This is a genomic window from Streptomyces sp. NPDC037013 (assembly GCF_055607265.1).
Genome location: NZ_JBVJRV010000004.1, coordinates 788,339 through 897,108, shown reverse-complemented (window position 1 = coordinate 897,108; position 108,770 = coordinate 788,339). Strand labels below are relative to the sequence as shown.

Sequence of the window (108,770 nt, the reverse complement as noted above, 5' to 3'; positions counted from 1 at the left end):
CGACCTTGCCGGGGGGCTGGCCTTGGGCGGCGCCACACGCGGTGGCGAGCCCGCCGGCCGCGGCGGCGAGGAGCAGGGTGCGGCGAGCGGGGGCCGGGGCCCGCGGTGCTAGCGGTGCTCGTGGTGAAAGGCGACGACTACCTGACACGGATGACTCCCTCAGGTGTGCCTCAGCCCGGTGTTAGCGTTAACACGGGGCGTCTTGGAGCTTCACCTCGGGCGCGTGCGATGTCAATGGGTCGCGAGCCGTTACGTTCCCGACTCCCTTTGCGCCAGCGGTGGTTCCCCCCTCCCCCGGCGCGCCGCCGGACGTACGGCGACAGGCCGGGGCCAGGGACCGGCGCCGGGGTCAGAACGGCTTGGTGGGCAGGTACTTGCCGTCCAGGGTGATCACCGCGCGCTCGCCGCCCTCGGGGTCGGCGACCTTGCGGACGTCGAGCCTGAAGTTGATGGCGCTGATGATGCCGTCGCCGAACTGCTCGTGGACCAGGGCCTTCAGCGTGGTGCCGTAGACCTGGAGCATCTCGTAGAAGCGGTAGATGGTCGGGTCGGTCGGTATGCCGCCGGGGATCGAGCCGCGCGTCGGGATGGTCTGCAGCAGCGCCGCGTCGGTGTCGTCGAGACCGAGCAGTTCCGCCACGGCCTTGGCCGCGGGCTCGGGCAGTGCGTGCTGGCCGAGGACGGCCGCGGTGACGAACGCGACGGACAGCCCGGCCGCGTCGGCGATCTGCTGCCAGGACAGGTCCTCGCGGCCCTTGGCCTCGACGGCGCGGATGGCGAGGTGCTGACGGGCGGCGGGGCCGAACTGGGCGTGGATCATGGGTTGTTGACCTTTCGGAGTGGGGGGGGATAAGTCGGTTCGGGCGGCTCAGGCGGCGGCCCGGGTGGGGTTTTCGGTCCGGGTGGTGGTCGGGGTGATGTCCGCGACGTCGCCGGTGGCGATGTCGTAGACCCAGCCGTGCAGCGTCAGCGCACCGCGGGCCAGGGCCGCGGCCACCGAGGGGTGGGTGGCCAGGTGGGTCAGCTGGGTGAGGACGTTGGCACGGACCATGGCCGCCACCCGCGCGGCACCGGACTCGGACCCGGCGGGGCCCGCCGCCGCGGCGTCCGCGTGGCGCAGCCAGTGCGCGACGGCCGGCACGGCACTCAGGTCGTGCCGCTCGGCGAGGGCGGTCATCGCCCCGCAGGCCGAGTGGCCGCACACCACGATGTCGGCGACACCGAGGACGCTCACGGCGTATTCGATGCTCGCGGCGATGCCGTCGGCGTAAGGCGAGTGGGCCGGTACGAGATTGCCGGCGGTGCGGATGACGAAGAGCTCCCCCGGCTCGCGCTGGGTGATCAGTTCGGGCAGGACGCGGGCGTCGGAGCAGCCGATGAAGAGCGTGTCCGGCGCGTGCCGGGCGGCCAGGCCCGCGAACAGCTCCGCCTTGGCCGGGTAGACGTCCCTCTGGAAGCGCCTCACCCCGGCGGCGAGATCTTGCATGGTCATTCCCTTCGGTCCTTTCGGTGGCGGGCCGGCCCGGTCGCGAACCCCGGCCCCGGAGGCCGGTGAAGCGCCGTGGAACCGGAGGGTCCGCCCTCGCGGGCTGATGGGATCCACCCTGCATGAGCTGCACCTATAGCGTCCAAGACTTGCTGGCCATGCCTTCTATTGCTGGCATCTATAGTTGAGGGCATGGCCCCTGAACTGCGTCATCTGCGCTATCTGCTCGCCGTCGCCGAGCACGGCAACTTCACGCGCGCGGCCGAGGAGCTGCACATCTCCCAGCCGACGCTGTCCCAGCAGGTCCGCCAGTTGGAACGCGCGCTGGGCGTCCCCCTGCTCGACCGTGGCGGACGCACGGTCCGGCTCACCGACGCGGGAGCCGCCTACCTCCCGTACGCGCGACGCGCCCTGCAGGACCTGGCCGCCGCCGAGCGCGCCGTGCACGACGTGACGGACCTGTCCCGCGGCACCCTGCGGCTGGGCGTGACGCCGACGTTCACCGCCTACCTCGTCGGGCCGCTCACCGGTCTGCTGAACGACCGGCACCCCGGGATCACCCTGTACCTGAAGGAACTCTCACAGGAACGCATCGAGCCGGCCCTGCTTGCCGACGAGCTCGACCTCGGCATCGCCTTCCACGGCCCGCGCCTGCCGGGTCTCTCGGCCACGGACCTGTTCACCGAATCGCTCGATCTGGTGGTGGGCGACCGTCACCCGGCGGCCGGCCGCACCACTCCCCTGCCGCTCGACGAGCTGTCGTCGGTCCGACTCGCCCTGCTCAGCGGGGACTTCGCCACCCGGGTGCAGATCGACACCCACTTCGCCCGGCACTCCGTGCGGCCCGACGTCGCCGTGGAGGCCACCTCCATCAACGCGCTCACCGAGATCGTCCGGCACACTCCGCTCGCCACGGTCCTGCCCGACGCCCTCACCCGCGACCGCCAGGACCTGCACACCATCCCGCTCGACCCCGCCCTGCCGACGCGCACGGTCACCCTGCTGCACCGCGAGAGCGGTTACCGGAGCGCCGCCGCTCGGGCCTTCACCGCTCTGGCCCACGAGTGGACGCGGACCCAACTGCCGCCCCACACCCACCAATAGCGCCGGGCCGGATCACTGGCCGACCCGGCCGTCGACGCACTCGCGCAGCAGATCGGCGTGGCCGCAGTGCCGGGCGTACTCCTCGATCCTGTGCACCAACAGCTCCCGGACGGAGATGCTCTCCCTGCCCAGCCGCGTGCCCAGGTCCGGGTGTTCGGCCAGGGCGGCGTCGGTCTCCGCCTGCTCGCGCTCCAGATCCGCGAACGCGGCCTCGACCATCGCCGGGTCGGCCACCGCTCCGTGGAAGTCCGCGTCCTTCTTGCCGTACAGCTTCGGCAGGGGCTCGGCGTCGGTGATCCAGTTGCGCCAGTCCCGCTCCACCTCGGCGAGGTGACGGACCAGGCCGAGCAGCGACATGGTCGACGGCGGCACCGAGCGGCGGGCCAGCTGCTCCGCGTCCAGGCCCTCGCACTTCATCCGCAGCGTCATGCGGTACCCCGACAGGAAGTCGAGCAGGGTGGCCGGCTCTCCTTCCGGGGCGGCGCCCGCGGTCTCCCGGGGGTCGTCGTCGGGGTCGGTCCACATGTCGGCGTGGACGGTCGCCTGGGTCCATCGCTCGGGTCGCTCGCTCATGCGCGCCATGGTCGCCCGTGCGGGCCAGTACCCGCCAGTGATTTTGGAACGCCCTGGGAACGGCCTTCGCACCGGGGAACGGCCCTTCGCACCGGGGGGGGCGGCCTTCACGCAGTGAGAAATTCTGCGCCTTCTTGTTTGGCCGCGCTCTGACAGGACACTCGATCTGCGGGAGCGGCACGCGATTACGGAACCGCCCCCCCTATTGAATGACTCGTGTTTCAGTTGTCGATTGAGGAGTCTCGCGTGAGCAACGAAATGTGGAGCTACGTTCCGACCGCGGGCCACGGTCCCGATGCCGATCTGACGGGCTACAAGGTCGAGGCCGCCGACGGTCACATCGGCAAGGTCGACAAGCATTCCAACGAGGTCGCCAACCAGTACATCGTCGTCGACACGGGCGTCTGGATCTTCGGCAAGGAGGTCCTGCTGCCCGCCAGCACGGTGACGGCGATCGACAATGAGGAGCGCAAGATCCTCGTCTCGCTCACCAAGGAGCAGATCAAGAACGCCCCGGAGTTCGACAAGGAAAAGCACCTGGGCGACCCGGCCTACCGTGACCAGCTCGGCGGGTATTACGGCGGCTCGGGCCACTGATTCCGCTCCGGCGGTCTCAGCACGGCATTCTCCGCCTGTCGGCAGTCACCCGTCAGGCGTACACTAAAACAAGTTCTCAGGGTCGGAGGATCCATGATCGCACTCGGCATCATCTTGCTCGTCATCGGCCTGCTGACAGGCGTCTCCATCCTCTGGACCATAGGCGTCGCACTCCTGGTCATCGGTGCGGTCCTGTGGGTTCTCGGGGCAGTCGGACACTCGGTGGGCGGGCGAAAGCATTACTGGTAGACGTCACCGGCTGAAGGCGACCGGCAGGTGACATCAGGTGGCCCATGGGAAGGGGGCCGGAGCAATTGCTCCGGCCCCCTTCCCATGGGCCACCTGATGTGGCGGAGAGCCTTATTCCTACGGGACCAATTTCTCTGTTGATTCAGTGGTGGCCGGTTGGCTCAGTGATGGCCGTGCGCGGTGTCGGAAGCGCCTCCGAAGAGTCGCGCCACCGCGCGGAACGGAAGGGTGACGACGGTGGCAATGGCGCCGCCGATGGCGCGGAGAACGTCTGCAATGGCCTTCAGCATGATGGGCCTCCATGGAGCAGTGGCTCGATAGCGGGCGATTGCTGTGCGTCACCGCACAGCCTTGCTCCTGTCGCTTGCCCCGCGAGCGTCCCGGAAAACTGGCACCCGGCGGCCCCCGGGATCACCGTCCGTTCTCTCCCGGCATGCCGGAATGTGTGTCCTGGCCCAGGCTGGAAAAACGATGTCGACACAGACCACGTTCGGGACGAGGGAGCAGCGCGCCATGGGAACCGATGTGTTCCATTCGGAAGTACCCATGACGGTGAACGGCGAGGGCCGAAGGCCCGTCGTCGACCACCGTTCGACACTGCTGGACGTCCTGCGCGAGGAGCTGGACCTCACGGGCGCCAAGAAGGGCTGTGATCACGGCCAGTGCGGCGCCTGTACGGTCCTCGTCGACGGCCGTCGCGCCAACAGCTGTCTGCTGCTCGCCGTCGCCCTGGAGGGGTGTGAGATCACCACCGTCGAGGGGCTGCGCGCCGCCGACGGCGGGAGTCCGCACCCCTTGCAGCGCGCCTTCATCGAACGCGACGCCTTCCAGTGCGGGTACTGCACGCCGGGGCAGCTCTGCTCGGCCGTCGGCGCCATGGCCGAGGCCGGCGCGGGCCGCGCCTCGTACGCGACCGAGCCGGGCCGGGACACCGGCGCACCTGTGCCGCTGACCAAGGACGAGATCCGCGAACGGCTCAGCGGCAACCTGTGCCGCTGCGGCGCCTATCCGCACATCGTCGAAGCCGTCGAAGCCGTCGACGCGGGCAGCGGTGCCGAGAAGAGCGAGGATGTGGCCCGGTGAAATCCTTCAGGTACGTGCGCGCCCACAGCGTCGACGAGGCGACCGCCGCCCACGCGGGCCGCCCCACCTCCCGCTATCTGGGCGGCGGCACCAACCTCGTCGACCTGATGAAGCTGGGTGTGGAGCGCCCCGAGACCCTCATCGACGTCAGCCGGCTGCCGATGGACTCCGTCGAGGAACTCCGCGACGGCACCGTCCGCGTCGGCGCGACCGTCCGCAACAGCGACCTCGCCGCGCACCCCCTCGTCCGTGACCGCTACCCCGTCCTGTCCCAGGCGCTGCTCTCCGGCGCCTCGGGACAGCTCCGCAACGTGGCGACGACCGGCGGCAACCTGCTCCAGCGCACCCGCTGCCCGTACTTCCAGGACCTCGGCAAACCCTGCAACAAGCGGGAGCCGGGCAGCGGCTGCGGCGCGCGCGACGGCGTCCACCGCGACCACGCCGTCCTCGGCCACTCCCCCCAGTGCGTGGCCACCCACCCGTCCGACATGGCGGTGGCACTCGCCGCGCTCGACGCCCAGGTCGAACTGCGGGGGCCGCGCGGCGCCCGGACCCTGCCCGCCGCCGAGTTCCACCGGCTGCCCGGCGACCGGCCGGAGCAGGACACCGAGCTCTTCCACGGCGAGCTCATCACCGGTGTGCTGCTCCCGCCGACGACCGCGAACCTCCCCTCGGCGTACCGCAAGGCCCGTGACCGTGCCTCGTACGCGTTCGCGCTGGCGTCCGTGGCCGTGGTGCTCGGCGTCGAGGACTCCGTGGTGCGCCAGGTGCGGATCGCGTTCGGCGGGCTGGCCCACAAGCCCTGGCGCGCCCTGCGCGCCGAGGAGGCGCTGCTCGGCGAGGCGCCGACCCACGAGGCGTTCCTGCGGGCCGTCGACGCGGAGCTCTCGGTCGCCGAACCGCTGCGCGACAACGCGTTCAAGGTGCCGCTCGCCCGCAACATCGCCTGCGACGTCCTGGGGCGGCTGGCCGCCGCGCCCGCCGCGTCATCCTGACCCAACCACCCCCCGTACGTGCTCTTAGGGAGAACCTCATGCCGGACACCGTCAGTGCTCTCGGGGCGCCCGCCGAGCGCAGGGAGGGTCCCGACAAGGTGGCCGGGACCGCCCGCTACGCCGCCGAGCACTCCCCCGAGGGCTGCGCCTACGCCTGGCCCGTACCGGCCACGGTGGCACGCGGCAAGATCACGGCCATCGACGACGGGGCGGCCCTTGCGCTGCCCGGCGTCGTCGCCGTCCTCAGCCATCTGAACGCGCCCCGCATCGCGGAGCCGGACGACGCGACCCTCGCGGTGCTCCAGGACGCCCGCGTCCCGCACCGCGGCTGGTACGTCGCCCTCGTCGTCGCCGACACCCTGGAAGCGGCACGCGAGGGTGCCGCCGCCGTCCGCGTCACCTACGCCGAGGAATCCCACGACATCACCCTGCGCGCCGACCATCCCGACGCCTATGTGCCCGAGGACTCCGACGGCACGTCGGGGGAGCACGTGCGCGGGGAGGCCGAGGAGGCGTTCGACGCCGCGCCCGTCCGCGTCGACGTCGGCTACCGCGTGCCGCCCCTGCACAACCACCCCATGGAGCCGCATGCGGCCACCGCCCGATGGGAGGACGGCCGTCTGACCGTGCACGACTCCAGCCAGGGAGCCACCACCGTCCGCGACGTCCTGGCCGGTCTGTTCGAGCTGCCCAAGGACCGGGTCACGGTCGTCTCCGAACACGTCGGCGGCGGGTTCGGCTCCAAGGGCACGCCGCGACCGCACGTGGTGCTCGCCGCCATGGCCGCCCGAGAGGTCGGCAGGCCGGTCAAACTCTCCCTGCCGCGGCGGCAGATGGCCGCGGTCGTCGGGCACCGCTCGCCGACGCTGCACCGGGTGCGGCTGGCGGCGACCGAGGATGCCACGCTGACCTCGGTGATCCACGAGGTGACCGCGCACACCTCCCGGGTCAAGGAGTTCGTCGAGACGGCCGCGGCCGCCACCCGCGTCATGTACCCGTCCCCGCACGCACGCACCACCCACCACGTGGTGCCGCTGGACGTGCCGAGCCCGTCCTGGATGCGGGCCCCGGGCGAGGCGCCCGGCATGTACGCGCTGGAGTCGGCGATGGACGAGCTCGCCGTCGCCCTCGGGCTCGACCCCGTCGACGTACGGCTGCGCAACGACACCGACAAGGAGCCCGACAGCTCCCGTCCGTTCAGCAGCCGTCACCTCGCCGAGTGCCTGCGCGAAGGCGCCCGGCGCTTCGGCTGGTCCGAACGCGACCCGCGCCCCCGCACCCGCTCCGAAGGCTCCGTCCTGGTGGGTACTGGGGTCGCCGCGGCGACGTACCCGGCGTCCGCCTCACCGTCGCAGGCGAGCGCCCACGCCTACCCGGACGGCAGCTATGTGGTCCGGGTCGACGCCACCGACATCGGCACGGGCGCCCGCACCGTGCTCGCCCAAGTGGCCGCCGACGCGCTCGGCGTGCCGGTGGAGCGGGTGCGCGCCGAGATCGGGAGCAGTGACCTGCCCGAGGCGCCGCTGGCCGGCGGCTCGATGGGAACGGCCTCCTGGGGCTGGGCCGTCCACGAGGCCTGTACGCGGTTGGCCGAGCACCTCTCCGGGCAGCGGGACCGCCCGCTGCGGCCGGAGGGAGTGAGCGCCACGGCCGACACGGCGGGCACCGCCGAGGCAGACAGCGACTACGCCAAGCACGCCTTCGGCGCCCACTTCGCCGAGGTCGGCGTCGACACCGTCACGGGCGAGGTGCGCGTACGCCGTCTCCTCGGCGTGTACGCCGCAGGACGCATTCTCAACGCGCGCACCGCGCGGTCGCAGTTCGTCGGCGGCATGACGATGGGACTGGGGATGGCGTTGACGGAAGGCAGCACAATGGACGCCGCCTTCGGCGACTTCACCGAGTCCGACCTCGCCGCCTATCACGTGCCGGCCCACGCCGACGTGCCGGTGATCGAGGCGCACTGGGTCGACGAGGACGATCCGCACCTCAACCCCATGGGGAGCAAGGGAATCGGCGAGATCGGCATCGTCGGGACGGCCGCGGCCATCGGCAACGCGGTGTACCACGCGACCGGTGTGCGGCTGCGCGAACTGCCGCTCACCCCGGACCGCGTCCTGACGGCGCTGGAGAACGGCGCCTGAACCGACCCGCTCCCCCAGGGGAGTTGAGGCGGTGCGTCAGGCGGCGGCCCGGGCCCGGCTCTCGCGCGTCCAGGCCAGGAGGTCCGCCGCCGTCCAGGTGGTCACCACGCGCTCGGCGGGCACACCGCACTCCTCGGCCCGCGCACAGCCGATGATCTGCCAGTCCAGCTGGCCTGGCGCGTGGGCGTCGGTGTCGATCGAGAACAGCACCCCGGCGTCCACCGCCCTGCGCAGCAGCCGGCGCGGCGGGTCGAGCCGCTCGGGGCGGCTGTTGATCTCGACCGCCGTGCCCGCGGCGGCGCACGCGGCGAACACCTCGTCGGCGTCGAACTGCGACTCCGGCCTGCCGCGCCCGACGACGATCCGGCCGGTGCAGTGCCCGAGGATGTCGGCCCGGGGGTCGCTGACCGCGGTGACCATGCGACGCGTCATCGCGGCCGCGTCCATGCGCAGCTTGGAGTGCACGGACACGACCACGACGTCGAGCCGGTCGAGGAGTTCGGGCTCCTGATCGAGGGAGCCGTCGTCGAGGATGTCGCACTCGATGCCGGTGAGCAGCCGGAAGGGCGCCCACCCCTCATTGAGCTCGGCCACCACGTCGAGCTGCTCGCGCAGCCGTTCGGGTGACAGGCCGCGGGCGATGGTCAGCCGCGGCGAGTGGTCGGTGAGCACCGCCCACTCGTGCCCGATGTCGCGCGCGGCACGGCCCATCTCCTCGATGGGGCTGCCGCCGTCGGACCAGTCGGAGTGCAGATGGCAGTCGCCGCGCAGCAACGCCCTCAGTTCGGCGCCGCCCTCGGTGATCGGCTCGCGTGCCTCGCCCTCCAGCCGCTCCAGATAGCCGGGCACGCCGCCGGCAAGCGCCTCGCGGACCACTCCGGCGGTCTTGGGCCCGATCCCCTTGAGCTTCTCCAGCGACCCGTCGGCGGCGCGGCGCGCGGTCTCGCCCTCGGCCAGTCCCTCGATGACGGCGGCCGCGGTGCGGAAGGCCCGCACCCGGTAGGTGGGTGCGCGCCCGCGCTCCAGCAGGAAGGCGATCCGCTCCAGCGCCTCCACGGGCTCCATCGGCACCTCCGGCCTCCGGGACTGCGGCGTACGGACGCGGTGGACGCCCCTCTCCGGCGTCCCCGCACTCCTAGCGTGGCGCAGGCGCGTACGCACGGCACGGCGAGGCAGCGACGCCGCGGCCCCGGGAGGGAGGGGGCGGTCAGGCCGCCAGGTCGGGCGCCCGGTCGTGGGCCGTCGCCGCGAGGCGGGGTTCCGCGGCCAGCCGGGCGGCGGCGGACAGCGGGGGCTCCGCGGCGGGCCGGGGCGTCGCGGCCAGCTGGGCGGTGGCGGCCTCGACGGCGGCTTCCACGTTCCGGGTGCCGGTGGACACGCAGAGCGTGTACGAGACGTCGTCCAGTCGGCGGCGGACCTCGGCAGAGTCTTCTGCGAGCTGCTGGGCGCGCAGGGTCGAGTACGTGTTGAGCAGACTGTCCAGAATCGCCGGGTCGGGCCTGAGCACGCCGCTCTCCTTCCACGATGTGAAATTCCTATGGGTTTCTCTTCTGTACCCCCGCTTTCGTGCCATACGCATCCGAAGAATCCGGGGATACGGAGCGGGCGCGGCCGAGCGGCATTACTCCCTCTCGGGCAGCATTACTCCCTCTGCGGCGGACCGGAGGCGGATGATCCCCGGTCACGGGGTACACGGCTTTCTGAACCGGAGACCGAACGGCCGGCCGGCCATGCGCGCCGCGGCCCAGGAAAGGCGGACCCCCATGACCCCGACGCAGGACGTCGTCGAGCTGATCCTCCAGGACCACCGCACGATGGAGGACCTCCTCCGCGACATGCGCAACGCGGAGGCCGACCGGGCCGCCGCGCTCCGTGACTTCGCGGACCTGCTGATCGCGCACGCCCTGGCCGAGGAGGCCGAGGTGTACCCGGCACTGCGCCGGTACAAGAACATCGACGACGAAGAGGTCGAGCACGGCGAGGAAGAGCACGAGGAGGGCAACGAGGCGCTCCTAGAACTGCTCCAGGTCGATGAGGTCGGCTCGGACGAGTGGGACGAGAAGCTGGAGAAGCTCGTCGAGGCCGTGAACCACCACACGGACGAAGAGGAGCGCACCATCCTCAACGACGCCCGCGAGAACGTCGCCATGAAGCGGCGCGAGGAACTCGGCTCGGCGTTCCTCGCCGAGCGCGAGAAGCAGCTGGCCGCGCACGCCGGGAACGTCGACGACATCCGGCGCATCCTCAAGAAGTGAGGCGCGGCGCGGGCCGTCGGCCGCTCGCCGGGGTGTGAGCTCCCCCGGCGAGGCGCTGAGCCGACGTACCGACGTACCCGCGTACCGGCATGTCCGAATGAGCGAACCGCTGTGGCGGCAGGCCTCTCCTCCCCTGCCGCCAACCCCGCCTTGCCGCCGTCTGCCCGCCGCCTGCCCGCCGCTGAAGTGACGCGGCGGGCTTGTCACCCGGATGCCAAGGCGCCCCTGCGGGATGCGCACGCGCGCACGTAGTGAGCTGTCTCCTCGTGAACTACGTTGCACACGCCCCACGTCTGGGCCCCCGCGCCACCACGCCCCCGCTCACCCCTGCCCGGAGGAGAATCCCCATGCGCATGCCCGCCCCGCATCGCTCGGCCGCGTTCCTCGCCGCCGTCACGGGAGTCGCCGCCCTCGGCCTCGGCGCAGGACCCGCCGCCGCCCACTCCGCGGAGCCGCTGCGCTACGTCGCCCTCGGCGACAGCTACAGCGCCGGATCCGGTGTGCTCCCCCTCGACCCCGAGGCTCCCCTCGTGTGCGCCCGCACGTCGAAGAACTACCCGCACCTCCTGGCGGCCTCGCTCGGCGCGAAGCTCACCGACGTGACGTGCGGCGGCGCCCAGACCAAGCACTTCTCGTCGGCCCAGTACCCGGGCGTGGCACCGCAGTTCGACGCGCTGAAGAAGGACACGCAGCTGGTGACGCTCACCATCGGCGGCAACGACAACAACACGTTCATCACCTCGGTCCTCGCCTGCGGCAGCGCGGGCGTCCTCACGGGCGGCAAGGGCAGCCCCTGCAAGGACCGCTGGGGCGGCACCTTCAAGAACGAGGTCGAGACGAAGACGTACCCGGCGATCAAGGCGTCACTGAACGAGATCAGGACCCGGTCGCCGAAGGCCCGGGTCGCGATCCTCGGCTACCCGTGGATCACCCCGGCGAAAGCCGTTCCCGGCTGCTTCCCCAAGCTGCCGATCGCGGAGGGCGACGTGCCCTACCTCCGTGATCTGCAGGCCCACTTGAACGGCGCGGCGCGGCGGGCGGCCGCCGAGACCGGCGCCACCTTCGTCGACATGGCCGCCGCGTCCGACGCGCACGACGCCTGCCGTCCGGCGGACCGGCGCTGGATCGAACCGGTCGTGTCCGGCACGAACTTCGTGCCCGTGCACCCCAACGCCGCCGGCGAGGCCGGGATGGCCGCACGGACCGCCGAGGTCCTCGACCTGGCCTGACCTGACGCCCGCCGCGCGGCCCGGGTCCGGGGGCTGCGATCCTTGTCGGGTGACCGGGATCAAGTGGCGTACCAGCATGAACGGCAACAGGAACGGCGTGGACCGCTCCGCGCGGACGGACGAAGGAGCCGCCGCGCGGCCTGCGGCCATGAGGCGGACCGCGCTGGCCGGCGCCCTGCTCCTCGCCCTTCTCGCCGGCTGTTCCGGCGGGCCCGGTGGCTCCGGTGGCTCCGGTCATCCCGAGCGCGATGTCCGGCAGCCTCCCGTCGACGCCGCCTTCGACTACCAGCTGGGCGGCGCGTACAAGCCGCCGTCGAAGGTGCGCGCCGTCTCACGCGACCGCACCGCCGACCCCGTCCCCGGGCTCTACAACATCTGTTACGTCAACGCCTTCCAGGCCCAGCCGGGCAAGGAGGCGGCGCGCTGGTGGCAGCGCGAGCACCGCACGCTGATCCTGCGCGACGAGGAGGGCAGGCCCGTCGTCGACGAGGACTGGCACGAGCCCCTGCTCGACATCTCCACCCGCGAGAAGCGCGCGGCGCTCGCGAAGATCGTCGGCAAGTGGATCGACGGCTGCGCCGAGGCGGGCTTCGACGCGGTGGAGCCCGACAACCTCGACTCCTACGAGCGCTCCGACGGCCTGCTCACCCCCGACGATGCGGCGGCGTTCGCCCGGCTCCTCGCCCGACGCGCGCACCAGCGGGGGCTCGCCATCGCGCAGAAGAACACCACCGATTTGCTGGACCGACGCAAGCGGATCGGCTTCGACTTCGCGGTGACCGAGGAGTGCGCGCAGTACAAGGAGTGCTCCGACTACGCGTCCGCCTACGACGGCAAGGTCTTCGACATCGAGTACGTGCCGAAGGACTTCGACGCCGCCTGCCGCGCCTGGGGCGGGAAGCTGTCCCTCACGTTGCGCGACCGCGATGTCCGGCCCGCCGGTGAGGACGGTCACGTGTACCGGCACTGCTGAGGGGCCCGGCGGGGCGGGCCGCGCCGGCGACGTGCGCCGGCGCGACGCCCCGGTCAGGCCTCGCGCGCCCCGCCCGTGTGCGCGCCGGGCCCGGCCACCAGGGCGGCCAGCTCCTCCGCGGTCCGCGGGGTTTCGCCCGTGGCGCCCGGCAGGGCCTGCGTGCGCAGGAGTTCCGCGACGGCGATCCCCCACGGCAGGTGCAGACCGGCCTGCGCCAGCAGGTCCCGTCGGCCGAGCATGTCCGCGACCGGCCCGGTCCGCACCCCCGAGGGGGTGAGCAGCGCCGCGTCGTCGGCCCAGCGCAGTGCCAGGTCCACGTCGTGGGTCGCCATCACGACGGTCGTCCCCGCCTCCCGCAGCTCCCCCAGCGTGGCGAGGAGGCGCTCCTGCCCGTCGGGGTCGAGTCCCGCGGTCGGCTCGTCGAGGATGAGCACGCGGGGGCGCATCGCCACGGCTCCGGCGATGGCGGTCCGCTTGCGCTGGCCGTAGGAGAGCAGATGGGTGGGCCGGTCGGCGAGCGGCTCGATGTCGAGCGCCGCGAGCGCCTCGGCGACCCGGGCGCGCACCTCGGGGTCGGGCAGGCCGAGGTTGAGCGGGCCGAAGGAGACGTCCTGTTCGACGGAGGCGGCGAAGAGCTGGTCGTCCGGGTCCTGGACGACCAGCTGGACGGTGGTGCGCAGCCGGGTCAGGCCCTTGCGGTCGTACGTCACGGGGACGCGGTCGACCGTCAATCTGCCCGCGGCGGGCCGCAGTCCACCGCTGAGCAGCCGCATCAGGGTCGTCTTGCCGCTGCCGTTGCGGCCCAGCAGGGCGAGGGCGCGGCCCTCGACGACGTCGAAGTCCAGGCCGCTGAGCACGGTAGGGCCGTCCTCGTACGCGTAGGACGCGTCCCGGAGGGCGACCATGGGCCCGTGCGGCCCGCCGCGGGCGCCCGGCTCGCGCAGAGCCGTCGGCTCGGTCATGGCAGGAACCTTTCCAGTACGAGGGTGAGGGCGACCAGGCCCACGAGCAGGGCCGCGCCGGCCGCCACGAAGGGCCGCGAGATCCGGGCGTCGGGCACGAGCACCCGCAGCGTCCCGTCGTAGCCGCGGCCCGCGAGGCCGGCCTGGAGCCGGCTCGCCCGGTCGAAGGCCCGCACGAACGCGGTGGCGCCGAGACCGGCGAGCGAGCGCCAGGTGGCGGCACGGGTGGTGTGGCCGAGGCGGGCGGCCTGCGCCTGCCTGATGCGGCTCATGGAGTCCAGGAGCAGGAAGCTCATCCGGTACGTGACGAGCGCCACGTCCACGACCGGCGCGGGCACGCCCGCTTTCACCAGGCGGGGCAGCAGGTCCGACATCGGCGTGGTGAAGGCGAAGAGGAGCACGCCGAGTGAGGCCGCGGAGGTCCGAAGGAGCAGGCCTCCGGCGCGTGCCGGTCCGCCGTCGGCGAGCGTCACGAACCCGTCGGGGCCGCCGAGTTGGACGAGCAGGGTGAGGGCGCCGGTCACGCAGAAGCCGAGCGGCACGCGGTAGGCGCGCCACAGTTTGCGGGGCGGCACGCCCGCCGGCCCAAGGAGCAGGACGAGCGCGGCGAGCATGACCAGCGCGGCGCCCGGCCAGGGCGGCAGGGAGATGGCGAGGACCGTGAGGCCGAGTCCGAGCACGGCTTTGTCCACGGGGTGACGGCGGCGCCAGCGACTGCTGTGCGCCGCCGCGTCGATGGGCAGCACGCCGCCTCAGACCTGCTCGGTCTCGGGCCGGCCGCCCTCGGCGCCGGCCGGCGTGGCGACCGTCCGCTCGACGGCACCGTCGGTGCGTTCGGCCGTCGCCTGTGCCGTGCCCGCGTCCTCGGCGCGCGCCTGCTCCGCGCCCTGGCGGCGGCCCTTGCGCAGCCCGAAGTAGTACGCGAGCACGCCCGCGCCGAGGGCCGCCTGCAGGGCGAAGAGGGCCGATTCGATCTCCCCCGAAGGGGGTTCGTACAGCGGCGAGAACCAGGGCTTGTAGTCCGGTTCGTTCTCGGTGATCGCCGTCTCGGCCTGTGCGTCGGAGCCGGTGAACGGCTCCTTCTTGTCGTCTCCGAGCCCCAGGGCGAGGGGCAGCACCGCGAGCGCGGCGACGATGACGAGCAGCAGGGTGTTGATCTTCGCGTTCCGGCTCATCAGGCGCTGGCCCCCGTCTCCGTCTTGGTCGTCGTCCCGGCCTGCTTGCTCTGCAGGAGCACGCCGAGCCGGGTGAGCTCACCCTTGCTGGACTGCACGAGCAGCCGCATCACCAGGACGGTGAGGAGCCCCTCGCTGACCGCGAGCGGGACCTGCGTGACGGCGAAGATGCCGCCGAACTTCCCCAGCGCGCCGAGGAAACCGCTGCTCGGGTCGGGGAAGGCCAGCGCCAGCTGGACGCTGGTGACGCAGTACGTGGACAGGTCGGCGACGAAGGCCCCGAAGAAGACGGCGGCCATGAGCGGCACGTCGAACCGCTTGAGGAGCCGGTAGACCGCGTATCCGGCCCAGGGTCCGACGATCGCCATCGAGAAGACGTTGGCGCCCAGGGTGGTGAGTCCGCCGTGGGCGAGCAGCAGCGCCTGGAAGAGCAGGGTGATGGTGCCGAGCACCGTCATGATCGGCGGCCGGAACAGGATCGCTCCGAGGCCGGTGCCCGTCGGGTGCGAGCAACTGCCCGTCACGGACGGGATCTTCAGGGCGGAAAGGACGAATGTGAAGGCCCCGGAGGCGCCGAGGAGCAGGGTGCTCTCCGGGTGTTCCTTGACTTCACGGGTCAGGGAGCGGACTCCGTGGACGACGAACGGCGCGGACGCTACGCCCCAGGCGATCGCGTGCGCCGGTGGGAGGAAACCCTCGGCTATGTGCATGGCTCGGCAGACCCTCTCCAGCACCTCGTGGATGGACAACGCGCCTTGGCCGGTCTCCTGGCTGACGGGTCGTACCGACCGGACTCCGCCTTCCCGGGTGCGTGTGCACCCAGTGGCTGCCGCGAGGGCTGGAGCCGGACTTCCCGATCACAGTGGCGAGGGCCGCACCGGCATCACACCGGATTTCCCGTGCACCAAGGCGTGGCGACATTAGTGCGCAACTGATCCGCTGACAACTTGTGCGCGGGGTGCGGTGGTGTCGTACGTGTGCGCGCGTACCACCGCGTACGCCCCTGTTCAGGGGCTATGTGTGGCTGGTGGGGTCACCGGGGCGGCGGCGGGGGCGGCTTGGGCGCGCCGCGCGGTGGCCGGATCTTCGCATACGCGACCGGTCGTCCGGCGGAACCGGGGGCTGTCGGCGGAGTGTGGGCACCCTCGGCGGGGAGCAGGGCGTCGCGATGGGCTCCGGGGTCCCAGCCGGTCTCCACGACCCGCTTCTGGAAGACCACGGCGCCGAGCAGGAGGGCGGCGCCGATCAGCAGCATCAGGAGGATTCCAGTGGTTTCGCCCGTCTTGGCCGCATGGCCGATGAGGGTGCCGAACCAGCCGAAATCGGCGTCGCCGAAGGTGGTGTTCTCCTTGCCGAAGGCGCCGAGGACCTTCAGGAGCAGGGCGGGCAGGAAGGTGATGAGGAGGCCGTTGACGAAGGCGCCCGCGGCGGCGCCGCGCCGGCCGCCGGTCGCGTTGCCGTAGACGCCCGCCGCACCACCGGTGAAGAAGTGCGGGACGAGGCCGGGCAGGACGAGGGCGAGCCCGAAGGCCGGATGGAAGATCCAGGCGAGCAGGCCGAGCCCTGCGAGGCCGCCGGCGAAGCTGGAGACGAAGCCGACCAGGACGGCGTTCTGTGCATAGGGGAAGACAATGGGCGCGTCGAGGGAGGGCACCGCGCCGGGCACCAGTTTCCGGGCGATGCCCTGGAAGGCCGGGACGAGTTCGCCGAGGATCGTGCGGACGCCGAAGAGGATCACGGCGACGGCGATGCCGAACTGCAGGCCCTGCATGACCGACTGCATGACGTAGTCGCCGACGCCGCTCGCGCCCGGCGCGCCGTCCTCGCCGAAGGCCTTGAACGCCGCCTCCTTGCCCGCCTTGCCGAGGAAGACCAGCGACATGATCAGGTAGATCAGGACCATCGACAGGGCGGTCGCCACCATCGAGTCGCGCAGGAAACGCAGGCCTTCGGGGAGGTTCATCTCCTCGGTGCTGCGGCTGCGGCGGCCCACCAGTTGCCCGGTCGCGCCGGCCGCGATGTAACCGGCCGTCCCGAAGTGGCCGATCGCCACGTTGTCGTCGCCGGTGACGCGCTTGGTCCAGGGGTGCGCGAAGGCGGGCAGGGCCACCAGCAGGATGCCGAGCAGGACGCCACCGACGAGGACCACGGCCCACGACGGCCGGCCCGCGACGGCCGGGACCATCGTCAGCAGCGTCGCCATGAACAGGATGTGGTGGCCGGTCAGGAAGACGTAGCGCAGCGGGGTGAAGCGGGCGAGGGCCAGGCTGACGGCGAAGCCGAGGATCATCAGCCACGCGACGCGCGATCCGTACTCCTTCTGCGCGATGCCGACGATCGCCTCGTTGGTGGGGATCACGCCGTGTGCCCCGGTGGAGCCCTGGATCATCTCGCCGAGCGGGGCGAGGGCGCCGACGACGAGGGTGGCGCCCGCGCCGATCAGCAGGAAGCCGAGGGTCGCCTTGATGGCTCCCCCGACGATTTGCCCGGTGGTCTTCCTCAGGGCGATCAGGCCCACGGCCGTGATGAGGCCGATGAGGTAGGCGGGTTGGCTGAGGATCTCGTCGACGAGGAACTCGGCGATCGACACGAGCACGTCCATGGTGGGTTCTCCTTGCCCGGGGGCGGGCCGTCAGACGTCGTAGGTGTCCCGGAGCACGCGGTCGGCCTCGGCCGCGCTGGTGAAGTCTTCGATGATCTTCACCGGGATGCCCACGTCACCGAGGGTCGCGGCGATCTCCCGCGAGGTGAGGATGGCGACCGCCTCCTTGGCCCGGCCCTTGGCGGAGATGGTGTCGGTCGCCTCGACGGTGACGTACCGGCTCCATCCCCAGTGGTCCAGGACGCCTTCGACGGTCTGCTTGAGGAAGATGCTCGTGCCGACGCCGTTGCCGCAGACGGTCAGAATCCTGTGCGGGTCGCCGCCGCTCGCCGGCTCGTGGCGCGTGTCCGGCCGCACTCCCCCGCCGGTGAGGAGCGCGTGCACGGCGCGCGGGGTCGCCGCCTCGCGCAGGGCGCACGCCGTGTCCGGGTCGGCGAGCAGCCGGGCGAGGGCGCCCATCGCCGCGGTGTGCTCGGCGGCGTCCTGGGCGGCGAGGCCGACGACCAGGTCGACGGGGTCGTTGGTGTCGTGCCCGAACTCCACCGGGTCCGCGAGGCGCACCCAGGACATGCCGGTGCGCAGGACGGCGGGCGAGGGTCTGGCGTGGGCGAGGGCGAGTCCGGGGGCGATGACGACGTAGGGCCCGTTGTCCCGGATGTTGCCGATCATTTCCGTCGTGTACGTGTCGGTGGCGGCGCCCGTCGCGACCATCAGGTCACCGGCGTGCCGCACGGCCGCGCGCCAGTCGGCCGCCGGGGCGTCGAGGAGCACGGCTTCCGCGGGGAGGATCTCGCTCAGCGTTGCCATGCACATGATTCTCGCCGACGGCCGGGCGGAGCCACGCGGAAGGCCCCCGGAAAGAGTGACGGGACGACGGTGGATGGCCGCAGCGGCGGTTGGGCCCGCGGCGGCCGGAGGTAGGACTGCGCCAGCCACGGTGCGGCCACGGCAGACGGAGCGGGCCCGACACGACTGGCACCGCGAAGACCCGCGGAGGCCTCAGGCCACGACCGGTTCCGTCACGAAGGGAGACGCCTCGGTGCATGCCTCGACGGCAGCAGGAAGACTCAGGGTCACCAGCCGCACCCGCCTCGGAGGGAAGCTGCTCGCGCTGGTCGCCACGGCGACGCTCGTCGTCGGCGCCCCCTCGTACGCGAGCGGCCCCGCCCACGAGGACACGCGCGCGCCTCGGACCCCCTCGCCCTTCACCGGGCTGGTGGCGCCTCAGGGTCCGGTCCTCGCCGTGAAGTTCGACAACGCGCGCGCGGCCCGGCCGCACACCGGCCTCGATCAGGCGGACATCGTCTACGTGGAGAAGGTCGAGGGCGGGATGAGCCGCCTGATGGGCGTCTATTCCGGCCGGCTGCCCCAGGCGATCGGTCCGGTGCGCAGCGCGCGGGAGTCCGACGTCGAACTCCTGCGCCAGTTCGGCCGGCCCGTCCTCGCCTACTCCGGGGTGCGCAGCGCTCTGCAGAAGACGCTCAGGGATTCCTCGCTCTACGCCCGCCCGCACGCCCGCGTCCCGGGGGCCTACTTCCGCGAAAGCGGCCGGCCCGCGCCGCACAACCTCTTCGTCCGGCCGCAGGCACTGCTGCGCTCGGCGCCGCAGGCCGACCACCCGACCGACATCGGCTTCCGTTTCGGCCCGGCGCCGGAGGGCGGCACCCCCACCAGGGCCACGACGGTCCGGTACGCCTCCGCCGGCCACACCTTCACCTGGTCGCCCGGGGAACGCCGCTGGCTCGCCTCCTTCGACGGGGTACCGGCCCGCGGCACCTCGGGGTCGCGGCTCGGCGCTCCTACCGTGGTGATCCAGTACGTGTCCATGCGCCCCTCCCGCTTCAAGGACGTCAACGGCGCGGTGACGCCGTACATCGAGACGGTCGGCAGCGGCACGGCGCAGGTGCTGCGCGACGGCAAGAGCTACCCCGTGCGCTGGAAGCGGTCCACGGCCGCCGGGGGCACCACCTTCACGCGGCCCGGCGGCGAGCCGATGCCCTTCGACCCGGGTCAGGTCTGGATGGTCTACGCGGACAGCCGCTGACAAAAAACCGGGCGGGCCGGCCGGGACGCTCCCCTGAGGGGTGTCCCGACCGGCCCGCCCGTGGTGGAGCAGGGGTCCTACCGGCCCGCGGGGGCGAGCTCCCGGTCCGGCTCGGCGTCGGGCGAACCCGTGTCGCCGAGGTTCCTGTGCAGCTTCTCGCCCTCCACGTCCACGTTCGGCAGCACCTTGTCGAGCCAGCGCGGCAGCCACCAGGCGGACTTGCCGAGCAGGGCGAGGACGGCGGGCACGATCGCCATGCGGACGACGAAGGCGTCGAAGAGGACGGCGATGGCGAGACCGAAGCCCATCATCTTGATCATGTCGTCGTTCTCCATGATGAAGCCGGAGAAGACGCTGATCATGATGATCGCGGCCGCGGCCACGACCCGTCCGCCGTGGGTGAAGCCGGTGACGACCGACTCGCCGGGACGCGATCCGTGGACGTACGCCTCGCGCATCCGGGTCACGAGGAAGACCTCGTAGTCCATCGCCAGGCCGAAGACCACGCCGATCATGAAGATCGGCATCATGCTCATGATCGGGCCGGGCTGGTCGACGCCCACGATGTCCGCGAGCCAGCCCCACTGGAAGACCGCGACCACGGCGCCGAGCGCGGCGGCCACCGAGAGCAGGAAGCCGAGCGCCGCCTTGAGCGGGACCAGGATCGAGCGGAAGACCAGCATCAGGAGCAGGAAGGCCAGGCCGACGACGAGTCCGAGGTAGGGCAGGAGCGCGTCGTCCAGGGTCTGCGAGAAGTCGATGGTCATCGCGGTCTGGCCGGTGACGAGGACCTCGGAGCCGGTGTCCGCGCCGATGCCGTCGGCGGTCGAGCGGAGCGACTTGACCAGTTCCTCGGTCTTGTGGTCGCTCGGCCCTGTCTTCGGTACGACGTTCATGATGGCGGTGTCGCCGGCCTTGTTGGCCTGCGCGGGGGTGACCGCGGCAACGCCGTCGATCTTGGCGATCGAGTCCCCGACGGTCTTGGCGGCGGCCGCCACGTCGGAGTCCTTGCTGACCGTGACCATCAGCGGGCCGTTGAAGCCGGCGCCGAAGGACTCGGACAGCATGTCGTACGCCTTGCGCTGCGTGCTGTCGGGCGCCGAGGTGCCCTCGTCGGGCAGGCCGAGCTCCAGGCTGGCGGCCGGTACGGCCACGGCGCCGAGGCCGAGGACGGCGACCAGGAGCACGGAGAGCGGGTGGCGCAGCACGAACCGCGCCCAGCGGGTGCCGAGCTTCGGCTTGGCGTGCGGGTCGATGAGCGAACCCGCGGGCTTCTTGCGGTCCTTGCGACGCAGCACCTTGCGGCCCGCGAAGCCGAGCAGCGCGGGGATCATGGTGAGCGCGATGAGGACGGCGATCACGACGGTGCCGGCCGCGGCCAGACCCATCTTGGTGAGGATCGGGATGTTGACGATCGCGAGGCCCGAGAGGGCGACGACGACGGTGAGACCGGCGAACACCACGGCGGATCCCGCGGTTCCGGTGGCCCGGCCCGCCGCTTCCTCCGGGGCCCGGCCCTCGGCTATCTCCGCGCGGTAGCGGGAGACGATGAAGAGGGCGTAGTCGATGCCGACGGCGAGGCCGATCATCATGGCCAGCGTGGACGTCGTGGCGGAGAGGTCGAGGGTGCTGCCGAGCGCCGCGATGCCGGAGATGCCGATGCCGACGCCGATGAGCGCGGTCAGGAGCGGCATGCCCGCGGCGATCAGGGAGCCGAAGGTGAGGATCAGGACGACCGCGGAGATCGCGATGCCGATGAGCTCGGCGCTGCCGCCCATCTCCTGCTCGGCCATGACGGCGTCGCCGCCGGTCTCGACCGTGAAGCCCGCGTGGCGGGTCTTGTCGGTCGCGTCGGTCAGCGCGTCACGGGCCTTGTCGGTGAGCTCGGTGGCGGCGACCTTGTAGGTGACCGAGGTGTACGCGGTGGAGCCGTCCTTGCTGACGGTCTTGGCCTTGAAGGGGTCGTCGACGCTGGCCACCTGCGGGCCCTTGCCTATCGCCGCGACGAGCTTGTCGACCTCGGCCTTGGGCTCGGCGGCGGTGATCTTCTCCCCCTTGGGGGCGCGGATCACGACACGCGCGCTCGCTCCGTCGGCGCTGGCGTCGGGGAAACGCTTCTCCAGCAGGTCGAAGGCCTTCTGCGACTCCGTGCCCGGCATCGAGAAGGAGTCCTCGGGCGGGGCGGGTGCGGCCGAGGAGGCGAAGATGGCCCCGGCCAGCGCGACCACCCACAGCAGCGCCACGTATCGGCGTCGCCGGAAGGCGAAGCGGCCTAGTTTGTACAGGAACGTAGCCACGGCGAAGGGGACTCCCGTCGGGTCAGGTGCGGACGACCCTCTGCCGGTGCGAATCGGCGCACGCCAGCGGGTCCAGCAGGAACAGCTCCCATCCTCACCGCCGTTCGGGGAGAACAAGTCCGCCTGCGAGCCGGACTATCGGCCCACGGTCGCTGTACTGCGTCGCACGCGAAGTCATCCCCTGGGAGGAGAGCGGATCTTCCTTTCTCGGCCACAGGGTGCAGTCACGTGTCAACGGTTTCTTCTTCATTGGCGCGGAATGCGCTACTCCCTTTTTCACGCGCCGCGGCGCGGCCCTTATACCTGCATATCCCACGCATCAGGGTGGGCGGTCGCCGGAAACGTGTGGCCGGAATTGGTCGGCCCCAGATGCCCGGTCCGGGCTCCGGACGCCTGGCCGGGAACCCCCTTGCCGGTGCCGGCGGCCGGAGGACAGGGTGGCGCGTGACCGATTCCTACGCCGCGCTCGCCCGCCATTACGACCTCGTCATGAGGTCCGGCTATTACGACCACGGCGCCTACGCCGACGCACTCCTGGCCGGTCTCGACGGCCGCGCGGATCTCCTCGAACTCGGTGTCGGAACCGGTCTGGCCTGCGAGCCCCTGCTCGACAGGGGCCCGGCCGGGCTGCGGATCACCGGTATCGACCACACCGGGAGCATGCTGACCCAGGCGCGCGCCAGGCTCGGCGCACGAGCCCGCCTCATCGAGCAGGATGTCCTGCGGATGCGGATGCCGGGCGCGTTCGACCTCGCGTACTCCGTCGGCGGCATCTGGTACGGCGTACGGGACGGGGAAAGCGACTGGCTCGGCAGCCATCTCGTCGAGGACGCCGACAACATCAGGGGATGGGAGAACGTGGCCGCCGCACTGCGCCCCGGCGGCACGCTGTTGCTCGCCGTGCAGGGGCCGCACGGCCCGCACCGGCGTCCATTGCCCGGCGGCCTCGTGTACTCCCAGGAAATACAGGAGACGGGCGAGGGCCGTTTCCTCAAGGACTACTTCATCCTGCGGGACGGCCACGTGCTGGCCCACCAACGCTCCCCGTTCCGCCTCTACCCCCAGGAAGAGGCGGACCTGCTCCTCGCGCGGTGCGGATTCCACGCCGAACCCGCCGATGCCGGTGGACTCTTCCGCCGCTACACCCTGCGGTGACCGGGAACGCGCGACCGGCACCGGCCCGCGCGCCCCACGGGCCCCTACCAAAGTCCTAGGACCGACGGACGGCCCATGCGCCGCCCGGGGCCCGAGCCCCCGGGGCCGCTCCCCCGGCACACTGTTGACCATGGACATCCGACAGACCGACGCCTATCTGCGGCGCATCGGCGCACAGCGCCCGGCGGCCGCCACCACCCGGGCACTGCACGACCTGCACCTGGCACACCTGCGCACCGTCCCCTTCGAGAACCTCTCGGTCCACCTCGGCGACGACATCGAACTCACCGACAAGGCCCTGGTGGCGAAGGTCGTGGAAGGACACAGGGGCGGCTTCTGCTACGAACTCAACGGCGCCTTCGGCGTCCTGCTGGTCTCCCTCGGCTTCGAGGTCGCCTTGCTGCAGGGCCGCGTGTACGGCGACGACGGACGGCCCGGCATCCCCTACGACCACCTGGCGCTGCGCGTGCGCACCGAGGACGGTGGCGACTGGCTGGTGGACGTCGGCTTCGGCGCCCACAGCGCCTTGCCGCTGGCCTACGGCGACCGGGGCGATCAGAGCGACCCCGAGGGCACGTTCCGGATCACCGAGACCCCGGAGGGCGACCTCGAGGTCCTCAAGGGCGACAAGCCGCGGTATCTGCTCGAACAGCGGCCGCGCGCGCTGGCCGACTTCGCGGGCGGCGCCTGGTACCACCGCACGTCGCCCGAGTCCCACTTCACCCGGTCCCTGGTCTGCTCCCTGCTCACCGAGACCGGCCGGATCACCCTGAGCGGCCGCACCCTGATCACCACCACGGCCGGCGAGCGGCGGACCACCGAACTCACCACGGAGCAGGAGGTGCTCGCCGCCTACGCACAGCACTTCGGCATCGTGCTGGAGCGGGAGCCCCGGGTGCGCGAGCTCCGCTGACCGGCCGAGGAGAACGGGTCGCCGGGTGGCGATGAGTTCCGGGTGCCGCGACGGTCCATATAGGCAGACATGCACAGCGGACAGGACCGCCGCGCGCGACAGGAGAACGCCATGCCAAGGATCACGCCCAGCCTCTGGTTCGACCTGCAGGCCAAGGAGGCCGCCGAGTTCTACGTCTCGGTCTTCCCGAACTCGGAGATCAAGAACGTCTCGTACTACGGGGAAGGCGCCCCGCGCCCGGCCGGCACCGTCCTGACCGTGGACTTCGTGCTCGACGGCCAGGCCTACACGGCGCTCAACGGCGGGCCGGAGTTCACCTTCAACGAGGCGATCTCCCTCCAGATCGACTGCGCCGACCAGGAAGAGGTCGACCACTACTGGTCGAAGCTCTCCGAGGGCGGCGAGGAGGGCCCCTGCGGCTGGCTGAAGGACAAGTTCGGGCTGTCCTGGCAGGTCGTCCCGTCCGTGCTCGGCGAGCTCATGGCCGACCCGGACCCCGAGCGGTCCCGGCGCGCCATGCAGGCCATGTTCGGCATGAAGAAGCTCGACATCGCCGCGCTGCGGGCGGCCGCCGACGGCACGGCGTAGCGACGGCGCGGGACGGCCCTGGGCACGGCACGTGCCGTGCCCTAGCCCGTCAGGTTGAGGGTGAAGTTCTCGTGGTCGCCCACGTACAGCTCGCGGAAGCCCCGCGGGCTGCCGCCCGAGACACTCGGCCGCCAGCAGCGGTTGAAGGCCTGGTCCGGCACCTGCGTGACGTACTGCCCCGCCCAGACGGGGCCGTTGTCGACCGCCTCCGCGAGGTAGAACCACATGGGGCTGTAGCGGTTCACGTCGTTGGCGTAGACGAGGGCGCTGCGGCCGGGGTCGATGCCCCACCACCCCATGATGTGCGGGCCGGTGTTGTGCAGGCAGGTGTCGTCGGAGAAGCCGATCGCCACGTAGACCCGCGTCCGGTACTGATTCCTTATGGTCAGGCCCATGGGCTCATCCCTCCGGCCTCACGTCCCACACGGCCCGGTCCGGCGGGCCCTCGACCGTGCCGGGCGCGTGCCACGCCTCGCCGTGGCTGCCCCCGCCGGCCGCGGCCGCCGCCGCGTCGGCCGCGAGCACCTCGGCCGAGCGGACGAAGGGCTCGTCGCCGATCGCGCCGCACGGGTCGGCGGCCACCGTCCGCGGCTCGGCTCCGGGCTCGGGCGAGTCCGGCCCCCTGGCGTCGTGTTCGTTGCCCATCCGCGCCCCCTGGAAGAAGTCGACGGCCTCCCGTCTCCTTCGAGGATGGCCCAACGGCTCGCGGTCGGACAGCGGTCCGGGGGGACCGACATTCCTACGCCCTACACCTTCCGGGCCACCACCAGGCGCCAGTGGGGGCTGCCGTCGGGGCGCCGGCCGAACTCCTCCAAGGGCAGCAGCCGCACGTCGAAACCGGCGGCGGCGAGGTCCTCGCGCACACCGCCGAGCGGGAACGTCCGGTAGTACATGACGAACCTGGGACGCCACATGAGGTTGCGCACCCGCATGACGCCGTCGAAGCCCAGCAGCGCCCAGTACCGGGGGGAGGCGAAGGGCTGCGGGGCGCCGATCGGGAACGCGAAGAGGCCGCCGGGCCGCAGCGCCCGGTGCACGCCCGCGAAGAGCGCGGGCCGCTCGGCGGGCAGGAAGTGACCGAACGCCCCGAAACTGACGGCCAGGTCGTAGCCCCCCGAGAACGGCAGCGCCCGGGCGTCGGCACGCACCCAGTCGACCGCGGGCCCGGCCGGTCCGGCGTCGGGCACCGCGTCCGCCGCCTCGGCGAGCATGCCCGCGCTGAAGTCCACACCGGTGACCCGTTCGCGGCAGAGCGGCAGCAGGGCCCCGACCCCTGCACCCGTCCCGCAGCACACGTCGAGTCCCGCGCCGAAGGGGCCCAGGGGGCGCAGGGCGTCGGCTGTTGCCGTCAGGAACCGGCCAGGCGTGCGGAACGGCGTGTGGTCGAACTTCGGGGCGAGCAGGTCGTACCCGTGCTCGGTGGACGAGAGCGCCTGAACGGCGAGCTCACGCAGCGTGGGACCCTGGGAGGAGAACATCGGCTCCAGGGTAGTCAGGGAGGCGGTCGCGCGGGCGCCCGTCGGGGCGGTGCCGTGGCCGGATAGCGGTACGAGGTCTACCGGGGGGCGGTACGGGTCGGGTAGAGGTGCACGTCTGCCCCAGACCCGTTCCTCGCTCCCGGAGGCGCTCCATGGCCACAGACCGGCACAGGACAGCGACAGCATCGGGCAAGACCCGGTTCGACGAGATCTACGACCAGCCGGACCCGCGCGCCTACTTCCGGACGCTCGCCCCCTACGAGTACGAGATCCCGCAGCACGCCCAGTCCGTCTTCCGGCGCACACGCGACCTGCGCGCCCAGCAGCCGGGCGACGAGGGCCCCGTCACGGTCCTGGACGTGTGCTGTTCGTACGGGATCAACGCGGCGCTGCTCAACCACGACCTGACCCTCGCCGACCTGTACGCGCACTACACGTCCGAGGAGGCCGCGGCGCTCACCCCGCACGAACTCGTCGAGCGCGACAAGGAGTTCTACGCCTCACGGCGGCGGGCCGACGCCACGGCGGTGATCGGTCTGGACATGGCGGAGAACGCCACCCGGTACGCGCTGGACGCGGGCCTGCTCGACGAGGCGTATGCCGAGAACCTCGAGCGGCACCCGCCCAGCGAGGGGCTGCGCCGCGCGGTCGCCCGCACCGGCCTGATCACGGTCACCGGCGGTATCGGCTACATCTCGCACCGTACGTTCGACGCGCTCCTGGACTGTGCGCGGGGGCCGGTGTGGGTGAGCGCGTTCGTGCTGCGGACGGTGCCCTACGGGCGCATCGCCGAGACCCTCGCCGCCCACGGGCTCACCACCGTGACCGACATGTCCCGGACCTATCCGCAGCGGCTCTTCACCAGCCCCGAGGAGCGCCGCGACGCCGTCCGCCAGGTGATCCTCGCCGGTGAGGATCCCACCGGGTACGAGTCGGAGGGCCGCTATCACACGCGGCTGCACGAGTCGCGGCCGCGCACGGACTGACCCGGCCCACGGGGGCTGCTCGGCGGTTCCGGGAGGGGCTCGACCGCAGCACATATGTGGGCATATCGTTGAAGCGGTGAACGGCTCGGACCTCAGGGGGTCGCGCCATGGTTCAGGAACTGCTCACCGTGGGCGCCGGCGTCGCCGCCGGCTGCGCGGTGTACGCGATGGCGGCGGCCCGCGTGATCAAGCAGTACGAGCGCGGGGTGGTGTTCCGGCTCGGCCGGCTCTCCGGCGCCGTGCGCGGCCCCGGCCTCACCATGGTCGTGCCGGGCGTCGACCGGCTCCGCAAGGTCAACATGCAGATCGTCACCTTGCCGGTGCCCGCGCAGGACGGCATCACGCGCGACAACGTCACCGTCCGGGTGGACGCCGTCATCTACTTCAAGGTGGTCGACCCCGCCCACGCCGTCGTGGAGGTCGAGGACTACCGCTTCGCGGTCTCGCAGATGGCGCAGACCTCACTGCGCTCGATCATCGGCAAGAGCGACCTGGACGACCTGCTGTCCAACCGCGAAAGACTCAACCAGGGCCTGGAACTGATGATCGACTCACCGGCCGTCGGCTGGGGCGTGCAGATCGACCGCGTCGAGATCAAGGACGTCTCGCTGCCCGAGACGATGAAACGCTCCATGGCCCGCCAGGCCGAGGCCGACCGCGAACGCCGCGCCCGCGTCATCAACGCCGACGCCGAACTCCAGGCCTCCAAGAAACTCGCCGAGGCCGCCCACGAGATGTCCGAGGAACCGGCCGCACTCCAACTGCGCCTCCTCCAGACCGTGGTGGCCGTCGCCGCCGAGAAGAACTCCACCCTCGTCCTGCCCTTCCCCGTCGAACTGCTCCGCTTCCTGGAACGGGCGACGGAGCGCCAGGGCGCCGCGTCAGAACGTCAGGGCGTAACGGGTGCCCGGGGCCCCGTAGAGGCTGACGTCCCCGACCGGCACGAAGCCGGTGCGGCGGAGCACGGCCTGTGAGCCCGGGTTGTCGAGCGTCGTCGCGGCGCGCAGTCCGGTCAGTCCGTACGCCGTGACGGCGAGGTCGCAGACCTGCCGGACCGCCCACGTGGCCAGCCCCTGTCCCGTCGCCGTCCGCGCCATCCGGTAGCCGAGGTCGGCCCTGCCGTCCGCGACGTCGACGAGGTTGACCCGCCCGAGTATCTCGCCGCCGTCGCCGACCAGCACGTGGAAGAAGCAGTCGCCTTCCGCCTGTTCGGCCAGGAGCGACCGGTGCCGCTCGTCGAAGTCACGGAAGTAGGCGTCACCTCGGTCGGGCACCGACGCGGCGAAGTAGGCGCGGTTCGTCTCCTCGAAGGCGAGCAGCGCGGGCGCGTGGTCCGGGCGCAGGAGCTGGAGTTCACGGGTCATCGGTGCGGACATGCGAGAACCTTACGGAACCCGCGCTCGCTGTCCGCCGGAAGGCGGCGGCGCGGGACAGCGCCGGGCAGTGCGTCGGCCGCCCTACGGGGCACCCACGTACTCATACAGCGCCACCAGCACGCCGTGCACCGGCTGTTCGCCCTCACCGTCCCCGCCACCCTCGCCGCTCGCGTCCTCCTCGGTCTCGTCGACCAGTCGGGCGAGCGTCTCCGCGAGCTCTCGCGCCTTCTCGGGGCTGAGGCGCACGTGGCGGAGGGACAGGGCGGTCCGGGGGGACCTCGCAAGTTCCTGGGCCACGGCGCCGAGCATCGCGGCCGTCCCCTCGGCCTGCGGCTCGGCGACGGCCATGCGCCGGCCCACCCGCTGGTAGTACTGCTCGGTGCCGCCCCTGACCTTGCGGGTCTCGGCGACATGGACCAGTCCGGCGGCGCGCAGGACCTTCAGGTGGTGCGCCACGTTGCCCTTGGCCGTCTCCAGTCGCGCCGCCAACTGGCTGATGGTGGCGGGCCGGTGGCCCAGCGAGAAGAGCAGGCGCTGGCGCAGGGGGTGGGCCAGCGCGGCGTGCTGCTCGGGCGACTCGATCTCGACGAGCGGCTGCGGCGGAGACTGCTGGGAGGGCTGGGAGTGCTCGGACATGCGTCAAGTGTCCAATCTTCTTGACGCTTTGGGAAGAGCGCTGGTCTACTCCGGTGCCATGACCACCACCACGGAGCGGCTCGACGCCGCTCCCATCATCGAGTCAACGGCCCAACTCGTCCTGGATCACTACGTGTTCCCCGACATCGCCGAACCGGTCGCCGCCCTGCTGCGCGGACGCCTCGCCGAGGGCGCGTACGACGTCGGGGACCCCGCCGAACTGGCCCGTCTGGTCACGGCAGACCTCCAGTCCCGCAACGGCGACCTCCATCTGCGGCTCAAGCACTACGTGGAGCCCGTCCCCGCCGAGCAGGGGGCCGCCACCCTGGCGACGATGCGCGAGGAATTCGACTCCTCGCTGGGCGGCGCGCCGAGAGTGGAGCTCCTGACGGGCGGAATCGCCCTGCTGGAGCTGGCCCCCACCCTGTTCCCTCTGGACTGGGCGGCCGAGCCCCTTGGCGCCGCCCTGAACCTGGCCGCGCCGGCCGATGCCCTCATCCTCGATCTGCGCGCCAACACGGGCGGTGACCCCGACACGGTCGCCTTCGTCTGCGGCCATCTGCTGGACGAGCGCACCCACATCAACACCATGTACTGGCGCCAAGGCGAGCGTCTCGAACAGTCCTGGAGCCCGCCGCACGTGCCGGGCGCGCGGTTCGGTGGCAGCAAGCCGCTGTACGTGCTGACCAGCCACCGCACCTTCTCGGCGGCGGAGGAACTCGCCTATGACCTTCAGCAGTTGGGGCGAGCCGTCATCGTCGGCGAGGCGACGGCGGGCGGGGCCCACCCGCGCGAGGGCTGGACGGTGCATCCGCACCTGGAGGCGACGATCCCGGTGGGCCGGGCCGTCAATCCCGTGTCGGGGACCAACTGGGAAGGCACGGGCGTGCGCCCTGACGTCCCGTGCGTCGCGGGGGACGCACGGGAGCGGGCACACGCCCTGGCACTGGCCCGTCTCACCGGCTGAGCCACCGCCCACGGGTCGCGAAGCGGTCAACTCGGCCGCGTATCAGCCGAGTTGACCGCTCCTCAGGTTACGAGGCGTCGCGTACCGTCCCGGTCACCACCGGGCCCGGCTGCGGCTCCCACCGCTCGTCGTAGACGTGGAGCTGAGCCTTCAGTGACTCGTCAGGCTCGCGCACCCGGTCCTTGACGGTGGGCACCCGCACCTCGACGCTCTTCTTGCCCGCGGGCACGGTGACGTAGAGTCCCTCGCCCGCCGCCATCCGGGACAGGGCTCGCTCCGGTCGGGGCTTCTCGCCGAACTCCTCCTCCAGCCAGCGCGGCGCCACGTCGAGCGTGGACAGCTCCCGGCCACCGCGGACGCGCTGGAAGGTGAAGGTCGCCGTCACGTCCGCGTCGACGGCCTCGGAGAGCGTCAGACGCCATGTCAGCGGCTTGCCCTCGGTGACCCGGTCGGCGACGGGTTCGAGCGTGACCTTCGGCATCGGGTCGTCGTTCCGCGCCGTCACCCCGCCGTGGTGGGAGCCGACCACAGCGCCGCGCACCGCCTTGACGAGCGCGTCGTGCGCGACGTCGTAGCCGTAGCGGGTGTTGCCCCGCACCTCTACCGGCAGGTCGACACGGTCACCGGGGTGCACCGTCACCTCACGGTTCCGTACCTCACCCGTAACGGGGTCGGGCACGAACAGCCGGACCTGGCCGCCGCCCTTGCCCGAGACGGTGACCGGCATGCGGTAGGTGCGCGACCCGGAGTCGCCTTCCTTGACGGTCAGCCGGCCGATGTCCACGCGGGGCAGGGCGGCGGCCTCGACCGCGGGGGTGCCCGGGCGCCAGCCCCAGGCGTCCATCAGCCACGCCTTGCCCGAAGCGGTGCGCGGGGTGAGTTCCAGGGTCTTGACCTGCTTGAGGTCGAGCTTCGCGCGGGCCGCCGCCGTGATCGGCACCCGGACCTCACGGCCCCAGTAGGAGGCCGTCCGGTCGCTGCCCGGCAGTCCGTCGACCCGGACCCGGCCGAGCTTGACCCGGCCGCCGGAGGCGTCGACGAGGGTGACGTCCAGGCGTGTCCCGGTGGTGTTGGGCGGCACGATCAGCCGGAGCGCCACGTCCTTCGCACCCACCAGGGAGACCGGACGCGCGGGACTCACGCGCACCGGCGCGCCCGCCCGCGACCAGCGCATGGCCACCGCGTCACGGCCCGGCTCCGGTGCCACCTCCCAGGGGGCGAAGTGCGGTGAGGCACCGGCCGTCCGGGGCGACAGGCAGGCGTCGGCCGGGTCGGCGGGCACCTGGGCGCAGAGCCGGCCGCCCTTGACCGTCGTCGAGGCGCCCGGCACCAGGGCCTCCGTGCGGTGGGCGCCCACGGCGTGGGTGAGCACCCGCGCGCGGCCGGCCGAGGGGGCACGGCGCTCCGAGCCGTCGAGAAGGGGGCGCACCCGGTCGTCGCCCGCGACGAACAGCCGGGCCGCCGCGGCTATGTAGGTGGCGCCGGCCTTCTGCTGCTGCGTCGCGGTCAGCCGGGTCCCGGCGCCCTTCGAGCAGACCGGGTCCGGGGAGTCGCCGCTGGAGAAGTCGTCCTCGGAGGGCGCCTTCGACTGACCCGGGGTCCACTCGCTGTTGAAGAAGTTGTGGTTGGCGCCGACCATGTACACGGCGCTGTGCAGGGCGGCTCCGCGGCTGACGCCGCGCGTCCCGTCGACGTAGATCTCGCCCTGCAGGTCGGAGACGTCTCCGTCGCAGCCGGGCAGGATCGTCGTGGAGGGGACGTCGGGGGCCGGGTTCTGGCCGAAGACGGTGGGGCCTATCAGTACGTTGCCCCGTATCTTCCAGCGCACCGGCCCGTGGTAGCCGTCCTGGTCGGCGGGCGGCTCGTAAAGGCTGTCCAGCGCGGCGCGGTTGACGCCCTCGCCGCCCCGGGAGTGTCCGACGAGGAGCACGCGGGAGAGGTCCGCCGGCGCGACGGCGCGCACCGCGGCGGGCGCGGTGGACCGCTTCTCGGCCCAGTCCGCCCAGCGGGCGAGGTGCAGCCGCACCAGCGACGAGCGGGCCTGGGCGCCGCCGTCCTCGGCGACGTCGTCCTGGCCGTTGATGCCGTTGGCGGCGATGGACACCGTCACGTACCCCTGAGAGGCCAGGAGTTTCTGGGCGCGCAGGTAGCCCGCGTGGCTCGGCACCGGTTTCATGCCGGCCTTGCAGGGCCACCCCATACCCTCCTCGCCACCGCCGTAGCAGGTGTAGTGGCGGCCGTGCAGGAAGAGGGCCATCGGTCGCTTCCCCGGCGCGCCGACCGGGCCGACGACATTGGCCCGCATCTCGACGGGGGCCGGAAAGCCGGGCAGCCGAACCGACTTGAGCGCGTACTCGCCGGTGACCGTGCGGTAGCGGCCAGGGACACCCGGGTCGACCTCGTTGGCGGGCGGGGTCGTCGCGGTCCGCCCGGGGGGTACGGGCCGCACGTCGCGGCGCTGCGCACCGGCTCCGGCCTCGTCGAGGCGACGGCCGGAGGCCAGCACCTTCAGCTGCTTGGCGGGGCCGATGCGCGCGCCGTGCAGCGGCAGCCGGAAGGAGCGTCGGTCCTGCGCGGCCACGGGATGCCCGAGCAGCTTGTCGCCGGCATAGAACTCGACGCGCGCGTCGCCCATGGGCACGGGGTCGGGCGACGCCCACACGAGCTGCTTCCCGTCACCCTCACCGGAGAGCCGCCAGCCTTCCGGAAGCCCCTTGCCGTCACTTCCGGCCGACGCGGGCGCGGGTGGCGGCGCGGCCTGCGGGGGGTCGGCGGACGGCCCGGCGTGGGCCGCGCCCGGCGAGACCGCCGCCAGCGCGAGCACCGTCAACGCCGCGGTCGCCACTCGAGCGACACCTCTCAACGTGGTCCTCCTCGTCATCACTCACATCAGGGCACGCGAACGAACTCACGTGCCCCGCTCACTCCTTCGATGACGGAAATACGTGGTGATGCGTTGCCTGCCGGCGCGGGCGGGCCGCAAGAGGCGTGGGGGGCGGCGCAGATGGGGCGCGCCGCACGGTGACCCCCTGTCCGCGGAGAGGCGCCTGCCTGCCAGGATGCCGTCATGCACATCTACGAAGAGCGGCTGAGCGTGCCCCGCTCCTGGTGGGGACTGGTTGCGCTGGGTGGTGCCGGACTGGGTCTGGGGGCGGTCCCCTTCGGCGCGTTCGCGGCGGTGACGGTGGCCGTGGTGGCAGTCGCGGTGTCCGCCGCGCTGGTGCACGCGCACGGCAATGTGCGGATCCTGGTGACGCCGGGCTCGCTCGTCATCGGCAAGCGGGCCATCCCCATCGAGGCGCTCGGCACGACGGAGATCCTCGACGAGCGGGAAGCCTTCGAGTGGCGCACGGTCAGGGCCAATCCGTACGCGCTCCTGCTCCTGAGGTCCTACGTCCCGACCGCGCTCCGCATCGAGCTGCGGAACTCCTGGGGCGGAGCGCCGTATGTCTATGTGTCGACACGGCAGCCCATGAATCTGGCGGCCGTGCTGGCGTTCTCCCGGGGCTGACGCGCACAGCTGACGCCCGGGCGACCGGGGGCGATCGGTGGAGGCCACTGGACCGGGGCCGGGTGCGGCCGCACGCTGGTGCCGTGATGGATCAAGAGACCGACGCCGTGGCCGGATTCCCCCTCCCCTCCCCTGGTTCGCGCGGCCCGCCGCACGCGCCTGGAGGTGCGCGCCACCCCCGCCGCACGCACGGGACTTTCACGCCGCCCTGACCGGATACGCGCCCACCGCCCTGCGTGAACTACCGGCCCTGGCACGGGAGTTCGCGATGGCCAGGGTCTTCGTCAAGGACGAGTCGGCGCGGCTCGGCCTGCCCGCCTTCAAGGCGCTCGGCGCGTCCTGGGCGATCGACCGGATCCTGGCCCGCCGGGGGGCCGACGCGCCACGGCCCTCCGACGGCCGGAACCCGCTGCTTGTCACCGCCACCGACGGCAACCACGGCCGGGCGGTGGCCCGTTCGGCCCGGCGGCTCGGCCTGCGTTCCCACGTCTTCGTCCCCGACGGCGTACACCCCGAGGCGGTGGCCGCCATTGGGCGCGAAGGCGCCCGGGTCACCACCGTGGCCGGATCGTACGACGCGGCCGTGGGAGCGGCGAGGGCCGCGGCCACCGGGCCCGACGCGGTACTGGTCCAGGACATGGCCTGGGAGGGGTACGAGGAGATTCCGGCGCTGATCGTCGAGGGGTACTCGACGCTGTTCACCGAGATCGACGCCCAACTGGGCGCCCTGGGCGTGCGATCGCCGTCACTCGTGGCCGTCCCGGTGGGCGTGGGGTCGCTCACCCAGGCCGCCGTGACGCACTACCGCAGCAGGCGGACGACAGCCCCGGCCCCCGGCAACCCGCCGCCGCCCGCCCTGCTCTCGGTCGAGCCCGTAGGAGCCGCGTGCGTACTGGAGAGCCTTCGTGCGGGACGACTCACGAGCGTGCCGACTGGCGTCACGGTCCTGGCCGGACTCAACTGCGGTACGCCGTCCGCCCTCGCATGGCCGGTGCTGCGTGAGGGCCTGGACGCGGCGGTGGCCGTCACGGACTCCGCCGGCCTGTCGGCCGCGCGCGACCTGTCCGAGCTGGGGGTCTCGGCGGGTCCGTGCGGCGCGGCGTCACTCGCCGGCGTGCGGGCCGCGCTCACCGGCCGCGGAAGCGCCGAGCGGCGCGCGGCCCTGAGAGAGGTCCATACAGTCGCGTCCGTGCCGAAACGACTCATTCAGCGATGATTTCCGGTCGTTGCAGATGGTCGAAGTGCGAACCAATTTTGCGTTCCCGCAGGTCATGGGGTTGTTCTCGGTTATACCAATGCCAATAGTCCATATGCTGGACAGGTGAAGCGGAGTCATCCTCACCACCCCTGAGCTGCCCGAACGATCGTACGAGTACCGCTCACCGAAACGGCACATCCGGAAATCGACCATCCGCATGGCATTCACTCTCCGCACCGGCAAGACTCCTCACCGCAGTCACCAACCGGCATCGATCAAAGGAGAGTCCACCATGCGTCGCACCCTCAAGGCCGTGGGAAGTGCCGCTGCCGCGGCAACCTGCGTCCTCGCCGCGACAGCAGGCACCGCACACGCCGAGGCCGTCCAGACGAAGAGCCTCTACGCGCCGAGCGCCCTGGTGTTCACGGTCGGTCAGGGCGAGGACGCCAGCTCCGCGACAGTGGAGCGCGCCGTGACACTCACCTGCGCGCCGCGCCCGGCCGGCAGCCACCCCGCTCCGGCGGCCGCGTGCGCCGAACTCCACATGGTCGACGGCCAGTTCGCCGCACTGGTCGGCTCCGCCTCCGACGCCATCTGTACGAAGGAGTGGCGACCGGTCACCGTGACCGTCGCCGGCGTCTGGAACGGCCGACACGTCAGCTGGTCCGAAACCTTCGCCAACCGGTGTGAGATGAAGGCTGGTCTCGGGGAGGGTGCCGCACTGACCTTCTGAGGGATCACACCCTGAAACCACACTCAGGGGAGTCCCGGCAGCCTTTCGTGGGGGAAGGAGGCCGGGATGCGGGGCGGCCCCCGGTGTCGGGCGACACCGGGGGCCGTAGTGTGCCCGGTCCCGCAGGCGGGAAATCCGGCGACATCGGCGATCATCCCCGGGATACTGGGCGCCCATGGATGAGGTCGAAGTCGTCGTCGCCCACTCCGAGCGCGCGACCCTGCGCGTGGGCGACGTGTTCCTGAAGGTGGACGCCGATCAGGCGCGCGTCGACGCCGAGGTCGAGGTGATGTCCCTCGCGCCGGTGCCGACGCCGGAGATCCTGTGGCACAAGCCGCCCGTGCTCGCGATCGCCGCGGTCCCCGGTACGACGCTCGGACGCCTCGGCGGACCGTCGACCGGGTCGCCGACGGCATGGGCCGCGGCGGGCGCCGCCCTCCGGACGCTGCACGAAGCGCCGCTGCCACCCCGGCCGGGCCGTGCCGGGCGCAGCACCGCCACGCTGACGGCGGAACTGGACGACGAGTGCGCGTGGCTCGTGACGAACGGCGTCCTGCCCGCGGACCTGGTCACCCGCAACCGCCGGGTCGCGCAGGCCGCACTCCGGCCCTGGACTCCGGCATTCACCCACGGCGACCTGCAGATCGCGCACGTCTTCGTCGAAGGCGACGAGGTCACGGGCATCATCGACTGGTCCGAGGCGGGCCAGGGCGACGCCCTGTACGACCTCGCCACCTTCACGCTCGGCCACGAGGAGCACCTCGCCGACGTCATCTCCGGCTACGGCACCGACGTCGACCTCGACGTGATCCACGCGTGGTGGTCACTGCGAAGCCTGCTGGCGGTCCGCTGGCTGATCGAGCACGGCTTCGACCCGTTCGCGCCGGGCTGTGAGGTCGACGTACTGAGAGCCCGCATGTGAGGCGGCGCGCCGCCGCTCCGACCCGTTGCTCGGTCACGCTCCGCCGAGGCGGCGGAACGCCTCCAGGGGATACGGGGTCTGCCTGCTCCGGTGCTGGAACGTGCGGTTGAACCCGGACATGACGGTGGCGATCGGCGCGTGGCGGGCAAGGAGCGCGGCAACCTCCTCCGGCATGTCTTCGGGACGCTTGCCTTCCGCGTAGGACCGCACTAGAGCGTGCCGACCTTCCTGGTCCTCCCTCGGGAGTCCGTACAACTCGGTGACCAGCCATTCCACCAAGTAGGTGGCGGTGTAGCAGCGGTCGTAGGACCGGTGCCGGGCGAAGAAGTCGGCTTCGTCCCGCGTCATCTCGAAGCCGGAGGAGATCGCGAGGCCGTAGTCCGCGAAGTAGAGGCGCCGGCCGTCGGTCAGGATGTTCTCGAAGTGGGCGTCGAAGTGCAGGAGTCCTCGGCTGTTGATGAATGACATGCCGGCCGCAAGCTGGTCCTCCACCCTCACGCACGCGGGACCTACGTCATGGCCCCCCGCCTCGATGGTGGCGCCCAGCCACTGGTGCAGGGTCTGCGGGATGTACTCCGAGAACAGTGCGATGCTGGCCGAGGAGTGCTGAAGGGCCTCGAACCGGTCGCGCACCCGCGCTCCGCCGCCCCAGTAGGCGACGGCCCGGTCCAGGTCGGCCAGTTCCCCGGTCGGCGGCACCGAGCCCGGCACGATCCGCCAGTGGTACAGCAGCGGGAAGCCCTCATGTTCCGCCGCGAGCACCCAGTTCGTCGTGATGGTGTGCACGGCGAGCTCCCGCCAGGCCCCGAAGCCCGGCCCGCCGATCATGCCGGTGCCGTAGTGGCAGAAGAGGGGAAGCTCGAACAGGTTCGCTGTCGACCGGACGTGCCCGGGTTCCCTTTCCAGGTCGGTGAGGGGCACCCGCTTCACGAAGACCGGGATGCCGGCGACCTCGGTCAGGGCGGACGTCCCGCCGACACCGGAACCGAGCGGCACAGCACTGTCCACGAGTTCGCCCACGGCGCGGTCGCTGCGGAGGGCGAGGGACGTGGAGACCGCGCCATAGGCGGCCAGCCGTGCGCCGTACGACATGTCAGGGCCGTTCACGGTGACCTCCCGGAGGACGCGGACCTCGATTCTGCACCGCCCTCGAATGACGCGGCGTCAAAACGCCGCCCCTCACCTGCACGCGACGACGTCCGTGTCGTCAGATGGTGAGGACCAGCTTGCCCTGGAGGTGGCCGCGGTCGAGGAGACGGTGTGCGTCGGCGACGCGTTCGAACGGGAACGTCTCCTGGACGTGGACTCGGAGCCTGTCCTGTTCGACGAGTTCGACGAGAGCCCGCAGGCCGACCGGATCGGGGTCGACCGCGATGCCGCTGAACCGCATGCCCGCCGCCTCATACTCGGCGATGAGCTCCACATCCTCCTCGGCGACCGCCGTCACCAAGTGCCCGCCCGGGCGCAGCGCTTCGAGCGACCTCCACGCGGTGTCTCCCCCGATCGTGTCGAGTACGAGGTCGACGTCGCGGACGGCCTCGGTGAAGTCGACCGTCGTGTAGTCGATCACCTCGTCGGCGCCGAGTCCTTCCACGAACGTCCGCTTGCTTCCGGCGGCCGTGGCGACCACGTGTGCGCCCAGCGCTTTCGCGATCTGGATCGCGATGTGGCCGACTCCGCCGCCACCACCGTGGACCAGCACGCGGTCGCCGGCGCTCACACCGCCGAGGTCGACGAGGCCCTGCCACGCCGTCAGCCCGACGAGCGGCAGCGCCGCCGCCTCGATGTGCGAGAGGGACGCCGGCTTTCGTGCCAGATGCAACGCGGGGGCCGCCACCACCTCGGCGTACGCACGTGCCGCCCGCGGGAACAACGGCATCCCGAACACCTCGTCGCCGGGTCCGAACCGCCAGGTCTGCGGCGCCCCTTCGACCACGCCGCTGATGTCCCAGCCGAGGGTGAACGGCGGCCGGCCGATCAGCGGGAACTCGCCGGCGCGCAGACGCGCCTCCAGCGGATTCAGCCCTATCGCCTTGACGCGGACCAGGACCTCCGTCGGGAGGAGCCTGGGCTCGGGCACCTCCACGAGGGTGAGCACCTCGGGACCGCCGCAAGTCTGCTGGGTGATGGCGCGCATGACTCTCCTGCCTCGGGAATGGGGAAGCCGTCCCAGGCTAGGAATCCGGCAGGAACCACCAGGTGCCTGTGGCACGGATACCTTGGCGCCATGAGCGGTTTCGGTCCCGGTGATCCCTTCCTCGCCGACTGTCCGGCGCGCATGGCGGTCGAGCTGATCGCCGACAAGTGGACGGTGGTCGTGCTCTACGGACTCAGCAAGGGCCCGATGCGCCATGGCGAGTTGATCGCGCTGATCGGTGGCATCTCCCGCAAGATGCTCACCCAGACGCTCCGGCGGCTCCAGGCGCACGGACTCGTCCACCGCCACGCGCATACCGGGGTACCGCTCCGGGTCGGGTACGAACTCACTCCGCTCGGGGCCTCATTGATCGAGCCGATCCACATGCTGACCGAGTGGGCGAGGGCGAACGGCGACGCGGTGCTCGACGCGCTCGACGGCGGCCCCGAGCCCGGCCTCCCCGGCGACTGACGCGGTTCACCTCCGGCCGCTCTGCGTGGGGGTCAGTAGTTCGGCCAGCCTGTGGGTGTCCGCGAGGTAGCGGTCGTAGGGGAAGCCGGCCGCCAGGAGGGCGGTGCGGAGCTCTTCCTCAAGGGGCTTGCCCTCGGCCAGGAAGGTGTCCTGGCCCAACGGGGTGAGGCTGACCAGGCGCCGGCGCCGGTGGGCGGGGTCGACCTTGATCGTCACGTACCCCTGGGCCTCCAGTGGGCGCAGGGAGCGGCTGACGGCGGGGTCGGACAGGGTCAGGGCCTCGGCGAGCTGGTGCTGGGTGGCGGGTTGGATCTCCTCGAGGGTGCCGAGCAGCCGCAGTTGGCTGTGGGAGAGGCGCCGGCCCGGGTCGGAGCGGCGCCGGGCCGCCTCGCCCATCAGCATGACCACGCGGTACAGGAGCTCTGCCAGTCCTTCGTCCATGCGTCCATCATACCGGACACTTGCAACGTTAATATTAACCATGCAACACTCGGTTTCATGGACACCCTCCCTTACGCCGTGCAGACCACCTTCCCCCTCCTCTTCATGCTGGTTCCGGCCCTCGGGGCGCTGCTGAGCTGCCGTCGCCGCGGCGCGGGCCGACCGGCCTCGGAGATCTGGCAGCGCTGGTGGGCGTTCGGCGCCCTCGGCGTCGGAAGCCTGTGGATCACGATCTCGTTCCTGGCGGCCCCGAAGGGCATGGCCGACACCATCGGATTCGCCACCTCGCCGTTCCAGTTCGAGATCGCCTTCGCCAACCTCGGCCTCGCCGTGCTGGGCTTCCGCGGCGCGTCCGCGTCACCCCGCGAGCGCCTCACGAGCGGGCTCGCGGCCGCCGCGTTCCTGTGGGGAGCCGCGGTCGGCCACGTCTACCAGTGGTTCGCCAACGGCGACCACGCCGCCGGAAACACCGGTGGCATCCTGGCCAACGACGTCCTCATCCCGGCCGTCATGATCGCCCTGGCCGCCCGGGACATCCACCGCGCCGGCTCACGCGCGGACCGCGGCCGCACGGTCCGCCCGGCCGTCTGACATGGCGGCCCACCCGCCCGGCAGCGGAGCCCGCGACGAGGCGAAGCGCCGGCTCTGCCACCCAAGCGGACGACGGCGGCAGCCACCTGCTCCCCTGCCGCCGCTCCTTACCGCCCCTCCCCCGTCACCACCGCCCTCTCCGACACCCGCCCGCGCTCACGCGCACGCTCGGCCTCTCGCTCGGCGAGTCTGCTCTTCACGCGGGCGCGAAGAAGGGCGTACTCCTCGCGGCAACGGCGGATCTCCGGGGGGCGGACCACGGCGGCGCCGTCCGTGACGGTCTCGCCCGGCAGGAACTGGTCGCGGGTGAGGTCGATCTCCATCCCCGAAGTCAGACGGTTCCACCAGTGGTAGCCGATGCGCTCGCCGTCGACGAACACCTCGCCGAGTACCAGCTCGCCGCCCAGCAGGTCGTTCAGGACGAGGGCGGTCACGCCGCACTGGTCCCGCGCCGGGTTGGCCGGGGACCAGGTCTCGCCGGAGGCGGGGTCGGCCGTGTCCGCGCCCCAACTGGCCCTGAGTGCGGCCTCGATGTCGGTCAGTCGCAAGGGTGTCATGCCGATCACCCTCGCACCCGCCACTGACAATCAGCCGTCGTCCCACCTCACGGCAGCAGACACCAGCGCCGCCCGCGCCGGGTTCACCGCCCAGCGCACCGCACCGTCCCGCGCCCGGCCGCCCCGTCGATCGCCTCATCGTCGAGCCCGCCGGCCCCGAGCACCTCGCGGGTGTCCGCGCCCGCGCCCCGCACCTCGGGCCGCACCCGCGCCGGTGTGCGGGACAGGGAGACGGGTGAGGCCACTCCGCGGTAGTCGCCCTCCTCTACGACGAGGCCCCGGTGACGCACCTGGGGCGAGGTCAGCGCCTCGGCCACGTCGTGCACGGGCGAGGCCGGGACGCCTCTGGCCGTGAGCAGGGCGGTGAGTTCGGCCCGCGGGCGTGCGGCGACGGCCTTCTCCAGAGCGGTGCGCAGCTCCTGTCGGTGACGTACGCGGTCCTGGTTCGTGCGAAAGCGCGGGTCCGCGGCGAGCCCGGGGATTTCGAGGACGTCGGTGAGGGCGCCGAACTGCCGGTCGTTGCCGACCGCGACGAAGAGCGGCCCGTCGGCGGCGGGGAACGAGTCGTACGGGGCGATGCTGGGGTGCGCCGAGCCGGAGCGCCGCGGTACGGAGCCGTCGGCGAGCCAGGACGCCGAGTGCGGGTGGAGCAGGCTGATCGCGGTGTCCAGGAGGGTGCAGTCGACGAGTTGGCCGAGCCCCGAACGGTGCCTTTCGTGCAGGGCCAGCAGGATGCCGGAGAAGGCGAGGATGCCGGTGACCTGGTCGACGACCGGCACGCCCACGCGCAGGGGCGCGCCGTCCGCCTCGCCGTTCACGCTCATCAGGCCGCCGTATGCCTGCAGCACGGCGTCGTAGCCGGGCTGTCCGCCGAGCGGGCCGTCGGTGCCGAAGCCGGTGACGCGGCAGTGGACGAGGGCGGGGAAGCGGCGCCGCAACTCGTCGTCGCCGTAACCCCACTTGGCGAGGGTGCCGGCCTTGAAGTTCTCCACGAGGACGTCGGTGGAGCCGAGGAGGGTGTCGAGGATGTCGCGCCCCTCGGGCACGGAGAGGTCGACGACGATGTTCTTCTTGCCGCGGTTGAGGTTCTGGTAGTACGCCGAGGTGTCCGGCGCGACGAAGGGCGGGCCCCAGCCGCGCGTCTCGTCGCCGGCCGGCGGCTCGACCTTGATGACGTCGGCCCCGTGGTCGGCGAGCAGCTGCGCGCAGTAGGGTCCGGCGAGGACGCGGGACAGGTCGAGCACCTTGATCCCGGCGAGGGCTCCGGTGGGTGCGGCGGGTGGATGCGTCATCAGTGGGACCTCGGCAGACCCAGCACATGGCCGGAGACGTAGGAGAGGATCATCTCCTGGCTGATCGGGGCCAGGCGCAGCAGCCGTGACTCCCTGAAGTACCGCTCGACATGGAACTCCCTGGCGTACCCCATTCCGCCGAGCGTCTGCACGGCCCGGTCGGCCGCCTGGTAACCGGCGTCGGCGCAGAGCCACTTGGCCATGTTGGCCTCCTTGCCGCAGGGCAGTCCGCGGTCGTAGCGCCAGGCGGCGTTGCGGGCCATGAGTTCGGCGGCGTCGAGCCGGGTGGCGGCCTCGGCGAGCGGAAAGGCGATGCCCTGGTTCTGTCCGATGGGGCGGTCGAAGACGACGCGCGTGCGCGCGTGGTCGACGGCGCGGCGCAGCGCGGCCCTGCCGATGCCGAGGGCTTCGTGGGCGAGCAGGATCCGCTCCGGGTTGAGGCCGTCGAGCAGATGGCGGAAGCCCTCGCCCTCCTCCCCCACCCGGCAGGTCGAGGGCACGCGCAGTTCGTCGATGAGGACTTCGTACGAGGCGACGGCGTTGCGTCCCATCTTCGGGATGGCGCGCAGCCGCACGGCGTCGGTCGTGATGTCGACGACGAACAGCGTCATGCCGTCGGTGGGGCGCTCCGGCGCGCGCGGTGCCGTGCGGGCGATGAGGACCATCTTCTGGGACCGGTCCGCCTTGGTGATCCACACCTTGCGGCCGCTGATGACGTAGTCGTCGCCGTCGCGGCGGGCCACGGTGGAGATGCGGGTGGTGTCGGTGCCGGCGTCCGGTTCGGTGACGCCGAAGCAGACGTGCAGGCTGCCGTCGGCGGCGCGCGGCAGGATTTCCTCGCACAGCTGCGGACTGCCGTGCTTGACGAGGGTGTTGAGCCCGAAAATGGTGAGGTGCAGGGCGCTGCAGCCGTTCATGCCGGCTCCGGAGGCGGCGATCTCCTGGAGGAGCAGGGCGGCCTCCTGGATGCCGAGTCCGCCGCCCCCGTACTCCTCGGGGATGGCGATGCCGAGCCAGCCGCCGTCGGCGAAGGCGTCGTAGAACTCCTCGGGGAACGCCGCCCGTTCGTCGTGATCGGCCCAGTACGTGTCGGGGAAGCGGGCGGCGAGCCCGGCGGCGGCGCGGCGGATGGCCTCCTGCTCCTCGATGGGCGCGAAGTCCATGGATCACAGCCTCAGTTCGTATATACGATCGCCGAGTCGGATATACGTGAGGCTAAGAGCGGTGTGATCGGCCGGTCAAGAGCCACTGGACGGAAGGGGAACCGGACCGTGAGCGAGAGGGCCGCACCCGGGGAGCACCGGACCGTCAGCCGTGTGACGGGCATCCTGGAGTGCGTCTCGCGGCGTGGCGGCGCCCGGATGCAGGAGCTCACCGACGTGCTCGACGCCCCCAAGTCGTCGGTGTTCGGCCTGGTGAAGGGGCTCGTCTCAACCGGTTATCTGGTCGAGGAGCAGGGCGTGTACCGGCTCGGCCCCGCCCTCGGCAGTCTCCTGTCGCGGCCCGCGCAGGACCTCGCGGGTGCGGCGCTGCCCACACTCGAAGGGCTGCGGGACCGCTTCGGGGAGACCGCGATGCTCGGGACGGCGGTAGGTGATTCGCTGGTGTACGCGGCCTCCGCCGAGTCCCGTCAGCTGATCCGCTACTCGGCTCCGCTGCGCACCCGCCGCCCGCTGTATCCGCCGAGCGCCGGCAAGGTGCTCCTCGCCCACCGCCCCCGCAAGTGGCGCGCCGCCTACCTCGAGCGCCTGCTGGATGATCCCGCGGGGTGCCGCGCGGCGCTCGCGGAACTGGCCGAAGTGCGCGCCACGGGTGTGGCGTTCAACCGCGGCGAGACGCTCCCCGATGTGACCGCGGCCGCGCGGCCGGTCCTGGTCGGCGGGCGGGTCCGCGGGGTGATAGCGGTGGCCGGCCCCACCTCCCGTACGGCGGAACTGCTCCCGGACATCGCGGCCGCATTGGTGGACGCGGCGCGTGCGGTCGCGTCCCGGCTCGGCGCCGGGAACCGGTAGGGCGGCGCGCCTCGGGGCACCTGCCGCTCGGGAAACGGGTGGGGCCGTGGGCGCGGTATTGGTAGCGTGCGGGCGGCCGTGATCTCGTACGCGGTCCGATCGCGCCCCGGAGGAGAAGACGCCCGTGATCCCGTCGGAAATCCGCACCGAGCGGCTGGATCTCGTGCCCTTGCGGGTCGAGCACGCCGATGAGATGGCCGCCGTGCTGGGTGACCCGGCGCTGCACACGTTCATCGGCGGCGCCCCCGACGACGTCGAAGCCCTGCGCGCCCGTTACCGGCGGATGCTCGCCGGGTCACCCGAGCCGGACGTCTCCTGGTGCAACTGGGTGGTGCGGCTCCACGAGCAGGACCCGCCGCCGCTGGTCGGGACGGTCCAGGCCACCGTCACCGCCGAAGCGTCCGCGGAGATCGCCTGGGTGATCGGCACGCCCTGGCAGGGGCACGGGTACGCGTCGGAGGCGGCGCACGGGCTGGTGGAGGTGCTGGCGCTCCGCGGCGTGCGCGAGGTCGTCGCGCACATCCATCCCGGCCACGGGGCGTCGGCCGCGGTCGCGCGGGCGGCGGGCCTCACCGCCACCGACCAGGTCAAGGACGGCGAGACCCGCTGGACACTGACGCTGCGGGACTGATCCTCGGTACGGAGGGTCGCCCGGGGCTCAGTACGGGCGGTCTCCCGCGATGGCGACGCGCTCGGCGACCCTGCGGTGCGGGGCGTAGTCGTCGACGGCGTAGTGCTGGGTGGCGCGGTTGTCCCAGAAGGCGACGTCACCGGCCTGCCAGCGGAAGCGCACCTGGTACTCCGGCACGTGGGCCTGGCGCACGAGGTGGCCGAGGAGCCGGTCGCTCTCCTCGCGGTCCATGCCGACGATGTGCGTGGTGAAGGAGGTGTTGACGAAGAGCATCCGCCGCCCGGTCTCCGGGTGCGTGCGCACCACGGGGTGGGTGACCGGCGGGAAGAGGTCCTGGAGCGGGGCGAGCTTCTCGGCTCCGTAGAAGCGGGCGAAACCCGGGATGAAGTCGTGCACGGCGTGCGCGCCGTCGATGCGGGCCTTCACGGTGTCGGCGAGGTTGTCGTAGGCGGCCGCCATGTCCGCCCACATCGTGTCCCCGCCGAACGGCGGCACCTCGTGCAGCTGCAACACCGCGCCCAGGGCGGGCCGTTCGCGGAAGGTGACGTCCGCGTGCCAGACGTTCTCGTACGTGGGGGTGGCGCTGCCGCCCTTGTCGAACCGGACGATGTCATCGGCGGAGCCGCGCGCGAGCAGCGGATTGGTCTCCAGCTCGCCCCAGTTGCGGGCGAAGGCGCGCTGCTGCTCGGAGGTGATGCGGGCGCCGCGGAAGAAGAGGACCTTCCACTCCAGCAGGGCGCGGTTCAGCTCCTCGCGCAGGGCGGGCGTCAGGGGCTCGGCGAGGTCGACGCCGCGGATCTCGGCGCCGATGACGCGTCCCTGCGGCACGACGTCGAAGAGTTCGTAGGGCCGCTCCTGCCAGGTGTCGGGCAGGCGGCGCAGGGTGCGGCGGCCCTCGTACATGCCGTCGGCGGGGACGCGGGCGTCGCGCAGGGTGGGCAGGGGTGTCCGCGGTGCGGCAGTCATGGGGTGTGATCCTTCGGGTGCGGGTTCGGGCGGGTGGCCGGGCGGAGAAGACTCCGTACGGCTAGCGGCCCGATCGCTCGCACCCGCGGCGCCACGGGACGTTGAACGTCCGTGCGGCGGCGGTCAGGTGCTGGATCATGGTCGTCATTGTGGTGCTCCGGCCGCCCCTGGTCAACAGCCCGGCCCCGCCCGGCGGCACGGCCGTCCCGCTACGGACTGTGGCGTGTCCCACCCCCCGCGCATGCGGGCGCCCGCATGCCGGATGATCGTGGCTGAGAGCCATCCGTACCACCTGACCCGTACCACCCAGAGAGGACCTCCCCATGGAAGACCGCTTCGACGTCGTCGTGCTCGGAGCAGGACCCGGCGGCTACGTCGCCGCCATCCGCGCCGCCCAGTTGGGCAAGCGGGTGGCAGTCGTCGAGGAGAAGTACTGGGGCGGTGTCTGCCTCAACGTCGGCTGCATCCCGACGAAGGCGCTGCTGCGCAACGCCGAGCTGGCGCACCTGTTCACGCACGAGCAGAAGACGTACGGCATCAAGGTCGACGGGCAGGTGTCCTTCGACTACGGCGAGGCGTTCAGCCGCAGCCGCACCGTCGCGGACGGCCGCGTCAAGGGCGTCCACTTCCTGATGAAGAAGAACGGCATCACGGAGTTCGACGGCCGCGGCACCTTCCTGGACGCCAACACGCTGCAGGTGGCGAAGTCCGACGGCACGACCGCCACGATCGGCTTCGAGAACTGCATCATCGCCACCGGCGCCACGCCCCGCCTGCTGCCCGGCACGAGCCGCAGCGAGCGCGTGGTGACGTACGAGGAGCAGATCCTCGCCGACACGCTGCCGCGCTCCATCGTGATCGCGGGCGCGGGCGCGATCGGCATCGAGTTCGCGTACGTCCTGCACAACTACGGCGTGAAGGTCACGATCGTCGAGTTCCTGGACCGGATGGCGCCGCTGGAGGACGCCGACGTCTCCAAGGAGCTGGCGAAGCAGTACCGCAGGCTCGGCATCGACGTCATGACCTCGACGCGCGTCGAGTCGATCGACGAGTCCGGCGAGCAGGTCCGGGTGACGGTCACGGGCAAGGACGGCAAGGAGCAGGTCCTGGAGGCGGACAAGGTCCTTCAGGCCATCGGTTTCGCGCCGAACGTCACCGGTTTCGGGCTGGAGGCGACGGGCGTGGCGCTCACCGAGCGCGGCGCGATCGACGTCGACGGCCGCTGCCGTACGAACGTCCCGCACATCTACGCCATCGGTGACGTCACCGCGAAGCTGATGCTGGCGCACACCGCCGAGGCCATGGGCGTCGTGGCGGCGGAGACGCTCGCGGACGCCGAGACGATGGAACTCGACTACCCGATGATCCCGCGCGCCACCTACTCGCAGCCGCAGATCGCCAGCTTCGGCTGGACGGAGGCGCAGGCCAAGGAGAAGGGCTTCGACGTCAAGGTCGCGAAGTTCCCGTTCCAGGCGAACGGCAAGGCGCACGGCCTCGGCGACACCGTCGGCTTCGTGAAGGTCATCAGCGACGCGAAGTACGGCGAGATCATCGGCGCCCACCTGATCGGCCCGGACGTGACGGAGCTGCTGCCCGAGCTCACCCTGGCCCAGCAGTGGGACCTCACCGTCCACGAGGTGGCGCGCAACGTCCACGCGCACCCGACCCTCGGCGAGGCCGTCAAGGAAGCGGTGCACGGCCTGGCCGGGCACATGATCAACTTCTGATCCGCCGCCGGGCGCCCCGCCGCCACGCGAACGACCGGAAATCGGTGGTTCGGGTGGCGGGGCGGCCCGCTCCGGCCGATCCTGGGCTGAACACGACTGATGTGCCTCGGGGGCGAGGAGAGGCAGTAGCCGATGTTCTCTGGCCTGGGCCGATTCGTGGTGCGCCGCCCCTGGTGGATCATCCTCGTGTGGGTGGTCGCGGCCGGCGCGGTGATCTCGCTGGCGCCGAAGCTCACCTCCAGCAGCGACGAGGCGAGTTTCCTGCCCGGCCACTACGAGTCCATTCGCGCCGCCGACGTGCAGGAACGGGACTTCCCCCGGCAGCGGAACATCGGCGCGATCATCGTCTTCCAGCGCTCCGACGGCGGGAAGCTGACGGCGGCCGACTCCGCCGGCGTGAAACGCGTCTCCGAGGAGCTGCGGGCCAGGAAGATCCCCGAGGTGCGGGACATCGTGCCGAGCGAGGTCTCGCCCAACAGGCTGGTGCAGACCTCCGCCGTGGCGATGCCGAAGATCACCGATCCCGAGGACACCGCCCAGCAGGACGCGGTGAAAGCCCTGCGGGCCGTCCTCGGGCCGGAGTTGAAGGGCACCGGCCTGTCGGCAGGCATCACCGGCTCGGCGGCCCAGGCACTCGACGAGAGCGACGCGTCCGAGCGGGCGGGCCTGCTCGTCGGTGTCGGCACGATCGTCATCATCGTCGTACTGCTGCTCGTCATCTTCCGCAGCCCCATCATCGCGCTGCTGCCGGTGGTCCTCATCGGCCTGGTCTCGCCGATGGCGACCGGTCTGATCGCCTCCGCCAACAAGGCCTTCGACCTGAAGGCGGACTCCTCCATCCAGGAGCTCCTGACCGTCGTCCTGTTCGGCGTCGGCACGGACTACATCCTGTTCCTGCTCTTCCGCTACCGGGAGGCGCTGCGTGCGGGCGAGGACCCCAAGAGCGGCATGGTGCACGCCGTCGAACGGGTCGGTGAGGCCATCGCGTCGGCGGCGGGCGCCGTCATCGTCGCCTTTGCCGCCCTCACCCTCTCCTCGCTCGGCATGCTGCGGTCGATGGGCCCGGCGCTGGCCATCGCCGTCTTCCTGACGCTGCTCGCCGGTCTCACCCTGGTCCCCGCCGTGGTGTCGCTCCTCGGCACGACGGTGTTCTGGCCTTCTAAGTCCTGGCAACAGGAGCCGCACGGCACGGGGTTCGCCAAGCTGGGCACGTCCATCGCCCGCAGGCCCGCCGCCTGGGCACTGGTCTCCGCGCTCGTCATGGGCGCGCTCACGCTCGGCGCACTCGGCTACCGCGCCAACTTCGACCTGGCCGGCTCCTCCCTGCCCAAGGACAAGGAGTCGATGGTCGCCCTGGACGACCTCCAGAAGGGCTTCCCCGCCGGCACCACCGACCCGACCTCCGTCTATCTCACCTCCACGAACGACCGGCCCCTCCCGACCGCCACGGCCGCCGCTTTCCGTACGCAACTCTCCGATGTGCGGGGCGTCGGCGAGGTGGCCGCCCCACGTCTGAACCCTGACCGCACGACCGCCTCGTACTCCGTGGTCCTCGCGGACCCGCCCGCCTCCGACACGGCGCTCTCGACCCTGAAGGACCGGCTGCGGCCCGCCGCCCACGAGGGCGCACCGGCCGGGACCGAGGCGCTCGTCGGCGGCACGACGGCGGTGTACGTCGACATCAACAGGGCGGTGGACCGCGACTACTCGGTGGTCTTCCCGGTGGCGGCGCTGGCCATCATGGTCATCCTCGGCCTGCTGCTGCGCAGCCTGGTGGCGCCCTGGTACCTGATGCTCTCCGTGGCGCTCGGCTTCGGCGCGACCCTCGGCGCGACCTCGCTGATCTTCCAGCAGATCGGCAGCCAGCCAGGACTGATGTTCATGCTGCCGGTGATCATGTACTTGTTCGTGGTCGCGCTCGGCACGGACTACAACATCCTCATGGTGTCGCGGCTGCGCGAGGAGGCCCGGGAGGGCCGGGGTCCGCATGACGCGGCGGGCACGGCGGTGCGCCACTCGGGGCCGACGATCGGTTCCGCTGGCGTGATCCTCGCGGGCACGTTCGCGACGCTGATGCTCGCCGGCAACTCGACGCTCTCGCAGATGGGTTTCTCGCTCTCCTTCGGCATCGTCATCGCGGCCTTCGTCATGGCGATGGTCTTCACTCCGGCGCTCACGGCCCTCATCGGTCACGCGGCCTGGTGGCCCGGGCACGGCGACGAGAGGCGCGACGGCTCCCCCGGGGCCGGCGCCACGACCCCGGACGAGGTGCGCCCGGGAGGCGTGACGCGCGGCCGGTGAGCGCCGCCGCACCACCCCGCTCCGCTCTCCCGCGCATTACTTCGACTTGCCTTTCCGTGAAAAGTGTGAGCACGAGATGGCGCCTTGCCGTGGCCCATTGCTCACACCTCGAACGAGAATGCAAGTGAAATCAATAAAGCCACCAAAAGTCCGCGGCCTAGGAAACGAAGCGAAAAGTCAAGTCCCTGGACAGGGTTGGTTGGATCTCCTCAATAACCGCGCTCACCAGCGGCTATCGGGTGTTAGGGTTTCTCATCGTCCAGGTCCGGACCGCATTCCCATGCCTCCACGCAGCGGTCCTTCGCGCCCTCGACACGGGAATGCAACGGAATCCTCCGTGCTCTTTTCCCGCGCCGGCGCAGTGTTTCCGAGCCTCATTCTGGAGTTCTTCCATGTCTGCTGACAGCACCGCTGTCACCTCATCCGCACCGGCGGCCGACCCCGCCGGCCCACCCGCCGGCCGGCACCTCGGTCTGGCCCTCTTCGTGATCGCCGCCGCCCAGCTGATGGTGGTGCTCGACGGCACCATCACCAACATCGCCCTGCCCAGCATCCAGACCGCGCTGGACGTCTCCGACGCGAACCTCGCCTGGATCGTCAACTCCTACGCGCTCGCCTTCGGCGGGCTGCTGCTGCTCGGCGGACGGGCGGGCGACCTGTTCGGGCGGCGCCGGATGTTCCAGGCGGGCATCGCCCTGTTCACCCTGGCGTCCCTGCTGGGCGGCGTCGCGCCCAATGAGGGCCTGCTCATCGGCGCGCGCATCCTGCAGGGCGTCGGCGCGGCCTTCGCGGCACCCAGTGCCCTGTCCCTGATCGCGACGACGTTCCCCGAGGGCAAGCCGCGCAACAGGGCGATGGGTGTCTACGCCGCGATGGCCGGCATCGGCGCCACCGTGGGTCTGCTGCTCGGCGGTGTCCTCACCGACGCCCTGGACTGGCGGTGGGTGTTCTTCGTGAACGTCCCCATCGGTCTCGTCGTCCTCGCAGGGACGAGGACGCTGGTCGAGGCCGAGCGCCACCGCGGCCGCCTCGACCTCCCCGGTACCGTCACCGGCACCGGCGGCCTGATCGCCTTGGTCTACGGCATCACCCGCGGCGGCGAGCACGGCTGGACCGGCGGCCTGACGCTGTCCTGCTTCGCCGTCGCCGTCGTCCTGCTCTGCGTCTTCCTGCTCATCCAGCGCCGCACCGCGCACCCGATGATGCCGCTGGGGCTGTTCGGGGACCGCAACCGTTCGGGCTCCTTCGCCACGATGCTGTTCATCGGCGCCGGCATGATCGCCACTTTCTACTTCCTCACCCTCTACATGCAGCTGATCCTCGGCTACAGCGCCGTCAGGACCGGCTTCGCCAACCTGCCGTTCAGCCTCGGCATGGGCGCGGCGGCCGCGCTCAGCGCCAAGCTGGTCACCCGTCTCGCGCCCCGCGCGATCGCGGGGCCCGGCCTGCTGGTGGCGGCCGGGGGCATGTTCTGGTTCGCCACGCTCACGCCCGACTCGTCGTACACCGGGCATCTGATGCCGGCGATGTTCGTGACCGCCCTCGGCCTCGGGATGGGCTTCGTCCCGATGACGCTGGGCGCGGTGAGCGGCGTCGACCACAGGGAGACGGGCATCGCCTCCGCGCTGCTCAACACCGCCCAGCAGATCGGCGGCGCCCTCGGCCTCGCCGTCCTGGCGACGGTGTCGACCTCGGCGGCCGACGACCGGCTGCCCGAGGCGGCATCCTCCCTGTACCGGGGGCTGGCCGCCGGCGACCACGGCCTGGTGGCGAGGGCAGCCGACGCGCTGACCCACGGCTACACCCTGGCCTTCGTCGGAGCGGGCGTCATGTTCCTGGCCGGGCTCGCCGTCACCGTCCTGGCCATCACCGCCGGAAAGCAGGAGACCACCGAGGGTTCCGCGCCCGTCCACATGGGCTGAGCCGAGGGGTGCAGGGGGCGGGGCCCGCCGGTCGGGCAGGCCCCCGCGGGCCGGACGCCGATACATTTGTCCGTCAGCTCTCTCCCGCCGCCCCGCCCCGGACGTTCTCTCTCCGGAGCCTGTCGAGAACGCGCCGGCCGCTTCGACGTCCCCTGTCCTGCAGGCGCTGTTTCGCCTACATGGGCAAAGTCACCGATGATCTCGCCGCGTCGGGTGAACTCATCGACGCGCAGGGCCTCACCGAGCCCGCGCAGGCCCGCTTCGTCAGCAAGGACAAGGACGGCCGTCCCGTGATCACGGACGGTCCCTACGGCGAGACCAAGGAGGTGCCGGCCGGGTACTGGCTGGTCGAGTGCGAGAGCCTGGAGCGGGTCACGGAGATCGCCCTGCGCGTCGCCGAGTGCCCGGGGCCGGAGGGCGCCGCCGCCCCGCCCGTGGTGATCCGTCCCGTCCAGGATTCCGCCGGAGGCGCCTGTTGAGCCGTACGACCGACGTCGAGGATCTGCCGCGCCGCCATGCGCCGCAGGTCCTCGGCGCGCTCGTGCGCCGGTAAGGACACTTCGGCCTCGCCGAGGACGCCGCCCAGGAGGCGCTGCTCGGCCCGCCAGTGGCCGGGGCAGGGTGTGCCCGACAATCCGCGGGGCCGGCTGATCAAGGTGGCCTCGCGTCGCCCGACCGACCAGCTGCGTGTCGACGAGGCGCGGCGCCGGCGCGAGGAGGACGCGGCACTTCTCACGCCCAGGGACGCGTTCACCGCTCCCCCGCCGGGCGAGAGCCGCGCCCCCGCCGACGACGACACCCTCACGCTGCTCTTCCTCTGCTGTCGTCCGGAGCTGACCGCGGCCGCGCAGGTCGCGCCGACCCTGCGCGCCGTCGGCGGGCTCAGCACGACCGAGATCGCGGCAGCCCGGCCCGCAGGACCGCGACGCCCGGCTCGCCGCCGTCCTCCAGGTGCTCTACCTGATCTTCAACGAGGGGTACACGGCGAGCTCGGGCGAGGCGTTGCACCGCGCGGAGCTCGCCCGTGAGGCGATCCGTCTGACGCGCGGCGTGTGCCGTCTGCTCCCCCACGGGGGCGCGGTGACGGGCCTGTTGGCGCTGATGCTGCTCGCCGAGGCGCGCACCGCGGCCCGGACGGGGCCGCACGGGGAGCTGATCCCTCCGGGGTCGGCGCCTCGTGCAGTGCGGCGATGACGGCCTGCAACTGGTAGACGCCGGGCGGCCCTTGGGTGAGCGCCTCCTCGACCAGCGCCGTTAGGCCACAGACTGGCCGCAGACCCTCGGCCTCTACGATCATCTCGTGCGGCACACCCCCGAGCCGATGGCCGGACTCGGCCGGGTGGTGGCCCATGCGATGGTGCACGGTCCGGCCGCCGGACTGGCTGAACTGGAGAAGGCGGGCGACCGCCAAGAGGCGCTCGCCGCCCACCAGTTGGCGGCACGGGGCACTCTCAGTCGCCCCGAGGCGCACTACTTGCAGACGCGTGCCGACAGGCTGGCCCCGTGGCGGCGGACACCAGCAGGCCTGAAGCGACCCTTGAGCAATCCCTTGGGGGGATGCAAGGAAACCCGAGGATTGACTTGGGTTTTCCCCGTGTACCAAGATCGCTTCAGACCCGGGCGGCGATCCGGCGACGGACCCGGCACGGGGGCACACCTCGCACCCCGGAGCGCGGACCGTCGACACAGCAGGAAAGGTGACGCGTGGAAGCGCTCGAAATGGTGGCGGTCACGGCCGCCGGTGTCGCGGCCGGCGGGCTCAACGCGGTGGTCGGGTCGGGCACCCTCATCACCTTCCCCACCCTGCTGGCCTTCGGCTTCCCCCCGGTGCTCGCCAACGTCTCCAACAACCTGGGCCTGGTGCCGGGCACCCTCAGCGCCGCGTACGGCTACCGGCGGGAGATGAAGGGGCAGCTCAGGCGGCTGGTGCGGTTCGGAGCGGCCTCCCTGATCGGCGGTCTGATCGGCGCGCTGCTCCTGCTGGAACTCCCCGCCGACGCCTTCCAGGCGGTCGTCCCTGTCCTCATCCTGACCGCCTGCGTCCTGGTGGCGCTGCAGCCCCGCCTCGCCCGCAGGCTCAAGGACCGCGAGCCCGACGAGAAGCGGGACGGCGGCATCCCCCTGTGGTGCGGGGTCCTCGCCACCGGCGTCTACGGCGGCTACTTCGGCGCCGCTCAAGGGGTGCTGCTCATGGGCCTGTTCGGCGCCTTCCTCCTGGACGACCTGCAACGCCTGAACGCCGTGAAGAACGTGCTCGCCTCCCTCGTGAACGGCGTGGCGGCCGTCCTCTTCATCGTGGTCGCCGACATCGACTGGACTGCCGCCGGACTGATCGCCCTCGGCTCGACGGCGGGCGGTCTGGTCGGCGCGCGGTTCGGCCGGAAGCTGCCGCCGGTGGCGATGCGCGCCTTCATCGTCGTCGTGGGCGTCACGGCTTCGGTGATCATGATCGTGCGCCAGTGACGTCCGAAGACCGCCGGGATGCCGGCTGCCGGACACCCCTGACCGCGTCACACGCGTAACGCAGCTCACATCGAGGGGGTCCCGACCAGGGAACCAGCCGCCATGGTTTATCGTTGAACATGATGTGGCCCCGACCGAGATTCCCCCGTCCGGTCGGGGCCGCATTCCATTCGTGCCGGCGTCCGCCCCTGTTTTCACGCCTTCGAGGGCGAATATGCCAACCACGCCGTGTCACACACGCCCGGGCGGCATCATGCGTCCATGGACGGTGCCAAGCCTGTGCAGGTCTTGTTCACGCCCGATGAGTACGCCGCGATCGTGCGCCACGCCGATCAGCTCGGGGTGCCGGTCGCCGAGTTCATCCGCCGCGCCGTGACCGTCCGGGCCGAGGAACTGCCCGGCCCGTGCCAGTCGTCCGACGCCCGCCGCGGCGCCGCCGTGCCGCCGGTCAAGCGCGACCTCGGTCCCGACGGGACGCCCGCGCTCCAGCGGTTCCTCGACACCCTCGCCGCCTCGGCAAAGCCCGATGACAGAGCGGGCGGTGACAGAGCGGGGCGGTGAGGGCCCCGGAGCCTCAGAGGACGATCTCCGGCTTGTGGAGGTCCAGCCAGAGCGCCAGGTCGAGGGTCCGCTCCAGGTCGCGCCGGGAGGCCTGGGCGATCTGCGCGCCGCCCGCCCGGCGACCCCCCGGAAGAAAGCATTCCGGCCACGGGCAAAGACTTGTCAACGATCCCCGGGGTCCCCCGTGTCGGGGCCCGGGCGCTCACGCACCGCCGCACCGCGCAGCAGCTCCTGCGCCTCCTCGCACGCCCGGTCCAGGGCGTCGGGGAAGACGCGCAGGCCATGCGCCACCAGGCCGCCCTCGTGCAGCAGCATCAGCGCGCGCCCGAGGCGGGCGGCCCCGCCCGGCGCGACCCCCGCCGCGAGGTCGGTGAAGAGCGCGAGCATCCAGGCCTTCTGGCCGGTGATGAGGGGGTACGCGGGGTGGGCCGGGTCACTGATCTCGGCGTGCGCGTTCACCATGCCGCACCCCTTGCCCATATGCGGTCCCGCCCAGTCGCGCGAGGCCTCGAAGACGGCGAGGATCCGGGCCCGCGGCGTCGGGGCGGCCTCCAGGTACGGGGCGAGGAAGGCGCGCCAGCGTTCGTCACGGTCGGCGAGGTACTCGACGACGATCTGCTCCTTGGAGCCGAACCTGTCGTACAGGGTCTTCTTCGTCACGCCCGCCTCGGCGGCGATCAGGTCCACGCCCACGGCGTGGATGCCGCGCTCGTAGAAGAGCCGTCCCGCGGCGTCGAGGGCGCGCCGCGCCCCCGGCGTCATGGTGATGCGCCGCGGCGCCGCCGTCGCGCCTTCCGTCCCGCGCCCGTCGTCCGTCATGACCCCCATAGTAGACCGGTCTGTATACTCGCCGTCAGGTAGACCGATCGGTTTACCTGTCTGTGCCGGACCGCGTGACGGGAGGGAACGCGATGAACGTGCTGCTGTCGACCGCCTTCGTGCTGACCTGGAGCTCCGGGTTCATCGGGGCCAAGCTGGGCGCGGGCAGCGCGTCCGCCGTGACCGTGCTGATGTGGCGCTTCCTGCCACTGGCCGTCGTCCTCGCCCTCGTCGCCGTCTTCGTGACGCGGTCCTCCTGGCGGGGCCTGACGGTGCGTGACGCGGGACGGCAGGCGGCCGTGGGCGCGCTGTCGCAGAGCGGCTATCTGCTCACCGTCTACTACGCCATCCAGCTCGGCGTCTCCAGCGGCACGACCGCGCTGATCGACGGCACCCAGCCGCTGGTCGCGGGCGCCCTCGCCGGACCCCTTCTCGGCCACTACGTCTCGCGCACCCAGTGGCTCGGCCTCGGGCTCGGCGTGACGGGAGTCGTCATCGTGACGGCGGCCGACTTCTCGGGCGGCGGGGACGCCGCGTGGTGGGCCTACCTCGTGCCGTTCCTCGGCATGTTCTCGCTGGTGGCGGCGACGTTCCTGGACCGGCGCGCGCCCCGGCCGGTCGGCCCCGCGGTCTCCCTGACGGTGCACTGCGTCACCAGTGCCGTCGTCTTCACCGCACTCGCACTGGCGACGGGGGCGGCGACGCCGCCCGCCGACGCGTCCTTCTGGGTGGCGATGGGATGGCTGGTGGCGCTCTCCACCTTCGGCGGGTACGGCCTGTACTGGCTGCTCCTGCGACGCTCCGGGGTCACCCAGGTCAATACGCTGATGTTCCTCATGGCGCCGGTGACGGCCGTGTGGGGTGCCCTGATGTTCGGTGAGCCCTTCGGCCCGCAGACGGCAGCCGGGCTCGCGGTGGGGCTCGCCGCGGTGGTGGTCGTACGGCGCGGCGCAGGCTCCCGGCCCGCCGCCCCGGCGGCACGGGTCAGCGAGGGGTCAGGAAGGCCTGCACGGCCGGCGCGTACCGGTCGGTGATCTCGGTGACCTCCGTGGCGCGCAGGTGCGGGCCGCGCGCGATGCCGTACATCACCCCGAGGCCGAGCAGCATGCCGACGGCGAGCTCGGCCCGTACCCCCGCGTCCGGCCCGGGAAGGCGGCGGCTCAGCCGCTGCACCACCTGGGCGCGGAAGTTGGCGCGCAGGATGTCGCCCTGTTCGCCGTGGAGGGGCGCGAAGACGATGCGCAGGATCGGGTCGGCGCCCCGCTCGGCCTGGCCGGTCAGCAGCTGGTGGACCATGTGGCGGCCGAGCTCGTCGACCGGGGCGTCGAGGAAGCTCTCGGCATCCGCGCCGAACGACATGACCTGGGAGAAGAGGGCGTCCTTGTTGCCGAAGTACTTCAGGATCAACGGGGCGCTGACCCCGGCGCGTTCGGCGACCGCCTTGAGGGTGATGTCGCCGTGCGCGTGCCGGGCCAGGAGGTGGCGGGCGGCGCGGACGATGGCGGCCTTGGTCGCCTCGGCGTCCCGGCGACCGCCGCCGGACGCCGGGCCCGCGCCCGTTCTCGCCGCGGTCTCCGCCCGCACCTTCAGGGGCGCGCTCGCCGCGGTCCCGTCACGTCCCGCCATCGGTCACCGTCCCTCCAGGGCGGGATCCTGGGCGGACCCGCCGAGCCCGGCGGAGGCCCGCCCGCGGTCCGCCGCCGGGTCCGAGGGTATGGCCAGGGCGACGGCGCAGGCGATGAGCGCCACGGTCCCCGCCATGGCGAAGGCGACCTGATAGCCCCCGAGGGTGGGGACCCGGGCGCCCTGCACGGCCGAGGTGTGCCGGACGAGGACGGCGGTGACCGCCGCGCTGGAGACGCTCTGCCCTATCGTCCGCATCAGGACGTTCACGCCGTTCGCGGACGCGGTCTGCTCGACCGGCACCGCCCGCAGGATCAGCGTGGGCAGCGCCGAGTACGCGAACGTGGTCCCGGTCGACACCACCATGGCGCCCGCCACGATCACCCACAACTCCCGGCTGTCCACGATGCGCAGCCCATACCCGAGCGCCATCACCGCCCCGCCGACGGCCAGCGTCACGCGGGGGCCGCGAGCCGTCGAGACCCGGGCGGAGACCGGCGAGAGCACCAGCATGATCAGCCCGTTGGGCAGCAGGCAGAGGCCGGTCGCCACGATCGACAGATCCAGGCCGTAGCCGCTCGCGGCGGGCGCCTGCACCAACTGCGCGGTCACCAACGAGTTGGCGTAGAAGGCGAATCCGGCCAGCAGCGCGGTCACGTGCGGCAGGGCCACGCGCCGACCGGCCGCCAGGCGCAGGTCGACCAGTGGCCGCTCCGTCCGCAGCTGCATCCGCCACCACAGCGTCAGGACACCGGCGGCGCCCGCGAACAGCCCGAGAACGGGGACGCTGCCCCACCCCCACGCGCCGCCCTGCGACACCGCGAGCAGCAGGCAGACCAGTCCCGCCGCGAGCCCAAGCGCGCCCCGGGTGTCGAACCGGCCCGGCGAGCGCACCGGCGACTCGGGCACGGCCCACCGGGCGAGCAGCAGCCCGAGGGTGCTCAGCCCCGCGGTCGCCCAGAACATCGTGTGCCAGTCCGCGTACTGCACGATGAGCGCGGCAAGGGGCAGACCGAGCGCCGCGCCGATCCCGACCGTCGAGCTCATCAGGGCGACCGCCGACGCGGTGCGCTGCGGCGGGAGTTCGTCGCGCAGGATGCTGATGGACAGGGGTACGACCGCGGCGGAGGCGCCCTGCAGCGCGCGTGCCGCGATCAGCAGCCGGATGTCGGAGGTGAGCGCGCAGAGCACCGACCCGCACGCCATCAGGCCGAGGGCGAGCAGCAGGACGCGGCGCTTGCCGTACATGTCGCCGGCCCGGCCTAGGACGGGCGTGAGCACCGCCCCCGTCAGCAGGGTCGCGGTGACCAACCAGGAGACGGCTCCCGCCGAACTGTCCGTCAGGCGGGGCAGATCCGGCAGCAGGGGTACGACGACGGTCTGGGTGACGGCCATGAGGATGCCGCCGAAGGCCAGCACGGGGACGGCGAGCCGGGCCCGCAAACTCCGCGTCTCACCCGATATCGGACCCGATCCCATGACATCTCCCCCGCCCGGCTGAGGTGAATTCGAATTCACCATAGCGAGTGAATGGATATTCACCCCAGGAATTGGTTTCATGCTCGCCGAGCAGGCCCCGGAGGAGCCTCGTCGTGCGCGGTGCGCGACGGCCGCCGGGGCGGTGGCCGTCAAGCGCCCCACCGGCCCTCGCGGACCCCGCCGAGGGAGGCCCGCGCCGGGTCGTGTCGGCCATACTGCCGCCCATGAAACGACTCCGTATCGGCCTGGTGGGGACGGGTCCCTGGGCCTCAGCCACCCACGCGCCGACGCTGGCCCGGCACCCCGACGTCGATTTCAGCGGCATCTGGGGCCGCCGCCCCGAGGCGGCCACTTCGCTCGCCGCGACCCATGGCACGAGGGCATACGCGGACCTGGACGAGCTGTTCGCCGCGAGCGACGCCGTGGCGTTCGCGGTTCCGCCCGACGTGCAGGCACCGCTCGCCGCGCGGGCCGCGGCGGCCGGCCGTCACCTCCTCCTCGACAAGCCGGTCGCCACCACGGTGGACGGCGCACGCGACCTGGCGGCGGCGGTCGAGCGCGCCGGCGTGGCCTCGGTGGTCTTCTTCACCCTGCGCTTCGCCGCATCCACCTCGGCCTGGGTCGCCCAACAGGCCGCCACGGGCGGCTGGTTCACCGGCCGCGCAGACTGGTACGGCTCCTTCTACGCCCCGGACGGCAGCGCCCCCTTCTCCTCGCCGTGGCGCGCGAGCCGGGGCGGGCTGTGGGACGTGGGCCCGCACGCCCTGTCGATGCTGCTGCCCGTCCTCGGCGACGTGACCGCGGTGACGGCGGCTGCGGGGGCCGGGGACACGGTCCATCTGATCCTGCGGCACGCCGGCGGGGCGTCGAGCACGGCGGCGCTGAGCCTCACCGCTCCGGCCAAGTGCGCGGGGCTGACCGTGGAGTTACGCGGGGAGAGCGGCACGGTGGTGCTGCCGCAACGGGAAGAGGCGGAGGACGCGTTCGCCGCGGCGGTCGGCCGACTCGCCGCGTGCGCGGCCGAGGGCACGGCACATCCGTGCGACGTGCGGTTCGGAGTGCGGGTCACGGAGATCCTCGCGCGGGCGGAGGAGCACCTCACGTCCGCGTGAGCGCCCGGGACCACCACGGGCGGTCGGTACCGTGGCCGCTACGTAATGGCGAGTGACGGCACCGACCGCAGCCGGTGGCCCTATGAAACCGGTGTGGAAAGAAGAACCGCGCGGTTCTCCGCGGTTCGGATTCAGACCATCCGGTCTGATTTCAAAACCACTGTCCGCACGCTTCCCACATCGGCCCCGACAGGCCTTGGGGGTACCCAATGCCGGGGAATTTCAGCCATTCTCAGGCTCCCCGGACAAGATGCCCCGCTGTTGTGCACGGGCGCCATCCGACGAGCAAACCTGCAGGTCGGTGACCCCGCACGCTCCATGATGCCTGACCAACTGATCGTTTTCTTCGGGCAATGTTTACTACCAAAGCCGATGTGAATATTTAGACTGATCACGCTCCAACTCGGCGTGCACCAAGAGGGATTGCCCACATGAACAAAACGGCGCTCCGCGCTCTGCTCCGCGAACGACGCGCCCTCATAGCCCCGGAATCGCACGGATTCGCCCGCCCGACAGGTCAGGGACGCCGCGCGCCCGGCCTCTCCCAGCACCAGGTCGACCAGTTGCTCCACCGCACCCTGGGCACATATCACCGTCTCGAATCGGGCAATTACCCCAACCCTCCGGCCTCCCTCCTCCGCGACGTCGCCCGCCTCTTCGGCCTCAACGAACAGGAGTGGGTCTCCCTCTGCCGTTACGCCCTGCTCCAGGACCCGCCCGGCCCGCTGCACCTGTCCTCCGGCAAGGAGGTGCCCGGCGTCTGGCAGGAGGCGGTCGACGGAATCGGACACATGGCGTACGTGACGGACGCCTCCTGGGAGACGCTCGCCTACAACTCCGCCTTCGCCGACATGTTCCCGACCGGCGAGGTGCCGGCCAACACCCTGCGCTGGATGCTCCTCGACCCGCACGGCCGCGAGACCCTCATGAACTGGCGCACCGCATGGGCGCCGATGGTGCTGCCGCAGCTGCGCGCCGCGCTCGCCGCCCGGCCGGACGACGACATCCTGCGCCGCATCGAGAAGGAGATACTCGCCGACCCGGAGACCGCCGGGCTCTACACCGAGGGCAGCTCGCACCCGCACCCCGACGGCGACGAGCGCCCCCTGATGCACGCCCTCGCCGGCCCCGGCTGGGTGACGATGTGCGCGGCGCAGCCCCTGACGGCGCCCGGCTCCCGGCTCATGATCCTGGTGTTCCACCCCGGTGCGCGCCGCGTCCGCGCACGGGCCCCGAGCCTCCGCTCCGGGTGACCCCCCACCCCCGTAAACAGGGCAATACCATCACATTGCAGTACGTTGGCCACGTCCCCCTTTTTTCCTGTACATCCCGGGGAGTCGCCTCGTGACCGCACACGTGCTCAGACCGCACACCGTCGTCGGCGCGCACAAGGTGACCACGGCCGAGATCGCCGATGACGTGAGCGCCCACCACGCCGACCACCCCCGCCTGCGCGCGATCCTCCGCGTCATCGGAAACTGTGGGGTACGGACCCGTTACTTCACGCGCCCCCTCGACTCCCCCACCGTGGCCGGCACGACCGACGTGGGCGAGCGTCTCCGCACCGCGTTCGACGACTCGCTCGACATGGCCGAGCGCGCCGCGGCCCTGGCCCTCGCCGAGGCCGGGCTCACCCCGCGGGACATCGACGCGATCGTCACCACCCACACCACGAGCTGGACCGTTCCCAACCTCGACCTCCACCTCGTGTCCCGGCTCGGGCTCCGCCCCGACCTGCGCCGCGTCGCCCTCACCTCGGTCGCCTGCCCGGGCGGCGCACAGTCCCTCATCCGAGCCGCCGACCTCATCGCGGCGCGGCCGGGCAGCAAGGTCCTCGTCGTCGCCGCCGAGGTGCTCTCCAGCATCTACCACCACAGCGACACCACCATCGAATCGATGATCTACAAGGCCCTGTTCGGGGACGCGGCCGCCGCGACGGTCGTCACCGACAGCCCGCTGGGTCCCGGCATCGCCATCGACGACACCTTCGAGTACGTGCTGCCCGACACCCTGGAGCGGCAGGAGGGGCGGATGAGCACGGACGGCATCCACTTCGACTCCACGAAGCAGGTCCTCGCCGCCGTCACCGAGGTCATGCCCCGGCTCCTGGAGTGGCTCGGCCCCCGGCAGCTCGACTTCGCCGTGCTCCATCCCGGCAGCCCGCGCATCATCGCCGACACCGTGGCCGCCCTGCACCTGGACGACCACGACGCACGGCACGCCACGGAGACGCTCGGGCACGAGGGGAATCTGGGCGGCGTGAGCATCCTGCGCGTCCTGGAACGCACGCACGCCGACCCGCCCGCCGACGGCGCCCACGGCGCCACCATCGCCTTCGGCCCCGGCTTCGCCGCCGCGGCACTGCGCTGCCGCTGGCAGGACGGGCCCGGCCGCTGAGCAGACCGCGCGAAGTGCGGCTCGCCCGCGCCGGGCCCCGAAAACCGGTTGCCGCCACCACATCCCCCTGCTGGGGTGACCCCCATGGATCATGAAGCGGTGAGGGCGGCGTACGACCGGCAGGTACGGCAGGACGCGCCGGGCGAGGGCGGTGGCACGCGCGTAGAGCGGACCGGGGGCGTGGTGCGGGTGACCGGCTCGGCCCACGAGTGGAACGGCGTCCTGTGGTCGGACGTCGACGCGGTGACCGCCGACGCCGTGATCGCGGCGCAGGTGCGCCATTACACCGAAGCCGGGCGGGAGTTCGAGTGGAAGCTGCACTCGTACGACCGTCCCGCCGACCTCGCCGGGCGTCTCCTCGCGGCCGGGTTCGAGCCCGAGCCGGTGGAGACGGTCATGGTCGCCGAGGCCGCCGCCCTGCCGGCGGGCCCCGAGCTGCCCGACGGCATCCGGCTGCTCCCGGTGACGGACGCGGCGGGCGTACGGCTGATGGCAGAGGCACACCTGGCCGCCTTCGGCGAGCAGGACGCGGCGCTCAGCGAGCACCTGGCCCGGCGGGTGCTCGACGGGCTCACCGAGACACCGGACGAGATCGCCGCCGTCGTCGCCATGGCCGGTGACCGCCCGGTGTGCGGGGCGCGCCTGGAGTTCCGCCCGGGCACCGACTTCGCGGGGCTCTGGGGCGGCGGGACGGACCCTCGGTGGCGCGGCAAGGGCATCTACCGCGCCACGGTCGCCCACCGCGCCCGGATCGCCGTGCAGCGCGGTTACCGCTATCTCCAGGTCGACGCCTCGGCCGACAGCCGCCCGATCCTGGAACGGCTCGGCTTCACCACGCTCTGCACGACCACGCCCTACGTGTACCGGCCCTGACGTCCGGGCCCGGCAGCCGGAGCCGTCCCTCAGCCGAGCAGCTCGGTGATGGCCTTGGCCGTGCCGGTCTCGCCGAGCCTCGGGAAGATCTTCTCCACGCTGTTGCGGTGCGCGCCGGCGTCCATGTCGGTCACGGCGTCGACGGCCACGGTCACGTGGTAGCCGTGCTCGTGCGCCGCGCGGGCCGTCGACTCCACGCCGATGCTCGTCGCGATGCCGGCGAGCACGACCTGGGTGACGCCCCTGCGGCGCAGTTGCAGGTCGAGGTCGGTGCCGTAGAACGCGCCCCACTGCTGCTTGGTGACGACGATGTCGCTCTCGGTCCGCCCCAGTTCGGGCACGAGCTCCGCCCAGTCCGCGGGCATCTCGCCCCCGCGCGCGGGCGTCTCGTTGCGGCCGGGCGCGCCGCCGGTCACCCGCACCAGAACCACCGGAAGGCCGCGGGCGCGGAAAGCGTCGGCCAGTCCGGCGGCCCGTTCGACGACCTGCTGCGCGGGGTGGGCGGTGGGCAGGGCCGTGATGCCCTTCTGGAGGTCGACGAGGACGAGGGCGGTGGTGGGGTCGAGAACGGTGGCGGTCATGGAGGTGCCTTTCTGCGGAACTTCGTGGTCTGGTTCTTGCCGGCGCCCCGAACCACCGGTCCGGGGGCGGCAGTTCGGTCAGGTGGAGGCCGTGGTGCGGCCCGGCCGGGACCGCAGGGAGCGGTCCGCGACCGTCAGGACGATCAGGGCCAGGGCCAGGACGCCGCCGACGCCGGCCATGAGGTGGAGGCCGCCGTCGTCGGCCCGCTGCCCGTAGGCGAGACCGATCAGGCCCGACGCGGTGATGGCGCCGAGGTACTGGGCGGTGCGCTGGAGTCCCGCCGCCGAGCCGATGGCGTCGGCGGGCGCGTACTGCTGTACGGCCGCCTGGTTGGCGGTGCCCATCAGCCCCTGGGGTACGCCGAAGCAGGCGCCGGCCAGGAGCAGCGCGGCGAGCGGCGTGGACCCCGTCGTGAAGAGCAGCAGCGAGCTGCCCGCCGCCAGCAGCACCGCGGCGACGGTGAGGGGCGCGCGAATGCCCTTGGTGCGGGCGCCGATCAGTGAACAGACGAGCGCGGCCAGGGACATCGGCAGCATGACGAGGCCGGTGTGCAGCGACGAGTAGCCGCGCTCCTCCTCCAGCCACTGCGTGAAGCCGTACATGACGCAGTAGACGACGAGGTAGCTCAGCCCGTGCCGCAGATAGGTGCGGGCGAGGGCGCGGTGGGTGCCCAGCATGCGCAGGTCGATGAAGGGGTGCGGGTGGCGCAGCTGCCACCAGGTGAGCACGGCGGAGAGCAGCGTGACGGGGGCGAGCAGCCACCACATCGGCCCACGCGGGTCGAGCAGGAAGACGACGAGGCAGCTGAGCGCGCCGGTGAAGAGCAGGATGCCGAGCGGGTCGGACGCGCCGGCCCGGCCCTTGCCCGCCTCGGGGCGAGCGGCCCGGCCCTCGCGCGGGACGTCCTTCGGGATCCACCGCAGGGCGGTGCCGTACGCGAGGAGCGCCACGGGGACGTTGACCGCGAAGATGCCGCGCCAGCCCGCGGTCGCGACAAGGAGACCGCCGAGCGTGGGTCCGACCGCCGCGCTGCCGAGTGCCGCGAAGGAGAGCCGGCCGAGGACGGGGCGCGGAGTGGGGCGGCCGAGCCGCGCGGACTCGCCGCGCAAGACGGCCATCGCGGCCGGGTAGGCGGCGGACGTGCCGATGCCGAGCAGCAGCCTGGAGACGAGGAGCCAGCCGAAGCCGGGGGCGAGCGTCCCGACGAGGCCCGACGCGACGACGACCACGAGTCCGCCGAGGAAGACGCGGCGCGCCCCGATGTCGTCCGCGAGGCGGCCGAGGACGGGCTGGGCGACGGCGCTCGCGAGGTAAAGCACCGAGACCAGCCAGGCCGTGTCGGCGGCCCCGACGCCGAAGTCGTGGCCGATCGCCACCAGGCCGGTGGAAATCATCGTGGTGTTGAGGGGGTTGAGCACGGAGCCGAGGAGCAGGGGCGCGGTGAGGCGGGCGCCGAACGCGGTCCGCTCCTTCGCGGACCGCTCCGTCCGGGCGGGCGTCGTGGTCCTCACTTGCGCACCAGTCGCTCCAGGAGCTCGACGGCGTCGGCCAGTTGTCGGCGTTCGGCCGCATCGAGCTCTTCGGCGACGGCCACGGAGAGCCAGCTCCGCTTGGCGGCCCGCGCGTCGGCGAGGGTGCGGTGGCCCTGATCAGTCAGGGAGAGCACGGACTGCCGTCCGTCGTCCGGGTCGGGGCTGCGCCCGATGAGCCCCAGGGACTCCAGCGCGCCCACGGTCATCCGCATGGACTGGGGCCGCACCAGCTCCGCACGTGCCAGTCCGGCGGTGGTCGCCGGGCCCTCGCGGTCGAGCCGGGCGAGCACGGAGCGCTGCGAGGGGCTGAGTCCGCTCTCAGGGGACGCTCCGCGCAGCCTGCGCACGAAGCGTCCGACGACGTTCGCGAGGTCGGTGGCGATCTGTTCCGGCGTGGGGTCGCCGTCATGTGCGGTCATGCCGCCACCGTACGAGATAGACAGGTAAACTTGCAAACCTTCCTGTCTATCTCCTCAGCCCTCCCTCGCCCCCCCCTTCAGCGGATCGGCATCCCCGACAGGGTCCGCGCGATGACGAGGCGCTGGATCTCGCTCGTCCCTTCGAAGATCGTGTAGATAGCGGCATCGCGGTGCATGCGCTCCACGGGGTACTCGCGCGTGAAGCCGTTGCCGCCGAGGATCTGCACCGCCTGCGCGGTGACCTTCTTGGCGACCTCGCTCGCGTACAGCTTCGACATCGAGCCCTCGGCCGACTCGAACTTCTTCCCGGTGCTCGCCATCCACGAGGCGCGCCACACCAGGAGCCTGGCGGCGTCGATCTGGGTGCGCATGTCGGCGAGCTGGAAGGCGACGCCCTGGTTGTCGATGATCGGGCGGCCGAACTGCGTACGCGTCTTGGCGTACTCCAGGGCCTCCTCGTACGCGGCGCGGGCCGTGCCCACGGCCATGGCGCCGACCGCCGGGCGGGAGGCCTCGAAGGTGGCCATCGCCGCGTTCTTCACGCGCTCGCCGCCCGTCTCGGCGCGCTCCCGCGCGCGGGCGAGGCGCTCGTCGAGCTTCTCCTTGCCGCCGAGCAGACAGTGGCCGGGCACGCGCACGTCCTCCAGGACGACCTCGGCGGTGTGCGAGGCGCGGATGCCGTGCTTCTTGAACTTCTGCCCCTGGGAGAGGCCGGGGGTGTTCGGCGGGACGATGAAGGAGGCGTGCCCCTTGGAGCCGAGCTCGGGGTCGACGACCGCGACCACCACGTGGACGTTGGCGATGCCGCCGTTGGTCGCCCACGTCTTGGTGCCGTTCAGGACCCACTCGTCCTTGGCCTCGTCGTAGACGGCTCGGGTCCGCATCGCCGCGACGTCGGAGCCCGCGTCCGGCTCGGAGGAGCAGAAGGCGGCGACCTTGACGTCGTTCACGTCGCCGTACATCTGCGGGATCCAGGTGCCGATCTGCTCCTCGGTGCCGTTGGCGAGCACGCCCACGGCGGCCAGTCCGGTGCCCATGATGGACAGACCGATGCCCGCGTCGCCCCAGAAGATCTCCTCGGTCGCCATCGGGATGCCGAGGCCCGAGGGGTCGAAGAACTGCTGGGCATAGAAATCGAGCGAGTAGATCCCTATCTTCGCGGCTTCCTGGATGATGGGCCACGGGGTCTCTTCGCGCTCGTCCCACTCGGCGGCCGCGGGGCGGATCACGTCGGCGGCGAACCCGTGGAGCCAGTCCCGGACCTCCTTCTGTTCGTCGTTGAGCTCCATGGTGAACTCGGCCATGACCCCTCCAGGACCTGCGATCAACTGCGAAGTTACTTGCGGTAACCGCAGTGTGTTACCGGCCAGTAGTCCATGTCAACTCCCGGCAGCCCGTTCGATGGGCACCCGCCGGCGGGTGTTACGTTGCGCGTGCGTCACCGATTCAGCACGGGCGGGGAGAAACGATGGAGACCACGCAGCGGACCGATCAGCAGCGGTCCGCGGAGCAGCGCCGGCGAGAGCTGCTCGAGGCCGCGGACCGGGTCGTCCTCCGCGACGGCCCCGGCGCCTCGATGAACGCCATCGCCGCCGAGGCGGGCATCACCAAGCCGATCCTCTACCGCCACTTCGGGGACAAGGGCGGCCTCTACGCCGCGCTCGCCAAGCGGCACACCGACGCCCTCCTGGAGGCCCTGCGCGCCGCGCTCGACGCCCCGGCCGAGCGCAGGGAGCGCGTGGAGGCCACGCTCGACACCTACCTCGCGGCGATCGAGGCACGCCCCCAGGTCTACCGCTTCCTGATGCATCCGTCGGAGGCCCCCTCCCCCGGCGAGCAGGGCTTCGACGTCGGCCTGCACTCCGCTCCCCTGCTGCGCCGGCTCGGCGAGGAGCTCGCCGAGGTCATCGAGGAACGCGTCGACCTCGGCCCGGAGAGCGCCGAGCTCGCCCGGGTGTGGGGGCACGGCATCGTCGGCATGATGCACGCGGCCGGCGACTGGTGGCTCGGCGAACGGCCGTGCCCGCGCGCCCAGTTGGTGCGCAGCCTCGCCGACCTGCTCTGGGGGCGGCTCGCCGCGGCGGGCAACCGCGTCGGCGGTCCCGGGTTCTGACCTCACACGTTCCAGGAGGCCCTGGCGGCGGCCCGCAGCACCCTGCGGCGCCGCCAGCCCGTGACGTGGTCGGTGTAGACACCGCCGTCCAAGTGGTCGCACTCATGCTGGAGACAGCGCGCGAACCAGCCCGTCCCGTGCACCCGCACGGGCTCGCCCCGCACGTCGACGCCCTCGACCACGGCATGGTCGAAACGCGGCGTGCCCGCCTCCAGGCCCGGCAGCGAGAGACAGCCCTCCGGGCCGCGCACCGTCACCCCGTCCGCCTCCACCAGCCGCGGATTGACCACGTGTCCGAGGTGGCGGACGTCCTCGTCGTCGGGGCAGTCGTACACGAACACCCTCCGGCTCACGCCGATCTGGTTCGCGGCGAGCCCCACGCCCCGCGCGGCGTACATCGTGGCGAACATGTCCTCGATGAGCCGCGCCAGTTCGGGGCCGAAGTCGGTGACGTCCGCGCACGCCGCGTGCAGCACGGGGTCGCCGAGCAGGGTCAGAGGTCGTACGCGCCCCGAGGCGCCCGGGATCGTGCCGTGTCGCATGGCGGCAAGAGTACGGTCCAGGGGACGGAGCGGCACCGGACAGGTGCCGAGGTGGTGCCGTGATTCGGGCTTGCCAGTGGATCTCGATAGGCTGAGCAGCGAAACGATGCCGGGGGCAGGCGCGGCGCCGTACGCAAGGAGGATCTCGACAGATGTCAGGCAACACGGACCCGCTGTCGCCGCGGGCCAAGCTGGCCGTGACGGCGGGCAAGGCGGCCGCGGCGGTGTCGCGAGCTGCGGGCCGCGGCAGCGGATCGGTGATCGGCGGCAAGGTCGCCCTCAGGCTCGACCCCGAACTGCTCGGACGGCTCGCCACACACCTGGACGTCGTCCTCGTGTCGGCCACCAACGGCAAGACGACCACCACGCGTCTGATCGCCGAGGCGCTGCGGGCCAGCGGCCCGGTCGTCTCGAACGCGCTCGGCGCCAACATGCCGGCCGGAATCACCTCGGCGCTCGCCGGCGGCTCCGACGCCAGGTACGGCGTGATCGAGGTCGACGAGAAGTACCTCGCGGGCGTCGCCCGTGACGTCGACCCGAAGGCGATCGCGCTGCTGAACCTCTCGCGCGACCAGCTGGACCGCGCCGCCGAGACCCGCATGCTCGCCGAGAAGTGGCGCGAGGGGCTTGCCGGCTCCAAGGCCGTGGTCGTCGCCAACGCCGACGACCCGCTGGTCGTCTGGGCGGCCTCCTCGTCGCCGAACGTGGTGTGGGTGGCCGCGGGCCAGGAGTGGAAGGACGACGCCTGGTCGTGCCCCTCCTGCGGCGGTGTCATGCAGCGCCCCGGGGACGACTGGTTCTGCGGCGAGTGCGGTTTCCGCCGCCCGGCGCCCAGCTGGGTGCTCTCCGGCGACCACGTCCTCGACCCGCACGGCTCGGCCTGGCCGATCCACCTCCAGCTGCCCGGCCGCGCCAACAAGGCCAACGCCGCGTCCTCCGCGGCCGTCGCCGCCGTCTTCGGAGTGCCCCCGCAGGTCGCCCTGGAGCGCATGTACCAGGTGCAGGCGGTCGCCGGACGCTACGACGTCGTGCAGTTCCAGGGCCGCGATCTGCGCCTGCTGCTCGCCAAGAACCCCGCGGGCTGGCTCGAAACGTTTTCGCTGATCGACCCGCCGCCCACCCCGGTGATCCTCTCGGTCAACGCCCGCGGCGCCGACGGCACCGACACCTCCTGGCTCTGGGACGTCGACTACACCCGCCTCGCCGGTCACCCGATCTTCGTGCTCGGCGACCGCAAGCTGGACCTCGCCGTCCGCCTGGAGGTCGCCAACCTCGACTTCCGGGTCTGCGACAGCCTCGACGAGGCGGTGCAGCTCGCCCCGCCCGGACGCATCGAGACCATCGCGAACTACACCGCGTTCCAGGACCTGCGCCGCCGCGTCGGCAACTGACCCCCACCGGCCCCGTCAAGACCTTCGTAGGGACGAATGAGCATGAGCGACAACAGCCTGCGGCTGGTGTGGGTCTACCCCGACCTGCTGAGCACGTACGGAGACCAGGGGAACGCCCTGGTCGTGGAGCGCCGCGCCCACCAGCGCGGCCTCCAGGTCGAGCGCTACGACGTGCGCAGCGACCAGCCGGTGCCCACCTCCGGCGACATCTACCTGATCGGCGGCGGCGAGGACCGTCCGCAGCGCCTGGCGGCCGAGCGGCTGCGCCGCGACGGCGGCCTCCAGCGGGCCGTGGGCAACGGCGCGATCGTCTTCTCGGTCTGCGCCGGTTACCAGATCCTCGGCCAGGAGTTCATCAACGACCTCGGGCAGCGCGAGCCGGGCCTCGGCCTGCTCGACGTGGTCTCCACCCGCGGCGAGGGCGACCGGTGCGTCGGCGACGTGCTCGGCGACATCGACCCGCAGCTGGGCCTGCCCCCGCTGACCGGCTTCGAGAACCACCAGGGCATCACGCACCTCGGCCCGTCCGCGCGCCCGCTGGCCCGCGTCACCCTGGGCCGGGGCAACGGCACGGGCGACGGCACCGAGGGCGCGTACAACGGCACCGTCTTCGGTACGTACATGCACGGTCCCGTGCTCGCCCGCAACCCGCTCATCGCGGACCTGCTCCTGAAGCTGGCCCTCGACGTGAACGCGCTGCCGCCCACCGACGACCGCTGGTACGAGGCGCTGCGCAACGAGCGCATCACGGCCGCCCAGCAGCCCGCCTAGGACCTCGGAACAGAGCCCGCCTGACGCCCCGCCCGCACATGTGAGCGGGGCCGTCCAGCCTTCGGACGCCCGATGCGGCCCCGCCCCCCGGCGCCTATAGGGTGGCGGGGATCCAGCCGGACGACGTGGTCCGGTCATCGACCCACGTTGCAAAGGTATTCCGGGCCATGCGCATTGGTGTCCTGACCTCCGGCGGCGACTGCCCCGGTCTGAACGCCGTCATCCGTTCCGTCGTGCACCGCGCGGTGGCGGACCACGGCGACGAGGTCATCGGCTTCCACGACGGCTGGAAAGGCCTCCTGGAGTGCGACTACCGCAAGCTGGACCTCGACGCGGTGGGCGGCATCCTCGCCCGCGGCGGCACGATCCTCGGCTCCTCACGGGTACAGCCCGCCCATCTGCGGGACGGTGTGGAGCGCGCCAAGGGGCACGTCGCCGAGCTCGGCCTCGACGCGATCATCCCGATCGGCGGTGAGGGTACCCTCAAGGCCGCCCGGCTCCTGTCCGACGCGGGCCTGCCGATCGTCGGAGTGCCCAAGACCATCGACAACGACATCGCGGTCACCGACGTCACCTTCGGCTTCGACACGGCCGTCGGTGTCGCCACCGAGGCCCTGGACCGCCTGAAGACCACCGCCGAATCGCATCAGCGCGTCCTCATCGTCGAGGTCATGGGCCGGCACACCGGCTGGATCGCCCTCCACTCGGGCATGGCCGCCGGCGCGCACGCCATCGTCGTGCCCGAGCGCCCCTTCGACATCGACGAGCTGGCCCGCAGGGTCGGGGAACGCTTCTCCGCGGGCAAGAAGTTCGCGATCGTCGTGGCCGCCGAGGGCGCCAAGCCCCGCGCCGGCTCCATGGAGTTCGACGAGGGCGGCAAGGACGTCTACGGCCACGAGCGGTTCGCCGGCATCGCCCGGCAGCTCTCCCTCGAACTGGAGCAGCGCCTCGGCAAGGAGGCCCGTCCGGTCATACTCGGCCACGTCCAGCGCGGCGGCACCCCCACCGCGTACGACCGCGTGCTCGCGACCCGCTTCGGCTGGCACGCCGTGGAGGCCGTGCACCGCGGCGAGTTCGGCCGGATGACGGCGCTGCGCGGCACCGACATCACGATGGTGCCGCTGGCCGAGGCCGTCGAGACGCTGAAGACCGTGCCCGACGAGCGGTACGCCGAGGCGGAGTGCGTGCTCTGAGGCGACCCGCCTCCGCCAGGTCATCGCCTGTTGAACTAACTGCCCCCGGTCGTGTCTGCGGCCGGGGGCAGTTCTACTCTGGTGCGGACACACGTCGCACAATCCGCACGAATCAGGAGCCACTGGATGGATCACAGCGGGCACGGCATGAACATGGATCTGCCGCCGTTCACGCTGGGGCGAGGCCTGGAACCCTCCGCCGACCCCTTCTTCCTCATCGGCTGCCTGGTGGCCCTCGCCCTCTACGGGTGGGGTGTGGCACGGCTCGTGCGGCGCGGTGACAAGTGGCCGGTGGGCCGCACCATCGCGTTCGTGATCGGCGTCCTCACGGTGCTGCTCGTGATGTGCACCAAGCTCAACGACTACGGCATGGTCATGTTCAGCGTGCACATGTCACAGCACATGGTGATCAGCATGCTGTCGCCGATCCTGCTGCTGCTCGGCGCCCCGATCACGCTGGCGCTGCGGGCGCTGCCGGTGGCGGCGCGCGGCAGCAAGGGCCCCCGCGAGTGGCTGCTGTGGCTGCTGCACAGCCGCTACGTCAAGATCATCACGCATCCGGCGTTCACCATCCCGCTGTTCATCGCGAGCCTGTACGCGCTCTATTTCACGCCGCTCTTCGACACGCTGATGGGCTCCAAGGCGGGCCACATCGCGATGATGGTGCACTTCCTCGCCGTCGGCCTGGTCTTCTTCTGGCCGATCATGGGCGTCGACCCGGGGCCGCACCGCCCCGGCTACGTGATGCGGATGCTGGAGCTCTTCGCGGGCATGCCGTTCCACGCGTTCTTCGGCATCGCGCTGATGATGGCCACCCAGCCGATGATCGGCACCTACATGCACCCGCCCGCCTCGCTGGGCATCGACGCGCTCGCCGACCAGGAGGCCGCGGGCGGCATCGCCTGGGCCTTCAGCGAGATCCCGTCCGTGGTGGTCCTGGTGGCCCTGCTGTTCCAGTGGCGGCGTTCCGAGGACCGTGAGGCGCGGCGCAAGGACCGCGCCGCCGACCGCGACGGCGACAAGGAGCTCGAGGCGTACAACGCCTATCTGGCCTCACTGGCCGCTCGCGGCCGCTAGCGCCGAAGGGTCTTCCCGGGTGACGATGGCCTTCGGACCGCGGTCGCGGCGCGCCGGCGCCGGAGGCTGCCGGGAGGAGGCTGAGCGATGCCCAGTTCCACGCAGACCATGGGTGGGTTCACCATCGGAGGCCTGGTCATGGTGACCGCCTACACCGTGGCGCTCGGAAGCAATGGCTGGTTGTGGTTCGGCTGGGTGGTGCTCGGCCTGCTCACCCTGGCCATGGTGCTGTCCCGCGGCACCCCCTGAGGGACGCGCGGAGAACCGTTCCGCCAGGCGCGCGGGGTGCCGGGGCGTCCTGATCCGGGTCAGAAGCCGATCCGGGTCAGAAGCGGAAGACGTGACCGGTGTCGGCGTCGAGGGTGCAGAGGTTCGGGTACGTCTTGTGCCAGCCGACCGCCCGGCCCCGGTACGTGCCGGTGGCGGTCGCGGTGACCGGCTCGAACTCCTTCGTGCACGCCTGCGGGGCCTTCGGGAGCGCGTCGAAGTCCCCGTCGGCCCGGGCCACCGCCGCGCACGCCTGCGCCGCCCGCGGGTGGTGCCCCGAGGGGGCGGGCTCACAGTGCAGCAGCACGCCGCGGATCCAGGTGTTCTCGGCGCCCGAGACGGTGAGGAAGAGCCCGCGCCGCGGGGCGGGAGCCTCGTCCGCGGCGTGGGCGGGGAGCGTCGCGCCCAGGACGATCAGGGCGGCGGCCGCGAGAGGGAACGGGCGCATGGGGACCTCCGGGAGCCGACGTCGGAAGGCGACACGGCGGTGACGTTCGGTGGCGTCGGGGACGCACGGGAAGAGCCCAGGGCACCCCTCGCCCGCCTCGCGCGTCGAGCCGCCGCGCCGGCCGGTCCCCCGCACGGCCGCATGCAAGGGCCCGAACGGGCTCTCGCGTCAGCGCTGTCGATTGGCTACTGTGCGTCGGCACCGGGACCAGGGGGAAGGCTGCAGCCATGTTCTACCTACTGCTCAAGCATGTGATCCTCGGCCCTCTGCTGCGGCTGATGTTCCGGCCCAGGATCGAGGGGTTGGAACATGTGCCCGATCACGGCGCGGCGATCGTCGCGGGCAACCACCTGTCGTTCTCCGACCACTTCCTGATGCCGGCGATCATCAAGCGCCGCATCACCTTCCTCGCGAAGGCGGAGTACTTCACGGGGCCCGGCATCAAGGGACGGCTGACGGCGGCCTTCTTCCGCAGCGCCGGCCAGATCCCGGTGGACCGGTCGGGCAAAGAGGCGGGCCAGGCGGCGATCCGCGAGGGCCTCGGCGTACTCCGCAAGGGCCAGCTGCTCGGCATCTACCCCGAGGGCACGCGCTCGCACGACGGCCGGCTGTACAAGGGGAAGGTCGGGGTCGCGGCGATGGCGCTCAAGGCGCAGGTGCCGGTGGTGCCGTGCGCCATGATCGGCACGTTCGAGGCGCAGCCGCCCGGCCAGAAGGTCCCGAACCTGAAGCGGGTGACGATCCGCTTCGGCGAACCGCTCGACTTCTCCCGCTACGTCGGCATGGACGGCGAGAAGGCGGTGCTCCGCGCGGTCACCGACGAGATCATGTACGCGATCCTCGGGCTCTCCGGTCAGGAGTACGTCGACAAGTACGCGGCGGTGGTGAAGGCGGAGGAGGCCGAGCGGGCGGCGGCGGGCGTCAGGGAACAGCGGAAGTTCCCGCGGATGCCCCTGAGCTGAGGGCGAAGCACGACCGCCCGCCACCGGCATCTCCCGGTGACGGGCGGTACGCGCTCTCCTGGAGCTGCCTACGGCTTCGGCGTGGCGTGCGGGCCGCACGTGACGTCGGAGGCGTCCAGCTCACCGGTCAACAGGTACGTGTCGACGCGGTCGTTGAGGCACGGGTTGACGATGCCGGTGATGCCGTGCGACCCGGCGTCCTTCTCCGTGATCAGCCGGGAGCCCTTGAGGCGCGCGTGCAGTTCGAGGGCGCCGGGGTAGGGCGTGGCCGCGTCCCGCGTGGACTGGACGAGCAGCGTCCTGGGCAGGCCCTTGTGGGTGGTGATCTCCAGGGGGCGCTGCTGCTTGCTCGACCAGGTCGCGCACGGCAGGTTCATCCAGGCGTTGCCCCAGGTGAAGAAGGGGCTCGTCCGGTGGATGCGGGTGTTGTCGCGGTCCCACTTGCGCCAGCTGCGCGGCCATTTGGCGTCCGCGCACTCGACGGCCGTGTAGACGGCGTTGCCGTTCTCCTGGGCGGCGTTGCCCGCCTTGTCGGCCGGGTCGGGGGCGGCCGCCGCGATGAGGGGCTTCGGGTCCCCGGCGACGTACTTGCTCCAGTTCGTGGCGATCTGGACCCAGTAGGAGTCGTAGTACGGCGCGTTCTGGAAGTACGCGAGCAGCTCGGCCGGGCCGACCACTCCGTCCAGGGGCTGCTTCTTGGCGGTGGCGCGGAGCTTGTCCCACTCGGCGCGGACCTGGGCGTAGGTGGTGCCGAGGTGGAAGGCGGCGTCGTTCCGCGCGACCCACGTCATCCAGTCGACCAGGCGCTTCTCGAAGGCGACGTCCTGGTCGAGGTTGACCTCGTACCAGATCTTGTCCGTCGAGGGGTTCACCACGGAGTCGAAGACCATGCGGCGCACGTGGGTCGGGAAGAGGGTGCTGTAGACGGCGCCGAGGTAGGTGCCGTAGGAGACGCCGAGGAAGTTCAGCTTCTTCTCGCCGAGCGCGGCGCGGATGACGTCCAGGTCACGGGCGGTGTTGAGCGTCGTCATGTGCGGGAGGAGGTGTCCGCTGCGCTCCTGGCAGCCGTCCGCGTACGCGGCGGCGAGCTTGCGCTGGACCCGCTTGTCGGCCTCGCTGTCGGGGACCGGGTCCGGCTTGGGCGCCTTCACGAACTCCTGCGGGTCCATGCAGGACACGGGCGCGGAGTGGCCGACGCCGCGCGGCTCGAAGCCCACGAAGTCGTACGCCGTCGCGGTCTTCTTCCAGACCTCGCTCTTGCTGGTGACGCGGCGCGGGAAACGCAGGCCGGAGGCGCCGGGGCCGCCCGGGTTGTAGACAAGGGCACCCTGGCGCGCCTCCTTGCCGCCGGTGTTGCCGACGCGGTCGACGGCGAGCTTGATCTGCTCGCCGTCGGGCCTGGCGTAGTCGAGCGGCACGGTGACCCATCCGCACTGGATGGGCTTCTCCAGCCCCCAGTCGGCGGGGCAGTCGCTCCAGTCGATGCCGGCCTTCGCGGCGCGCGCGGCGGCGAGAGCGGTGCCGCGGGCCTCGCGATCCTTGCCGGAGCGGGAGGCGGCGCTCTGCGCCTCCGACCGGCCATCGGCGTTGGCCGTCGGTGCCGCGACGGCACCGGCTATCAGCGTCGCCGCGACGAGGGCCCCCGCAGAGCCGAGCACCGCCGTCCGTCTGGTCCCTGGGGTTCTCAAGCGAGGCCTCCCGCACATCGATTCGAGCAGATTCGATCAGTACGGGGATCCTTGCGCCTGCGAGGCGGCCGAGAACAGGTGCGACGAGCCTTCTTTACTAATCCGATAACCGGATTGGTACGACCCGGTGAGCGGTCGGCGCATGCAGATCTGCTTGCGGTAGACGGTCTCCGTTGCCATGGCGGTGGCTCCACTCTGAATCACGGGGCGTCGCCTGACTGGAGTGCCCGACCAAGTGTGAGATCTCTTCGAGCGACATCCTGGAGCCTGAGAGGATCGACACGAACGTCATGCGAGTGTCCCCGTGGCCCACTCATGAAGGTTGATCGCGACGCCGGTCTTGGGCGACAGACTTGGAAGGGCCTCCGGCCCTCCCCTCAGGTACGTCACACAGTTCAACGAGGTGCGCTTCACCTCACGCCATCGCTCGCTTCACGGGCCGGTTGAGGCACCTGGATCATCGCCAACGACCGGGTGCCCGATCATCTTGGACCCGTGCTCCACTCGGTTAGCACGGCCTGGCTTTCCTCGGCCAGAGCATGGCGTCAGACCGTTGGCGAGCTCAGGCAAACTGCCCTACCGACCGCGCATTCAGCGTGCCGGGGGGGGCGATTTCTAGCCATCTTCTCCGCATTTCCTATGCATCCGGCTGCCACCAACTACGGCTAGCTGCTGCTAACTACGCCCAACTAGGAGTCCGTAGTCTGCGCAGATGCGGGATGCGTGAACAACGACTCTGCCTCCAAGAAGAGCTGAACAGGCCGAACGCTGGTGGCCTATAAGTCATGGTGCGAGCAATGGTTCATGGCCCTGCCATTGGGCTGATACCCGTGGCCAGTTGGCCTTACTGGGCGCCACCCCTGGAGCCAGTGCCAGGCACGATATAGCGGAAACGTTGGAGGCCCACCACAAGAACTAACCGCGAAGCTGGACTTGTGATGGGCCATGAACCCGGAGGTTCGCAGTGAGTGTGCCCCCAGTCCCGTGGGACTTGTCAAACCGTGCCCACCGCCGTTGGGTCGTCGTGATCGTTCTCGTGCTGATGACGTGGGCACCGGTTGCTGATGCGGTGAGTGCCTACCTCAACGCGGTGGGCCTTGTCGCGTTGCTCTCAACGGGTTGCGGAACAGCAGCGAAGTACCGCAACCTCATCAAACCGGAACGCTTTCCCGCTGCTCTCTAAGGTCCGTGCTTAGCCGGAACGCCCCTGATGGCCGTTCCGCATAGAGCCACGGATCAGAAGTTGCATCAGGGACAGTCCACGCCTTCGGCTGGGCTGCCCCTGATGGATGCGGGGCGAAGCGGCTCAAGACCGCCCAATGGGTTCCGGCGGGTGCTCATCCCGAGAACTTCCCGACGTTTCAGTGTGGCCTCTTTGCCGTCGGGCCCTCACCGCTGTGTCTCATATGAGGGCAAAAGCGCATGCAGGTTGAAGGTGGCGTGTATGCCCGTTCATTCTTGCCCTCATGAGTCTCGCCTCTGCCGCCTTCGACCTCGCACTCATGGACGACTATGCCCACGACTGGGCCCTCGTCGACGTGGAGACCTCCGGGTTGATACCCCGGCGTGACCGGGTGCTGTCGGTCGCCGTGGTCACCATCGGGCGGGACGGGGAGCAGACCGGCGAGTTCTCCACACTCCTCGATCCGGGGTGCGATCCGGGGCCGGTCGACGTGCACGGGCTAACCGCCGAGCGACTGCGCGGGGCGCCGACCTTCGACCAGGTGGCCGCGCACATCGGCGCGATGCTGGAGAACCGTGTCCTCGTCGCTCACAACGCGCAGTTCGACTACGACTTCCTCGCCTACGAATTCGCCCGGGCCCGCATGTGGCTGCCGGTGTCGCGGCGGCTGTGCACCCTGGCATTGAACCGGCAGGTGGACCCGCCGACGCCCGACATGAAGCTGGGCACGCTGGCCGCCCACTATGGCGTACAGCAGCAGCACGCCCACGACGCGCTCGACGATACCCGGGTGCTCGCCGGGCTCCTGCGGGCATCGCTGCGCGAGGCCGCGCGGCTCGCGCTGCCACTGCCGATGGTGACCTGCCCGCCGCGAGCGGAGTCCAAGTTCACTCCGAAACCACCCAAGACGCCTTGCGCCTACCGCAATCCGGGGCGCCTGGCACCTGGCGGGCCCTTGCAGCAAGGGATGAAAGTCGCCATCACAGGTGACACCTCATGCGCGCGGGCGGAGTTGATCGGCCGCGGTGTCGCCGTCGGGCTCAACATGATGACCTCGGTCAGCCACCACACCAGCGTCCTCGTCACCAACGAGCCCGCGTCCAGGTCGGCGAAGGCACGGCGGGCCGCTGCCGAGGGCGTACCCGTCATCGACGAGGACGCGTTCCTGAAGCTGCTCGGCGATGTACAGGCTGGGGCATCGCATCAGGCATCCGGGACTGCACCCGCAGTTCCGGCTCCTCGTCGGCCGGCGCCCGCGCCGATCGGACCGGCCGACAAGCCGTTGCGCGACCACCGCGTGCTTGTGTTGGGAGGCGAGCACGAAGAGGCGGTCACCGCGCGTACCCGCGTCGTCGAGCTGGGGGGTTCCGCCGCCGTCAATCTCTCCCGGAGCGTCACCGACGTCGTCCTCCTGGCGGGCGGAAACCAGGACCGCCGCATGTCCCGGATCACGGAACTGGGACTGCCCCTGCGTGACGAGCACTGGCTCACCGATCCGGCCGCGGATACCCGCTCGATGTCCCGGACGGAGGTAGCACAGGCCGACGAGGCAGCTACGAACGGCCCGACGCGGCCTCTTCATGTCCTCCCGCGCGGCGGAGTCATTGATCTGCCTTCGCCGCAGTGGCATCTCACCGCCTCCTGGGCACCTCATGAGGACTGCGAGGTCGACATCGTCGCGTTCGTGCTTGACGAGGACGAACAGGTCACCTTTGACGAAGACTTCGTCTTCTACAGCGCCCCGGAGAACCCGGCGGGCACGGTACGGCTCCTTACCGACGGTCCCGCCGAACAGACCATCACCGTCGACCTCGCCACCCTCCCGCCCGCCTCCCACAAGGTGGTCGTAGCGGCCGCCGTCGACGGTACGGCCACCTTCGGTGACATCGGTGCGGTCCAGATCACCACCGCTGCCAGCGGGGACGCCACTCCCCTGGCCCGCGCCACTCTTGACGCCGCCACCAGCGAACAGACCCTACTCCTTGCCGAGTTCTACCGTCGCGGCCCCATCTGGCGCTTTCGCGCCGTCGGTCAGGGCTACGACCATGGGCTCGACACACTCGCCCGCGGATACGGCGTGGATGTCGACGGCTGACCCGAAGCCTTGACCAGCTGAGCGTCAGTCACATCAGTTCTGCAAGGCCACTGCCCCGGCCCGTGGGAGCGGTGAGCGATGGTCTAGATGGAGAAGGTGGTGCCGGGTGTGGCGTGGGTGACGGGGCCGTCGAAGCGGGCCGAGGCGCGTGCCACCGCCTGGTGGGGGGTGAGGGAACGGCCGACGTGGGTGACGATCAGCCGGGCGGCCCCGGCCGCGACCGCGGTGTCGGCGGCGTCCTCTGGGGTGTGGTGGACCCGTTCGCCGTCCATCGGCGCGTGAGCGCTGTCGGCCTCGCAGAGCAGCACGTCACACCCCGCGGCCAGCCGCGTGAGGTTGGCGCACGGTGCCGTGTCCCCGGAGTAGACCAGCGAGCGGTCCCCGGCCTCGACGCGTACGGCGAAGGCCGGGAGGCCGTGGGACACCTCACGGCTGGTCAGCGTGAGCGCGCCGACGCGTGCCCGGTGCCCGTCCGTCAGCTCGTGGACGGCGAAGGCGGACTCGACCGGGCTGCGTACCGGGCCGTTGGTGAGGAAGTGCGCCAGCCGGTCGGCGATGCCGGGAGGCCCATACAGGGGGATGGGCGCGGTCAGCCGGATGTCCGCATAGAGCGCCGCGTAGTAGGCGGTGAGCAGGTCCGCGCTGTGGTCGGCGTGCAGGTGCGAGACCCATATCGCGTCGACCTCGTCGAGCCGCGTGTGGCGTTGCAGTTGCGCCAGCGTCCCGCTGCCCGCGTCCATCCAGATCCGGGTGCCGCCGCCGGACACGAGGTAGCCGGAACACGGGTTGTCCACGCTCGCGTAGGGCGTCGCGGACCCCAGGACGGTGAGACGAAGATCGTTGGCCATGCGGGGAGTCTATGGCGGAGTCCGTGGCGCTCGGTCCGGCGGCCGTGCACCGGTGGACCTCTTCGCCCGCAGCCCCGGCCTGGCGCCCCCCTCGGCACCTACGGCGGCCGTGGGAGCCGTCCGCACGTGAACCGGCCCGCTCCTGAGGAGACTTCGGGGCCGGTCCGTGCGTGCCGGACTCAGCGGGCGGGCGGGTCCAGGCGGGCCAGGGCCTCGTCCAGCGCGTTGCGGACCAGCAGTGCGTCGGGGGCGACGGCGGTGACCAGGACGGCGGGGCCCGCGAGCGGGGTGAGCGCCGCCCACTCGCCGAGCAGGGCGGCCGTCGGCTTCTGCCGCGCCTCCTCGTACTCCGGGTGCACGACGACGAGTTGCCCGATCGCGCGATGCCCCGCGAGGACCGCGGGGCCGTCCCAGCCGCCGGGCGCGCCGGGGCCGCAGGACAGCTCCTGGTCCAGGAGGGGGCGGCCCGCGCGGTGCACGGTGAGGCGGCTGGTGAGGCGGCCGGGTGCCTCTCCGGTGCGGCCGAGGACCTGCTCCTCGCGCAGGACCAGGCGGGCCCCCGCGGCGAGTTCGGCACGCGTGGTGACCCGCAGGTCGCTGCCGCACACGGAGATCAACTGCTCGGGCAGCCAGCGCAGTACGGCACCCTCGGCAACGGTGAGCCGCACGTCGTAACGTGCCGTGGTCTCGGTCTGGCCCGGCAGGGCGATGGTGGCCGCCGCCGAGGAGATGTGCAGCGCCGAGCCCTCGCGGGCGGTCGCCTTGACGGTGAGGTGGTCGCCGCCCAGGGGGCCGCTCATCGCGCCGACCAGCGTGACGTGCGCCGCTGGGCCGGTGGAGCGGGTACGGCGCAGGGCGAGCGGGCCCGCGCCGTCGAGGACGGGCAGACAGGTGCCGCCCCGGCCGTCGGCCCGCGCCTCGACACGGGCGGTGGCGCGGATGCCCGCACCACCGGTGGCAGTGCCGACCGCACCCGGACCGGCCGCCGTCGGTGGGACGTCGGCGGCCTCCGTCGTGGCGCCGCGCAGGGCGAGGTCGGCCGTCACGCCGACGCGGTCCATGCGGCGTACTGCTGACGGACCCACGCGGCGACCGGGCCGACGCCCATGTCCGACCGCAACGACTGGAACACCACGGGGAGTTCGGCACGCTGCGCCTTGGCGTCGGCGGCCATCCGGGCGAGGTCGGAGCCGACGTGCGGCGCGAGGTCGGTCTTGTTGACGACGAGCAGGTCGGCCGTGGAGACGCCGGGGCCGCCCTTGCGGGGGATGTCGTCGCCGCCGGCGACGTCGATGACGAAGATCTGGGCGTCGACGAGCCCCTTGGAGAAGGTGGCCGTGAGGTTGTCGCCGCCGGACTCGACGAGGATCAGGTCGAGCGGCCCGACCTCGTCCTCCAGGTCCTCCACGGCCTCCAGGTTGGCGGAGATGTCGTCGCGGATCGCGGTGTGCGGGCAGGCTCCGGTCTCGACGGCGGTGATGCGCTCGGGCGGCAGGACGGCCTCGCGCAGCAGGAACTCGGCGTCCTCGCGGGTGTAGATGTCGTTGGTGACGACGGCGAGGGAGAGTTCGTCGCGCAGGTCGCGGCAGAGCGCGGCGACGGTCGCGGTCTTGCCGGAGCCGACCGGGCCGCCGAGTCCGATGCGCAGCGCGCGGCGGCTGCCGTCGGGGCGGTGGGCGTCGGCGCTGACGGCGGCGGGGCCGTCGTGGGAGTGGTCGAGGTGCATGGGTACAGCTCCAATCAGGGGGCCGGGGGCGGGGCCCCGGGTGGGTCGCGGATCGCCGCGAGGTGGGGTGGCCGGCCGGAGGCCGGAGGATCGGCAGCGACGGCTCTTACGAGGCGAAGAGCCGCACGGGCCAGGCGGCGTGCGCCTCCGCGCCGATCTCCAGAAGCGGCGCGGAGGCCGCGGGCAGCGCGCCGGGCCCCTCGTCCAGGGCGCGTCTCGCCGCGCCGGCCGCCTGCCGTGCCACGAGGTCGAGGTCCGGGGCGAGCCGGGCAAGGACCGCCGTGGCGTCGAAGGGGTCGAGGCTGAGGAGGCGCACCGTCGCGGTGGCCGGGCCGCTGATCCCTTCGTACGCCGAGCAGTACGCGGCGTCGTCGGGTCCGAGCCCGGCGGCGCGGGCGGCGAGTCCGAGGACGACGGGCTGATGGGCGCCCTTGGGGAACTGCCGGGCCAGTGCGTCGAGTTCGGGGTGCGGCCAGGTGGCTCGGGCGGCCCGCATCATCTGGCGGCCGAGCCGGCGCGCCGCCGTGCGCAGGGCGGGCGAGGGCGTGCGGGCGTCCGCCGCCTCGTCCAGGGCGACGGGGTCGACGCCGAGTGCGGCGGCCGCCGCCAGGGCCGCCGAGACGAGCCCGGAGGTGTGCAGCCGCCCCCGGCAGAAGGCCTCCAGGCTCTGCGCGCCGGTGATGCGGCCGGCCTTGACGGCCGCTTCGGCCCCGCCGGAGTGGGCGTGCCCTCCGGCGGGGAAGCGGCCGTCGGCCAGGACGAGGAGTGCTGCTCGTGACATGAGGATCGTCGCCTGAACGCTTCGGGGCCGTCAGAAGAGGAAGTACCGCTGCGCGAGCGGCAGTTCGGCGGCCGGAGAGGGTTCGACGAGTTCGCCGTCGATGGTGACGGCGAAGCTGTCGGGGGCGACCTCGACCCGCGGCAGCGCGTCGTTCTCGCGCATGTCGGCCTTGCTGCGGCCGCGGGTGGAGCGGATGGCGGCGAACGGCTTGTCCAGGCCGAGGCGTTCCGGGAGGCCGTCGTCGAGCGCCGACTGTGTCACGAAGTTGATCGAGTTGAGCGCGGGTGCCCTGCCGTGCGCCCCGAACATGCGGCGCGGCAGGACCGGCTGCGGTGTCGGGATGGAGGCGTTGGCGTCGCCCATCTGCGCGTACGCGATCTGGCCGCCCTTGAGGACGAGCTGCGGCTTGACGCCGAAGAACGCCGGTTCCCACAGCACCAGGTCGGCGAGTTTGCCCGGCTCGACCGAGCCGAGCTCGTGGTCGATGCCCTGGGCGACGGCCGCGTTGATCGTGTACTTGGCGACATAGCGACGTGCGCGGCGGTTGTCGGCGCGGGTGTCGCCGGGCAGGAAGCCGCGGCGGCGCTTCATCACGTGGGCGGTCTGCCAGGTGCGCATGATGACTTCGCCGATGCGGCCCATGGCCTGGGAGTCCGAGGACATGATCGAGATGGCGCCGAGGTCGTGGAGGATGTCCTCCGCGCCGATCGTGGTGGGCCGGATGCGGGACTCGGCGAAGGCGAGGTCCTCGGGGACCGCCGGGTTGAGGTGGTGACAGACCATCAGCATGTCGAGGTGTTCCTCGACCGTGTTGACGGTGTGCGGCCGGGTCGGGTTGGTGGAGCTCGGCAGCATGTTGGGGAGCGAGACCGCCGTGATCATGTCGGGGGCGTGGCCACCGCCCGCGCCCTCCACGTGGAAGGCGTGCATGGTGCGGCCCGCGACCGCGTCGAAGGTGGCGTCGATGAAGCCCGCCTCGTTCAACGTGTCGGTGTGGACGGCGAGTTGGGCGCCGGTTTCCTCGCATACATTGAGGCAGGCGTCGATGACGGCGGGCGTCGCGCCCCAGTCCTCGTGGATCTTGAAGCTGACGGCTCCGGCGCGCAGCTGGGCGTGCATCGACTCGGCGTTGACGGTGTTGCCCTTGCCGAGGAAGCCGATGTTGACCGGGCTGGATTCGAGCGCCGCGAACATCCGGGCCAGGTGCCAGGCCCCGGGGGTGATGGTGGTCGCCTTGCTGCCCTCGGCGGGACCGGTGCCGCCGCCGAAGAGCGTGGTGACTCCGGAGGCCAGCGCCTCGTCGACGATGGTCGGCGAGATGAAGTGGATGTGGGTGTCGATGCCGCCCGCGGTGAGGATCTTGCCGTTGCCCGCGATGACCTCGGTCTCGGGGCCGATGACGAGGTCGGGGTGGACGCCGTCCATGGTGTCCGGGTTGCCGGACTTGCCGATGCCGGTGATGCGGCCGTCGCGGATGCCGATGTCGGCCTTGACGATCCCCCAGTGGTCGATGACCACCGCACCGGTGATGACGGTGTCCGGGGCACCTTCGGCGCGGGTGGTGCGGGACTGGCCCATCGACTCCCGGATGACCTTGCCGCCGCCGAACACGGCCTCGTCGCCGGAGCGGCCGGGGCCGCCCGACCTGTCCTCCTCGATCTCGACGAGGAGGTCGGTGTCGGCGAGCCGGATCCGGTCACCGGTCGTGGGGCCGAAGAGATCTGCGTACGCGGCGCGGGAGAGTTCAGGCATCGAGGGCACCTCCGGTCTCACCGCGCAGGCCGGGCACGACGCGCTTGCCGGCCAGCGGGACGAGTTCGACGTCGACGGGGATTCCGGGCTCGAAGCGCACGGCGGTTCCGGCGGCGATGTGGAGCCGCTTTCCGTGCGCGGCGCCGCGGTCGAAGTCCAGACCCGGGTTGGCCTCGGCGAAGTGGTAGTGGGAGCCGACCTGGACGGGGCGGTCGGCGGCGTTGAGGACGGTGAGGCGGGTGACCTCGCGGCCCGTGTTGAAGGGGACGGGGTCGTCCGCGAAGAGGATCTCTCCGGGCACCATCCGGTGGCCGGTGCCGTGCGTTGCGGCATGCATGAGGCGCGAACTCCCGTCAGACGATCGGCTCGTGGACAGTGACGAGCTTCGTGCCGTCCGGGAAGGTGGCCTCGACCTGGACGTCGTGGATCATCTCCGGGATGCCCTCCATGACGTCGTCACGGGTGAGGACCTTGCGCCCGGAGGACATGAGCTCGGCGACGGTACGGCCGTCGCGGGCCCCTTCGAGGATGTGCGAGGTGATGAGGGCGATCGCCTCGGGGTGGTTGAGCAGCAGCCCCCGCGCCCTTCGCTTCTCGGCCACGTCCGCGGCCACATGGATGAGCAGTCTCTCCTGCTCGTGCGGGGTCAGTTGCACGCGTCCCACCTCAAAGTTCTCACTCCGAACCGTGCGGGTCCGGCTGCCGCGGCCACCGCGACGGATATAGATGTAACACACAGCGAAGGCGCGCGATCTTGCACACCTCGCATAGAAAAACCGCTGGTGGCATGGGAGGGGAAGGTAGTTGAGAGGAGTTTCAACGAGGTTAACCAGCCATTGACCGAGTCATGACCGTCAGCTGGGCTGCGCCATACCCGTCGATGCGACTGGCCCTCGTCGGACCCATGGCACGCAAAATGTGGGCCACGTGAACGTGCATCACGTGAACCCCGTTCGGAGACGCCACAGGCCCGTGGCGGCCGCTCCCTTACGTCGCGTCGGACCCCCGGCGCTCGGCCGCTATGCCGAACCGGTGCCGCTCGGACGGAGCGGGGGACGCGGGGCCGATCGAGGTGACGGTGGTGACCGTCCGCTCCTCCGGGGCGTCCGCGAGCCCCTCGAGGCGTTCCAGGTCCTCGGCGGAGACGAGCGCCACGAGCGGCTTGCCGTGCCGGGTGACGACCACGCGCTCGCCGCCGTAGACGACGCGGTTGATCAGCTCGGCCAGCTCTGCGCGGGCTTGCGTCACCGGAATCTCGTAGGCCATGCCCCCAGCTTAGACGCCGCCCTTGAGGGGCCGCCGGGATGTGCGCCGGGACCCGCAACCACGCCGGTGAGCCTGAGCCCCCTTCCACGCTGACGTACGTCCTGTACATTTTGTACAGAGCCCGGTCGTGCCGCGACCGGAGGAAGAGAGGCGTGCCATGAACCGTCCGTCCGCCCGCTACGTCCTGCCGGAGTTCACCGAACGCACCAGTTCGGGGGCGCGGACCATGGATCCGTACTCCAAGCTCCTTGAGGAGCGCATCGTCTTCCTGGGCACTCCCGTCGACGCCACGTCGGCGAACGACGTGATGGCGCAGTTCATGTACCTGGAACACCAGGCGCCGGACCGCGACATCTCGCTGTACATCAACTCCCCCGGCGGCTCGTTCAGCGCGATGACCGCGATCTACGACACGATGCGGTTCGTCACCTGCGACGTGGAGACGACGTGCCTGGGGCAGGCCGCCTCGACCGCCGCCGTCCTGCTCGCGGCCGGGACGCCCGGCAAGAGGTTCGTGCTGCCGGGCGCCCGCGTGCTGATCCATCAGCCCTCGATCACCGAGCCCATCCAGGGGCAGGCGACCGACCTGGCGATCCACGCCGACGAACTCCTGCGCACGCGCGCCCTGTTGGAGGAGATGCTCGTACGGCACACGGGACAGACTCCTGAACGGATCGCCGCGGACATCGAGCGGGACAAGATCCTCGACGCCCGAGCGGCCCTGGAGTACGGGCTCGTGGACGGCATCATCCCGAGCCGCAAGAGTTCGCTCGCCGCACGCAACCCGGGGTGACCGTCCGATGCTGCCGCCGGAACTGCCGCCCCTGCCCGCCCTGACGCGCGCCGAGGCGGAGTTGATCGACCGTTACCTCGAAGTCGTCGACCTGCTGGGCCGGATCAATCCGGCCCGCGCCGAGCACACCTACCGCGGACTCCGCGCCGCCCAGGCGCTGGTGGGCCGGGCAACCGCGCTGCGGGACGCCCTCGCCCTCATGCACCAGCGGGGAGAGCGCGAAGTGCACGGGCCGACGCTCGCCCGGGCGCTGCGCGTACTCGACGGCGAACGGCGCGCCGGACGCGTCGCCATGCCGCCCGCGGCCGGGGACTGAGCATCCGTCAGCTTCCGCCGCCAAGAGGCGGACTGTCCGGTGCCGCTTCGAAACGGACCAGTCGGGCTACCACGGACGGCGTACCAAATCGTCCTTCATCGTACGGTTTCGAGTTGCGCGCCTCGACTACAGCAGGTCCGGAATAGGACATTCCGTTGCTGGTCGAGCCGTCGTCGGAGTCACGGGCGACAGGCCCAATTCGGCAGTGTCCACCTGAACAGGTCAGTCGTGAGGAGCCTCACAAAAGACCGTTTCGGCTCGGTTTTCGGACCTGTTTCGGGTCAAGATCCCTTCCGACGACAAGCCCCCGCCACAGCGGCGGGGCGGTCCGGGCGGACGCCGAGTCCTGCCGCCACCCGGATGACCGGTCGACATCTGTGCAACGGCAGGAGTGGAGGACCCAGGTACGACGGGCCCGTCCGGAACGTCCGGACGACGCCCTTGGGGTGAAGCCGCACCACGCGGCCGGGCATCTTCGCCTGCCCGAACCCGACAGGTCATCTTTCACAGGCGGCTGACGAAGGGTTTCGCATGACCGCGCTGAATCATGTTCCGTCGCTGCTCAGCAGAACGGGGGCCGCATCGGCCCTCACGCTCGCCGTCGTAGGCGGCACCGTCGTGGCCCCCGGGCTCACGTCGGAGGCCCAGGCAGCCACTCACGGGACCAAGGCGCTCAAGATCGCGGCGTCCAAGAAGGGCTCCCCGTACCGCTACGGCGCGGTGGGACCCAACCGGTTCGACTGCTCGGGCCTGACGCTCTACTCGTTCAAGCGGACGGGCAAGAAGCTGCCGCGCACCGCCGCCGCGCAGTACAACAAGACCAAGCACATCTCCCGGTCCCAGCGGACCCGCGGCGACCTGGTGTTCTTCCACTCGGGGCGGAACGTCTACCACGTCGGGATCTACGCGGGCAACAACCGCATCTGGCACGCGCCCAAGTCGAACACCGTGGTGCGGCTGGAGAAGATCTGGTCCAAGAGCGTCTGGTACGGCAGGGTGCGCTGACCGTGCCGGGTCCGGCCGGCGCGCGCCGATCACCACCCGGCGCGGGCGCCGGTGCGTGGAACGCGCCGGCCGGGATACCCGTACCGGATGTCAGACGAGCATTCCTGTACCGCCCGCAATGAGACGCCGCTGGAGCGCGCCGACCGCAACTTCGCGGAGCTGCTCCAGGAACTGAGGGTGACGCAGACGGGCGTGCAGATCCTGTTCGCCTTTCTGCTCTCCCTCGCCTTCACCTCACGGTTTCCGGCCCTCGACGAGGTGCAGCGCTTGACGTACGTCACGACGCTGCTGCTCGCCGTGCTCGCGGCGGCGCTCTTCACCGCGCCCGCCGCGCTGCACCGGTCGCTCTTCCAGCAGCGCGCCAAACCGCTCGTCGTACGGGTGTCGTCCCGGCTGGCCGGCATCGGCCTCATTGTCCTGGTGCTGGCGCTCACCGGGTCGGTGCTGCTCGTCGTCGACGTGACGGTGGGCCGGGCCGCCGGGGTCGCCGCGGGCGCGGGGACCCTGCTGGTCTGTGTCGGGCTGTGGGGCGTGCTCCCGCGTCTTCTGCGACGGCCCGCGGCACAGGAGGGCGAGACGCCGTCGCACGGGCGGCCCGCCCCGCCGGCAACGGCCCGCGGAGGCGCGCCGGGTCCGCTGCGCCGGGAGCGATGCCGGTGACCGACGTGCGCTCCCACGGTCAGTGGGTCGCGTCTCGGTGCCTGCGCCGGAGGGGGGCCCGCCAGGGCAGCGCGATCCATACGGTCTTGCCGCCCTCGTCGGTGGGGCTGACCGAGAGTCTGCCGCCGCACTCGGCGGTCAGCCAGCGGATGATGACCATGCCGCGGCCGTTGTCCTGCTGGACGGCGGCAGGGAGGCGCTTGGGGTAGCGCGGATGGCTGTCGGTGACGCCGATCCGCAGCTGCTCGTCCCGGTCGAGCTCCAGGTCCACGGTGAAGGTCGGCGACTGGCCGAGGGTGTGCTGCACGGCGTTGGTGGCGAGTTCGGAGACGATGAGCCTGATCGTGTCGGTCACCTCGGCGTCGCCGGGCAGGCCCCATTCGGAGAGCACCCGCGAGACGTACTTCCGGGCCGCGGGAACCGACGCGGGATCGCTCGGCAGGGTGACGGAGGCTTCCTGGTGATCTGCCATGGCGACGCTGTCCCTTTCCCACCGGGACCGGTCTCCGAATCGCGGCGGATGACCCGAGGACCGTCCCGGACTGGTGCTTCGCGCCAGCCTGCCACTCCTTGGCCGGTGACGCGTGGCGATCCACCGAGATGTGCATATATCTGTCGCTCGAAGCGGTGAACTCTGCTACGGCCGACCGTATTTGGGCGGGAGCCCCGGGCTTCCTCTACTCTCGCCTACTGCCCCGCTCCGCCGCCGGGAGATCCGACGGCTTCATCCGGAAGGAGATCGGGTATGCAGTACGGCCCGGCGGTGCGCCGCCGCCAGCTCGGCGCCGAACTGCGCGCGCTGCGCGGCGATGCAGGACTCACCAGCATCGAGGCGGCGGCCAGGCTCGGCTGGCACCAGTCGAAGGTGAGCCGGATCGAGACGGGCCGCAGCGGCGTGAAGGCCTCCGACGTGCGGCTGCTGCTGGAGACGTACCGGGTGGCGGACTCCCGGCGCAGTGAGCTGCTCATCGCGTTCGCGGGCGCCGACGATCCCGGCGCGGGGCGTCACCACTGGTGGAAGGCGTACCGCGATCTGCTGCCGGCCACCTACCGGGACTTCATCAGCCTGGAGTCGCAGGCCAGTTGGGTGCGCACCCTGGAGACGACGGTGGTCCCCGGACTGCTGCAGACGCCCGAGTACGCGCGCGCGGTGACCCGGGCGGCGCTCGGCGGGCTGCCGGAGGAGCAGGTCGACACGCTGGTGGAGGTGCGGCTCGCCCGGCAGGACGTGCTGCGGGCCGAGCCGCCGCTGCGGCTGAGCGTGGTCATGGACGAGGCGGTGCTGCGGCGGCCGGTGGGCGGGGCGCGGGTCCTCGCGGGGCAGCTGGCGCGGTTGCGGGAGGCGTCACTTCTGCCCCATGTCCGGCTTCAGGTACTGCCGTTCGCCGCCGGTGAGCATGCGGGTCTGATCGGTTCTTTCGTTATTTTTTCATTTCCGGACATTGCTGATCTGGATGTGGTTGTTCTCGACCATTTGACGAGTAGCCTCTACCTCGAACGGAAAGAAGACCTCCAGGCGTACACGGAGGCCTTCAACTCCCTTCAGGTACAGGCGCTTTCACCCGAGGAATCAACGGAATTCATCGCCGGGCTAGGCGACGGCGCGTAAGGAGGCACCATGACCGCAATGCCTCGGTACGTACCTTCCAGCACGAATCTTCCAGGTGCGCGGTGGCAGCGCAGCAGCTACAGCAACGGAATGAACAACTGCGTCGAGACCGCCACCCTCGACTCGGGTCCCCTGCACGGACTCCAAGCCGTGCGTGACTCGAAGAACACGGCAGGCCCCGCCCTGCTCTTCTCCCCCGGCCCCTGGGAGTCGTTCGTCGACAGCCTCCGGTGAGTCCGCCAGGCCCCTCGTGGGTCCGGCACGCCTCACCGGGGTGCGTTGCGGCTGATCACCCGGACGGCATCGGCGATCTCTGCGTCGGTGAGGTCCGCCCGGGCGGTCAGCCGCAGCCGTGAGATGCCGTCCGGCACCGACGGCGGCCGGAAGCACCCCACGGACACTCCCTCGGCCCGGCAGTCGGCTGCCCAGCCGAGCGCCCGCTCCGGTGACGGCGCGCGCACCGAGACGACGGCGGCGTCGGGGCGTACCGCCGAGAGCCCTTCGGCCGTGAGGCGCCGGTGCAGTTCGGCCGCGACCTCGCGGGCGCGCGCGGCGCGTCCGGGTTCGCGGCGCAGCAGGCGCAGGGCCGCGAGCGCGGCGCCTGCCGCGGCGGGGGCGAGGCCCGTGTCGAAGATGAAGGTGCGGGCCGCGTTCACCAGGTGCTCGATGACCCGGGCCGGCCCCAGGACGGCGCCGCCCTGGCTGCCGAGGGACTTGGAGAGGGTGACCGTGACCACCGTGTCGTCGGCGCCCGCGAGCCCCGCGGCGTACGGGGCGCCCCGGCCGCCCTCGCCGAGTACACCGAGACCGTGGGCGTCGTCGATGATCAGCCCGGCCCCGAACTCCCGGCACACCACGGCCAGTTCGGTCAGTGGCGCCATGTCGCCGTCGACCGAGAACACCGAGTCGGACACCATGACCGCGGGACCCTCGTGCGCGTCCAGCGTCTTGCGGACGGCTTCGGGCTCGCTGTGGGGCACCACCTGCGTCGCCCCGCGCGCGAGCCGGCAGCCGTCGATCAGCGAGGCGTGGTTGCCCGCGTCGGAGACGATCAGTGTGCCGTGCGGGGCGAGAGCGGTGACGGCCCCCAGGTTCGCCGCGTAGCCGGAGGAGAAGACGAGCGCCGCCTCGAAGCCGCAGAACGCGGCGAGCTCGCGTTCCAGTTCGGCGTGGAGCCGAGTGGAGCCCGTGACGAGCCGGGAGCCGGTGGCCCCGCCGCCCCAGCACCGGGCCGCGGCGGCCGCGCCCTCGGTGACCTCCGGGTGCCGGGTCAGGCCGAGGTAGTCGTTGCCCGCCAGGTCGAGGAGGGTGCCGGGGTCGGCGGGGCGCGGACGCAGGGTGCGCACGAGTCCGGCGTCGGCGCGCGACCTGGCCTGCTCGTCGAGCCAGTCGAAGGCCGCGCCCGGTACCGCGCCGGACGCGGTGCCGGGCGCGGCGTCCGGCGCGGGGGGCGCGCCCGTCACGGAGTGCCTGTTTGTAGACATTGCACAGACCTTAGCCGCCGGGCCATCGGGCCAGGGTGTGGCGATACCCACACCTCAAAGCGGTTCTGTTGTGCGGATCCTCCTTGGCCGGGGAGCCTGCCGTACGTAAGGATCAGCGCCATGGATCTCCTGAACACGCTGGTGGACAAGGGGCTTCGGCGCGAGCTGCCGACCCGTGATGAGGCGCTGGCCGTCCTGGCCACCTCCGACGACGATCTCCTGGACGTAGTGGCCGCCGCGGGGAAGGTGCGGCGGCAGTGGTTCGGGCGACGGGTGAAACTCAACTACCTGGTCAATCTCAAGTCGGGCCTGTGCCCCGAGGACTGCTCGTACTGCTCGCAGCGGCTCGGCTCCAAGGCCGAGATCCTCAAGTACACCTGGCTGAAGCCCGACGAGGCGTCCAAGGCCGCGGCGGCCGGTGTGGCGGGCGGCGCCAAGCGGGTCTGCCTGGTCGCCAGCGGCCGCGGGCCGACGGACCGCGACGTCGACCGGGTGGCGCAGACCATCGCGGCGGTCAAGGAGCAGAACGAGGGCGTCGAGGTCTGCGCCTGCCTCGGCCTGCTCTCGGACGGCCAGGCGGAGCGGCTGCGCGGGGCGGGCGCGGACGCCTACAACCACAACCTCAACACGTCCGAGGCGACGTACGGGGACATCACCAAGACGCACACGTACGCGGACCGGGTCGACACCGTCCAGAAGGCGCATGCGGCGGGGCTTTCGGCCTGCTCCGGGCTGATCGCGGGCATGGGCGAGAGCGACGAGGACCTCGTCGACGTGGTGTACGCGCTGCGCGAGCTCGACGCCGACTCGGTCCCGGTGAACTTCCTGATCCCCTTCGAGGGCACGCCGCTGGCCAAGGAGTGGAACCTCACCCCGCAGCGCTGTCTGCGCATCCTCGCCATGGTCCGCTTCGTCTGCCCGGACGTCGAGGTGCGCATCGCGGGCGGCCGCGAGGTCCATCTGCGGTCGATGCAGCCGCTCGCCCTCCACCTCGCCAACTCCATCTTCCTGGGCGACTACCTCACCAGTGAGGGACAGGCGGGCCAGGCGGACCTGGACATGATCGCCGACGCGGGCTTCGAGGTGGAGGGCACCGACCAGGTGACGCTGCCGAAGCACCGCGTGGAGGCGGCCGCCGGCGCGGAGGGGTGCGGCTCGCACGAGGGCGGCGGCTGCGGCCCTTGCGGGACGCCCGAGTCGGCCGCACAGCCCACGGCCGAGCCCGGCGAGGCGCGCACGGACCTCGTGGCGGTGCGCCGCCGGGGGGCGGGGACGGATCTGGCGCCCAATGCCTGATCTGTCCACGCCGGAGCTCCTCGCGCTGGACCGGCAGCACGTCTGGCATCCCTACGGGCCGATGCCGGGCCGCCAGGAGCCCCTGGTCGTCGAGTCGGCGGCCGGTGTCCGGCTGCGCCTCGCGGACGGCGGCACCGAGCTGGTCGACGGCATGTCGTCCTGGTGGTCGGCGATCCACGGCTACAACCACCCCGCGCTCAACGACGCGGTCCGCGGCCAGCTCGACCGCATGAGCCACGTCATGTTCGGCGGGCTCACGCACGAGCCCGCCGTCCGGCTCGCGAAGCGCCTTGTCGACATGTCTCCCGAGGGTCTCGAGCACGTCTTCCTCGCCGACTCGGGCTCCGTCTCGGTCGAGGTCGCGCTCAAGATGTGCCTCCAGTACTGGCGCTCCCTGCGCAGGCCGGCGAAGCACCGGGTGCTGACCTGGCGCGGCGGCTACCACGGAGACACCTGGCAGCCGATGGCGGTCTGCGACCCCGACGGCGGCATGCACGAGCTCTGGCAGGGCGTCCTGCCGCGCCAGCTCTTCGCGGACGCGCCTCCCCCGGAGTACGACGAGACGTACGCGACGCAGCTGCACGACATGATCGGACGCCACGCGCACGAACTAGCCGCGGTGATCGTCGAGCCCGTGGTCCAGGGCGCGGGCGGCATGCGCTTCCACTCCCCCGCCTACCTGCGGGTCCTGCGGGAGGCGTGCGACGCGCACGACGTACTGCTCGTCTTCGACGAGATCGCCACGGGCTTTGGCCGCACGGGGGCAATGTTCGCCGCGGAGCACGCCGGTGTCACGCCCGATGTGATGTGCCTGGGCAAGGCGCTGACGGGCGGCTATCTGACGCTGGCGGCGACGCTGTGCACGCCGCGGGTGGCGGACGGCATCTCGCGCGGCGACGTGCCGGTCCTGGCGCACGGGCCGACGTTCATGGGCAATCCGCTGGCCGCCGCGGTGGCGGGGGCCTCCATCGACCTGCTCGTCGGGCAGGACTGGCGGACCGAGGTCAAACGCATCGAGTCGGGCCTGCGGGGCGGCCTGGCCGAGGCGGCAGACCTGCCTTCGGTACGGGATGTCCGGGTTCTCGGCGCCATCGGCGTCGTCCAGCTGGACCACCCGGTGGACATGGCGGCGGCGACGCGGGCGGCGGTGCGCGAGGGCGTGTGGCTGCGGCCGTTCCGCGACCTGATCTACACGATGCCGCCATTCATCACGGGGGACGACGATGTCGCGCGGATCGCCCGCGCGGTGTGCGCGGCGGCGCGGGAGGGCTGACATGACGGTGATCGTGGTGTCCGGGACGGGCACGGAGATCGGCAAGACGGTGACGACGGCCGCGGTGGCCGCCGTCGCCCTCGCGGCGGGGCGGAGCGTCGCCGTCCTGAAGCCCGCGCAGACCGGGGTCGCGCCCGGCGAGCCGGGCGACGCGCAGGAGGTGGTGCGGCTGGCCGGCGACGCCGTCACGGCGCTGGAACTGGCCCGGTTCCCTGAGCCGTTGGCCCCTGACACGGCCGCGCGCCGCGCCGGGCTGAACCCGGTGCGGCCGCAGGACGTGGCCGACGCGGCGGCGAAGCTGGCGACCGAACATGACCTGGTCCTCGTCGAGGGCGCGGGCGGCCTGCTCGTACGCCTCGACGACGAGGGCGGCACGCTGGCCGACGCGGCCCGGCTGCTCGACGCGCCGGTCCTGGTGGTCGCGGCCGCCGGGCTCGGCACCCTCAACACGACGACGCTGACCACGGAGGCGCTGCGGGCACGCGGGGTCGCGCAGCTTGGCGTCGTCGTCGGCAGCTGGCCCGCGGTGCCGGACCTGGCCTCCCGGTGCAACCTCGCCGACCTCCCCGACGCGTCGGGCAGGGCTCTGCTCGGCGCGGTACCGGAAGGATCGGGAACCCTCGACGGCCCCGACTTCCGTGCGCGGGCCGGGGGTTGGCTCGGTCCCGAACTGGGCGGCACGTGGGACGCCACGGCGTTCACGCGCCGCGAGGCGCCCGCGCCGTGGGCCGCGGCGCCTGCCGGGCAGCGCTGACCGGCCGGGTCAGGAGTCCGGGGTTCGGCCGGGAGGACGGTGGCTCGGGCCCCCTCCCCCGGCCGCCCGGCAGCTACCGCGGCGGGTTGAGCTTGCGGAAGTACGTCCAGCTCGTCTCGTTCGGCTCGCTCCACTTCTCCGGGGCCCGGGAGAACTCCGGGTGGTGGTCGGCGATGTAGGCGCGGGTGCGCTCGGGGACCTCGGCGTACGAGCCGAGCTTGCGGCCCCGGCAGTGGTAGGTGAGGCCGCCGGGCCGCTGGCCCCGGGCCATCCACGGCAGCCACGGCGACATCCGGGTCCACGACATGGTGGCCGGGACGCCGGGCGCGGACCCGGCCAGGTCGGTGCGGTCGACGAAGAACTGGAAGAGCTCGAGCGCCTTGTAGGTGTCACCGGCCGAGGCCAGCGGGTACTGGGCGACCGGCAGCGGCGAGGGGTAGGAGAGCGGGATCTCCAGGCTGAAGCAGACTTGGTCGCCGAGCTCGGTCATCGGCACCGGGAATGGGCGCCAGCGCTGGTTGGCGGGGTCGTTCCAGACGTGCGTCACCGGCAGCTCCTGCCAGGTTTCCAGGATCTCGCGGGTGACGGGGTCCAGGTAGAACGCGGCCTCCCGGGTGAGGAGCCGGTAGGCGTCCGGCCCGTCGTCGGCGTCCTGGACGAGGCGGGCGACGTTGAGCCCCTCGAAGCCGAAGAGGCGCTGGTACGGCTCGTCGGGGGCCCAGGAGTACACGTCCCCCGACCACCAGTACGTGACCTCTTCGCCGTCGAGCGAGGCACGGGTACGGGCGAAGGCGCGGAGCAGCTCTGCGGGTGTCGTCATACGGACCACTCTGCGCGATCCCGGCCCCCACCGACGCGGGCACCCGGGCTCCGGCCCCGGAAGTGGCCGGAAAGCCACCCCGGCGCGAACGCGGCGAGGACGGACGCCCGGAACGTCCGTCCTCCGCGTGCTCCCTAAGTGTTTCTCAGCCGACGTGCAGGATCCGGAAGCGGTCCGCCTGCGCCGGATCCCGGTCGGCGACGTGGACCGGCGGCCGGTCCCACTGCCAGACGTGGCCGCCCGGCGCGCGGGTGAAGCGGATCTGCCCGCGGGTGCCTTCGACGTCGACGTGCGGCCAGGACGCGGCGATGGCCGCCCGGTCCGTGCCGTGCGACCGCAGCACGTCGGCGAGGACGGTGAGGGCGTCGTAACCCTCGAAGGCGACGAACGACGGCTCTTCGTCCAGTCGCGCGCGCAGGGCCGCGTCGACCCTGGTCCCGAGGGGGCCGAGGCGGTCGGGCAGGTAGCGCAGGAACGGGATCGCGGCGCCGTCGTCGCCCAACAACGCCGCCCAGCCGGGGAGTTCCGGCTGTCCGGCGGGAGCGCCCATCATGAGTCCGGAGAGACGCCGGTCGCCGCGGACGGAGCTGGCGATCGGCACGGCCGGGTCCGGATGGCCGACCAGCAGGAGGAGGACGCTCGCACGCTGGTCGACCAGCGCGTCGCACAGGGCCTCGGGGGCGAGGGACCGCGCGTCGAGTTCGGTGACGGTGCCGCCGCGCGGCGCGAGGTGGTCCCGCAGGATGCGGGTCCCGGTGGCCCAGTAGAGACTCGGCTCGGCCGCCACCGCGATGCGGCGGTGGCCGGCGCCGAGGAGGAAGTCCGCGTAGACCCGCCAGCCGCGCGACTGCGGCGGGGCGAGACGGGCGACCCACTCCGTCGGCTCGTCGGTGAGCACGTCGAGCACCGCCGACGAGCAGAGGAACGGCAGGCCTAGGGCGTCCGCCCTGATGGCGGCGGTGCGGGCGACGACGCTGTGGTACTCCCCCGCCACGGCGGCCACGCCGAGCCGGTCCAGTTCGTCGACGGCTGCCACCGCTCTCTGCGGGTCGGCCGCGGTGTCCCTGACGACCAGTTCGATCGGCCGTCCGGCGATCCCGCCCGCGGCGTTGGCTTCGCGTGCGGCCAGTTCGAGCCCGGCGAGCAGGTGCCGGCCGGCGTCGGCCCAGCCGGGCCGGGTCAGCGGCACGAGCGCGCCGATCAGGACGGTCGATCCGTCGTCCCGGGGTTCTCGGGGGTACGCCGTCGTCTCGACTCGCCGCGATGGCTGTGCCTGGGGGACCATGCCGGTCATTGCATCCACCATCCATGCCGGCGGGCAACCGATTATCGAGGAGGGCGTCGTATGTCGTTCCGGGGCCATGTGGAGCGGGCCGTCGAGGAGGCTGTCGGGGAGTTCCCGGCGGACGGCGGGATCTACGCCGTGACGTTCCGGATCGACGGGGTCGATCAGGATCCGCGGTACCCGTACGTGGCGGTCGGCTACACGACCGAGGCCGCCGCCGCGGAATCGGCGGAGCGGACGTCGGACGCCTGGGAGGCGCGCTGGAGTTACGCGTACTTCCCCCAGACGGGGCTCGAAGGGGTGCGGAGCATCGGACGCGACCCGGAAGGCGCCGCGCTGCACCGGCGGGAGGCCGCTTCGCGGGGGCTCTGGCACGAGGACGACGACGCGGCGGACGATGCCCAGGAGGCGCTCGTCGACTGGTTCTACGAGGTGTGCGTCGGGGCCGCCCGGCGCCTCCACGAGAGCGGTCGGCTCGTGGAGGTGCTGGGACGGCCCGTGCCGGTGATCCTTTACGACATGTTCGACCCGGACGCGATGTTCCGGCTGACCTCGGCGGCGAACCCGGCGCACCTGGTCGCGGGCTTCATGTCGGAGGATCCGGAAGCCTGACGGGCGGAGCCCGAGGCGAGAACCGGACGAGAACACGTCTGCCGGGGAGTGCGGAGAACGACCCCCGCGGGGGCACCATGGCGTTGTCCGGTTCGCTCCGCCGAGGAGGGCCCATGTCATCGCGCTCCGCCAAGCCCGTTTCCAAGGACGTCGTGCACCACCCGGTCTTCGCCCGCTTCTACGCCCGTCAGAGCGTGGCCCTCGAATCCGTGATCGGCGCGCACCGGCGGGAGTTGCTCGCCGGGCTCTCGGGGCGGGTCATCGAGGTGGGTGCGGGCAACGGCCTCAACTTCGCGCACTACCCGCGCGCGGTCTCCGAGGTCGTGGCGATCGAACCGGAGCGCATCCTGCGGCGGTTGGCGGTCTCGGCGGCCCTGCGCGCGGACGTGCCCGTCGATGTGGTGCCCGGCGCCGCCGAGGCGCTGCCCGTCAAGAGCGAGGCGTTCGACGCGGCCGTCGTCTCGCTGGTGCTGTGCAGCGTGCGCGATGTGCCGCGGGCGCTGGGCGAGCTGAACCGCGTGCTGCGGCCCGGCGGTGAAGTGCGGTTCTTCGAGCACGGCCGCGCGCCGGGAAAGCTGATGTACGCCACCCAGCGCGTCCTTGACCGTACGGTGTGGCCGCCGCTGTTCGGCGGCTGTCACGTCGCGCGGGACACCCTGGCTGCCCTGCGCGCGGCCGGGTTCGAGATGGGCGAGTACCGTCACGTCCTCGTGCCCGCGAAGGGGCCGCGCCTGCCCACCTCGTACTGCGTGATCGGCACGGCACGGCGCCCGGACAGCAGCCCCTGAGGGCGGCCAAGCCTCCCGAGGGGGCAGCTGGTCAGGGGCGATCGGCTGGCGGGGGCACGGATCACAGGCTCCACTGGCGCAGTTCCGCAGCGATGTCGTGCACGCTCGCCCCGTCCTCCTTCACCAGCCGGGCCAGATCGCGCACCTGCTCCGGCGAGGTGACGACCTTCAGGCCGCTGGATACCAGATAGGCGTACGCGACGGAGGCGGCGAAGAGGGCGTTGGAGCGCTCGAGCGCGGGGATGTGGAGCAGGAGTTGGAGCAGCGCCGCCGCACGGTCGTGCGGGGTCTCGTAGACGGGCAGCCCGAATATCTCCGCCTCATGTCTGCCGACGGCGGCGACGAGTGCGCCCCAGTCCGTGACCTGGGGGTCTCCGGGCGTCTTGTGTTCGGCGACCATCAGGAGCCAGGCAAGGTCGATTCTGAGGTTCAACGGCTCAGCGACGACCTTCGCGCACCGGACGGCTGCCCTCGCGCTCGAAGCCGAACTCCTCGGCGAAGACGGACTCGTACTGCTTCATGAAATCGGCGGCGGCCTCGACGAAGGTGTGTCCCACTTCGCCGGAGTCCTGTCTGACGAGTTCTTCGATGTAGCGGTTGACACTCATGCCCCGGGCCAGGGCGCGCTCCCGCGCGGCCCGGGCGGTGTCCTCGTCCACCCGTACGTTCAGCTGAGTCTTCGCCATACCGTCAAGCTAGCGCTCAGGTGCTAGCACGACAAGGGCGCATGGACCATGTCCCTTACATACGTCTCGGGGGCCCGACCTCGGAGGGATACCGGACACCGAGGTGTCCCCACTACTCTCTGCGGGGTCACGGGAGTTGGTCCGGCCACAACCCAGGAGGCCGCCTTGTCCACACCTGCTTCGGCACCGTCCACGGACCGTTCGGGGCCGGCCGGCACCGCCGCGCGCGCCCGCGGCCTCACCAAGGCCTACGGCTCGGGCGAGACGACCGTCCTCGCCCTCGACTCCGTGGACGTGGACATCGCGCGCGGACGCTTCACCGCCGTCATGGGCCCGTCCGGTTCGGGCAAGTCCACGCTGATGCACTGCCTCGCGGGGCTCGACAGCGTCTCCGCGGGACAGGTGTGGCTCGGCGACACCGAGATCACGGGCCTCAAGGAGCGCGAGCTCACCCGGCTGCGGCGGGACCGCATCGGGTTCATGTTCCAGTCCTTCAACCTCATCCCCACGCTCAACGCCCTGGAGAACATGACGCTCCCGATGGACATCGCCGGGCAGCGGCCCGACCGCGACTGGCTGGAGCACGTGATCGACACCCTGGGACTGCGCGACCGTCTCAAGCACCGCCCCGCCCAGCTGTCCGGCGGGCAGCAGCAGCGCGTGGCCTGCGCGCGGGCGCTCGCCGCGAAACCCGAGCTCATCTTCGCCGACGAGCCGACGGGAAACCTCGACTCCCGGGCCGGCCTGGAGGTGCTCGGCTTTTTGCGCGACGCGGTGGACCAGCTCGGCCAGACCGTGGTGATGGTGACCCACGACCCGGGTGCGGCCGCCCACTCCGACCTGGTCCTCTTCCTCGGCGACGGCCGGATCGTGGACGACATGGAGGAACCGACGTCGGAGGCGGTCCTGGAACGCATGAAACGGTTCGACGCCCTGCATGCGACGGCACCCGGCATAACCGCGCCCGGCACGCCGTCCGACAGCGCGTCCGAGCAGAGCTGAACCGGGGGCCGCGGTGCTGAAGGCGACACTCAGAAGCTTCCTCGCGCACAAGGGCAGGCTCGTGCTCTCGGCGCTCGCCGTCATCCTCTCGGTGGCGTTCGTCGCGGGGAGCCTGATCTTCTCGGACACGGTGACCCGCACCTTCGACCGGCTCTTCGCCTCCACGTCGGCCGACGTGACGGTCGCCGCCAAGGACGACCTCGACGAGGCGGTCCCCTCGGGGCAGACCCCCACGGTGCCCGCACGCCTCGCGGAGCGGGTGGCGCGGGTCCCCGGCGTCGCGGACACTCACGTCGACGCGGCCGTGGAGAACATCACCGCCGTCGACCGCGACAACGAACCCGTGGGCCCGACGACCGGCGCCCCCACCATCGCCACCAACTGGTACCCCACCGACCGCAGCCCCGTGGAGCTCACCTCGGGCCACGCCCCGCACGGCGCGGGCCAGGCGCTGATCGACGCGGACACGGCCGACAAGAAGGACGTGGGGATCGGCGACACGCTCACCGTCCTCGCGCGCCCCGGCTCGTTCAAGGTCAAGATCGTCGGCATCGCCACGTTCACCACCACCAACCCCGGTGCGGCCCTGATCTTCCTGGACACCCCGACCGCCCAGGGCAAGCTCCTCGGCTCGACGGACCGGGCGACGAGCATCTCGGTGACGGCGGACGACGGGATCGCCGACACGACCCTCAAGCGCCGGATCGCGGCCGATCTCGGCTCCGGCTACGAACTGGAGACGGCGGACGAGCAGGCCGAGTCCGCGGCGGCCCAGCTCGGCGGCTTCCTCGACGTCATCAAGTACGTGATGCTCGGCTTCGCGGGCGTCGCCGTACTCGTCGGCATCTTCCTGATCGTCAACACCTTCTCGATGCTCATCGCGCAGCGCACCCGCGAACTGGGACTGCTGCGCGCACTCGGCGCCGACCGCAGGCAGGTGCGCCGCTCCGTGCTCATCGAGGCGCTGCTGCTCGGTCTGATCGGCTCGACGCTGGGGCTCGCCGCGGGCATCGGCCTGGCCCTCGGCCTGATCCAGCTCATGGGTCTGTTCGGGATGAACCTCAAGTCCACGGAGATGGTCATCGGGTGGGCCACCCCCGTCTCCTCGTACGTCGTCGGGGTCGGCGTCACCTTCGTCGCCGCATACCTGCCGGCTCGGCGGGCCGCGCACGTCTCGCCGATGGCGGCGCTCGCCGATGCCGAGATCGCCGGGGTGGGGCGGCCGTTGAAGGTGCGGGCCGTCGCCGGCTTGGTCGTCGCGGCGGCGGGTGCCGCTGCGCTGGTCGGCTGCGCGACCGCCGAGAAGACGTCCTCGGCGGCCTCGCTGCTCGGGCTCGGCATCGTCCTGACCCTGATCGCCACGGTCATCGCGGGACCCCTCCTGGTGCGGCCGGTGATCCGGGTGCTCGGCGGCGCGTTCCCCGCGGTCTTCGGGTCGGTCGGCCGGATGAGCCAGCGCAACGCACTGCGCAACCCACGCCGCACGGGCGCCACGGCGGCCGCCCTGATGGTGGGTCTCGCCCTCGTCGGCGGCCTCTCGGTGGCCAGCGCGTCGATGACCAAGTCGTTCGACCGGCAGATAGACAAGACGCTCGGCGCGGACTTCGTCGTGCAGAACAGCAACTTCATGCCGTTCTCGGCGGAGATCACCGAGAAGGTCAGGGACACCGAGGGCGCGGGTCTCGTGGTACGCCAGCGTTTCACCCCCATCAAGCTGGCGCTGCCCGACGGCAAGAACGTCGAGTCGACCGCGGCGGGCTACGATCCGCGGCTCGACGACGTCGCCAAGGTCGCGTACGCGCAGGGCAGTTCACGGGCGGCGCTCGCGGACGGCCGGATCGGCATGGACAAGGACTTCGCGGAGAAGCACCGGGTACGGCTCGGCGACAGCGTGCCCGCGACGTTCCCCGGCGGGCGTGAGACGAAGCTGACGGTCGGCGCGCTCACCGACCAGGACGCGCCCGAGGGGTTCGGCGTGGAGGGCGGTCTCTTCCTCGGGTTCGGCACGGTGGAGAAGTACGTGCCGGGCGGTCAGGACTCCGCCCTGTACGTCAACGCGGCCTCCGGCACGGACGCGGACACCCTGCGCGCGCGCCTGGACAAGACCCTCGACCCCTATCCGCAGGTGCAGGTGCGCGACCAGGCGGACTACAAGGAGCTGATCCGCCAGCAGATCGCCGTGATGCTCTATCTCGTCTACGCGCTGCTCGGGCTCGCGATCGTCATCGCGGTGCTCGGCGTGGTCAACACCCTCGCCCTGTCGGTCGTGGAGCGCACCCGCGAGATCGGACTGCTGCGCGCCATCGGGCTCGGCCGGCGCCAGCTGCGCCGGATGATCCGTCTGGAGTCGGTGGTGATCGCGGTCTTCGGGGCCCTGCTCGGGCTCGCGCTCGGCCTCGTCTGGGGCGTGGCCGTCCAGCAGGTCCTTGCGCTGCAGGGCATGAAGGAGCTGGCGTTCCCCTGGACGACGATCGTCGCCGTGGTGATCGGCTCGGTGGTCGTCGGGCTCGCGGCGGCGCTGCTGCCCGCGCTCCGCGCGTCGCGGATGAACGTGCTGGCGGCCATCGCCCACGAGTGACCGGCGGTCATCGCCCATGAGTGAGGGGGCCGGGACCGCCTGCTCCCCCGCCGTCCGCATCCTGAAATCTCCGCACGCCCCGGGGACGGCCGGTGATGGGATGGCCCCATGGACGATCTCCGTATGACCGACCTCCGCATACGGGCCGCGGGGCCCGACGACCTCGACGCGGTACTGGCCTTCTGGAAGGTGGCCGCGGAGGGCACCAGCATCAGCGACGACCGCTCCGGGGTGGAGCGGCTCGTCGCCCGCGATCCCGGGGCGCTGATCCTCGCCGAGCACGCCGGAGAGCTTGCGGGCACGGTCATCGCCGGTTTCGACGGCTGGCGCTGCCACCTCTACCGTCTCGCCGTGCACCCGGACCACCGCCGCCGCGGTGTGGGCTCGGCGCTGCTGGCCGCCGCCGAGGAACGGTTCGTGCGGCTCGGCGGGCGCCGCGGCGACGCGATGGTCCTGGACCGCAACGACCTCGCGCACCATGCCTGGCGTGCGGCGGGCTACGTTCCCGAGCCGCAGTGGAGCCGCTGGGTGAAGCCCCTCAACGGCTGAGCCCGCCACCCCCGACCCGACACGCGTTCGATTCGGGCCGACAAGGGTTCGAGTCGCTTTGCTGATCCTTTACCATGGTTGCACCACTCGTATCCGACTGAAAGGTGTGAGCGTCCGCCCATGGGCGAGCCTCCTAGTACCCGACATCGCGCATTCCTCCCGCCCCTGCCCGATCATGGGACGGAGGTGACCCGATGACCGAAGTGCTCCTGCTCCTCGTGGCGCTGCTGCTCTGCCTGGCGTGCGGTGTCTTCGTCGCCGCGGAGTTCTCCCTCACGACGGTCGAGCGCAGCGAGCTCGAGCGGGCCGCCGAGCGGGGTGAGCGCGGCGCGGCCGGAGCCCTCAAGGCCGTCAAGAACCTCACCTTCCAGCTCTCCGGCGCCCAGCTCGGCATCACCGTCACCAACCTGGTCGTCGGCATGCTCTCCGAGCCCTCCATCGCCAAGCTCATCGCGGGCCCCCTGCGCGACATCGGCATCCCGAGCTCGGCGGCCTCATCCATCGCGCTGGCTCTCGGCACGGCCCTGTCGACGGTCTTCCTGATGGTCATCGGCGAGCTGGTCCCCAAGAACTGGGCGATCTCCTCGCCGCTCGCCATCGCCAAGCGCGTGGCCACCCCCCAGCGTCTGTTCAGTGCCCTGTTCCGGCCGTTCATCGCCCATCTGAACAACACCGCGAACCGTTCCGTACGCCGATTCGGCCTGGAGCCCACCGAGGAGCTCGCCTCCGCGCGCGGGCCCAAGGAACTGATAGCGCTGGCCCGGCACTCCGCGAAGGCGGGCGCCCTGGAGGCGGACACCGCCGAGCTGTTCGTGCGCACGCTGAACCTCGCCGACCTGACCGCGGAGAACGTGATGACGCCCCGCGTCCAGGTCATGGCCCTGGACGTGCACGCCACCTGCGAGGACGTCGCGAACGCCACGCGCGCCACGGGCCTGTCCCGCTTCCCGGTCTACCGCGGCAACCTCGACACGGTCGTCGGCATCGCCCACATCAAGGACGTCCTCGCCGTCCCCGCCGAGCGCAGGCACCGCGTGCCCGTCGCCGAACGGATGCGCGAACCCCTCCTCGTACCGGAGACGCTCACCGTCGACCGGCTCCTCGACCGGCTCTCGGGCAAACGCACCATGGCCGTCGTCATCGACGAGTACGGCGGCACCGCGGGCGTCGCCACCCTGGAGGACATCGTCGAGGAGGTCGTCGGCGAGGTGCGGGACGAGCACGACCCGCACGAGACGTCCGACATCGCCCTCTCCGGCTCCGACGACGAGGGCAGGACCCTCTACTCCGCCGACGGGGCGGCCCGCACCGACCAGCTCGCGCGGGTCGGCCTGCGGGTCCCGGACGGTCCGTACGAGACGCTCGCCGGCCTCGTCGCGACGGAGCTCGGCCGCATCCCCGCCGTCGGTGACCGTGTCGAGGTGGGCGGCTGGCGGCTCGACGTGGTCGACGCCGCGGGACGGCGTGCCGCACGCGTGCTGCTGCACGCACCCCTGGACACCGGCGACCACGAGGAGGAAGCCCGATGACGGCCATCCAGTTGCTGATCGCCCTGGCGACGCTCGTCGTCAACGCCTTCTTCGTGGGCGCAGAGTTCGCGCTCATCTCCGTACGGCGCAGCCAGATCGAGCCGCACGCGGAGGAGGGGGACCGGCGCGCCAAGAGCGTGATGTGGGGGCTTCAGCACGTGTCGGCGCTGCTCGCCGCGGCCCAGCTGGGCATCACGCTGTGCACCCTCGTCCTCGGCATCGTCGCGGAGCCCGCGCTCGCGCATCTCCTTGAGCCGGTCTTCGACCTGGTGGGCGTGCCGCACGGGCTGATCCACCCGATCTCGTTCGTCATCGCGCTGATCGTGGCGACCTATCTGCACATGCTGCTCGGCGAGATGATCCCGAAGAACATCGCGCTCGCCGAGCCGGTGCGTTCGGCGCTGCTGCTCGGCCCGCCGCTGGTGGCGCTCGCGCGGGCGCTGCGCCCGGTGATCTTCGCGATCAACGCGTTCGCCAACGGGCTGCTGAAGCTGATGCGGGTGGAGGCGAAGGACGAGGTGTCGGCGAGCTTCTCGGACGCCGACCTCGCCCGCATGGTCAAGGACTCGGGTGACGCGGGTCTGATCGACGACCGCGCTCAGGAGCGCCTGCACGACGCGCTCGAACTGGGGCGCCGTCCGGTCAGGGATGTGGTCCTGCCGCTGGAGGACGTGGTCTACGCGCGCGTGGGCGTCACCCCCGAGAAGCTGGAGCAGCTCTCGGCCGACTCCGGTTTCTCCCGCTTCCCGGTGGTCGACGACGGCCGGCGCATCGTCGGCTATCTGCACGTCAAGGACGCGCTGGACCGGGCCCCGCGCGATCTGCCGTTCCGGGTGCCGGAGATGCGGAAGATCGCGCAGGTGCGCGAGACCACGCCCCTGGACGACGTGCTGACCGCCATGCGCGGCAGCCGTACCCACGTGGCGGCGGTGCTCGGTTCGGACGGGCGGCTGGCCGGCATGGTCACGATGGAGGACGTGCTGCGGGAGCTGTTCGGCCAGCCGGTGTGACGCGGGGCGGGCCGGCCCCGTCAGAGGGCCGGTTCGCCCGTGCTCGCCTTCGTGGTCGGCTGTTCGGTGAGGCCGGGGCCCGGTGCCCCGGCTCCCGACGCGCCGATCGCGGTCAGGACCGCGAGGACGGCGGCGAGACCCGCCGTGGCGAAGGCGGCGGCCCATTCGACGTCCAGGAGGCTGGTCGCCCCGGCCACCAGTACGGCGGCCAGCGCCTGCGCGAACGTGCGGATCGCGCGTTCCGCGGTGGCCTTCCAGAAAGCTGCGGTCCACATGGGCGGGCTCGCTCTCTCGTGACGACGGGTGCCTATGACATACCGCCGTCGGGCCGCTCTGCCCAGATCTTCCGCGCCCCGGGGAGCGGGGGCCCTCGCGCTCCAGTCCGAGGCGTGCCGGCTGAGACGACGTACGGACGAGGCATCACGCCGGTCGTTTACGTGGGGGTGGCGTCGGAGCCGGGTGCGACGGCCGGAGCGGAGAAGCGGCGGATGGCGGGCTGGGCGAGCGGGCCGATCGCGGCGGCGAACAGCACCGTTCCGACCCCGACGGAGCCGCCGAGCAGCCAGCCCGCCACCAGGACGCAGACCTCGATCGCGGTGCGCGCCAGGCGGATCGAGGTGCCGCGGCGGGCGAGGCCGGTCATCAGGCCGTCGCGCGGTCCCGGTCCGAGCCCCGCTCCGAGGTAGAGACCGGTGGCCAGGGCGTTGAGGCCGATGCCGGCGAGGAGCAGCGGGGTCCGGACGGCGAGGGCGCGGGGTTCCGGCAGGAGGGCGAGGGTCGCGTCGGCGGCGAGGCCGACGACGAGAATGTTGCAGAGCGTGCCGATGCCGGGGCGGACCCGCAGCGGTATCCAGGTCAGGAGCACCAGCGCGCCCACCATGTTGACCACCCAGCCGAAGGGCAGCCCCGTGGCGCGCGCCACGCCTTGGTGCAGGACGTCCCACGAGGGCAGGCCGAGGTCGGCGGCGACCATGAGCGCGATGCTCGCGCCGAACAGGACGAGCCCGGACAGCAGGCTCAATGACCGTGTCAGCACCGGCACCCCCGATGGCGTGTCCCCAGACGCCCCCCAGATGGTTGACGTGTCACGCATGACGGTAGGAGGGGGGCGAGTGACATGTCACCCCGCGACCTCAACCGGCAGAGCGCGCTCTTTCGAACCCGACTACGACGCTGTCCAACCTGGCCGCCACGGGAGCGCCCCGGCGGGTTACCATCGCTCCCGCCATGCAGATGAATGCCAACTACACCAGCCTCGTCGCGGTGGGCGACTCCTTCACCGAGGGAATGTCGGACCTGCTGCCCGACGGCAGTTACCGCGGATGGGCCGACCTCCTGGCCGGCCGGATGGCGGCGCGCAGCCCCGGCTTCCGCTACGCGAACCTCGCGGTACGCGGCAAGCTCATCGGTCAGATCGTCGAGGAGCAGGTGGGCGTCGCGGCCGCGATGCAGGCCGACGTGGTCACCCTCGTGGGCGGCCTCAACGACACGCTGCGCCCCAAGTGCGACATGGGGCGCGTGCGCGGCCTGCTCGAAGAGGCCGTCGAGCGGCTCGCCCCCTCATGCAAACAGCTCGTCCTGATGCGCAGCCCCGGCCGCAAGGGCCCGGTGATGGAACGTTTCCGGCCGCGCATGGAGGAGCTCTACTCGTACGTCGACGACCTCGCGGGCCGGCACGGGGCCCTGGTGGTGGACCTGTACGGCGCCGCCGTCCTCGGCGACCAGCGCCTGTGGGACGTGGACCGGCTGCACCCGACGGCCGAGGGGCACCGCAGGATCGCCGAGGCGGTGTGGCAGGCGCTCGGCCACGAACCGGAGGACGACTGGCAGAGCCCGCTGCCCGCGGCCGTCGTGCCGGGCTGGGCCACGCGCCGCATCGCCGACGCCCGCTTCGCCCGGCAGTACCTCGGCCCGTGGATAGGCCGCCGCCTCACCGGCCGCTCCTCCGGCGACGGCCGCGCCCCCAAGCGCCCGGAGCTGCTTCCGTACGACGGCCCGCTCCCCTAGGGTCCGCCCGGCGGGCCATGCCGGCTTCGTAGCTTCCGACGAACGGGGGCGTGGCGCTGGCCTGCACGAATGCCCAGTAGAATCCGTACACGTGACTGCCGCGCCTGCAAAGCCCCGTATCCCGAACGTCCTCGCCGGACGTTATGCCTCCGCCGAGCTCGCCACCCTCTGGTCGCCCGAGCAGAAGGTGAAGCTGGAGCGTCAGCTCTGGCTCGCCGTGCTGCGCGCGCAGAAGGACCTCGGGATCGAGGTCCCGGACGCCGCCATCGCCGACTACGAGCGCGTCCTCGACCAGGTCGACCTGGCCTCCATCGCCGAGCGCGAGAAGGTAACGCGCCACGACGTGAAGGCCCGCATCGAGGAGTTCAACGCCCTCGCCGGGCACGAGCACGTCCACAAGGGCATGACCTCCCGCGACCTCACCGAGAACGTCGAGCAGCTGCAGATCCGGCTCTCCCTCGAGCTGATCCGCTCCCGTACCGTCGCGGTGCTCGCCCGGCTCGGCAAGCTCGCCGGCGAATACGCCGAGCTGGTCATGGCCGGCCGCTCCCACAACGTCGCCGCGCAGGCGACGACGCTGGGCAAGCGCTTCGCGACCGGCGCCGACGAACTGCTCGCCGCCCACCGCCGCCTGGACGACCTCCTCGGCCGCTACCCGCTGCGCGGCATCAAGGGCCCGGTCGGCACCGCCCAGGACATGCTCGACCTGCTCGGCGGCGACACCGACAAGCTGACCGACCTGGAGCGGCGCATCGCCGGGCACCTCGGCTTCGACCGCGCCTTCACCTCGGTCGGCCAGGTCTACCCGCGCTCGCTCGACTACGAGGTCGTCACCGCCCTGGTGCAGATCGCCTCCGCGCCCTCCTCGCTGGCCAAGACGATCCGCCTGATGGCCGGCCATGAGCTGGTCACCGAGGGCTTCAAGCCGGGCCAGGTCGGCTCGTCCGCGATGCCGCACAAGATGAACACCCGCTCCTGCGAGCGCGTCAACGGTCTCACCGTCATCCTGCGCGGCTACGCCTCGATGACCGGCGAGCTCGCGGGCGACCAGTGGAACGAGGGCGACGTCTCCTGCTCCGTGGTGCGCCGGGTCGCCCTGCCCGACGCGTTCTTCGCGCTCGACGGTCTCCTGGAGACCTTCCTGACGGTGCTCGACGAGTTCGGTGCCTTCCCCGCCGTCGTGGCGCGCGAGCTCGACCGCTACCTCCCCTTCCTCGCCACCACCAAGGTCCTGATGGCCTCGGTGCGCAAGGGCGTCGGCCGCGAGGAGGCCCACGAGGCCATCAAGGAGAACGCCGTGGCCTCGGCCCTCGCCATGCGGGAGCAGGGCGCCGAGCGCAACGAACTGCTCGACAAGCTCGCCGCGGACGCCCGCATCCCGCTGGACCGCGCGGAGCTGGACGAGCTGATGGCCGACAAGCTGTCCTTCACCGGCGCCGCGGGCGACCAGGTGAGCACGGTCGTCGCGCAGA

Annotated in this window: 114 protein-coding genes, 1 pseudogene and 2 riboswitches (2 of these 117 running past the window's edge); of the genes and pseudogenes, 62 read left to right on the top strand and 53 right to left on the bottom strand. The window is 71.7% G+C overall.

Features of this window, described 5'->3' with window-relative positions; genetic code table 11:
• From ACZ7DY_RS18635 to ACZ7DY_RS18625, 3 genes are all read right to left on the bottom strand, one after another.
• Positions 1-148, bottom strand: partial view of an ABC transporter substrate-binding protein gene (locus ACZ7DY_RS18635; RefSeq protein WP_471136494.1) — the 5' portion only. 1,172 nt of this gene lie to the left of the window's left edge; the window shows 148 of its 1,320 coding nt (coding positions 1-148); it begins with the start codon at positions 146-148; the stop codon falls past the left edge of the window.
• A 201-nt stretch (positions 149-349) separates the two neighbouring features.
• The gene (gene cynS / locus ACZ7DY_RS18630; RefSeq protein WP_471136492.1) at positions 350-820 is read right to left on the bottom strand and encodes a cyanase; all 471 of its coding nucleotides are present in this window, start codon (positions 818-820) and stop codon (positions 350-352) included.
• A 48-nt stretch (positions 821-868) separates the two neighbouring features.
• Positions 869-1,486 (bottom strand): carbonic anhydrase, encoded by a 618-nt coding sequence (locus ACZ7DY_RS18625; protein WP_471136715.1) that lies wholly within the window; start codon positions 1,484-1,486, stop codon positions 869-871.
• Positions 1,487-1,678: 192 nt separating this feature from the next.
• Here ACZ7DY_RS18625 and cynR point away from each other — a divergent pair, with 192 nt between their 5' ends.
• Complete coding sequence (gene cynR / locus ACZ7DY_RS18620; protein ID WP_471136490.1) at positions 1,679-2,590, top strand: transcriptional regulator CynR; 912 nt, start codon at positions 1,679-1,681, stop codon at positions 2,588-2,590.
• A gap of 12 nt (positions 2,591-2,602) precedes the next feature.
• Here cynR and ACZ7DY_RS18615 read toward each other — a convergent pair whose 3' ends face one another.
• Positions 2,603-3,163, bottom strand: a complete 561-nt coding sequence (locus ACZ7DY_RS18615; RefSeq protein ID WP_471136488.1) for a DinB family protein — start codon at positions 3,161-3,163, stop codon at positions 2,603-2,605.
• Between the two features lie 258 nt (positions 3,164-3,421).
• Between ACZ7DY_RS18615 and ACZ7DY_RS18610 the strand changes: the two genes are divergently transcribed.
• Both ACZ7DY_RS18610 and ACZ7DY_RS18605 read left to right on the top strand, forming a co-directional pair.
• On the top strand, positions 3,422-3,760 hold the full coding sequence (locus ACZ7DY_RS18610; RefSeq protein ID WP_471136714.1) for a PRC-barrel domain-containing protein: 339 nt from the start codon (positions 3,422-3,424) through the stop codon (positions 3,758-3,760).
• Positions 3,761-3,853: 93 nt separating this feature from the next.
• Positions 3,854-4,009 carry a DUF6131 family protein gene (locus ACZ7DY_RS18605; RefSeq protein ID WP_471136486.1) on the top strand — a complete coding sequence of 52 codons (156 nt, stop codon included), beginning with the start codon at positions 3,854-3,856 and terminating at the stop codon, positions 4,007-4,009.
• Between the two features lie 161 nt (positions 4,010-4,170).
• Here ACZ7DY_RS18605 and ACZ7DY_RS18600 read toward each other — a convergent pair whose 3' ends face one another.
• Positions 4,171-4,299, bottom strand: a complete 129-nt coding sequence (locus ACZ7DY_RS18600) for an LPFR motif small protein (RefSeq protein WP_263398772.1) — start codon at positions 4,297-4,299, stop codon at positions 4,171-4,173.
• 223 nt (positions 4,300-4,522) lie between these two features.
• Here ACZ7DY_RS18600 and ACZ7DY_RS18595 point away from each other — a divergent pair, with 223 nt between their 5' ends.
• The 3 genes from ACZ7DY_RS18595 to ACZ7DY_RS18585 are packed head-to-tail and all read left to right on the top strand — an operon-like array spanning position 4,523 to position 8,231.
• Complete coding sequence (locus ACZ7DY_RS18595) at positions 4,523-5,092, top strand: (2Fe-2S)-binding protein (protein ID WP_471136484.1); 570 nt, start codon at positions 4,523-4,525, stop codon at positions 5,090-5,092.
• Positions 5,089-6,087, top strand: coding sequence for an FAD binding domain-containing protein (locus ACZ7DY_RS18590; RefSeq protein ID WP_471136482.1), 999 nt, complete (start codon positions 5,089-5,091; stop codon positions 6,085-6,087). Before ACZ7DY_RS18595 ends, ACZ7DY_RS18590 begins: the two co-directional genes overlap by 4 nt.
• Positions 6,088-6,125: 38 nt before the next feature.
• Complete coding sequence (locus tag ACZ7DY_RS18585) at positions 6,126-8,231, top strand: xanthine dehydrogenase family protein molybdopterin-binding subunit (RefSeq protein ID WP_471136480.1); 2,106 nt, start codon at positions 6,126-6,128, stop codon at positions 8,229-8,231.
• 36 nt (positions 8,232-8,267) lie between these two features.
• On the opposite strand, the gene ACZ7DY_RS18580 is transcribed toward ACZ7DY_RS18585, so the two are convergent.
• Together ACZ7DY_RS18580 and ACZ7DY_RS18575 are read right to left on the bottom strand one after the other, a co-directional pair.
• A complete protein-coding gene (locus ACZ7DY_RS18580; protein WP_471136478.1) occupies positions 8,268-9,296 on the bottom strand; it encodes a PHP domain-containing protein in 1,029 nt (342 codons plus the stop codon).
• A 142-nt stretch (positions 9,297-9,438) separates the two neighbouring features.
• Positions 9,439-9,738: a DUF5133 domain-containing protein gene (locus ACZ7DY_RS18575; protein WP_471136476.1), complete on the bottom strand. Its 300-nt coding sequence runs from the start codon at positions 9,736-9,738 to the stop codon at positions 9,439-9,441.
• Positions 9,739-9,994: 256 nt separating this feature from the next.
• On the opposite strand from ACZ7DY_RS18575, the gene ACZ7DY_RS18570 reads away from it, so the two are divergent.
• The 3 genes from ACZ7DY_RS18570 (at position 9,995) to ACZ7DY_RS18560 (ending at position 12,688) form a co-directional block, all read left to right on the top strand.
• Entirely contained in the window at positions 9,995-10,486 is a 492-nt protein-coding gene (locus tag ACZ7DY_RS18570) for a hemerythrin domain-containing protein (protein WP_471136474.1), read from the top strand.
• Positions 10,487-10,839: 353 nt separating this feature from the next.
• Positions 10,840-11,715 (top strand): SGNH/GDSL hydrolase family protein, encoded by an 876-nt coding sequence (locus ACZ7DY_RS18565; protein ID WP_471136473.1) that lies wholly within the window; start codon positions 10,840-10,842, stop codon positions 11,713-11,715.
• 148 nt (positions 11,716-11,863) lie between these two features.
• On the top strand, positions 11,864-12,688 hold the full coding sequence (locus ACZ7DY_RS18560; protein WP_471136712.1) for an endo alpha-1,4 polygalactosaminidase: 825 nt from the start codon (positions 11,864-11,866) through the stop codon (positions 12,686-12,688).
• Positions 12,689-12,741: 53 nt separating this feature from the next.
• Here the strand turns inward: ACZ7DY_RS18560 and ACZ7DY_RS18555 are convergent, their stop codons facing one another.
• The 6 genes from ACZ7DY_RS18555 to ACZ7DY_RS18530 form a co-directional block, all read right to left on the bottom strand.
• Positions 12,742-13,650 (bottom strand): energy-coupling factor ABC transporter ATP-binding protein, encoded by a 909-nt coding sequence (locus tag ACZ7DY_RS18555; RefSeq protein WP_471136471.1) that lies wholly within the window; start codon positions 13,648-13,650, stop codon positions 12,742-12,744.
• Positions 13,647-14,396 (bottom strand): cobalt ECF transporter T component CbiQ, encoded by a 750-nt coding sequence (gene cbiQ / locus ACZ7DY_RS18550; protein WP_471136469.1) that lies wholly within the window; start codon positions 14,394-14,396, stop codon positions 13,647-13,649. Before cbiQ ends, ACZ7DY_RS18555 begins: the two co-directional genes overlap by 4 nt.
• A gap of 6 nt (positions 14,397-14,402) precedes the next feature.
• Complete coding sequence (locus ACZ7DY_RS18545; RefSeq protein WP_471136467.1) at positions 14,403-14,825, bottom strand: energy-coupling factor ABC transporter substrate-binding protein; 423 nt, start codon at positions 14,823-14,825, stop codon at positions 14,403-14,405.
• A complete protein-coding gene (locus tag ACZ7DY_RS18540) occupies positions 14,825-15,535 on the bottom strand; it encodes an energy-coupling factor ABC transporter permease (protein WP_471136465.1) in 711 nt (236 codons plus the stop codon). The genes ACZ7DY_RS18545 and ACZ7DY_RS18540 overlap by 1 nt, the downstream gene beginning before the upstream one ends.
• 30 nt (positions 15,536-15,565) lie before the next feature.
• Positions 15,566-15,749, bottom strand: a riboswitch (cobalamin riboswitch).
• Positions 15,750-15,858: 109 nt separating this feature from the next.
• On the bottom strand, positions 15,859-17,427 hold the full coding sequence (locus tag ACZ7DY_RS18535) for a PTS ascorbate transporter subunit IIC (RefSeq protein WP_471136463.1): 1,569 nt from the start codon (positions 17,425-17,427) through the stop codon (positions 15,859-15,861).
• A 30-nt stretch (positions 17,428-17,457) separates the two neighbouring features.
• A complete protein-coding gene (locus tag ACZ7DY_RS18530; RefSeq protein ID WP_471136461.1) occupies positions 17,458-18,234 on the bottom strand; it encodes a PTS sugar transporter subunit IIAB in 777 nt (258 codons plus the stop codon).
• Between the two features lie 232 nt (positions 18,235-18,466).
• On the opposite strand from ACZ7DY_RS18530, the gene ACZ7DY_RS18525 reads away from it, so the two are divergent.
• Positions 18,467-19,471: a DUF3048 domain-containing protein gene (locus ACZ7DY_RS18525; protein WP_471136459.1), complete on the top strand. Its 1,005-nt coding sequence runs from the start codon at positions 18,467-18,469 to the stop codon at positions 19,469-19,471.
• Between the two features lie 77 nt (positions 19,472-19,548).
• Here the strand turns inward: ACZ7DY_RS18525 and ACZ7DY_RS18520 are convergent, their stop codons facing one another.
• On the bottom strand, positions 19,549-21,768 hold the full coding sequence (locus ACZ7DY_RS18520) for an MMPL family transporter (protein WP_471136457.1): 2,220 nt from the start codon (positions 21,766-21,768) through the stop codon (positions 19,549-19,551).
• 444 nt (positions 21,769-22,212) lie between these two features.
• Between ACZ7DY_RS18520 and ACZ7DY_RS18515 the strand changes: the two genes are divergently transcribed.
• The 3 genes from ACZ7DY_RS18515 to ACZ7DY_RS18505 all read left to right on the top strand — a co-directional run bounded on the left by ACZ7DY_RS18515 (position 22,213) and on the right by ACZ7DY_RS18505 (position 24,424).
• Positions 22,213-22,923 (top strand): methyltransferase domain-containing protein, encoded by a 711-nt coding sequence (locus ACZ7DY_RS18515; protein WP_471136455.1) that lies wholly within the window; start codon positions 22,213-22,215, stop codon positions 22,921-22,923.
• Positions 22,924-23,053: 130 nt separating this feature from the next.
• On the top strand, positions 23,054-23,836 hold the full coding sequence (locus ACZ7DY_RS18510; RefSeq protein WP_471136453.1) for an arylamine N-acetyltransferase family protein: 783 nt from the start codon (positions 23,054-23,056) through the stop codon (positions 23,834-23,836).
• 111 nt (positions 23,837-23,947) lie between these two features.
• The gene (locus ACZ7DY_RS18505; RefSeq protein ID WP_471136451.1) at positions 23,948-24,424 is read left to right on the top strand and encodes a VOC family protein; all 477 of its coding nucleotides are present in this window, start codon (positions 23,948-23,950) and stop codon (positions 24,422-24,424) included.
• A 41-nt stretch (positions 24,425-24,465) separates the two neighbouring features.
• Here ACZ7DY_RS18505 and ACZ7DY_RS18500 read toward each other — a convergent pair whose 3' ends face one another.
• The 3 genes from ACZ7DY_RS18500 to ACZ7DY_RS18490 form a co-directional block, all read right to left on the bottom strand.
• Complete coding sequence (locus ACZ7DY_RS18500; RefSeq protein WP_471136449.1) at positions 24,466-24,819, bottom strand: DUF1036 domain-containing protein; 354 nt, start codon at positions 24,817-24,819, stop codon at positions 24,466-24,468.
• Between the two features lie 4 nt (positions 24,820-24,823).
• The gene (locus ACZ7DY_RS18495) at positions 24,824-25,069 is read right to left on the bottom strand and encodes a hypothetical protein (protein ID WP_471136447.1); all 246 of its coding nucleotides are present in this window, start codon (positions 25,067-25,069) and stop codon (positions 24,824-24,826) included.
• Between the two features lie 101 nt (positions 25,070-25,170).
• The gene (locus tag ACZ7DY_RS18490) at positions 25,171-25,902 is read right to left on the bottom strand and encodes a class I SAM-dependent methyltransferase (RefSeq protein ID WP_471136445.1); all 732 of its coding nucleotides are present in this window, start codon (positions 25,900-25,902) and stop codon (positions 25,171-25,173) included.
• 152 nt (positions 25,903-26,054) lie between these two features.
• Here ACZ7DY_RS18490 and ACZ7DY_RS18485 point away from each other — a divergent pair, with 152 nt between their 5' ends.
• The gene (locus ACZ7DY_RS18485) at positions 26,055-26,888 is read left to right on the top strand and encodes a hypothetical protein (protein WP_471136443.1); all 834 of its coding nucleotides are present in this window, start codon (positions 26,055-26,057) and stop codon (positions 26,886-26,888) included.
• Positions 26,889-26,995: 107 nt separating this feature from the next.
• On the top strand, positions 26,996-27,862 hold the full coding sequence (locus ACZ7DY_RS18480) for a slipin family protein (protein ID WP_471136441.1): 867 nt from the start codon (positions 26,996-26,998) through the stop codon (positions 27,860-27,862).
• Here the strand turns inward: ACZ7DY_RS18480 and ACZ7DY_RS18475 are convergent.
• Both ACZ7DY_RS18475 and ACZ7DY_RS18470 read right to left on the bottom strand, forming a co-directional pair.
• Positions 27,770-28,264 (bottom strand): GNAT family N-acetyltransferase, encoded by a 495-nt coding sequence (locus ACZ7DY_RS18475; protein WP_471136439.1) that lies wholly within the window; start codon positions 28,262-28,264, stop codon positions 27,770-27,772. The genes ACZ7DY_RS18480 and ACZ7DY_RS18475 overlap by 93 nt on opposite strands.
• A gap of 81 nt (positions 28,265-28,345) precedes the next feature.
• Positions 28,346-28,900, bottom strand: a complete 555-nt coding sequence (locus tag ACZ7DY_RS18470) for an ArsR/SmtB family transcription factor (RefSeq protein ID WP_471136437.1) — start codon at positions 28,898-28,900, stop codon at positions 28,346-28,348.
• Between the two features lie 58 nt (positions 28,901-28,958).
• Between ACZ7DY_RS18470 and ACZ7DY_RS18465 the strand changes: the two genes are divergently transcribed.
• Complete coding sequence (locus ACZ7DY_RS18465; protein WP_471136435.1) at positions 28,959-29,867, top strand: S41 family peptidase; 909 nt, start codon at positions 28,959-28,961, stop codon at positions 29,865-29,867.
• A 67-nt stretch (positions 29,868-29,934) separates the two neighbouring features.
• Here the strand turns inward: ACZ7DY_RS18465 and ACZ7DY_RS18460 are convergent, their stop codons facing one another.
• A complete protein-coding gene (locus ACZ7DY_RS18460) occupies positions 29,935-32,748 on the bottom strand; it encodes an alpha/beta hydrolase (protein ID WP_471136434.1) in 2,814 nt (937 codons plus the stop codon).
• Positions 32,749-32,934: 186 nt separating this feature from the next.
• Between ACZ7DY_RS18460 and ACZ7DY_RS18455 the strand changes: the two genes are divergently transcribed.
• The 4 genes from ACZ7DY_RS18455 to ACZ7DY_RS18440 all read left to right on the top strand — a co-directional run bounded on the left by ACZ7DY_RS18455 (position 32,935) and on the right by ACZ7DY_RS18440 (position 36,231).
• Entirely contained in the window at positions 32,935-33,378 is a 444-nt protein-coding gene (locus tag ACZ7DY_RS18455) for a DUF3093 family protein (RefSeq protein ID WP_471136432.1), read from the top strand.
• 115 nt (positions 33,379-33,493) lie between these two features.
• Positions 33,494-34,594 carry a pyridoxal-phosphate dependent enzyme gene (locus ACZ7DY_RS18450; protein WP_471136710.1) on the top strand — a complete coding sequence of 367 codons (1,101 nt, stop codon included), beginning with the start codon at positions 33,494-33,496 and terminating at the stop codon, positions 34,592-34,594.
• A 274-nt stretch (positions 34,595-34,868) separates the two neighbouring features.
• Positions 34,869-35,309, top strand: coding sequence for a subtilase-type protease inhibitor (locus ACZ7DY_RS18445; RefSeq protein ID WP_471136430.1), 441 nt, complete (start codon positions 34,869-34,871; stop codon positions 35,307-35,309).
• A 175-nt stretch (positions 35,310-35,484) separates the two neighbouring features.
• Positions 35,485-36,231 (top strand): phosphotransferase family protein, encoded by a 747-nt coding sequence (locus ACZ7DY_RS18440; RefSeq protein ID WP_471136428.1) that lies wholly within the window; start codon positions 35,485-35,487, stop codon positions 36,229-36,231.
• Between the two features lie 33 nt (positions 36,232-36,264).
• Here ACZ7DY_RS18440 and ACZ7DY_RS18435 read toward each other — a convergent pair whose 3' ends face one another.
• Both ACZ7DY_RS18435 and ACZ7DY_RS18430 read right to left on the bottom strand, forming a co-directional pair.
• Complete coding sequence (locus ACZ7DY_RS18435; RefSeq protein ID WP_471136426.1) at positions 36,265-37,338, bottom strand: protein kinase family protein; 1,074 nt, start codon at positions 37,336-37,338, stop codon at positions 36,265-36,267.
• 100 nt (positions 37,339-37,438) lie between these two features.
• Positions 37,439-38,368 (bottom strand): NADP-dependent oxidoreductase, encoded by a 930-nt coding sequence (locus ACZ7DY_RS18430; protein ID WP_471136424.1) that lies wholly within the window; start codon positions 38,366-38,368, stop codon positions 37,439-37,441.
• Between the two features lie 90 nt (positions 38,369-38,458).
• On the opposite strand from ACZ7DY_RS18430, the gene ACZ7DY_RS18425 reads away from it, so the two are divergent.
• Entirely contained in the window at positions 38,459-38,839 is a 381-nt protein-coding gene (locus tag ACZ7DY_RS18425) for a winged helix-turn-helix transcriptional regulator (RefSeq protein WP_471136422.1), read from the top strand.
• Between the two features lie 6 nt (positions 38,840-38,845).
• Here the strand turns inward: ACZ7DY_RS18425 and ACZ7DY_RS18420 are convergent, their stop codons facing one another.
• A complete protein-coding gene (locus tag ACZ7DY_RS18420) occupies positions 38,846-39,280 on the bottom strand; it encodes a MarR family winged helix-turn-helix transcriptional regulator (RefSeq protein WP_471136420.1) in 435 nt (144 codons plus the stop codon).
• A 57-nt stretch (positions 39,281-39,337) separates the two neighbouring features.
• Between ACZ7DY_RS18420 and ACZ7DY_RS18415 the strand changes: the two genes are divergently transcribed.
• Positions 39,338-39,871, top strand: a complete 534-nt coding sequence (locus tag ACZ7DY_RS18415; protein ID WP_471136418.1) for a DUF6790 family protein — start codon at positions 39,338-39,340, stop codon at positions 39,869-39,871.
• A gap of 107 nt (positions 39,872-39,978) precedes the next feature.
• Here the strand turns inward: ACZ7DY_RS18415 and ACZ7DY_RS18410 are convergent, their stop codons facing one another.
• The 3 genes from ACZ7DY_RS18410 to ACZ7DY_RS18400 all read right to left on the bottom strand — a co-directional run bounded on the left by ACZ7DY_RS18410 (position 39,979) and on the right by ACZ7DY_RS18400 (position 42,883).
• A complete protein-coding gene (locus ACZ7DY_RS18410; protein WP_471136416.1) occupies positions 39,979-40,428 on the bottom strand; it encodes a YunG family protein in 450 nt (149 codons plus the stop codon).
• Positions 40,429-40,511: 83 nt separating this feature from the next.
• Complete coding sequence (locus ACZ7DY_RS18405) at positions 40,512-41,720, bottom strand: CaiB/BaiF CoA transferase family protein (protein WP_471136414.1); 1,209 nt, start codon at positions 41,718-41,720, stop codon at positions 40,512-40,514.
• Positions 41,720-42,883 (bottom strand): acyl-CoA dehydrogenase family protein, encoded by a 1,164-nt coding sequence (locus ACZ7DY_RS18400; RefSeq protein WP_471136412.1) that lies wholly within the window; start codon positions 42,881-42,883, stop codon positions 41,720-41,722. The genes ACZ7DY_RS18405 and ACZ7DY_RS18400 overlap by 1 nt, the downstream gene beginning before the upstream one ends.
• Positions 42,884-42,991: 108 nt before the next feature.
• On the opposite strand from ACZ7DY_RS18400, the gene ACZ7DY_RS18395 reads away from it, so the two are divergent.
• Both ACZ7DY_RS18395 and ACZ7DY_RS18390 read left to right on the top strand, forming a co-directional pair.
• Positions 42,992-43,732: an IclR family transcriptional regulator gene (locus tag ACZ7DY_RS18395; RefSeq protein WP_471136410.1), complete on the top strand. Its 741-nt coding sequence runs from the start codon at positions 42,992-42,994 to the stop codon at positions 43,730-43,732.
• A gap of 124 nt (positions 43,733-43,856) precedes the next feature.
• The gene (locus ACZ7DY_RS18390; RefSeq protein WP_471136408.1) at positions 43,857-44,363 is read left to right on the top strand and encodes a GNAT family N-acetyltransferase; all 507 of its coding nucleotides are present in this window, start codon (positions 43,857-43,859) and stop codon (positions 44,361-44,363) included.
• A 27-nt stretch (positions 44,364-44,390) separates the two neighbouring features.
• Here the strand turns inward: ACZ7DY_RS18390 and ACZ7DY_RS18385 are convergent, their stop codons facing one another.
• Positions 44,391-45,266: a TauD/TfdA dioxygenase family protein gene (locus ACZ7DY_RS18385; RefSeq protein WP_471136708.1), complete on the bottom strand. Its 876-nt coding sequence runs from the start codon at positions 45,264-45,266 to the stop codon at positions 44,391-44,393.
• A 386-nt stretch (positions 45,267-45,652) separates the two neighbouring features.
• Here ACZ7DY_RS18385 and lpdA point away from each other — a divergent pair, with 386 nt between their 5' ends.
• From lpdA to ACZ7DY_RS18350, 7 genes and pseudogenes are all read left to right on the top strand, one after another.
• A complete protein-coding gene (lpdA, locus tag ACZ7DY_RS18380) occupies positions 45,653-47,056 on the top strand; it encodes a dihydrolipoyl dehydrogenase (RefSeq protein WP_471136407.1) in 1,404 nt (467 codons plus the stop codon).
• A gap of 132 nt (positions 47,057-47,188) precedes the next feature.
• Complete coding sequence (locus tag ACZ7DY_RS18375; protein WP_471136405.1) at positions 47,189-49,357, top strand: MMPL family transporter; 2,169 nt, start codon at positions 47,189-47,191, stop codon at positions 49,355-49,357.
• A 392-nt stretch (positions 49,358-49,749) separates the two neighbouring features.
• Positions 49,750-51,279: an MFS transporter gene (locus ACZ7DY_RS18370; RefSeq protein ID WP_471136403.1), complete on the top strand. Its 1,530-nt coding sequence runs from the start codon at positions 49,750-49,752 to the stop codon at positions 51,277-51,279.
• 179 nt (positions 51,280-51,458) lie between these two features.
• The gene (locus ACZ7DY_RS18365) at positions 51,459-51,758 is read left to right on the top strand and encodes a YciI family protein (protein WP_471136401.1); all 300 of its coding nucleotides are present in this window, start codon (positions 51,459-51,461) and stop codon (positions 51,756-51,758) included.
• Positions 51,755-52,783: pseudogene (locus ACZ7DY_RS18360) on the top strand (RNA polymerase sigma factor); the annotation flags it as partial. The gene ACZ7DY_RS18365 and the pseudogene ACZ7DY_RS18360, both read left to right, overlap by 4 nt.
• 200 nt (positions 52,784-52,983) lie before the next feature.
• Positions 52,984-53,742: a sulfite exporter TauE/SafE family protein gene (locus ACZ7DY_RS18355; protein ID WP_471136399.1), complete on the top strand. Its 759-nt coding sequence runs from the start codon at positions 52,984-52,986 to the stop codon at positions 53,740-53,742.
• Between the two features lie 261 nt (positions 53,743-54,003).
• Complete coding sequence (locus ACZ7DY_RS18350; protein ID WP_471136397.1) at positions 54,004-54,303, top strand: plasmid mobilization protein; 300 nt, start codon at positions 54,004-54,006, stop codon at positions 54,301-54,303.
• A gap of 162 nt (positions 54,304-54,465) precedes the next feature.
• Here the strand turns inward: ACZ7DY_RS18350 and ACZ7DY_RS18345 are convergent, their stop codons facing one another.
• Complete coding sequence (locus ACZ7DY_RS18345) at positions 54,466-55,122, bottom strand: TetR/AcrR family transcriptional regulator (protein WP_471136395.1); 657 nt, start codon at positions 55,120-55,122, stop codon at positions 54,466-54,468.
• Between the two features lie 92 nt (positions 55,123-55,214).
• On the opposite strand from ACZ7DY_RS18345, the gene ACZ7DY_RS18340 reads away from it, so the two are divergent.
• Positions 55,215-56,156: a DMT family transporter gene (locus ACZ7DY_RS18340; protein WP_471136393.1), complete on the top strand. Its 942-nt coding sequence runs from the start codon at positions 55,215-55,217 to the stop codon at positions 56,154-56,156.
• Here ACZ7DY_RS18340 and ACZ7DY_RS18335 read toward each other — a convergent pair.
• Together ACZ7DY_RS18335 and ACZ7DY_RS18330 are read right to left on the bottom strand one after the other, a co-directional pair.
• The gene (locus ACZ7DY_RS18335) at positions 56,107-56,748 is read right to left on the bottom strand and encodes a TetR/AcrR family transcriptional regulator (RefSeq protein ID WP_471136392.1); all 642 of its coding nucleotides are present in this window, start codon (positions 56,746-56,748) and stop codon (positions 56,107-56,109) included. The two genes, ACZ7DY_RS18340 and ACZ7DY_RS18335, sit on opposite strands and share 50 nt — an antisense overlap.
• Positions 56,749-56,751: 3 nt before the next feature.
• Positions 56,752-58,224 carry an MFS transporter gene (locus ACZ7DY_RS18330; protein ID WP_471136390.1) on the bottom strand — a complete coding sequence of 491 codons (1,473 nt, stop codon included), beginning with the start codon at positions 58,222-58,224 and terminating at the stop codon, positions 56,752-56,754.
• A 224-nt stretch (positions 58,225-58,448) separates the two neighbouring features.
• Between ACZ7DY_RS18330 and ACZ7DY_RS18325 the strand changes: the two genes are divergently transcribed.
• From ACZ7DY_RS18325 to ACZ7DY_RS18310, 4 genes are all read left to right on the top strand, one after another.
• Complete coding sequence (locus ACZ7DY_RS18325; RefSeq protein WP_471136388.1) at positions 58,449-59,336, top strand: Gfo/Idh/MocA family protein; 888 nt, start codon at positions 58,449-58,451, stop codon at positions 59,334-59,336.
• Positions 59,337-59,767: 431 nt separating this feature from the next.
• Positions 59,768-60,589, top strand: a complete 822-nt coding sequence (locus ACZ7DY_RS18320; protein ID WP_471136386.1) for an MmyB family transcriptional regulator — start codon at positions 59,768-59,770, stop codon at positions 60,587-60,589.
• A 91-nt stretch (positions 60,590-60,680) separates the two neighbouring features.
• A complete protein-coding gene (locus ACZ7DY_RS18315; protein WP_471136385.1) occupies positions 60,681-61,733 on the top strand; it encodes a PhlD in 1,053 nt (350 codons plus the stop codon).
• Between the two features lie 84 nt (positions 61,734-61,817).
• Positions 61,818-62,606: a GNAT family N-acetyltransferase gene (locus tag ACZ7DY_RS18310; protein WP_471136383.1), complete on the top strand. Its 789-nt coding sequence runs from the start codon at positions 61,818-61,820 to the stop codon at positions 62,604-62,606.
• Between the two features lie 29 nt (positions 62,607-62,635).
• On the opposite strand, the gene ACZ7DY_RS18305 is transcribed toward ACZ7DY_RS18310, so the two are convergent.
• The 4 genes from ACZ7DY_RS18305 to ACZ7DY_RS18290 all read right to left on the bottom strand — a co-directional run bounded on the left by ACZ7DY_RS18305 (position 62,636) and on the right by ACZ7DY_RS18290 (position 66,443).
• Complete coding sequence (locus ACZ7DY_RS18305; protein ID WP_471136381.1) at positions 62,636-63,187, bottom strand: isochorismatase family protein; 552 nt, start codon at positions 63,185-63,187, stop codon at positions 62,636-62,638.
• Positions 63,188-63,265: 78 nt separating this feature from the next.
• Positions 63,266-64,699 carry an MFS transporter gene (locus ACZ7DY_RS18300; protein WP_471136379.1) on the bottom strand — a complete coding sequence of 478 codons (1,434 nt, stop codon included), beginning with the start codon at positions 64,697-64,699 and terminating at the stop codon, positions 63,266-63,268.
• Complete coding sequence (locus ACZ7DY_RS18295) at positions 64,696-65,139, bottom strand: MarR family winged helix-turn-helix transcriptional regulator (protein ID WP_471136377.1); 444 nt, start codon at positions 65,137-65,139, stop codon at positions 64,696-64,698. The genes ACZ7DY_RS18300 and ACZ7DY_RS18295 overlap by 4 nt, the downstream gene beginning before the upstream one ends.
• Before the next feature lie 77 nt (positions 65,140-65,216).
• Positions 65,217-66,443 carry an acyl-CoA dehydrogenase family protein gene (locus ACZ7DY_RS18290; protein WP_471136375.1) on the bottom strand — a complete coding sequence of 409 codons (1,227 nt, stop codon included), beginning with the start codon at positions 66,441-66,443 and terminating at the stop codon, positions 65,217-65,219.
• A 164-nt stretch (positions 66,444-66,607) separates the two neighbouring features.
• On the opposite strand from ACZ7DY_RS18290, the gene ACZ7DY_RS18285 reads away from it, so the two are divergent.
• Positions 66,608-67,252 (top strand): TetR/AcrR family transcriptional regulator, encoded by a 645-nt coding sequence (locus ACZ7DY_RS18285; protein ID WP_471136373.1) that lies wholly within the window; start codon positions 66,608-66,610, stop codon positions 67,250-67,252.
• Positions 67,253-67,254: 2 nt separating this feature from the next.
• Here the strand turns inward: ACZ7DY_RS18285 and def are convergent, their stop codons facing one another.
• Positions 67,255-67,794 (bottom strand): peptide deformylase, encoded by a 540-nt coding sequence (def, locus tag ACZ7DY_RS18280; protein ID WP_471136372.1) that lies wholly within the window; start codon positions 67,792-67,794, stop codon positions 67,255-67,257.
• A gap of 152 nt (positions 67,795-67,946) precedes the next feature.
• Here def and ACZ7DY_RS18275 point away from each other — a divergent pair, with 152 nt between their 5' ends.
• The 5 genes from ACZ7DY_RS18275 (at position 67,947) to ACZ7DY_RS18255 (ending at position 72,475) form a co-directional block, all read left to right on the top strand.
• On the top strand, positions 67,947-69,185 hold the full coding sequence (locus tag ACZ7DY_RS18275; RefSeq protein ID WP_471136370.1) for a DUF1727 domain-containing protein: 1,239 nt from the start codon (positions 67,947-67,949) through the stop codon (positions 69,183-69,185).
• A 42-nt stretch (positions 69,186-69,227) separates the two neighbouring features.
• Positions 69,228-69,956 (top strand): type 1 glutamine amidotransferase, encoded by a 729-nt coding sequence (locus ACZ7DY_RS18270; RefSeq protein WP_471136368.1) that lies wholly within the window; start codon positions 69,228-69,230, stop codon positions 69,954-69,956.
• A gap of 167 nt (positions 69,957-70,123) precedes the next feature.
• Positions 70,124-71,149, top strand: coding sequence for a 6-phosphofructokinase (locus tag ACZ7DY_RS18265; protein WP_471136365.1), 1,026 nt, complete (start codon positions 70,124-70,126; stop codon positions 71,147-71,149).
• A gap of 126 nt (positions 71,150-71,275) precedes the next feature.
• Positions 71,276-72,226: a cytochrome c oxidase assembly protein gene (locus ACZ7DY_RS18260; protein WP_471136363.1), complete on the top strand. Its 951-nt coding sequence runs from the start codon at positions 71,276-71,278 to the stop codon at positions 72,224-72,226.
• A gap of 87 nt (positions 72,227-72,313) precedes the next feature.
• Complete coding sequence (locus ACZ7DY_RS18255; protein WP_471136360.1) at positions 72,314-72,475, top strand: hypothetical protein; 162 nt, start codon at positions 72,314-72,316, stop codon at positions 72,473-72,475.
• Between the two features lie 76 nt (positions 72,476-72,551).
• Here the strand turns inward: ACZ7DY_RS18255 and ACZ7DY_RS18250 are convergent, their stop codons facing one another.
• On the bottom strand, positions 72,552-72,941 hold the full coding sequence (locus tag ACZ7DY_RS18250; RefSeq protein ID WP_471136357.1) for an SSI family serine proteinase inhibitor: 390 nt from the start codon (positions 72,939-72,941) through the stop codon (positions 72,552-72,554).
• Positions 72,942-73,168: 227 nt separating this feature from the next.
• Here ACZ7DY_RS18250 and ACZ7DY_RS18245 point away from each other — a divergent pair, with 227 nt between their 5' ends.
• Positions 73,169-73,903: a lysophospholipid acyltransferase family protein gene (locus ACZ7DY_RS18245; RefSeq protein WP_471136354.1), complete on the top strand. Its 735-nt coding sequence runs from the start codon at positions 73,169-73,171 to the stop codon at positions 73,901-73,903.
• A 68-nt stretch (positions 73,904-73,971) separates the two neighbouring features.
• On the opposite strand, the gene ACZ7DY_RS18240 is transcribed toward ACZ7DY_RS18245, so the two are convergent.
• Positions 73,972-75,591, bottom strand: coding sequence for an alpha/beta hydrolase (locus tag ACZ7DY_RS18240; protein WP_471136351.1), 1,620 nt, complete (start codon positions 75,589-75,591; stop codon positions 73,972-73,974).
• A 1,466-nt stretch (positions 75,592-77,057) separates the two neighbouring features.
• On the opposite strand from ACZ7DY_RS18240, the gene ACZ7DY_RS18235 reads away from it, so the two are divergent.
• The gene (locus tag ACZ7DY_RS18235; RefSeq protein WP_471136348.1) at positions 77,058-78,869 is read left to right on the top strand and encodes a TerD family protein; all 1,812 of its coding nucleotides are present in this window, start codon (positions 77,058-77,060) and stop codon (positions 78,867-78,869) included.
• 83 nt (positions 78,870-78,952) lie between these two features.
• On the opposite strand, the gene ACZ7DY_RS18230 is transcribed toward ACZ7DY_RS18235, so the two are convergent.
• From ACZ7DY_RS18230 to ACZ7DY_RS18195, 8 genes are all read right to left on the bottom strand, one after another.
• The gene (locus ACZ7DY_RS18230) at positions 78,953-79,717 is read right to left on the bottom strand and encodes an MBL fold metallo-hydrolase (protein ID WP_471136345.1); all 765 of its coding nucleotides are present in this window, start codon (positions 79,715-79,717) and stop codon (positions 78,953-78,955) included.
• Between the two features lie 179 nt (positions 79,718-79,896).
• Positions 79,897-80,778, bottom strand: a complete 882-nt coding sequence (locus ACZ7DY_RS18225; RefSeq protein ID WP_471136343.1) for an urease accessory protein UreD — start codon at positions 80,776-80,778, stop codon at positions 79,897-79,899.
• Positions 80,760-81,443 (bottom strand): urease accessory protein UreG, encoded by a 684-nt coding sequence (ureG, locus tag ACZ7DY_RS18220; RefSeq protein ID WP_471136340.1) that lies wholly within the window; start codon positions 81,441-81,443, stop codon positions 80,760-80,762. Before ureG ends, ACZ7DY_RS18225 begins: the two co-directional genes overlap by 19 nt.
• 106 nt (positions 81,444-81,549) lie before the next feature.
• Positions 81,550-82,224, bottom strand: coding sequence for an urease accessory protein UreF (locus tag ACZ7DY_RS18215; protein WP_471136337.1), 675 nt, complete (start codon positions 82,222-82,224; stop codon positions 81,550-81,552).
• Positions 82,225-82,254: 30 nt separating this feature from the next.
• A complete protein-coding gene (locus tag ACZ7DY_RS18210; RefSeq protein ID WP_471136334.1) occupies positions 82,255-83,976 on the bottom strand; it encodes an urease subunit alpha in 1,722 nt (573 codons plus the stop codon).
• On the bottom strand, positions 83,969-84,280 hold the full coding sequence (locus ACZ7DY_RS18205) for an urease subunit beta (RefSeq protein ID WP_471136706.1): 312 nt from the start codon (positions 84,278-84,280) through the stop codon (positions 83,969-83,971). Before ACZ7DY_RS18205 ends, ACZ7DY_RS18210 begins: the two co-directional genes overlap by 8 nt.
• Positions 84,281-84,329: 49 nt before the next feature.
• The gene (locus tag ACZ7DY_RS18200) at positions 84,330-84,632 is read right to left on the bottom strand and encodes an urease subunit gamma (RefSeq protein ID WP_471136331.1); all 303 of its coding nucleotides are present in this window, start codon (positions 84,630-84,632) and stop codon (positions 84,330-84,332) included.
• Between the two features lie 331 nt (positions 84,633-84,963).
• A complete protein-coding gene (locus ACZ7DY_RS18195; RefSeq protein ID WP_471136328.1) occupies positions 84,964-85,242 on the bottom strand; it encodes a type II toxin-antitoxin system Phd/YefM family antitoxin in 279 nt (92 codons plus the stop codon).
• A gap of 157 nt (positions 85,243-85,399) precedes the next feature.
• On the opposite strand from ACZ7DY_RS18195, the gene ACZ7DY_RS18190 reads away from it, so the two are divergent.
• The 4 genes from ACZ7DY_RS18190 to ACZ7DY_RS18175 all read left to right on the top strand — a co-directional run bounded on the left by ACZ7DY_RS18190 (position 85,400) and on the right by ACZ7DY_RS18175 (position 88,016).
• Complete coding sequence (locus ACZ7DY_RS18190; protein WP_471136325.1) at positions 85,400-86,035, top strand: ATP-dependent Clp protease proteolytic subunit; 636 nt, start codon at positions 85,400-85,402, stop codon at positions 86,033-86,035.
• A 7-nt stretch (positions 86,036-86,042) separates the two neighbouring features.
• Entirely contained in the window at positions 86,043-86,351 is a 309-nt protein-coding gene (locus tag ACZ7DY_RS18185) for a hypothetical protein (RefSeq protein WP_471136322.1), read from the top strand.
• Between the two features lie 356 nt (positions 86,352-86,707).
• Positions 86,708-86,879, top strand: a riboswitch (cyclic di-AMP (ydaO/yuaA leader).
• 3 nt (positions 86,880-86,882) lie between these two features.
• The gene (locus tag ACZ7DY_RS18180) at positions 86,883-87,356 is read left to right on the top strand and encodes a C40 family peptidase (RefSeq protein ID WP_471136319.1); all 474 of its coding nucleotides are present in this window, start codon (positions 86,883-86,885) and stop codon (positions 87,354-87,356) included.
• An 87-nt stretch (positions 87,357-87,443) separates the two neighbouring features.
• A complete protein-coding gene (locus tag ACZ7DY_RS18175) occupies positions 87,444-88,016 on the top strand; it encodes a DUF6328 family protein (RefSeq protein WP_471136317.1) in 573 nt (190 codons plus the stop codon).
• Positions 88,017-88,035: 19 nt separating this feature from the next.
• Here the strand turns inward: ACZ7DY_RS18175 and ACZ7DY_RS18170 are convergent, their stop codons facing one another.
• Positions 88,036-88,488: an ATP-binding protein gene (locus ACZ7DY_RS18170; protein ID WP_471136314.1), complete on the bottom strand. Its 453-nt coding sequence runs from the start codon at positions 88,486-88,488 to the stop codon at positions 88,036-88,038.
• A gap of 273 nt (positions 88,489-88,761) precedes the next feature.
• Here ACZ7DY_RS18170 and ACZ7DY_RS18165 point away from each other — a divergent pair, with 273 nt between their 5' ends.
• Together ACZ7DY_RS18165 and ACZ7DY_RS18160 are read left to right on the top strand one after the other, a co-directional pair.
• A complete protein-coding gene (locus ACZ7DY_RS18165; protein ID WP_471136311.1) occupies positions 88,762-89,625 on the top strand; it encodes a helix-turn-helix domain-containing protein in 864 nt (287 codons plus the stop codon).
• Positions 89,626-89,634: 9 nt separating this feature from the next.
• On the top strand, positions 89,635-89,859 hold the full coding sequence (locus ACZ7DY_RS18160; protein ID WP_471136308.1) for a DUF397 domain-containing protein: 225 nt from the start codon (positions 89,635-89,637) through the stop codon (positions 89,857-89,859).
• A 32-nt stretch (positions 89,860-89,891) separates the two neighbouring features.
• Here the strand turns inward: ACZ7DY_RS18160 and ACZ7DY_RS18155 are convergent, their stop codons facing one another.
• Complete coding sequence (locus tag ACZ7DY_RS18155; RefSeq protein ID WP_471136305.1) at positions 89,892-91,109, bottom strand: 8-amino-7-oxononanoate synthase; 1,218 nt, start codon at positions 91,107-91,109, stop codon at positions 89,892-89,894.
• A gap of 120 nt (positions 91,110-91,229) precedes the next feature.
• On the opposite strand from ACZ7DY_RS18155, the gene bioB reads away from it, so the two are divergent.
• From bioB to bioD, 3 genes are read left to right on the top strand one after another with little or no spacing between them, the layout of a single operon-like run.
• Complete coding sequence (bioB, locus tag ACZ7DY_RS18150; RefSeq protein WP_471136302.1) at positions 91,230-92,405, top strand: biotin synthase BioB; 1,176 nt, start codon at positions 91,230-91,232, stop codon at positions 92,403-92,405.
• Positions 92,398-93,678 carry an adenosylmethionine--8-amino-7-oxononanoate transaminase gene (locus tag ACZ7DY_RS18145; RefSeq protein WP_471136299.1) on the top strand — a complete coding sequence of 427 codons (1,281 nt, stop codon included), beginning with the start codon at positions 92,398-92,400 and terminating at the stop codon, positions 93,676-93,678. Before bioB ends, ACZ7DY_RS18145 begins: the two co-directional genes overlap by 8 nt.
• Position 93,679: 1 nt before the next feature.
• Positions 93,680-94,432 carry a dethiobiotin synthase gene (gene bioD, locus ACZ7DY_RS18140; RefSeq protein WP_471136296.1) on the top strand — a complete coding sequence of 251 codons (753 nt, stop codon included), beginning with the start codon at positions 93,680-93,682 and terminating at the stop codon, positions 94,430-94,432.
• A gap of 73 nt (positions 94,433-94,505) precedes the next feature.
• Here the strand turns inward: bioD and ACZ7DY_RS18135 are convergent, their stop codons facing one another.
• Together ACZ7DY_RS18135 and ACZ7DY_RS18130 are read right to left on the bottom strand one after the other, a co-directional pair.
• A complete protein-coding gene (locus ACZ7DY_RS18135) occupies positions 94,506-95,252 on the bottom strand; it encodes a DUF1838 family protein (RefSeq protein ID WP_471136293.1) in 747 nt (248 codons plus the stop codon).
• Positions 95,253-95,397: 145 nt separating this feature from the next.
• Positions 95,398-96,537 (bottom strand): ABC transporter substrate-binding protein, encoded by a 1,140-nt coding sequence (locus tag ACZ7DY_RS18130; RefSeq protein WP_471136704.1) that lies wholly within the window; start codon positions 96,535-96,537, stop codon positions 95,398-95,400.
• A 60-nt stretch (positions 96,538-96,597) separates the two neighbouring features.
• Here ACZ7DY_RS18130 and ACZ7DY_RS18125 point away from each other — a divergent pair, with 60 nt between their 5' ends.
• A complete protein-coding gene (locus tag ACZ7DY_RS18125) occupies positions 96,598-97,149 on the top strand; it encodes a hypothetical protein (protein WP_471136290.1) in 552 nt (183 codons plus the stop codon).
• Positions 97,150-97,262: 113 nt separating this feature from the next.
• The gene (locus tag ACZ7DY_RS18120) at positions 97,263-97,937 is read left to right on the top strand and encodes a class I SAM-dependent methyltransferase (RefSeq protein ID WP_471136288.1); all 675 of its coding nucleotides are present in this window, start codon (positions 97,263-97,265) and stop codon (positions 97,935-97,937) included.
• Between the two features lie 61 nt (positions 97,938-97,998).
• Here the strand turns inward: ACZ7DY_RS18120 and ACZ7DY_RS18115 are convergent, their stop codons facing one another.
• Both ACZ7DY_RS18115 and ACZ7DY_RS18110 read right to left on the bottom strand, forming a co-directional pair.
• Positions 97,999-98,370 (bottom strand): fic family toxin-antitoxin system, toxin component, encoded by a 372-nt coding sequence (locus tag ACZ7DY_RS18115; RefSeq protein ID WP_471136285.1) that lies wholly within the window; start codon positions 98,368-98,370, stop codon positions 97,999-98,001.
• 4 nt (positions 98,371-98,374) lie between these two features.
• Positions 98,375-98,623 (bottom strand): antitoxin, encoded by a 249-nt coding sequence (locus ACZ7DY_RS18110; RefSeq protein WP_471136283.1) that lies wholly within the window; start codon positions 98,621-98,623, stop codon positions 98,375-98,377.
• A 165-nt stretch (positions 98,624-98,788) separates the two neighbouring features.
• Between ACZ7DY_RS18110 and ACZ7DY_RS18105 the strand changes: the two genes are divergently transcribed.
• From ACZ7DY_RS18105 to ACZ7DY_RS18085, 5 genes are all read left to right on the top strand, one after another.
• A complete protein-coding gene (locus ACZ7DY_RS18105; RefSeq protein WP_471136280.1) occupies positions 98,789-99,625 on the top strand; it encodes an ABC transporter ATP-binding protein in 837 nt (278 codons plus the stop codon).
• Positions 99,626-99,638: 13 nt separating this feature from the next.
• Entirely contained in the window at positions 99,639-102,203 is a 2,565-nt protein-coding gene (locus ACZ7DY_RS18100; protein WP_471136277.1) for an ABC transporter permease, read from the top strand.
• Positions 102,204-102,326: 123 nt separating this feature from the next.
• Positions 102,327-102,752: a GNAT family N-acetyltransferase gene (locus ACZ7DY_RS18095; RefSeq protein ID WP_471136702.1), complete on the top strand. Its 426-nt coding sequence runs from the start codon at positions 102,327-102,329 to the stop codon at positions 102,750-102,752.
• 194 nt (positions 102,753-102,946) lie between these two features.
• On the top strand, positions 102,947-104,281 hold the full coding sequence (locus ACZ7DY_RS18090) for a hemolysin family protein (RefSeq protein ID WP_471136274.1): 1,335 nt from the start codon (positions 102,947-102,949) through the stop codon (positions 104,279-104,281).
• Positions 104,278-105,291: a hemolysin family protein gene (locus ACZ7DY_RS18085; protein WP_471136272.1), complete on the top strand. Its 1,014-nt coding sequence runs from the start codon at positions 104,278-104,280 to the stop codon at positions 105,289-105,291. Before ACZ7DY_RS18090 ends, ACZ7DY_RS18085 begins: the two co-directional genes overlap by 4 nt.
• Before the next feature lie 20 nt (positions 105,292-105,311).
• On the opposite strand, the gene ACZ7DY_RS18080 is transcribed toward ACZ7DY_RS18085, so the two are convergent.
• On the bottom strand, positions 105,312-105,566 hold the full coding sequence (locus tag ACZ7DY_RS18080) for a holin (protein ID WP_471136271.1): 255 nt from the start codon (positions 105,564-105,566) through the stop codon (positions 105,312-105,314).
• Between the two features lie 158 nt (positions 105,567-105,724).
• Complete coding sequence (gene yczE, locus ACZ7DY_RS18075; protein ID WP_471136268.1) at positions 105,725-106,384, bottom strand: membrane protein YczE; 660 nt, start codon at positions 106,382-106,384, stop codon at positions 105,725-105,727.
• A 134-nt stretch (positions 106,385-106,518) separates the two neighbouring features.
• On the opposite strand from yczE, the gene ACZ7DY_RS18070 reads away from it, so the two are divergent.
• Together ACZ7DY_RS18070 and purB are read left to right on the top strand one after the other, a co-directional pair.
• Positions 106,519-107,298, top strand: coding sequence for an SGNH/GDSL hydrolase family protein (locus ACZ7DY_RS18070; RefSeq protein WP_471136266.1), 780 nt, complete (start codon positions 106,519-106,521; stop codon positions 107,296-107,298).
• Between the two features lie 91 nt (positions 107,299-107,389).
• Positions 107,390-108,770: the 5' portion of an adenylosuccinate lyase gene (gene purB, locus ACZ7DY_RS18065; protein WP_471136264.1), read on the top strand. 62 nt of this gene lie beyond the right edge of the window; the window shows 1,381 of its 1,443 coding nt (coding positions 1-1,381); it begins with the start codon at positions 107,390-107,392; its stop codon lies off the right edge, out of view.

Coding starts and splice junctions, on each gene's coding strand:
- cynS (WP_471136492.1), bottom strand. CDS start 820: ATGATCCACGCCCAGTTCGGCCCCGCCGCCCGTCAGCACCTCGCCATC.
- ACZ7DY_RS18625 (WP_471136715.1), bottom strand. CDS start 1,486: ATGCAAGATCTCGCCGCCGGGGTGAGGCGCTTCCAGAGGGACGTCTAC.
- cynR (WP_471136490.1), top strand. CDS start 1,679: ATGGCCCCTGAACTGCGTCATCTGCGCTATCTGCTCGCCGTCGCCGAG.
- ACZ7DY_RS18615 (WP_471136488.1), bottom strand. CDS start 3,163: ATGAGCGAGCGACCCGAGCGATGGACCCAGGCGACCGTCCACGCCGAC.
- ACZ7DY_RS18610 (WP_471136714.1), top strand. CDS start 3,422: ATGTGGAGCTACGTTCCGACCGCGGGCCACGGTCCCGATGCCGATCTG.
- ACZ7DY_RS18605 (WP_471136486.1), top strand. CDS start 3,854: ATGATCGCACTCGGCATCATCTTGCTCGTCATCGGCCTGCTGACAGGC.
- ACZ7DY_RS18600 (WP_263398772.1), bottom strand. CDS start 4,299: ATGCTGAAGGCCATTGCAGACGTTCTCCGCGCCATCGGCGGCGCCATT.
- ACZ7DY_RS18595 (WP_471136484.1), top strand. CDS start 4,523: ATGGGAACCGATGTGTTCCATTCGGAAGTACCCATGACGGTGAACGGC.
- ACZ7DY_RS18585 (WP_471136480.1), top strand. CDS start 6,126: ATGCCGGACACCGTCAGTGCTCTCGGGGCGCCCGCCGAGCGCAGGGAG.
- ACZ7DY_RS18580 (WP_471136478.1), bottom strand. CDS start 9,296: ATGGAGCCCGTGGAGGCGCTGGAGCGGATCGCCTTCCTGCTGGAGCGC.
- ACZ7DY_RS18570 (WP_471136474.1), top strand. CDS start 9,995: ATGACCCCGACGCAGGACGTCGTCGAGCTGATCCTCCAGGACCACCGC.
- ACZ7DY_RS18565 (WP_471136473.1), top strand. CDS start 10,840: ATGCCCGCCCCGCATCGCTCGGCCGCGTTCCTCGCCGCCGTCACGGGA.
- ACZ7DY_RS18560 (WP_471136712.1), top strand. CDS start 11,864: ATGAGGCGGACCGCGCTGGCCGGCGCCCTGCTCCTCGCCCTTCTCGCC.
- ACZ7DY_RS18555 (WP_471136471.1), bottom strand. CDS start 13,650: ATGACCGAGCCGACGGCTCTGCGCGAGCCGGGCGCCCGCGGCGGGCCG.
- ACZ7DY_RS18545 (WP_471136467.1), bottom strand. CDS start 14,825: ATGAGCCGGAACGCGAAGATCAACACCCTGCTGCTCGTCATCGTCGCC.
- ACZ7DY_RS18540 (WP_471136465.1), bottom strand. CDS start 15,535: ATGCACATAGCCGAGGGTTTCCTCCCACCGGCGCACGCGATCGCCTGG.
- ACZ7DY_RS18535 (WP_471136463.1), bottom strand. CDS start 17,427: ATGGACGTGCTCGTGTCGATCGCCGAGTTCCTCGTCGACGAGATCCTC.
- ACZ7DY_RS18530 (WP_471136461.1), bottom strand. CDS start 18,234: ATGGCAACGCTGAGCGAGATCCTCCCCGCGGAAGCCGTGCTCCTCGAC.
- ACZ7DY_RS18510 (WP_471136453.1), top strand. CDS start 23,054: ATGGACATCCGACAGACCGACGCCTATCTGCGGCGCATCGGCGCACAG.
- ACZ7DY_RS18505 (WP_471136451.1), top strand. CDS start 23,948: ATGCCAAGGATCACGCCCAGCCTCTGGTTCGACCTGCAGGCCAAGGAG.
- ACZ7DY_RS18500 (WP_471136449.1), bottom strand. CDS start 24,819: ATGGGCCTGACCATAAGGAATCAGTACCGGACGCGGGTCTACGTGGCG.
- ACZ7DY_RS18495 (WP_471136447.1), bottom strand. CDS start 25,069: ATGGGCAACGAACACGACGCCAGGGGGCCGGACTCGCCCGAGCCCGGA.
- ACZ7DY_RS18490 (WP_471136445.1), bottom strand. CDS start 25,902: ATGTTCTCCTCCCAGGGTCCCACGCTGCGTGAGCTCGCCGTTCAGGCG.
- ACZ7DY_RS18485 (WP_471136443.1), top strand. CDS start 26,055: ATGGCCACAGACCGGCACAGGACAGCGACAGCATCGGGCAAGACCCGG.
- ACZ7DY_RS18480 (WP_471136441.1), top strand. CDS start 26,996: ATGGTTCAGGAACTGCTCACCGTGGGCGCCGGCGTCGCCGCCGGCTGC.
- ACZ7DY_RS18475 (WP_471136439.1), bottom strand. CDS start 28,264: ATGTCCGCACCGATGACCCGTGAACTCCAGCTCCTGCGCCCGGACCAC.
- ACZ7DY_RS18470 (WP_471136437.1), bottom strand. CDS start 28,900: ATGTCCGAGCACTCCCAGCCCTCCCAGCAGTCTCCGCCGCAGCCGCTC.
- ACZ7DY_RS18465 (WP_471136435.1), top strand. CDS start 28,959: ATGACCACCACCACGGAGCGGCTCGACGCCGCTCCCATCATCGAGTCA.
- ACZ7DY_RS18460 (WP_471136434.1), bottom strand. CDS start 32,748: ATGACGAGGAGGACCACGTTGAGAGGTGTCGCTCGAGTGGCGACCGCG.
- ACZ7DY_RS18455 (WP_471136432.1), top strand. CDS start 32,935: ATGCACATCTACGAAGAGCGGCTGAGCGTGCCCCGCTCCTGGTGGGGA.
- ACZ7DY_RS18445 (WP_471136430.1), top strand. CDS start 34,869: ATGCGTCGCACCCTCAAGGCCGTGGGAAGTGCCGCTGCCGCGGCAACC.
- ACZ7DY_RS18440 (WP_471136428.1), top strand. CDS start 35,485: ATGGATGAGGTCGAAGTCGTCGTCGCCCACTCCGAGCGCGCGACCCTG.
- ACZ7DY_RS18430 (WP_471136424.1), bottom strand. CDS start 38,368: ATGCGCGCCATCACCCAGCAGACTTGCGGCGGTCCCGAGGTGCTCACC.
- ACZ7DY_RS18425 (WP_471136422.1), top strand. CDS start 38,459: ATGAGCGGTTTCGGTCCCGGTGATCCCTTCCTCGCCGACTGTCCGGCG.
- ACZ7DY_RS18420 (WP_471136420.1), bottom strand. CDS start 39,280: ATGGACGAAGGACTGGCAGAGCTCCTGTACCGCGTGGTCATGCTGATG.
- ACZ7DY_RS18415 (WP_471136418.1), top strand. CDS start 39,338: ATGGACACCCTCCCTTACGCCGTGCAGACCACCTTCCCCCTCCTCTTC.
- ACZ7DY_RS18410 (WP_471136416.1), bottom strand. CDS start 40,428: ATGACACCCTTGCGACTGACCGACATCGAGGCCGCACTCAGGGCCAGT.
- ACZ7DY_RS18405 (WP_471136414.1), bottom strand. CDS start 41,720: ATGACGCATCCACCCGCCGCACCCACCGGAGCCCTCGCCGGGATCAAG.
- ACZ7DY_RS18400 (WP_471136412.1), bottom strand. CDS start 42,883: ATGGACTTCGCGCCCATCGAGGAGCAGGAGGCCATCCGCCGCGCCGCC.
- ACZ7DY_RS18385 (WP_471136708.1), bottom strand. CDS start 45,266: ATGTACGAGGGCCGCCGCACCCTGCGCCGCCTGCCCGACACCTGGCAG.
- lpdA (WP_471136407.1), top strand. CDS start 45,653: ATGGAAGACCGCTTCGACGTCGTCGTGCTCGGAGCAGGACCCGGCGGC.
- ACZ7DY_RS18375 (WP_471136405.1), top strand. CDS start 47,189: ATGTTCTCTGGCCTGGGCCGATTCGTGGTGCGCCGCCCCTGGTGGATC.
- ACZ7DY_RS18370 (WP_471136403.1), top strand. CDS start 49,750: ATGTCTGCTGACAGCACCGCTGTCACCTCATCCGCACCGGCGGCCGAC.
- ACZ7DY_RS18365 (WP_471136401.1), top strand. CDS start 51,459: ATGGGCAAAGTCACCGATGATCTCGCCGCGTCGGGTGAACTCATCGAC.
- ACZ7DY_RS18350 (WP_471136397.1), top strand. CDS start 54,004: ATGGACGGTGCCAAGCCTGTGCAGGTCTTGTTCACGCCCGATGAGTAC.
- ACZ7DY_RS18345 (WP_471136395.1), bottom strand. CDS start 55,122: ATGACGGACGACGGGCGCGGGACGGAAGGCGCGACGGCGGCGCCGCGG.
- ACZ7DY_RS18340 (WP_471136393.1), top strand. CDS start 55,215: ATGAACGTGCTGCTGTCGACCGCCTTCGTGCTGACCTGGAGCTCCGGG.
- ACZ7DY_RS18335 (WP_471136392.1), bottom strand. CDS start 56,748: ATGGCGGGACGTGACGGGACCGCGGCGAGCGCGCCCCTGAAGGTGCGG.
- ACZ7DY_RS18330 (WP_471136390.1), bottom strand. CDS start 58,224: ATGGGATCGGGTCCGATATCGGGTGAGACGCGGAGTTTGCGGGCCCGG.
- ACZ7DY_RS18325 (WP_471136388.1), top strand. CDS start 58,449: ATGAAACGACTCCGTATCGGCCTGGTGGGGACGGGTCCCTGGGCCTCA.
- ACZ7DY_RS18320 (WP_471136386.1), top strand. CDS start 59,768: ATGAACAAAACGGCGCTCCGCGCTCTGCTCCGCGAACGACGCGCCCTC.
- ACZ7DY_RS18310 (WP_471136383.1), top strand. CDS start 61,818: ATGGATCATGAAGCGGTGAGGGCGGCGTACGACCGGCAGGTACGGCAG.
- ACZ7DY_RS18305 (WP_471136381.1), bottom strand. CDS start 63,187: ATGACCGCCACCGTTCTCGACCCCACCACCGCCCTCGTCCTCGTCGAC.
- ACZ7DY_RS18295 (WP_471136377.1), bottom strand. CDS start 65,139: ATGACCGCACATGACGGCGACCCCACGCCGGAACAGATCGCCACCGAC.
- ACZ7DY_RS18290 (WP_471136375.1), bottom strand. CDS start 66,443: ATGGCCGAGTTCACCATGGAGCTCAACGACGAACAGAAGGAGGTCCGG.
- ACZ7DY_RS18285 (WP_471136373.1), top strand. CDS start 66,608: ATGGAGACCACGCAGCGGACCGATCAGCAGCGGTCCGCGGAGCAGCGC.
- def (WP_471136372.1), bottom strand. CDS start 67,794: ATGCGACACGGCACGATCCCGGGCGCCTCGGGGCGCGTACGACCTCTG.
- ACZ7DY_RS18275 (WP_471136370.1), top strand. CDS start 67,947: ATGTCAGGCAACACGGACCCGCTGTCGCCGCGGGCCAAGCTGGCCGTG.
- ACZ7DY_RS18270 (WP_471136368.1), top strand. CDS start 69,228: ATGAGCGACAACAGCCTGCGGCTGGTGTGGGTCTACCCCGACCTGCTG.
- ACZ7DY_RS18265 (WP_471136365.1), top strand. CDS start 70,124: ATGCGCATTGGTGTCCTGACCTCCGGCGGCGACTGCCCCGGTCTGAAC.
- ACZ7DY_RS18260 (WP_471136363.1), top strand. CDS start 71,276: ATGGATCACAGCGGGCACGGCATGAACATGGATCTGCCGCCGTTCACG.
- ACZ7DY_RS18255 (WP_471136360.1), top strand. CDS start 72,314: ATGCCCAGTTCCACGCAGACCATGGGTGGGTTCACCATCGGAGGCCTG.
- ACZ7DY_RS18250 (WP_471136357.1), bottom strand. CDS start 72,941: ATGCGCCCGTTCCCTCTCGCGGCCGCCGCCCTGATCGTCCTGGGCGCG.
- ACZ7DY_RS18245 (WP_471136354.1), top strand. CDS start 73,169: ATGTTCTACCTACTGCTCAAGCATGTGATCCTCGGCCCTCTGCTGCGG.
- ACZ7DY_RS18235 (WP_471136348.1), top strand. CDS start 77,058: ATGAGTCTCGCCTCTGCCGCCTTCGACCTCGCACTCATGGACGACTAT.
- ACZ7DY_RS18230 (WP_471136345.1), bottom strand. CDS start 79,717: ATGGCCAACGATCTTCGTCTCACCGTCCTGGGGTCCGCGACGCCCTAC.
- ACZ7DY_RS18225 (WP_471136343.1), bottom strand. CDS start 80,778: ATGGACCGCGTCGGCGTGACGGCCGACCTCGCCCTGCGCGGCGCCACG.
- ureG (WP_471136340.1), bottom strand. CDS start 81,443: ATGCACCTCGACCACTCCCACGACGGCCCCGCCGCCGTCAGCGCCGAC.
- ACZ7DY_RS18215 (WP_471136337.1), bottom strand. CDS start 82,224: ATGTCACGAGCAGCACTCCTCGTCCTGGCCGACGGCCGCTTCCCCGCC.
- ACZ7DY_RS18210 (WP_471136334.1), bottom strand. CDS start 83,976: ATGCCTGAACTCTCCCGCGCCGCGTACGCAGATCTCTTCGGCCCCACG.
- ACZ7DY_RS18205 (WP_471136706.1), bottom strand. CDS start 84,280: ATGGTGCCCGGAGAGATCCTCTTCGCGGACGACCCCGTCCCCTTCAAC.
- ACZ7DY_RS18195 (WP_471136328.1), bottom strand. CDS start 85,242: ATGGCCTACGAGATTCCGGTGACGCAAGCCCGCGCAGAGCTGGCCGAG.
- ACZ7DY_RS18190 (WP_471136325.1), top strand. CDS start 85,400: ATGAACCGTCCGTCCGCCCGCTACGTCCTGCCGGAGTTCACCGAACGC.
- ACZ7DY_RS18185 (WP_471136322.1), top strand. CDS start 86,043: ATGCTGCCGCCGGAACTGCCGCCCCTGCCCGCCCTGACGCGCGCCGAG.
- ACZ7DY_RS18180 (WP_471136319.1), top strand. CDS start 86,883: ATGACCGCGCTGAATCATGTTCCGTCGCTGCTCAGCAGAACGGGGGCC.
- ACZ7DY_RS18175 (WP_471136317.1), top strand. CDS start 87,444: ATGTCAGACGAGCATTCCTGTACCGCCCGCAATGAGACGCCGCTGGAG.
- ACZ7DY_RS18170 (WP_471136314.1), bottom strand. CDS start 88,488: ATGGCAGATCACCAGGAAGCCTCCGTCACCCTGCCGAGCGATCCCGCG.
- ACZ7DY_RS18165 (WP_471136311.1), top strand. CDS start 88,762: ATGCAGTACGGCCCGGCGGTGCGCCGCCGCCAGCTCGGCGCCGAACTG.
- ACZ7DY_RS18160 (WP_471136308.1), top strand. CDS start 89,635: ATGACCGCAATGCCTCGGTACGTACCTTCCAGCACGAATCTTCCAGGT.
- ACZ7DY_RS18155 (WP_471136305.1), bottom strand. CDS start 91,109: ATGTCTACAAACAGGCACTCCGTGACGGGCGCGCCCCCCGCGCCGGAC.
- bioB (WP_471136302.1), top strand. CDS start 91,230: ATGGATCTCCTGAACACGCTGGTGGACAAGGGGCTTCGGCGCGAGCTG.
- ACZ7DY_RS18145 (WP_471136299.1), top strand. CDS start 92,398: ATGCCTGATCTGTCCACGCCGGAGCTCCTCGCGCTGGACCGGCAGCAC.
- bioD (WP_471136296.1), top strand. CDS start 93,680: ATGACGGTGATCGTGGTGTCCGGGACGGGCACGGAGATCGGCAAGACG.
- ACZ7DY_RS18135 (WP_471136293.1), bottom strand. CDS start 95,252: ATGACGACACCCGCAGAGCTGCTCCGCGCCTTCGCCCGTACCCGTGCC.
- ACZ7DY_RS18130 (WP_471136704.1), bottom strand. CDS start 96,537: ATGGTCCCCCAGGCACAGCCATCGCGGCGAGTCGAGACGACGGCGTAC.
- ACZ7DY_RS18125 (WP_471136290.1), top strand. CDS start 96,598: ATGTCGTTCCGGGGCCATGTGGAGCGGGCCGTCGAGGAGGCTGTCGGG.
- ACZ7DY_RS18120 (WP_471136288.1), top strand. CDS start 97,263: ATGTCATCGCGCTCCGCCAAGCCCGTTTCCAAGGACGTCGTGCACCAC.
- ACZ7DY_RS18110 (WP_471136283.1), bottom strand. CDS start 98,623: ATGGCGAAGACTCAGCTGAACGTACGGGTGGACGAGGACACCGCCCGG.
- ACZ7DY_RS18095 (WP_471136702.1), top strand. CDS start 102,327: ATGACCGACCTCCGCATACGGGCCGCGGGGCCCGACGACCTCGACGCG.
- ACZ7DY_RS18090 (WP_471136274.1), top strand. CDS start 102,947: ATGACCGAAGTGCTCCTGCTCCTCGTGGCGCTGCTGCTCTGCCTGGCG.
- ACZ7DY_RS18085 (WP_471136272.1), top strand. CDS start 104,278: ATGACGGCCATCCAGTTGCTGATCGCCCTGGCGACGCTCGTCGTCAAC.
- ACZ7DY_RS18080 (WP_471136271.1), bottom strand. CDS start 105,566: ATGTGGACCGCAGCTTTCTGGAAGGCCACCGCGGAACGCGCGATCCGC.
- yczE (WP_471136268.1), bottom strand. CDS start 106,384: ATGCGTGACACGTCAACCATCTGGGGGGCGTCTGGGGACACGCCATCG.
- ACZ7DY_RS18070 (WP_471136266.1), top strand. CDS start 106,519: ATGCAGATGAATGCCAACTACACCAGCCTCGTCGCGGTGGGCGACTCC.